The following is a 115,343-nucleotide window of genomic DNA, read 5'->3' as shown; positions in this document are numbered from 1 at the left end:
TTACGAATGTTCTTCTTTCCATTGCTTTTCAGGTTATCATGATATTGATGATATTAAAAGTTCCACAATTCGCTAATCTTTTAGTAGATCCTGAATCGGGTAATAAATTTAGTAATAAGGCTGGTTCTGTTTTAAGAGGTTTACCCGGAAAAGCTTTTAATGCGTTAAAATCTAAATAAAAACAGGTCTGACTGATATGAAGTCAGTTTTAAGTGAGGAATTCTTTTTTAGCTTTAAAATAAATCACAAAAAAAAGTAATGGCTCTTAACTAAAGAACCATTACTTTTTATTTCAATTATTGCAGTGAATATCAATCTTGAAATCAAATTTTATCTGTTATTAATTGACTTCACCAGCTTAAAACCCATCTGAAAAACATCCTTGAACAAGTGTAGCAAGCCTTGTTTTCGTCTAAGAAATAACGGGTAGGTTATGTCAAATAAAAAGCCTATTACATCTCAAGGAATTATTACAGACATTATAATGTATTACGTCTCATTCCCGTATTTTTTTGGGCACTTTGCGTTTCTTTCTGCTGTGTTTTGCTTTTTGAAGCTGTAGCATTCTGTTTTATATCAGGATTAAGGCTGTTTAATGGTTTGGTAAACACTGCTAAGCCGGATTCATTAGTATTGATCACAGATTTTCTCAGTTCACGGCTATTATCAGCCTCACCATTCTTTATACCATTCTTTTTTTCCTGTTGCTTAATTTCCTCTTTATTTTTTGATAATTTCTCTTCCATTAACGTTCTGGTAATCTCACGAAGTATTTCAGCCTTTGTTTCAGTGCTTTCTTTAGGAGAACTGTTTTCCGCTTTTGTTTTAGCATAACTGTACGCTACTTTCGTTCCTATTGCAGCCACACCGGCTATTGCAGAAATTGCCATGATGGCTATTCCCAATGGAGGAAAAAGTAATGAAAAAGCAAATCCTGCAGCGACTCCAATTGCAGTAGATTTCAAAGCCTGCTTAATAAAAGAACCACTTTCCACAATAGAATCGAGGAAACGAATTCCCTTTCCCTTCTGAGGTTTTTCTATTTCAGAACTGCCCGTCTTTGTGTTTTCATCTATAAAATCAGTATTCTCTTGTTTTGCATTAGAGCTAGTTGTTTGAGGCATATTATATATATTAAAATGGTAAAGAACTGACCGTTTATTTAGTGAATACATTGTAAAAGTTTACAACGTTATTAATACTAGGGAACACTTATATTCTAAGCGTACTTAATGTTTAGCATAATAGCGTTGTAAACTTTAATTGATCTACTTAAATTAACCTCTCAAATCACTTCTGTTTATTTTTAAAGGCTGGTATGATGGGTCTTAGGGTTAGGTTTTTCTTGTTTTATACCTTTTAGCTGCTGCTGTCTTAGGGCTTCAGCAGTAAGAGCTGCCTTTGGATTTGCCTTCACAGTAGGTGTAGTAAATTTATTAAGATCTACCGGAGCTGACTGATCATTTGAACGGGTAAGTGGAATCTTTACTCCTTTTTCAAAAACTTCAGCCTCAACGAGTGCATCCTGCGCTTTCTGTACAAAGTCAGGGCTTGGAGAAACAGAAAAGCCTTGAACGAGATGGGACGCAATAGTTAAAGCAATAACTTTATAAGCTGCCTGGGTTGGGTGGGCTCCATCTGATGTAGCGACAAATCCCAGGTTATTGGCAGTTACATTATCCAATAATTTTCTAAATGTACTATTGTCGTTCCTGAAGGTACCGTCTTTATTTTCTCTTAACAAAGTAGCAACTTCGTCGTATAACGCTGTATTGGCAACATTTAAATTATCCTCCAGCTGTTTAGGAAGATTGTTTGCAAATACTTTATCAAGTTCTACTCGAAGTTTGGCAATATCTTCCTGATGTTTTTCAGGTTTTATTTGTTGATAATACTTTGCAACAAAATCGATCTGGCTCGGATAGGTTCCGGTAACCATTAATGCATTTTTGATAGCCTTTATGCTCGGAAGTTTTTCAGCTGCTATTTTAGGATCTGCCATTTTCTTAATGATTAAATCACTCACTTCCTTATGAAGAACAATCTCATTATCAGTCTTAAGTGCTTTATCCAGTAGAGGCTGAATTTCAGCGAATATTTCCTTACCCCCTTTAGTCTCTTTATATATTGCTTCAAATTCCTTTAGGGTATTGGCAAGCGAAGTATCTGTGCTGTTTTCTGGTTTTTCAAATTCTACTTTTCTGCCGTGACGCTGTGCCGCTTTTATGAGACGTAAATGATATAAATTGGTTTTAAGTGCCTCATACATATCAACAACCATCGTATCATTATACTTATCCGGAAATGCTTCTTTGAGGTGTTTGTTAAATTCCAACGTAGCTTCCTGGGCTTTTAATACGGTCGGATCGTTCTGTGATTTAGCGTAACGTACTGCTTCCACTGGAGCAGGATTATTGATCACCATAAAATATGATTTTCCTCCATCCTTAGCAACACGATCCCGAATCTGATCAGTTAAATCTTTGACCTGGGCAACGACTGACTTCATTAATGCAGGATCTTTACCGTCAGTAACAGTATCGTTTAAACCAATCCAAACAATATGTAACGTGTTTTTAGGCTTGGAAGTATCACTATCTAATTCTTTGAAATATTTGTCTTTCTGTTCCACAATGGTTGTCAGCGCTATTTTGTGTGCCAGCTTTTCCCTTTCATTGACTACTGCACCGCCTACCGCATAGTTTACGAAAGACAACCTGTTATCAGGACTTCCGTGAGTTGATTCTTTCAGAGACATATGCTTCTCCGTTAAAGCATTAGCCTGTTTCTTATCTTTACCATCTATTAAACTCTCACCACCAGACCATTCCCACATGAAATCAGCCCAGTTTTTTGTGTCACTAAAACGTCCCACAGAATTAACACGCATGGCACCTGTAGCCCTTGCCAGCATACCTGTTATGGTATTCTTTTTTATGCCGAAGTCCGACATACTGTCTCCTAAAATTACTATTCTATCGATCATAATTAAAAAATTAAAAATTACTATATAAATATTTTTATTCCATCAACTATCTGCTAACAAATTTAATTTTTTGACTTATCCGATCCATATATTTTCCGTGCAATTAAACCTACACTGCTGTAGTTTGAAATGCGGTCTTTGGTAGTTTAGATTCATGATATTCACCATATCTGAACAGATGATGACAGGTTGTATTTCAAGATTTTTTGACTGGTATGACAGAAAATTATCACTCCCTTCTATTTTAATTATTCTTAAAAATAATATTGAGCAAATGCTGACAGACCTCTATGCTTTCAATGTTTGAATTTGATTGTAGCTCGCTGATAAGAATGGGTTTATGATGGTCTTCCTTGGGGATAATTCCATGTGAACCGTTTACCAGTGATGCATCCAGGGGAATTACATCCATAAGAGTTCTGAAGCCCAGTTTTTTTTGTAGGAGCTTTAAAAAGATGGTCGGTTTAATCATTGTTTTTTTAGGATCCAGAAAAAGCTCAGCAGGATCATAACCTGGTTTTTTATGGATTTCAACAGTTCGGGCGAAGTCTGGAGCTTTTTTGTCTTCCAGCCAATAATAATAGGTGAACCAGCTGTTTTCCTCTGCCAAAAGAATAAGGTCGCCTGAACGTGCATGATCCAGATGGTATTCTTTTTTTTCATCACCAGCGAGTACTTTTGCAATGCCAGTTTTTTTCTCCAGAGAGTTTTTCAATGCTGGAATGATGCTTTTATCTTTTACATAAATATGGGCTATCTGATGATCAGCCAGAGCAAATGCTTTAGATTCTCCCGGGTCTAAAAGCTCCCGGCCGTTTTCTTCCCTGATTTGTAACAGCCCTTTGTAACGTAACATTCTATTGATATCTATAGGATTGCTGACGTTGGTAATCCCATATTCTGATAAGATGACGGGTTTTACTCCATGGCTCTCATAGAATTCAATCAGGTCTTTAACTACGTTATCAATAGCTTTTACTTCTTCATGTATTTCTTCGGAAGAGGAAGGGAATTTCTGACAGCAATAATCCAGATGAGGTAAATACACCAGATTTAAAGTAGGCTTGTACCAGGTATAAACTAATTTTGAAGCATTGGCAATCCATCGGCTTGAACGGATAGTGGTTTTAGGACCCCAAAAATCAAAAAGAGGAAAGACTCCAAGCTGTTGCTGAAGACGCTTTCTAAGGTTGCCAGGTTTAGAATAGCAGTCCGGTTTTTTTTGACCATCAGCTCTGTATTGCGGACGTGGGGTAACAGTGAAATCGGCATCCGAATACATATTGTACCACCAAAACAGATTGGCACACGTAAAATCAGGATTAATTTCCTTAGCCAGATCCCAAATTTTTGGGGACTGGATCAGCTTATTGGATTGTTTCCACATTTTTATCTCACAATCAGTTCTGTCATACCACCCATTGCCTACAATCCCATGTTCAGATGGCCATTTACCCGTTAGATAAGTAGTCTGAGCTGAACAGGTCAGTGCCGGGATTACCGGTTCTATGACCCTTAAATGTTTATTTTTTTTCATCCACTGGCTGATAAATAAATCAGAATTTTGAAGTAGGGCAGAAGTAAGCCCTACCACATTAATAACAACAGTCTGCTGCATAGTATCCATTATATTCTTAAAGCTCTTTATTCTTGATTTTACGGATCGTATTGACCACCCATTTCAGTTCCCTTTCTATAGACTCTGTAATGTCAGTTTGAAAATGATCGGGAAGAACGTCCCAGGTATAGGTTTCCACCTCCAGATGCAGAGAGCATTCTGTTTCATACCAGTATTGAAGAGTATTGATAATTTCATTTTGGGTAGTACTCAACACTTCAAACTGATCCAGAAATATAGGAACATGAAAATGGGTACGCAGTTCTTCGAAGCCGGGAAGTCCCATTGAAACTATTGCGGGACCGAGATCTTCAAATCGTCGCAAATTTCCGTCAGAATTTTTGATAACAGCCTGATGTAAATAAGTACTTTCATCAAAAGTCAGCAGACAGTTCTGAGCTTCTTTTACCGAAGTCTTTGAAGAAGTATTGAACCGGAGGGCTGCGCTGATCTGTATTTTTCCGATTTTCAAACTGTGATTTTCTATTTTCTTTAAAACATTTTCACTTTTTTCAAAGCCCACAGCGAAATGGCAGACATCAAAACAGAGCCGTATATGTTCCCGGATGTACTGCTGCGCCTCTCTATGTGTACATTTGAGATGAGTGGCAAGCTGTAAAGCTCCATCTTTGAGAAGATAGTCCGTAAAAAATTGAATATACTCATCACTGGTTTCAATAATTCCGTCGGGCTCCGGTTCTATGTTGAGGTGCAGTTTCTTTTTGCCAAAGCGGTTTATTTTTACCATCAGGGCTGTTATCTCAATCAGCTGCTGGGTAGATTTTTGTTTTGCTGTGGTTAAATCATCTTCAGTCTTGAACCAATGTCTGTAAGATAACGGTGAGGTTGAAATACTGCCTTCGATGCCGATGGGAAGCAGTTCTTTAAGGATGCTTATCAACAATACCGTATAATCGAATCTCTCTGTACTGGTCCAGTCCGGAAGATGAACACGGTCTTTCACCACCTCACCATGAAAACTGCCATAAGGAAATCCATTGATGGTAAAGACATACATATCATTCTTATGCAGCCATGACTTAAAATCTGAAAGTCTGTTCCCGCTTAGCAATTCTGTTGCTGCCTGATTAGAAAGCCGCAGACCAATGCCAAAAGGTTTATCTGGTGAAATATTCTCTTTCACAGGAAGACAGTAGGATTTTATATTCCTAAATATTTCTTCCCATGATTCTCCGCTGTGGATGTTGGTACAATAGCTTAAATGACTGTTGGGTGTGACTAGCATAATACATGAACAGATTGTGAATAGAAGGATAAATATTGAATTGAATTGGCTATTGTAGTACTTAGGAGAGTATGTACTTCTTCACCTTTACCAATTTTAGAAAGTAGAGTAATGGTAAGCTCTCCTCCCAGATGTTCTCTGAACTCATCAATACCCGCCAGAATTTCATCAAAATGAGTAATTAAAAATGGATGCATTATAGAAAAACCTAATACAAGAAGACTGTCCAGAATTCTATTTAAGCTGTCCAGATCAATTTTATTGGATAAGTAAGAATAGGAAGCATCAAGGGCAATTCCAATAGCAACAGCTTCGCCATGTAAAAGTTCATAGTGGGTGAGGTGTTCCAGTTTATGCGCTAGCCAATGTCCGAAATCTAAAGGTCTTGAAGAACCGTTTTCAAATGGATCTCCATTTTTGGAGATATGATGGGCATGAAGTTCAGCACAGCGGAAGATCAGTTCTTCCATAACGGTAATTTTTCCATTGTTCAGAGCCAGCGCATGATCTTCTATCCAACAGAAAAAGTTTTCATCTTTGATCAGTGCAACTTTTATAGCCTCAGAAATTCCGGATCTCCAGTTCCGGACATCAAGCGTTTTTAAAAAATCAGAATCATTGATTACTGCGTAAGGAGGAACAAATGTGCCCAGAAAATTCTTTTTCCCAAAGTAGTTGATGCCATTCTTTACGCCAATTCCGGAGTCATTTTGTGATAAAACAGTAGTAGGAATACGAATCAGCCTAATTCCACGGTGGGCGATGGCAGCCATATAACCCACTGCATCAAGCACAGCACCTCCACCTATGGCAGCTACAAAAGAATGACGGTCGATCTTATTATCATGAATAAATTGAAGGATTTTTTCGTGATCATCCTGATTGTTTTTTATACCTTCTCCACCTTCCACAATTAAAAAATGTTCAGGTACAATATTGATATGATAATGGTTTAAATAATCAGTAATGGCGGCCGTGAGCTCACTTCTGGAATTGGTAACTCCTTTATCTATGATAAAAACAATTTTGCGTCTTTGATATTGCTGTTCCTGTTTGATAATATTGATAAATGACGGGTTGCCCAAATCAAAAATAGAACGGCTGAATATAATGTTATAATGGAAGGGAACCAGAAAGTTTTGTTGTATTGTTTGTTGATTGTTCATATTGTAAAAAATAACTTAAGTGACTGCAAATTTTTTTGATAGCGTAACGGATAATGGGAGCAGGATCAGCACAGGAAGGGCATGCAGCAAATCCGTGGAGCCTGCAATATAGCTGGCATTAAGAAGAATAAGGGATAAAACCCCTGTTTTTACCGCTATTTTAATATAATCAGGCTGGTTAAAATGAAGAGCTGAGAGCTTTGCTATAAAATTAACTCCCAGCCAGCAAAATAGAAGAGGCAGCAGGTTGAGAATCTTAAAACCAATCACATTTCCGATAAAGGTATACAGGAAGATGAGCAGGAAATCCAGTAAAAAAGTGGAAAGTATAACAGACTTGTTGTTTCCACGGTTTTCTTTCTTTGAGATAAATGTTACTCCTGTAATAAAGAGAGTTGATATAACCGCTATTAAACCACTAGACCATACTGCACTATTGATGATACTGATACCCAGCAGCAGATTTAATCCTCTGCATAACCCCATATTCAGAGAGCCGGCAAAAAAATAATATTTACTTACTTTATTATAAAAAAGAGCAAGAATACAAATGCTTAATGCCAGAAAACCACTTAGCATCGAGACTACAAAGGCTGATATAATACCTATAGCAAACATGAAAATTCCCAGTATGACAGCTTCCTTTTTGGAAACCAATTGACGGGGAAGTATTCTTTCCGGTCGGGATACGGTGTCTGATTCCAGATCAAAAATATCATTGAAAACAATTCCTCCGCCATAGAGACCGCTGGTTGAAATTATCAGCAAAAGAACATGGAGTAAAAGAGGATCATCCGGCCCCGAATGGATCAATATTCCAGAAATGGCAACCCCTGCCAGGATATCAGATATGGCAGTAATAATATTGGCCGGGCGCAGTAAAGCAAATAAATAATATATTTTACCAGCCATCGGTTAGTTTTTGATGATATTGTTAAAGGTGATATCCTGTGATTCCTGACCTCTTAATATACTGTTGCCTTCAAACAGAGAATCCTGCTGGATTGTCATTTCGTTTGACCAGTCGCTTTCATTCATCTGTCCGCTTTGTGAATAGGCGGTAAGAGCATTTTGGTAACACGTTAAATGTACATCTTCCCTGGAAATCCCTTTTTCAAGCATTAAAGCTGCAGTTTTAGGAACAGATAGCGGATCGCTTACTCCCCAGTCTGCAGAGCTGTCTACGATAATTCTTTCAGAACCATACTGTTTTACAACGTCTGCCATACGCTCATTACCCATTTTAGTATTGGGATAAATGGTGAAAGCAGCCCAGTATCCATTATCCAAAACACACTTTGCTGTTTCCTCATTGTTATGATCTATGACTACCATATTGGGGCTTACTCCATGTTCTTTCAAAACGTTCATACTTCTGATGGTTCCGTTTTTTTTGTCTCTATGCGGGGTATGAACCATGATGGGTAAATGAAACTTCAAGGCCAGCTCAATCTGCAGTCTGAAATACTTGTCTTCCGCAGGAGTCTGATCATCATAGCCTATTTCTCCAATGGCAACAACGCCTTCTTTGGCTGCGAATAACGGCAGAAGCTCCATTACTTTTTCTGCTAATGCTTCGTTATTGGCTTCTTTGGAATTGAGTCCAATGGTGCAGTAATGTTTTATCCCGAACTGGGATGCCCGGAATCTTTCCCATCCTACGAGCGTACTGAAATAATCTTTAAATGAGGAGGCTTCTGTTCTTGCCTGTCCCAGCCAGAATGCCGGTTCTATAACGGCAACGATTCCTGCAGCACGCATTGCCTGATAGTCATTAGTGGTTCTTGAAACCATATGAATGTGTGGATCGATAAAGTACATAGTGTTTATTTATTTATTTATTTATTTATTTATTTATTTGGATGTAATATTGTTCTCCGATATAATTCCATAAAGTGGTATTTATGGGACGTAGTATATTATTGCATGTATTGGAAGCATTTTCTCTAAGTACGATGATAGCCGCCTGCTTTGACAGTTGGTCACCCGATTCGATAACTTTCAATAAATCTGAAGTAACCTCTTTATTGACAAACCCGTCCATCAATCGCCAGATCTCCGGGGACACTGTTCTTCCTGCAGACCATCTCTCGTGAATATAATCGGTGGCGATGAAAGCCAGCTTTTCATTTTTGCGTAGATCTAAATTAATAATCTGATAAAGCGGACGACCCATAAAGAGTGCTTTTAGAATCAGCTGATTCCAGGAATCCAGAGGCAGATATTTAGCCGCAAAAGGATTTAAAAGAGCTATGGAATCGAAGATAGAAGTGATATTGGTTCTGATTCCTTCTTCAACGAGAGAAATAAATTCATGAGCATTTTCAAGGAAAAATATTCCTTTATAAATACAGACCAGTTCATTGATATCTGCTGACTGTGTGAGCTTTTTTACTATTGTCGTGTTCTGATCTTCAGGAATATGAAGCATGAGTAAACATCGGCATAACTGCTGAAGATTCCACTGGCCAGAGATAAAGCCTGGATACAGCTGTTCAAGGATGATTTTTTCAGATGGATTCCAATCCGGTGAAAGGGAGGGAATCATTCGGGAAATCAATCCAAAGTTTTGAAAGAAAAGGGTTTCATTGTCAAACAGCATGGAAACATTCATCCAATCCATCTGAGCTTCTGAAAGTCTGGATTGAATCAATGAAGATAAAATTTCGCAAGAATTATGGTTTAATGTATTCTCAGTCATTTTAGGAGTGTTTTTTTGAATTGTTATATGATTTTATAGGTATTTATCGGCTGCCAAAAAATTCATTTCTTGTAAACTCTTTGTCATTAAGGGTATTTAAAAACTGAATCAGCCTTGAAATGTCTTCTTTTTGTAAATTGAGAGACTTCAGCGCCTTGTTTTGGAATGAAGCATTTTTATTCTTTTGAGTATTGTAAAATTCAATGACTTCCTGCAGAGATTCAAACCTTCCGTCATGCATATAGGGATAGGTATAAGAGATATTTCTAAGGGTGGGAATTTTAAATTTAAACCGGTCCTCTTTTTTTTGAGTAACCTGATAAACCCCATAATCCTTTAAATTTTTATCAACAGGCAGTCCGTTATTTTCAAATCGGTTGGTGGTGAACAAAGGTTCTGTGTGACAGGAAGAACAATTTGCTTTAAAAATCTCATATCCTTTTTGTTCATCTTCGGTAAACTGCTCTGTTCCCCGCTGTACTCTGTCATATTTTGAATTGGCTGACACCAGCATGAGCAGGTATTGTGATAAAGAACGGAGGATTCTGGCATTGGTAATTTGCTCATCGCCATACGCTTCTCTGAACAAGGACAGATAATAGTCACTGGCTTTTAATTTCTTTTTGATATTATCCAGACTTTCATCCATTTCCACAGAATCATTGATAGGTGAGACTGAAAGTACATGGATATCATTGATTCTGCCGTCCCACATAAACTGATCCATCCAGGCCAGATTGATAAGTGCCGGAGCATTTCTCTTACCAAATTTGTCTTCAATACCATGGCTCAGATTGTGATCCACATGGGCGAACGACATTTCCTGGGTATGGCAGCTTGTACAGGAAATGGTATTGTTTCTGGAAAGGATAGGATCATGGAAAAGTTTTTTTCCAAGATTGTAAACCTCTGCAGACAAGGGGTTTTCTTTAAAATTATATTTTGTTTCCGGAAAACCTATCGGAACATTGAAATACAGTGGAGTAGTATTGAAATCTTCCACCATCAGAAAAGGCAGGGCAAGAAGACTTAAAAATTTTACTGGAAACATTTTTTGAAAAATTGGGAAAAATAAAGGGAATCATTGTTGATGGACATAATAGTCTTTTTTCTACTCTGATTCAGGAATTCAAGAATAGATTTCAGTTCAATATCTACGGTAAGGAGAGCTGTACCCTGATCTATTTTTTTTACCCTAAATGTGGTATCGTATTCTGGAGCATTTCCTCCGATATGATAAACGAATGGCTGCTTATTTTTGCTGCTTCCGTAAGAACCTTCAATTTTATAATTGATATATCCGGTGCGCCAGGACCAAAACATCCCGTGAATGGGATCAAGCTCATTCTCCATATTGCTGTTTTTAGTAGTAAGGCTGTCCAGTCCGATGGTAAATAGTACAGATTTTACTTTTTTAATACTGCTTTTGGGCAGCTGTACCATCCCTGATTCTTTTTTTGTTATATCATAAAGAAAAACCTTGTCGATAATTTCGGAGGAACTGTCTTCATAATTGATGATGAAATTGGAAACATAAAATTTGAATGTTTTGACCATGAGTGTTTTATCTTTAGAATGATGCTTGGCATTATCTGTGATTTTTTCACCATTAAGGAGGGGATTAAACTTAATTTTCAGGCTATCCCTTGTAGCTGAATATACATGGGAACTCAGAAGTAACATAGAGAATAAATACAGGAGTTTTTTCATGAGATAAAGAGGTGCGCCTGAACGGCGCACCATAGAGATTAAATTCTACTTTTTAATAATTTTCTTAGTCGCTCTTTCTTGAGTAGGAGCATTAATGAATACAATAGTGTAAGTTCCGTTCGGGTACTTAGAAATATCTACTGTCGCATCTTGCATTGAACCTCTCTTCATTTCTTTTCCTGCCATATCGTAAATACTATAATCAGTATAATTTTTTACGGCACTATAGCTGAAGTTAATGCTTGAGCTGGTTGGGTTGGGATAAACAAGATCTTTATCCATAGCAAGACCTGCATCTGGAGCAGAAATTGGCTTGGTATTATTACTCATTCTTGCACTGGTTGTACATTGGCTCTTAGGAATCCATGTACTGGTTTTTGTATTGGTCCCCAATGAGTTGGTTGCTTTCAACGAAACTGTATAGAAACCAGCAGAATAATTAGGTAAGGTAAATACAAAATCTTTGTTGGTACTGGTTAGAATATTCTGGTATTGATTTCCTTCCTGAACAGTCCACACATAAGTAGTAGCAGCCCCACCATCACTTGTATTGACAATCGTATTAGCTCTATTCGTACACAATGTTGTTGGCTCAGTAAATTTAGCAACTGGAGCTACAAGGGCGTTACATGCTTTTTTCTGAACCCATGCACTGGATTTTATATTCGTTCCCAATGAATTAGCAGCTGTCAGTTCTACTCTAAACCAGGTAGAAGTACTGTTAGGGATAGTGAAATCAAAATCTTTGTTTGGGCTAGTTAAAATGACTTGATTATTACCATCATATAATTTCCATGTATAAGCAGTTGATGATCCACCCGTACTGTTGTTGATCACTTTTACACTCTTATCTGTACATACTTCAAATGGATCTGTAAAATTAGCAACCGGTGTAGCATCATTATTGACTTCAAAATCGACATATACAGGATTGGCATTTCCATAGGTGGTATTTCCGGCCTGTAATAGGATTACTCTTGCTGCTCCAGCTCCTCCTGTAAAGGTAATTTTACCACTATTATCAACATTGATAGGACCAGATACTCTTCTAAATGATACTGGCAGTCCTGAAGATGCTGTAGCATTCAAAATATACGGATTAGCATTCTTGCTGATTTTTGTTAATGGGTTTGAAACACTAATTGACTGGCTCTGCAGCCCGTTACAGGTTTGGAAAATCTGTTTACTGAATTCTGTTTCAGCACCTTGTGCATCCTTTACTTTTACCAAGACCTCAAACCAATAGGTTGCTCCTTCTCCGCACCCTCCTTCCGGTACAAATGTGGTATTACTCGTTGAACCGTTGATTACTGAACCATAGTGAATATGATCATCATGATGTCTGTTCACTTGCATGGTATAAATTAAGTTAGTTGCACTTGTCAAGTCATCAGTGGCCGCTACGTTGATATTAACGTTGGTAGAACTGGGATGAGTATTAGGTAAGGTCTGAATAACAGAATTATCAGATGCTCTTCTCACCACTACATCCTGGATGACAGGAGCATTATTATTAAGATAAATTTCTTTGGTGGCAATATTTGTAGCTCCTCCTGCATCAGTAACAGTAAGCGTTACCACTCTTTTATCAGGAGCAGAGTTTGGAATCGTAAAAGTACGGACAGGGTTCACTTCAGTGGAAGTGTTTCCGTCTCCAAAATTCCACAAATACTGTAAGTTTTGAGTTTCTTTATCATAAGAAAGGTCTCCATAAAACTGTACTGTATTTCCATTTTGATTAATGGAATTTTTATCAGATTTAATAATTGCTGTCGGAGTATAATTACCGGTTATCTCTAATCTTGAAATAGCATTTCCGTTGCTCCCGTTGTAGTTTACAGTATAAACATATCCGTCATATGGATTGGTATATAAATGGACAATACCCCCTGCTTCGAGAGCCTTGTATACTCTTGTCGGACTTGAAAAATTGGCATTATTACCATTTTCATTAAACTTAATACCCATTACTTCATTTCCAACATAATCTGCAGCCAGAACCGTGTTTGTCAGGGCACCATTATATCTGTCAGCAATAATATCTTTGGGATAAAAGGTGTTACCGGTAGAAGAGGTACCTTGATGATTATATGAATCGGAAGAAAGATTATACCAAAGCACAGTGTTACCGTTTTGGTTAATCTTACTATCCGTTCCCCAACCTTTGTTAGCATTATTAGGATGAGCCCAGGCGTATAAAGGATTTTTAAAGGTATAACTAGGATCTTTGGTGAAGTTGGTAAACTGCTCATTAATCCTCGCATTATCAAATCCTTCATAATGTGGCCATCCTCCGTTATCTCCCATAGAGTATAAAGCCACTTCTTCCCAGGCATTTTCTCCGGTATCACTTACTAAAAATTGTCCAGGTCCTCCTCCAAGGACATTCTGTGTAAGAGCAGTGACTCTGTATGGATTTCTAAGACCCATTACTGCCATTCTGGATTGTGCGCTTCTCGGACTGCTTGAGTTATAATAGGGATTACCTGGCATTCCATCTCCGGTTTCTTTATTGATTCTTAAAATCTTACCGGAAAGAGAAGTCTTTGATTGAGCCCTCATCTGCATTAATGATTGCTCAGCCTGAGGAAGAATACCTCGTGTAACCCCTTGTGCTCCTACCTGATCCCCTAGAGAACCATCACCAACAGAGAGCATTAAGCTACCATCTGCTCCGAAAAAGGCAGTTCCCACTCCATGTGTTGTTCCAAAAATAGCTGGTCCATCTGTAAGACCATATTGGGTATTATTTCCTACCAATACTTTTCGGGAATTATAATCAATAGCTCCATTTTTATAAGTATATCGGGTACATCTTCCAATGGTTGCCGAAAACTGATCATCGGCATTTATTCCTGAGAATAAGGAGCGAGGTTCTACGGTATACCATAAATAGATATAGCCATTAACAGAAAACTGAGGATCCAGGGCAAAGCCTAATAATCCATGGTCATCACCATCCGGACTCATGACTTCTCCTGAAATATCAATAACAGTAGAAACGTTACCTCCATTTGGAGCGATTTGTTTTACCTTACCGCCTTTTTCCCAGACATAAGCATTTCCGCTACTGTCAAAGACAACTCCTACAGGCTGTTCAAAACCTGATTTGTAGGGCTGAAGCTGAAAATTCTGACTGTACACATCACATAATCCGGCTAGGAAGAGTGATAAAAACATAATTTTTTTCATGATTTTTTTTATAATGTTAATAATATTCATGGTGTATACGAATGTGAAATTAATTCCCCATGGCATGAATATTTATAGGGCAAATATCTTTTTTAAACTCAATTAAATAAAAAAAAGGGTGTAAGAATAAGTGGATGAAAGGGTGAAATAAAATGTGAAAATATCGTCAAAAAACTACAGCATTTTTGATTTTATTTCTTATTGTGGTGAAAAATATGAAGTGTTTTTAACTTCAGTTTTGTATTGTTAAATGATCTGGAATATGAGCTGTTATTGTTGAATAGATTGGTGACGTATTTCTTTCCTATAATTTTATCATTGGAGATAAAAAAAGAAAGATGAGCTATAGCCCATCTTTCTGCTAACACTTACAAAAAAATCTACGGTTTATATCCGGAGGGGTGATCTTCTAAATCAGGATGTTGAAATTGAATACAGATAATATCATTCTTAATGAAAATCCGGAATAAACCAGGATAAATATTTCTATGACTGATGAGCTTTGTCAAGCATCTTTATTGATACTTTGTAAGTGAACTTTATTTCTACAAACCTATTGAAATAATTAAAAGAATAGAGACTTAAAACTGTAGATATTGTACTACGAACAGGAAGTTATTTATTGCTGTATTATGAATAAATTTTAATTGGTGTTAAATTAAAAAGGATGAACAGTTTTGTTCATCCTTTTTTACAATATACTGAAGTTAAGATATGGATTATATCATATAATCTTTTACATTTAATAGGTCAGTGAAGTCTTTATTTTAGAGATATTGGTGGCATCATGATGAGTATAAACGTTGTAAGCCCCCCAGAAGCCATTAACACTTTTATACATAACATCCCCGGTATTGTCAACGTGGATTGCTCCTAAATTGTGACCACATTCATGAGCGAGTGTACTATTATAATCATCACAGGCTATCAAGGATGAGTATTTGCGACCACTGCTTTGAATACTGCCACTATAACGGTATTGGTCGATCCATGCCAACCCATAAGTACTCGATGACCAATAATTTTCATATAGAGCAACCCTAACTACTTTTCCTGGACTATGAGGTTTAGCCTCTGCAATCCAATGTGTAAGCTTATTTAATTGCTCACTTGAGTTATCTACCTTAGAAAATACATTGTTATAATACAATTCATCTTCTACGGATAATGGAAAATCAGGATTATTAGGGCGTCCTGGATATTGGGTGACATTTGGTGAGATTGCTTCAAACCCTGAATCTACTGAATTAAGGGAAGTTAAAAGAGCTGCGTATAATGAGTTAAAATCAAAAGTACTGTCACTATATACCACTTCAATATTGTACGCACGCAAAGACCCTGAATTCCTATCTTGAGATTTTTCGTTAGAGGGAAAAGGAAGAGAAGCTGCTTTACATATTCCTTTCCCTTCGGCCGCTCCTTTTTTCTGTTGGGTTGCCGTTACATTAATTAAGGAATAATTGTTTGATTTTTCTATTGCTACCTCATAACGTTGGTCGTTATCAACCGATTTTTTATTGGCTTCCTGTAATAAACGACTACCATCTAATCCTTTTTTCTTCGCTAAAGTCAGAAACTGAGTCTGGTGATCAGGGTTGATACCAAGATTTCCTTTTTGCAAACCGATATTGAGATCCTGATTGCCCTTCAGTCTGAAATCCTGATTTTGATTTGAGTAAAATAAGTCAAAGCCGTTTTCTCCTACGATCATGATAGCCTTTTCTTTATTCTTTCCTTTAGAATTTACCGTTCCAATAAAGGTTCTCATTTTTCCAAATAAAGTAGCTTTGTTACTTGTTAATTCGAAATTCAGTTGGATGCCATCATTTTTGATAAGTATAAATTTTCTTACTTCTCCTTCTTTTTCAATAGGTTTTGCAAACTCTGGTACTAATGGTAATTCCGAAATTTTGTACATACTGCCGTTATTGGTTACGATGCCACTATCAGCAGCAGAACTGGTTTCAAGGTTTTCATTACGACATGAAACAAAGAGAGTGGCTGCAAAGGCCATTGAAATCATAATCTTTTTCATAATATAATTCTTTAGTTGGTGACAAAATTACTCCCTTTGTTGTGAGATAAAAAAACGTATGTGTGGATATAAAACTACATGGATGAAAGCATTAGTGATCTTACTTGTCATATTTTTTAATGGACATGTCATAGTACAATAAAAAGGATGAACAAAATTGCTCATCCTCTTTTAAAATGTACTGAATGTAAGATCCAGGTTATATCATAAGGGGTACATTAATGTGTTAATAAAGTTTTGATTTTCAAAATTGTGCAGTATCAGTATGCTTATCATAATTTGTGAGAATAGATGTTTTTGGATACATAAAACAGTATAATTATCTGCTTTAATCAATTATGATGAAAGTTATGATATAGAAAAAAGAAAGATGAGCAATACACTCATCTTTCATTGTACACTTAAATACTAATAATACGCACTATATCCTTAAAAAAGTTACTTGGCTTATATCCCAATTTATAGTATGTTTTTAAACTTAAAAAGGATGAAATTTAATATTATGAATAATGTCATTAGTACTAAAAATCGGAAATTGGATAGATGGATATAGTTTTGTCTTCAAAAATGTCCCCTATTTTTATATTTAGTAGTAAAGTGCACATAAACAACTTAATAAGTACAAACTTATTGAAATAGCTTAAGTAATGAGAAATATAAATTGTAGATATTAGACTATATCTATGAAGTTATAAATTGTCGTACAATATGTTTTTAGGAATGAAAAACAAAAAAGATGAGCTCAATGAGCCCATCTTAATCCTGTACCATCTCAAAAAATACAGGGAGTTAAAATATGAATGTTTGACGAATTTATTTTTAAAAATGAGACCTTTTATTATAAATCATATTTTACTGATAGAGTGTTTGATTCTATTTTTTAATGAATTTTTGGGAAGATTTTCCTAAAGAAGTTTCAATATCAATTAAATAAGTTCCGCTTTGGAAGTGTTTAACATCAACCTTATCACCAATAACTTTAGCATTCATTTTTCTTCCGGACATATCATAAACCGTAATTGATTTAATTTTCCCCTTTGTTTTAATATTCAAAATATCAGAAGCCGGATTCGGATAAATAGAAGTTTCTAAGTTGGTCTCAATGTCTTTAGTGGATAATGTACAAGGTGTTGTGATACTGCCAAATGGCTGTGTGTTGTAGCCAAACTCAGTTACAGAATAACTTGAACCATTGGAACCGACAGTCAGTTTGAAATAGCCGTTAATCCTGTAGCCTTCGAATCGGGTTCTAAAACCAACATAAGCGGTTTGACCAGACCAGACAGTATAGGTAGGAGTGTAGACGTCAAGTTGTCCTGGAGTAGCAATAGGGAAACCAAAATTATTCGCATTACTTATGGTGGTGCAGGCAGGAAGTAAACTAATATTTCTGGTTCCTGTTTCGCATACTAATCCTTTCCAATAGGTTTCCAATTTTAATTGATTGGCCCCATAGTACCAGGCACCATACCCTGCATCATCACTAAGCTCCGGGTTAATGATAAAATATTTCCAGGTTGCTCCGGAGTTTATGGCTACAGTTGTTGCTGTTGGATTGGCATAGCTTTCTAAAGGAATTCCTGTAACTATTTTATAAGGATCTTTATAAGAAAAAGTTAATGCTAAAGCGGTCGTTGAACCTAGTGAAGTTACACCTCCGGTTATAGCTGTATCTAAGAACGTAATTGATGAATTGAGAACCTGGCTTTTAGGATGGGTGGTTGCCGCACCATTTATAGTAAGGGTAGCAGTAGTAGGGCTTGTAACGACTATCGTTGCTGTTACTCCAGCGGGTAATGAAGATGTGAAATGTGTTCCTGCAATAAGAGTTGTTCCATTCGATATGGCAAATGTTGCTCCGTTTAAGGTAATGGTTGATGCAGGAACAGATGCTACTGATCCATCTAAGGACACTGCTCCATTATTGTCTAGGTTTTCTGTAAAGGTACTGTTGCTAAGAGTCAATTTAGGGGGAGTATTAGCAACTCCGGTTGCTGCTAAGTTAGCAGGCTGCCATAAATTTATTCTTGAAGGGTGATTTAATGCGGCTAACATTCTGTTAACCTGTCCAGTGGTGAACATTTTATAACAACCGGCGGAACCGTTGTATCCCATATAGTTTTCAACGTTCACTTTTTGTCCAAGACAATTATTTCCAGGGTTACATCCTAATCCGGAAGAATTATCTTCTACAGGGGTGTCAGCAACTCCATCACCATCATTACTAGGGTTTCCCGTTGAGCAAGGAATATTGAACGTGTGTTGAAGATTTAACCAATGCCCGAATTCGTGAGTGAATGTATCAGAAAATTCGTTTGAAGCCACAGTTCCCGCAGCATCATATATATAACGGCCGTTATAAACAACTCTGGCTGTATTGGATGAGGTCATGTTTGAATCGGGATACCAGGCAACTCCTGAGTTGTTAAAAACTTTATTAGCATACAGATCATTTTGTATATACACATTCATATACTTGGTATTATCCCATGCATCTGCAGCAATTTGTGCATCATATCCGCCACCGTTGCCATATCCACTTTTGAAAGGATGAAATATCACGCCGCTTGTGGCTTTTCCGGTTGGGTCAATTTTAGCTAAGCGGAATTCAATACTTAATGTGCCCCTAATAGGCTGGAAGTAAGAATCCACAGTATTTGAATCGGTATTAATTCCATTGAAATTTAAGTTGATTTGCTCCAGTAAGTCAACTACTTTCTGATAATTTGCCAATACACCACTCTGAGATTCTCCATACACATGAAAAACTACAGGGATGATATAGGTGGGAGTATTGACATTTTTATTCAATGGAGCTTTGTTTGATTCCATCTTTTTTACAAAATCTTTGGTGAATTTTTCAAAATTTTCATATTCAGCCTTAGATTCAGGATGCAGTTCAAAATGTTTTTTCATCATTTCGTCTGCTTTACACTCATGAGGTCTGTTTTCTTGAGCAAACCCTATTATGGAAAATAGGGACATAAATAATAGAGATTTAAATTTCATTATTTTGGTTTTTTTATGTTGTTAAATTATTTGAATAATCCAAAAAATTATGATTGGAGCTAGTAGAATGATTTCAACTTGTTTGTAAAATTTCGATAGTCAATTCCACCTGTATTTTTGTCTACAACTTTACCATCTTTAATAATAAAAGTCTGTGGAATGACATTATATCCCATGATCCCGTTCCCGCCCAGAAATGTTTTGATGGCCTCTATATAACCTTTGTTTTTAAACGTTATATCATTGATAGGATGTTTTGTAAGGAACATCTCTAATTTTTTCGGATCATCATCCAATGATAAGAAAACAAATTTTACCGTATTATTTTCTGCTGCTATTTTCTGAAAAACAGGGATTTCCTGAACACATGGCTGACACCAGGTTGCCCATACATTTACAACAGTTATTCCCCCTTTATTAAGGTATTCTTTCTGAAAAGAACTGTCTTTAATATCGTGAGAGTCTGCTGCTGATTTATGATGCTGAGTTGAATTATTTATGTTTCTGGACCTAATGAATAATAAACCAATTAATATTATTCCCATTGGAATAACGAAAAATAAAAACCACCTTTTCATATTACTTCTTTTATAGCAAAACTATATAATAAATTTGCTTGCGAAGGCATAAGGTTTGTAGTTATTTAACGATAGGAATGACGGTTTTTATAGTGATTGTAAATGATTTATATCTATAAAAAGCCCTGCTTTAAAATTTTTAAAACAGGGCTTTACTAATATGAAGTTAAATATAGGAATAATGTTTTTATTCAGTAATGTTTTTAATGGGATGGTTAAGACATCGTTGAAGTTGTTTTTTATCCAGCTGATTTTCCCAGTTAGCGACAACAATAGTCGCTACAGAATTGCCCATAACATTTGTGATGGCTCTGCATTCACTCATAAATTTATCAATTCCCAAAATCAATGTCATTCCGGCAATAGGAATTTCAGGGACGATAGCCAATGTTGCGGCTAAAGTGACAAAACCAGCTCCTGTTACTCCTGCAGCTCCTTTAGAACTTAGCATAGCAATCAGAAGAAGAGCCAGCTGTTTTTCGATGGGCAGGTGGATATTGAGAGCCTGTGCAATAAACAATGAAGCAAGGGTCATATAAATATTGGTTCCGTCAAGATTAAAAGAATAACCGGTAGGAACTACAAAACCTACAATAGTTTTTGAACAGCCTGCTTTTTCAAGTTTTTCCATAATCCCCGGCAGTGCAGATTCTGAAGAACTCGTTCCCAATACCAGAAGAACTTCTTCTTTAAGATAAATAATGAGTTTAAAAATATTAAATCCATTATACCACGCTACAGCTCCTAATATTATAATGACAAAGAGAATAGAAGTGATGTAAAAGGTACCAACTAAAAAAATTAGGTTTAAAACAGAATATAGCCCATATTTCCCAATCGTAAATGCCATAGCCCCAAAAGCCCCAATAGGAGCTAGCTTCATCAACATATGAACAATTTTAAAGATGGGTGCTGATAAATCCTGGATAAAATCAATGATTTTTTGGCTTTTATTTTTGGTTAAAACCAAAGCAACGCCCATTAAAATCGAAACCAATAATATCTGAAGAATATTATCACCCACGAGAGGACTGAATAACGTATCAGGAATAATACTGGTGATAAATCCCGTGATGGTTGTTTCATGAGCTTTCTGCTGATATTGAGAAATATCACCCGAAAGATTTGCAGGATCTATGTTTAATCCCGATCCGGGCTGTAATAGATTGCCCACAATAAGCCCAATCACAAGAGCCAATGTAGAGAAGGTAAAAAAATAAATCATTGATTTTATGGCAATCCGGCCCACTTTTGTGAGATCTGTCATATGAGCGATCCCCAATGTGAGGGTAATAAAAATAACGGGTGCAATAATCATTTTAATCATTTTAATAAAACCATCACCCAATGGTTTCATTTTCTCACCGATTTCAGGGTAGAACTGGCCTAAAAATACACCGCCAATGATCGCAATAACAACTTGGAAGTAAAGCTGCTGATATATTTTTTTTGATTTCATAAGTGTTTATATTTATTTTATTAGTTGTAAGGTGTTAGGGGATAGAATGAAGAATACATATCACAGATCGCCAGATTTTGGACTTACAGATAGTGGCATCTAATCTTTATCCAATTCTGATATTTTTTTTGTGTCTTTCATTCTTGCATATACGATCAGGGAGAAAAGTATACATGCTGTGATATACCAATAGAATAATGATTCCATATTCATTTTTTTTAGCCATAAGGCAATATATTCGGCAGTTCCGCCAAAAATAGCAACAGTCAGAGCATAAGGAAAACCTACTCCCAGAGCCCGGATCTCCGAAGGAAAGAGTTCAGCTTTTACAACCGCATTAATTGAAGTATATCCGCTAAGAATCACTAAGGCAATCATAATTAAAAAGAATGCCGCCCAAGCGGAAGTAATGAGACTTAACATGGTGAGAAGGGGTACTGTACATACTGTTCCAAGAATTCCAAAAGCAATCAATAAGGGTTTTCTTCCAATTTTGTCAGATAACATACCAAATAAAGGCTGCAGACACGCAAAAAGAAATAAAGAAACAAATGATATCAATGTAGACTGCTCTTTACTAAGATGCACCGTATTGACTAGGAATTTTTGCATATACGTTGTATAAGTATAAAATGCCAATGTTCCTCCTAATGTCAGTCCTACTACGGTAAGTACAGCTTTTGGATGCTTAAGAAGTTCTTTGATTGTTCCTTTCTTTTCATGGGAAGTTTTGTTTTTAAAAGCTTCAGTTTCATGAAGGCTTGATCTGAGATATAAAGCAATAACAGAAAGGAAAGCACCTACTACAAAAGGAATTCTCCAGCCCCAATCCTGCAGTTGGGTCTCTGTGAGTACTATTTTCTGCAAAATGAGTTGAATTCCCAAAGCGATAAGCTGTCCTCCAATTAAAGTTACATACTGAAAGCTTGAATAGAAACCTCTTCTTTTTTCATCTGCCATTTCACTCAGGTATGTAGCTGAAACCCCATATTCTCCTCCCACACTTAATCCTTGCAGGAGTCTTGCAATCAATAACATAGCAGGAGCTAAGATTCCTATGGTCTCATAAGTAGGAGTAAGGGCAATCAGTAATGATCCGAAAGACATTAGCAAAACAGAAAGTGTCATGGCTTTTTTTCTTCCAATTTTATCTGCAATACTTCCAAACATCCATCCGCCAACAGGCCGCATGAGGAAACCCACCGCAAAAATTCCGGCAGTATTAAGCAGCTGTGCATTAAGATCGGAATCCGGGAAAAATGAATTTGAAAAATAGATGGCAAATGCTGCGTAAGCATACCAGTCATACCATTCCACCAGGTTGCCTATGGAACCCCCAATGATGGCTTTGATTCTCTGCGAAGTTGTAATTTGAGTTGTATTCATAGAACGTAATTTTAAAGTACGATGTAAAGTCCTAGCAGGAATTCTCCCTTTCTATCAAAAATTATTTTTGAAACCGCATCATATATGGGTCTGCTGCTGTACTGAGCTACAATTTTGGCATTTTGGCCGTAGAGAAAGAAATTAGCCCCTACGTCATAGTAGCTTCCTTTTTCATGTAAGGCTTTCAAATCTTTTAAAGCATAGCTGAAAAATGGTTGAACCTTAAGGATTTTACTGAATTTTGGAAGTACAAAACCTGCCTGGGTAAAGAATATATTTCCGGTTCCCATTAAAAACCGATTATTTCCTGCTCCTTCCAATGCTTTTTGTCCTGTAAAGTCAGGATCTGCAGTGCCAGGATTCATAATACCGCTTGTTCTTAAATAATTGGGTCCATAGTTATAGTGATAAAAGACACTATATAAAGTAAGTCCCATTTCTTTTTTTTGATTTCCAACGGGAATTTCAGAGTAGATATCGGTACCAAAAATTGAAGCATTATGAGATTCAAAAACATTTTCTTTGGGCTGAGTCAACGTAGCATTTTTATTGGTGTAAAATCCGGCTCCGACATTCAGTATTTTTTTTACAGCGAGGTTATTCCCGGCCAGAAAAGAGGTTGCTGTAATTTCTTTGTTGAAAAACTGGTAGTAGGTATATCCTGCAAATGATAACTTACCGTTTTGATTATTATCTACAGCGCCTCCTCCTATGCTGGGCTTTATGTTTGTAGCAAAAGGTTTATTGACACTGAATCTATAATTAAGCCTGTTGAATTCTCCATGTACAAATACTCCAAACTGTCGGGAAAACTGATCTGCAATTTCAATCGTGGGAAAATTAAAAATAGGAAGGTCTCCTGCCAGCATTTTTGTCGTGCTGCCGTTGGTCATCCGGCTTACTCCGTTCCAGGAATGAAGACCAACTCCCATGTAAATATTGTTTTTATTGAGTTGTCCTGTCTGAAAATTATTTCTGGGAACAATGGCTAATTCATTATAAGCATCATGGAAGAAGAAAGCCGCCTTTTTTCCTGCTCCGTTCGTGCCGGTGCCGGAGCCTCCTCCAGAGATGAAATTTTGATTGTTTGCTCCTACCTGAATAAATACAGTGTAAAAAGGAGTAATCTGGCTTTGAATGGTTAACCTCATTCTTCGCATTCCTGCATCATAAGTCTCTTGCTGAGGGATAGAATTCACAGCAGTGCCCGGATTATTTTCAATGTTACGAAGCCATATCTGGCTGGAAACACTGAACTTTAGCCATTTGTCTCCTTTTGGATTAAGATTGATTTTGAGCTCACCAATATCTAAGGGATTTTTTTTAGCAGCAATTTCAGGTGTTTTAGGTTTTATAGTATCCTGACTGTAAGCCATTTGAAAACCTATTAAACCTAGAATTAATAACATTCTTTTCATAGATGGTTTTATTTGCACCTAAACAAGACATAAATTCTGAAGAAATTCTGAAGTTGCTACTGATGGGTGTGTTTTGTTGTTATGTTTTTGTTATTCACTGTTTTAATTTGTGAAATGTATGGTGATGGTGTGTGAATTGTTGCTAAAGTGATAAGATATTTTCTTATTGTAAATCTCCAAAATTCTCTTTACCAATGCCAAACCTATCCCGATAGAGTTTTGATTGGGGTTGCCACGCTTGAATCTCTGGAATAATTCTTCTGGAGGTAGTGTAGGAGGGTAACCGGAGTTGGAGATTTCAAAAAAACTTTCTGTGAGCTTTATACAAATATCACCATTATTCATATTGTGCTTTCCGGCATTGCTAATGAGATTGTTGATGATGATGGCAGACAGATTTTCATCAAAGGGTAGGAAAATATCATCTTGAATGTCTCTGAAGACAGAGAGGTTTTGAAGAGTGAAAATTTCTTCAAAATACTGTAGTCTTTCCCGTAATATCTCAGAAAAATTGATGGGATTGGTCGCTTTTTCCTTAAAATGTTCCAGTTTTGCCAGAAGAATAAGAGATTGGTTGATAGAAGAGAGCCTGTCCAATTCATGATTCATCAAGTCTAGGGTGATGAGTTGGCTTTCAGAAAGTTGACTGTCCATTAACAGCTCGATCTTTCCTTTTATGGAAGCCAATGGAGTCTGAAGTTCATGAGATGTGTTTTCAGAAAGTTCTTCCAGCAGATTGTAATCTTTTTTTGAAGTATCAGACATTTTCAGCAAAAACTGATTAAGAAGTTTGAATTCTCTGATATTGGTCTCCATAAGATTCATCCGGCGATTATCTTTTAAATTGAATTTTTTGATCTCATCCACGGAGCAATAGAACGGCTCCAGAATACTTCTTGAAACAATAGTGCTGACAATGATGGTGAGGATGATCAGAAATATCATGATCCATGCAATCACCATCAGGATACTTGTTAAAAACCGATGTTCAATGATCGTAATATAACGGATACTTTTTATAGAATATTTTTTTTTGTGAATGACCAGATAATCTGTTACTTCTATTTTATTGATATAAGACTGTGTAGCACTGTTCCAAATATATTCTTCTTCAATTTTTTTTTCCTTTGATATATTCTGATATTCAGGGAGTACATCAATGGCAGGATTCTGGCCATACAGAGTGTAATCCAAATAGGGATCTTGTTTCAGCTGATGGACTGCCTGCATATTCTGTGCTTGTAGTTTTAGGATTGCAGAGCGAACCGTTGTCCTTTCCAGAGCAAAATACATAATAATAAAACCTGTCATCAGAACACAGAATACCAAACAGGCAAAAGCCCGTGCAAATCGTAAACTTAAATTCATTTGTCTATCCACTTATAACCTAATCCATAAACAGTCTGCAGATAATCTTTCCCTCCAGATTCTATGAGCTTTTTTCTTAGGTTTTTCAGATGTTGGTATACAAAGTCGATATTGTCAATACTATAGGTGTAATCTCCCCATAAATGACTGGCAATGGCCTGTTTGGTCAACATCCTATTCTGGTTGTTGATAAAATAAATCAAGAGGTTTAATTCTTTTTTTGTTAAAGTGATCAACTGACTATTAATACTGCATTCTTTAGATTCCAGATCTATTGATATTTCATTGAAGGTAAGATGCCGATGGATTTCCGGAGTTTTCCTTCTGAAAACTGCTTTTATCCTGGAATGAAGCTCAGGAAGAGGAAAAGGCTTGGTAATATAATCATCAGCACCCTCATCCAGTCCTGCTAACTTGATGTCTAACGAATCTCTTGCAGATACAATAATTACTCCTGTCCCGGCAGAACAACTTTTAATGTGTTTTAAAATATCCAGGCCATTTCCGTCGGGGAGCATCAGATCAAGAAGAATACAGTCGTACTCAAAAAGTTCAATCTTTTCGAATGCGGTTCGGGCATCTGATGCTGTTTCACAGATATAATCTTCTTTTTTCAGATAATCAGTGATATTGATGATCAAATCTTTATGGTCTTCTATAATTAAGATCTTCATAGGAAATATTATCTGAGTTAAACATAACAGCAAGACATCGTGTTTAAAATGGTCACGAGGATTTTTAATTATTTTTTATGAACCTGATTTCGGTCTCCCAGCCTGACAAGATCAACCGTGTTTTTAATATTTAGTTTTTTATAAATTCTTGCTTTATAGGTGCTTACTGTGGAAAGGTGAAGGTTTAATTCATTGGAAATTTCAATATTGCCATATCCTTTAACCAGCAAATCAAATATTTCCTTTTCTCTTTCTGATAAAGCTTCAAGTGGATTTATGGGGGTGTCTTTTTTAGCAGAAGAAACCAGTTTTTTCACAATTTCCGGAGAATAGTAGGTTCCGGTTTCAAAGATTTGCTGAACGGCCTCCAGAATATTGTTTTCATCAGAAAGTTTATTAATATATCCATCAGCACCTTCAATGATATACTGTACTGCGATATCATTATCGTACACAGAGAAAACCAGAATTTTAAGATTGGGCTGTATTTTCTTTATTTCCCCAATCATATTTAAATATTTACTTTCCGGCATATTAATATCCAGGATGAGCAGACCGAATTCTTCAGCAAGTAATTTATCCGTGAGTTCCGTGTAGGATTCGGCATATGAAATTTTTACATCTTTGTAGTGGGATTCCAAAATTAGGGTAGTGCCTAATCTTACTACAAAATGATCATCAGCAATAATAATTTTTCTAGTCATGTTTTTGTTTTTTTATTTGAATTGATACAATAGTTCCACTGGGTTTATTATTTTTAAATTCAATTTTACCATTGATCATCATCAGTAACTGAAGAATAAGATGCAATCCTAAACTGTATTTTTGCAAAACCAGTTTTTCATTTTCAATATTATCCTGAAGCTTTTCATAATAGGTCATTTGTTCCTTACTCATGCCTTTACCGGTATCTCTTACTTCCAGAAAAAAAATAGTGTCATCCTCAATGGTAGAAATTTCTATGACTCCGTTGGTCGTATTTTTGATCGCATTGTCTATGAGATTATGGATGATAACCGCAACTACATTTTGGTTGATTTTTGAATAAGTAGGATTTTTAATATTACTGACAATATGGGTATTTTGTTCTTTCGCGGCCACTTCAAAAAGAGTCTTTTTAGCTTCTACCACTTCGTAAACATTATAGGTTTCATTTTTTTCAGAAATATTATAAATCTCTGCATATTCTTTTAAGGTTTTCACGAAATTGTAAAACTCAACAGAAGATTTGTAGAAACTTTCAAAATGTTTCTTTTGAATGTAGCGGTCATGCTCATCTGTTTCATACAGCTTTTTGGCAGTGATAGATAAGAATTTGATGGGCGTAATAATATCATGGCTTATCGTTTCCAATAGCTTTTTCTGCTGTACACTCTCTTTTCGGAGCTGCTCCTTGGTATATTCTAATTTTGAGACGGTTTTTGATAATTTCCGGGTTCTTATTTCAATAATTTCTTCAAGTTCTTTCTTTTTTAATATTTGTCTTTTTATTCTGAGTTTTATCAATTTTAATGTAAAAACAGAGATAAACAGGATGATAAAAAATTTAAAAATAAGTATCTGATAAAACAGGTGTTTTACATTAATATTAATCGTTTTATACATGTATTTGCCTTTTGGAGAAGCCAATACCCTTACAATAAGCTGATATTGTCCTGGCTCCAGATTTGAGATACAGTATTTGCCATCATTGTTTACCCTTTCCCATTTTTCATTCTTAGAACCTTTCAGTTTTGCTTCGATCACCAAATTAGCTCTGTTGGCATAATAGGGTACATCCACCCAAATTGCCGCCTTATAGAAATTGTTTTCCAGATTGATATTCTGCCCTTTTACACTGCTTTTCGGATCATAAAAAATAACCCGCTCTAAAAAGAAGTTTTTAGGATAATAGCTTCTTATTTTTTCAGGATCGAAAAATACCAGGCCTTTGATAGAAGGGAATACAAAATTTCCATTCTGAAGAACTGAAGCACTGGGAGAACATCCACCGTTAAACTCATTCGTATTAAAGCCATCTTCCTTGCTGTATCGGTAATAGCCTGGAAAAGTTTTTCTGTCCTGAGAATATTTCAGAAGATTGTTCTTCAGTACCTGGAACAGTCCGTTATTGGTGCTAATCCAGAGAAAACCCTTTTTATCTTCAAGAATAGTATGCGAAAATAAAAGATATCCGTTTTTATCTTCCGGCATTTTAATGAGCTCCTTATTTTTATAAAGGAAAAAGCCATTTCCCTGAGTCGTGATCCACAAATTCCCATCCTTTGTCTTTGTAATCTCTCTTACATGTAAAGCGTTGACCGATATTTTTTTAGGAACAAAAGAGGGTGCTTCTATGGAATACAAAGCATCTCTGGTTCCTACCAGCCACTTATCATGATCATATTCATGTATTGTGGTTACAATATTAGGAATGGAAAATTGTAAAAAAGGGGTTTTAAAGTCGGAATTTCTATAGAAGGTAAGGATCGATTTCAAAGTAGGTTTGTAAAAGGTTACAATGAAATAGTTTCTCAATCTCCATGCATAAGAGGCTTCATTTTTAAAAGGAATGTTTTCTTTTTCAGAATAATTGGACTTTTTAAGAAAACGTAGTAAACCTGAATCACTCTGAACAAGAATATTCTTTTGATGATCATACAGTAAAAAAAACTTGCTGGTTGTATTAAAATGATACTGTTTTACCAGTCCGTGTTCATTATATACATCACCCAGAGAAGTAATTACCTTATCATCTTCAAAAGGAAGTATCGAATAGAAAATATTCTCATAAGATTTATCTGATTTGTTGGCTACATGGAAATTATTAAACTTGATTACATTCAACCCATCAGATAATGTTCCAAGGTAGAGTTTATTGTTTACTTCATCATGATAGATGGCAGATAAAGAATTTTTATTAAGGTCATAATCTGCTATTTTTTTTGTACTGAAGGTATTTCCCTCATACCGTATTTTATACAACGTATGATTCTGAATAATAAAAGATTGATTGTTAATCTGGCTCCAGTATACTTTGATGTCATTTTTGAAGAAAATCTCAGGTGCATTCAGGTAAGTTATACGGGTAGGAGAAATTTTAATTATTTTTTTTAAAGATTTAGAAATGATAAAGATCGTCTGATCAATGCAAAAAGTATTTGATATATAGTTTTTATGCAGATGCTTCAGCGTTGTAATTTTCTGATCCTTGTATTGTATTGTTCCATCATGCAGCAAATGATAATAATTGTTCTTATCAAAATAAATAAAGAAATCTGTAGCTTCAAACTGCTCAGGTATTCCATTTTTACTAAAAATAAGGTGCGATTTGCTTTCACGTAAAACTCTTTGTAAACAGCCGGATTTATGAGTGAGAATACCCACATTTCTTTTAGATATTAATGCTGTATTTTCATCATAAGCTGTTGCATTGTAAATAGTGTCTTTCTTTGCATTTCCAAAAAAAGTGGTAAATCTGTTATTTTTAAAGTTGAGATGATTATAGGAGACAAAATTATTTCCGTCATAACGTACCAATCCGTTTTCCGTACTGATCCAGATGAATCCGTACTGATCTTTGGTAATATCCTTTACACTGTTCTGAGGAAGTCCGTTCTCTGTATCATACCATATAGAAGCGGGTTGCTGGCTGTTATACAGTTGTATAGTTATAAGAAATAAAAATATAAGTTGTTTATGAAACATTTTTAATACTTGTAATTATAAAGTATCCATGGTATAGTATTATAAAATTAGCAAAATTTAACAGCCGGTAGAAGGGGGTGAGTATCGTTTTAAAACTACACGCTTTTAAATTTAAAATGATAGTTATGTAGATTATCAGGGCGGTCAGTTGTACTAAATTTGTATTTAGGAGTGCATTTGCATTGATATCCTGTTGAAAGGATTTTTGATAATAGTGGTATAATAAATGGTATTTATTGAATTTATGGCAAATGAGAGTTGGTTTGCATTATATCCATATAAAATAGCTGATTTTGTATCTTGAAGAAGATCAGAAGTCCTTAAATATACCTTCAGGAATATCATAATCAGGAAGCAATCGGTCATTGTAATTGATTGAAATATGATTGTGTGGGGGACAAATCATCAGTACACAAAAAAATAGACCTTACAATCTATTTTTCTTTATGGTAAGTTTCTTCAATAGTAGAGGCTTCTGCTAAATAAAAGATATTAACTATTTATTTTTCTTTGCTGTATGTTTGCTCATCGTTGGCACCGGAATTCCCAACTACAGATAAAATGGTTAAGGATTTATCATCAAGTTTTTTAATCAGGAGAGTGTCTATATCACTTGAAACCTGTCTTACTCCTTCTGTATGATACCATAAAAAAAGAGTATCATGAGAAACTTTCCATTGATCATACAGTAATGTGTGCATATTTATTGATGCTGCCATACCATCGTTACGAAGTTCAAAACCTTGTTTTTCGCTTTCCTGCCCCGGAATAGGCTGTACCCATTTTCCTATAAGGTCTGTTTTTGGGGTATTAACGGGTGATACTGTATTCGAATCTTCTTTTTTATTTTCCTTTTTCGGGGAGGTGCATGCTGTCAGAATACCAAGAATAATTAATGAAATTTTCTTTTGTCTCATAATCCTATGTTTTTTTATTTAAATGTCTGATATTTATTTTGTTAAATGTAAAATAGCACTCTGTAAACTACTGCTGATGATCTATTGTCAATAGTGATCCTGTAAAATAACTGCTATAATGCCTTCAAGTAAATGATAAGCTGAATTTTTTCAAAAATTAACAGTGTTTCTCTATTATTTTTGCTGATATAATGTCTAATGTAAGTTTTCCGCAAAAGTACATAAATGTTCCTTACAAGAGGTTTTCAAATCTGTAGTTATAAAACTACATAAAACACAATTTTAATTGTCACACAGAATAATAGGTTATATTATTTAATATCTATTTTATAAAAAATAGTAGACCGAATCTATCGGCTTATTAAATGTCAATAGATTTGATAAATTAAAATGATTGAATTTATTAAGTTAAATCCAGTACATCATCTTTCTATATTTGCCCCATTATAAAATAAAAAATTATGAAAAAAAATGTTTTATTAGCGGGAATCCTAATAACATCGACCGTGTATTCTCAGCAGTTAACTACTAATACAGGGAGTCCTGTAGGGGATAATCAAAATTCTAAAACAGTGGGTAATAATGGGCCGGTATTGTTGGAGGATATTCATTTAATTGAGAAGCTGGCGGCTTTTGACAGAGAAAGAATTCCTGAAAGGGTAGTGCACGCAAGAGGAGCAGGAGCCATTGGTGAGTTTGTTGCAGATGCTGATTTTTCTGATGTTACAATGGCTGATTTTTTATCAAAGGCCGGTAAGAAAACTCCGGTATTGGTAAGGTTCTCTACCGTAGTACATCAGCAGGGATCCCCGGAAACCTTTAGAGATCCAAGAGGCTTTGCCGTTAAATTTTATACGGATCAGGGAAATTATGATTTAGTGGGTAACAATTTACCTGTATTTTTTATCAGAGATGCAATTAAGTTTCCAGATATGGTACATGCTTTTAAACCTTCTCCGGTTACTAATAATGCTTCTGACAATAACAGGGTTTTTGATTTTATGGCTAATATTCCGGAGGCTACTCATATGCTGACCTGGTTATTCTCTGATAACGGAATTCCTGCCAATTACAGAGAAATGCAAGGAAATGGTGTACATGCTTTTAAATGGGTTAATGCAAAAGGAGAAATAACCTATGTGAAATACAAGTGGGTTCCAAAACAAGGGGAAAGAAACCTTACACAGGAAGAGGCTGACAAAATTCAGTCTACACAAATAGAACATGCAACCAGAGATTTATATAATTCTATCCAGAATAAAGACTTTCCAAAGTGGGATTTGTATGTACAGATGCTGAAAAAGGATGATTTTGAAAAGCTTGATTTTAATCCGGTAGATGTGACCAAAGTATGGCCGGAAACTATTGCAAAATCAATAAAAGTAGGAACGATGACCCTTAATCAAAATCCTGTAAATTATTTTCAACAGGTAGAGCAGGCTGCTTTTTCTCCAGGTACTCTTGTTCCCGGAATTGAGCCATCAGAAGATAAACTGCTGCAGGGAAGATTATTCTCCTATTTTGATACCCAAAGACACAGAATTGGTGGAAACTTCCAGCAGCTGCCAATTAATGCCTCGAAAAATAATGTGACCACCTATAACCAAAACGGTTACATGTCTATGAGAGCTCAGAGTGGAGAAGTAAACTACCAGCCTTCAACAGCTAAGCCGGAAGTTACGGATAATAAAAAATTCAAATATTCCCAAACTGTTTTTCCTGCCGGCACATCTACAACACAGGCCAAAATTGATAAAGAAAACAACTTTAAACAGGCCGGAGAGCTCTATCGATCTTTCTCTAAAAAAGACCAGGATAATCTGATTAAAAATCTGGGTAGTGCGCTGAACAGTGTCGAGAATAAAAAGGTAGTGGCTAAAATGATCTCTTATTTCTATCAGGCTGATGCAGGATATGGAAAGCGACTGGCTCAATATGTTAAAATGGATCGTCAGCAACTGGAATCTTTATTATCTTCAAAATAAGAATAATGAAATATCTTTTTTCTATCATCATGATGCTTTTTGTTATGAGCAGAGTGAATGCACAGGATATTTTTTCTTATGCAAAGACAGGGAATGTAGAAGCAATTTCTCAGTTTAAAAAGGAAATCAATTCTAAAAATGAGGAAGGGTATACGCCTTTAATGCTTGCCGTGTATCATCATCATGATAAGGTGGCAAAATGGCTGCTTGAAAATGGCGCTCAGCCTGACCTGCAGGATAATAGCGGCAATACTGCCCTTATGGGGGCAACCTTTAAAGGGCATAAAGAAATGATTTTATTGTTGATTTCCCATAAAGCGAACGTAAACCTTCAAAATTATAATGAGGCAACGGCTCTTATTTATGCTGCTGTTTTTGCCAAAACAGAAATCATAAAATTGCTTTTAGAAAACGGAGCAGATAAAAATGTTAAGGATAATAGAGGTAATACAGCTTTGCAGCATGCTGTAATGCAAAATAATGAAGAAGCGGTAAAACTGCTTCAGTCATCATAATTTAAGAGAATTGTTTTATTGTCTGTCAACTTCCATAATAATCCTCCTGTCAATCTGACGGAGGATTATTATAATTGATATCACTCTGTAAAACAGTTGTTTTGGTTTGTTTATATTTCACTATCTACAGATTTATGTAGTTTTTAAACTACATACGTAAGATGTAATACTACATTGGTGGCGATTTGTTTCTACATGATTAAGTTAAATTTCTACATTCCGTATTTTAAATTTGTATCAACAAATATGAATTAGTTTAGTACTTGAAAAATACAGACTTATTAAGTCACAATGATGAAAATGCAAATAAAAGAATAATAAAATATAATTAAAGTCTCAGAAAAGTAGTGTTAAAAAGCCTCCATAGAATCATATACTTATGTCAGGTCATACTTTTGTAAAGATTTTAATGATGATTTTATGGATTCTTAAACACAAAAGCTCATTTTTTCTGTTCCGATTTTAGTATAGGGAATACCTTTCTGCATTGTTTTAATAATGCACAGGTTAGGATATGAGAGTCCTATTTATTTGCTCATCCAATATTTTTCATTTTAAAAAATTAAAACACTAAAATTTAAAATAATGAAAAAAAAAATGACGACTTTATTGACCGCAGCCCTATTAGTAACTTCTGCTTGCATTTTTGCTCAGACAGCAGGAGTCGGGATTGACACTACAACTCCTAATTCCACATTGGATGTTAATGGAAAACTAGGAAATACTGATATTGACGGACTTCAGGCACCAAGACTTACCCGTGCGCAACTTTCTGCCAAAGGAGATGCTCTTTACAGAGCTAATCAAAAAGGAACATTGATATATATTACAGATATTTCAGCTGGTGATAATACAGGACCCAGGCTTAATATCAACAGTACTGGATATTACTATTTCGATGGTACGGCATGGCAGAAACTGATCAGTAATTATAACAATATCTATAATGCAGATGGTACCCTTACCAATACCAGAACGGTTACTCAAGATGGAAAGGATCTGAGATTCGTGAACCAACAAACTACAACCATTAATAATAGCGCCGGCCTTGGTATAGTGCAGGATTCTGGTACAGGAACAAGATCTTCAATGGGGTTTTCCAATAGTGGAAACTATTCTTTATTTATCTATTGTGATACCAATTCGGCAGCACAGATTATGGCTACCGGAAAAAGTTCATCTCTTTCTTTAGGAACCAGCAGTACACATATTCCTACCGGAATTGATTTTAGAACAACATCGGCAGGAGATGCTTTAGGGGAGTTGCGAATGCAAATTTCGCCAGCAGGAAATATTACAGCAATTAATAATCTGGCAGTAGGGTATAGTACTGAACCTGCTTTTGGTTTAGAAAAATTAAATGTAAACGGAAGTATCAAAACTGCTGCAGCTACTTATCCTGACTATGTATTTGATCAGTATTTCAACGGTACATCAAGCATTAATTCAAATTATAAATTTGCCAATATCTATGACACAGAAAAATTTATTGAGCAGCACAAACATTTGCCTGGCGTAACTTCCATCAGGGAACTGGAAAAAACAGATGAGGGATATTCTTTTGATATTACCAAATTGTCTACCCAAACTCTGGAAAAAGTAGAAGAATTGTATTTACACGTTATACAGCAGCAAAAACAAATTGATTTACAGCAAAAACTAATCAATACTCTACTTAGTTTAACCCAAAAATCACAAAAAATTAAATCAAAAAAAGCATTAATAAGACCATAATAAAGAATTTTACGATTCTGATAGAATACCATGTAAAAAAACGGAATATTTATTCCGTTTTTTTATATTGGTTATTTATATTTATGTGCTTGGTTTCTATCTCCTAATCTAACAAGATCTACTGTGTTTTTTATATTCAGTTTCTTGTAAATTCTTGCTTTGTAGGTGCTTACTGTGGATAGGTGAAGATTTAATTCATTCGATATTTCAATATTACCATAGCCTTTAGCCAGTAAATCAAATATTTCCTTTTCTCTTTCTGATAATATTTCCAGCGGATTTACAGGATTGTTTTTTTTAGCAGAAGAAACCAGTTTTTTCACAATATCCGGAGAATAATAAGTTCCGGTTTCAAAAATTTGCTGAACTGCCTCCAGAATATTGTTTTCATCAGAAAGTTTATTAATATATCCATCAGCACCTTCAATGATATACTGTACTGCGATATCATTGTCATACACAGAGAAAACCAGAATTTTAAGATTGGGCTGTATTGTTTTTAATTCACCAATCATGCTTAAATATTTGCTTTCCGGCATATTAATATCCAGTATTAAGAGGTCAAATGACTCGGCATATAGCTTTTCTGTGAGTTCTGTATAAGATTCTGCACAGGAAATGTTGACATCTTTGTAGTGGGATTCCAAAATCAGGGTAGTGCCTAATCTTACTACGAAATGATCATCTGCAATAATAATTTTTCTAGTCATGTTTTGGGTTTTTTATTTTAATTGATACTATAGTTCCATTGGGCGTGTTATTTTTAAATTCAATTTTACCATTGATCATCATCAGTAACTGAAGAATAAGATGTAATCCTAGACTGTATTTTTGTAAAACGAGTTTTTCATTTTCAATATTATCCTGAAGCTTTTCATAATAGGTCATTTGTTCCTTACTCATGCCTTTACCGGTGTCACTTACTTCCAGGGAAAAGACGTTGTCATTCTCAATAGTAGAAAGTTCTATGACTCCATTGGTGGTATTTTTTATTGCATTGTCTATGAGATTATGGATGATAACAGCAACTACATTTTGGTTGATTTTTGAGTAAGTAGGATCTTGAATATTATTAACAATAAGAGTATTTTGTTCTTTCGCGGCTACTTCAAAAAGAGTCTTTTTAGCTTCTACCACTTCATAGACATTATAGATTTCATTTTTTTCTGAAATATTATAAATCTCGGCATATTCTTTTAAGGTTTTCACGAAATTGTAAAACTCAACAGAAGATTTGTAGAAACTTTCAAAATATTTCTTCTGTATATAACGATCATGTTCATCAGTCTCATACAGCTTTTGGGCAGTGATAGATAAGAATTTGATGGGCGTAATAATATCATGGCTTATCGTCTCCAATAGCTTTTTCTGCTGTATGCTCTCTTTTCGGAGCTGCTCCTTGGTATATTCCAATTTTGAGACCGTTCTTGATAATTTCCGGGTTCTTATTGCAATGATTTTTTCAAGCTCTCTTTTTTTCTTTTCCTGTCTTTTTATTCTTATTTTGAAGAGGATAAATACAATGAAGGCGAGGAGTAAAACAATAAAGGATTTAAAAATAAGGGTTTGGTAAAATAAGTACTTTACCTTAATGTTGAGTGTTTTGTATAGATATTTGCCTTTTGGGGAAACCAATACCCTTACAATAAGCTGATATTGGCCTGGCTCCAGATTTGAGATATAATATTTCCCATCACTGTTTACCCTTTCCCATTTTTCATTCTTAGAATCTTTCAGTTTTGCTTCGATCACCAAATTAGCTCTGTTGGCATAATAAGGTACATCTACCCAGATTGCTGCTTTATAAAAATTGTTTTCCAGATGAATATCCTGCCCTTTTATCTTGCTTTTGGAGTCATAGAAAATAACGCGCTCTAAAAAGAAGTTTTTAGGATAATAACATCTTATTTTTTCAGGATCAAAAAATACCAGGCCTTTAATAGAAGGGAATACGAAATTTCCATTCTGAAGAACTGAAGAACTGGGAGAACATCCTCCGTTAAACTCATTCGTATTAAAGCCGTCTTCCTTGCTGTATCGGTAATAATTAGGCAATACTTTTTTGTCCTGAGAATATTGCAGCAGGTTGTCTTTAAATACCTTGAATAAACCATTATTGGTACTGATCCAGAGAAAACCGTTTTTATCTTCAAGAATAGTATGGGAAAATGAAAGATATCCGTTTTTATCTTCCGGCATTTTAATGAGCTGCCCTTTTTTATAAAGAAAAAAGCCGTTTCCCTGAGTCATAACCCACAAATTTCCATCCTTTGTCTTGGTGATTTCTCTTATATTTAAGGGGATGGTAGAAATTTTTTTAGGAACGAAAGAGGGTGCTTCTATGGAGTACAAAGCGTCTCTGGTTCCGACCAGCCATTTATTATTACTCAATTCCTGTACAGATGTAACAACATTGGGGATGGAAAATTGTAAAAAAGAGTTTTGAAAACTAGAGTCTTTATAGAATGTAAGAATAGACTTCAAAGTAGGTTTGTGAAACATTATCACATAGTAATTGTTGATATTCAGTACATGTGATGGCGTTTGTCCGAAATATAGAGATTCACTTTTTGAATAATTGGAATTTTTGAAAAAACGAACTAAGCTGGTCCCGTTTTGAACCATAATATTTTTTTTACGGTCATAAAGCATAAAAAATCTACTTGTTGCATTAAAATGATACTGTTTTATCAGTCCATTTTCATTGTACACATCACCTGAAGACGTTATTACTTTATCATCATCAAAAGGAAGTATCGAATAAAAAATATTTTCATAAGATTTATCTGAACGGTTGGCTACATGAAAATTATTAAACTTGACTACATTCAATCCGTCTGATAATGTGCCGAGATATAACTTATTGTTGATCTCATCATAATAAATGGAAGCTAATGAGTTTTCGTTAAGATCATAATGTATCATTTTGTTTAAACCGATCTCATTATTTTGATAGGAAACTTTATACAACGTATTATCATGAAAGATAAAACATTGATTGTTAATTTGACTCCAGTATATTTTGACATTATGTTGGAAGAAAATGTCTGAAGCATCTAAATAGCTGATTTGCCCTGACGAAATTTTGATAATTTTTTGTAATGTTCTGGAAATGATAAAGATATTTTGTCCCAAACAAAAAGTGTTGGCTATGTAGTTCTCATGCAAATCTTTTATGGGTACCATCTTTTTACCATTATATTGTATGGTACCATTATTAAACAGATGATAGGAGTTTTTTTTATCAAAATAGAGGAAATAATCTTTATTATCTATTTTTTCCGGACTGCTGTTTTTTACAAATAAGTTATATAATTTACTTTCATTTAATGCTTTTTTCGTACAATTGGTCTGCTTATACAACACGCTTACTTTTCTCTTGGATAGCAGAGTGATGTTTTCAGTATACGCTGTAAAATTATAAATGGAGTCTTTTTCAACACTTCCAAAAAAAGAGGTAAATCTGTTGTTTTTAAGATTAAGATGATTATAAGTTACAAAATTAAAACCGTCATAACGCACCAGTCCGTTTTCTGTACTAAGCCATATAAATCCATATTTATCTTTAATGATATCTTTTACACTGTTCTGTGGGAGTCCATTATCTGTGTCATACCATACAGAAGCTGTTTGCTGGCCATAACAAAGCTGTATCCAGAATAATAATAGCAATATGAGTGCTTTAAAAGACATGGGGGCAAGTTAAAGGTGGTTAATGCATTTGTGTTGAGTCCATTCAATTATTATAAATGTAGTAAAAATTAATGATTGTTAAAAGAATTAAATGTCATTTATAAACTACACCGAATCAGATTAAAAATTACAATTATAGCTATCTATTTTTACAATAATTATTTTACCATCCGTATTGGTTATCAGATCTTTGTTCCATCAATTTATTACCTGATTTAACAACTAGTGTTAAATATGTTCCCAAGCATTTTAAATAAGTTTTCAGGGTCATTTTTGCAGAGGAGAACATCCCTCCTCTGTATTAAATGAAAAAGTATAGATACATCATGTAAAGACATATACTTCTAAAAATAAAAAGATGAACAATAAACAGATGAATGTCAAAAATTTAAACTTAATTATGATGAAAAGTAAAAAAACTACAATTTTAACTGCAGTATTACTGGGTTTATCTACTAGTATATTTGCACAAACCGGAAATGTTGGAATTAATACAACATCACCTACAAAAACATTGGACGTAAATGGAGAGTTACGTGTCCGAACTTTACCGGTTATTCCCGCTGGAACTCCAATGGTAGCTGATGCCGATGGAAATGTGGGAATGTTCAAGCCTCTTGATCCAAATGATTTTATTGTATATAATCTGGATAGTAATATAAGGCAAAATGATGCAAGGAATGTAGATTTAAACTCCATAAGAAATACAGTACAAAATGGCGGGTTTAATCAGATAGCAGCTGATAATTGCTGGGTAGTTCCCAATTCTGCGATTACATTGAAATTTCCACAAAGTTCTATACGAAGAGGTACCGTATCCTGGGGATTATGGTTTGAGATGAATTATGCTGATTTAGGCCCATTTTCTCAAACCTCTATAGAGGGAGGAACAGGTAGAATTCAACTTCCTGTATTTTTCAATAGCAGAGCCTATGCAAGACTTTATAAAAAAACGGGTCCTGGTGTTAATGATTGGACAGAACAAAATACAGTAACGGTAGTCATGCAGACCTCGCAAATTTCACCCTATTTTGGTGCTGCAGCAGCTAATGACAGCTCAGGTAATCCTTATCCTAATGGCCCTGTTACTAATGCCAATTTCAGATACTTCTTTTATGCCAACTATAGCGTAGGTGACGGAACGGGGATTAGTATTGATCCGAATGCTGAATATAAAGTAGAGCTGTTATATGGAATAGAGAATTTATCTTCCCGTGCTACTATTACAGATACTGCTTTTTTACAGAACTGGGGAGTACAGTCTACAGGATATAGTTTTTATAAGAATTAAGATTTTTAATTACATTTTTGAATGAGCGGAATAGTAATATTCCGCCATTTGAATTCAAGAGTGTATAGAAAATCAATAAGAATAAACAATTTCTATAAATTGGAGGGTAATGAAAATAAATAATAAAAGAAAAGTAAGCAATTATATGACTTTTCAGTTAGTTGTACTTACCTTGCTTTTTTTGATCATTATTATTCTTGGGTACTTTGGGTATCAGTTATTTTCAGGGATATTTTTCTGAATGGCTTTACTTGTATTAGGATACGGGATCTTAAAGAACCGGTTTATATTCGAATATGAGAATTCCGGACAGGTAGTTTCCATTAAAAACTATCAATGGCTTTCCGGTAGAAATAAAACGCCGGTCTTTGAAATGCCTCAAAAAAAAATTGAAAGGATAGAAATAAAGGAGCGAATCTTTAGAAAATTTTTAATAATTCTTTTTTCAAATTCTTCAGGTAAGCTATTAAAAAGAAGCATTGATATTACTTTTTGTAGTAAAAATGAAACCCAAAAGCTTTTAGGAAATATAACCAACAATTGAGTAAATAAAAATCAAAAACTTACTTCTGATAAATGATGTTATTTTTTTGAATAGAGATAGATGAGTTAAGATGGAAAATTTGAAAGATATTCATATTGGTGCTTTAGTGCATGAGCGTGTAAATGAACAGGATATTGATATGAACAGAATCTGTAGGTTTTTACATTCAACAGAAAAAGAGATCCTGGAAATGTATTCTATGAAATCATTAGAGGTAGATGTGCTTCTAAAATGGTCAAAATTATTGGAATATGACTTTTTTCGTCTCTACTCCAATCATTTAATACTATATGCTCCCGTTGCCAGCCAGAATAAGAATGGAGTAAAATCAAAACTGCCTCAATTCCGGAAAAGTTTATATACAAAAGAAATTATAGACTATATGTTGGAGCTCTTAGAAAATAAACAGAAGACTCCGGTTGAAATCATTAATCAATACGGAATTCCTAAATCGACATTGAATAAATGGATAAGCAAGTACAGACAATAAATACCGGTCCCAATTACAAACGGATTTATCATGATTTCATAGAGTCTAAATGCCCGGATAAACGGGAATATGTAAAAAAATATCTGTCAAAAGATACAATGTCTTTGTCCGATGTTTTAAAGATTAACAATATTATATTTTTGGACGGATTATCTGAAAGTCAAAAATTCAAATCTTATGATAAACAGGCTATTTTCGAAATGCTTGATTATCAAAAAGAACATCAATTAAATAACAGTCAGTTAGCCAAACATTTTAAATTAAGCAGAAATACCGTTACAAAATGGAAACGTATGTTTTTGGTATAATCTGCATCTTTTCATCTTTAAAGTAATAAGGGTATATATTACTTCGTTTTTTTTCTAAGTTTTTAAAGAGTATATCTGTTGGATATACTCTTTTTTATGATGAATTATCACGATATGTCATATTTTATCTACAAACGCTAGTTTTTATTGTACATCTCAGACCTTTTATCTCTACATGCTATTTTTGCTTCCGAAGAATAATTATGGGAAATTCGAATATGATTAATGATTAGATATTATATAGTAATTAATGAAGTTTTAAAAACTAAAAATGAAATATTCAGAGAAGAATTTTCTCTCTAAGTTTTACTGGAGGATATACCTTTAAAACTGTTTTAATCAAACTTTTAGTTTTAATTTTAAAGAACATAGCGTATGAACTTAGTTTTTTGAACAATTGTTGTAGGTAATCTATATAAAAAGCATCTGTTTTTACAGATGCTTTTTTATTGGTAACCACTATAACTATTTGCCTGAATTTATGATCAAATATAGTTCTTTGGGACCTTTTTATCCTAAGGATCTACTTCTTCGCCTGTAGAGACAGATTATCCATATAAACCGCCTGATGTACTCCATTCAGTAAGACTTTCAACCCTAAATGTGAATCTTTTTTCAAAGAAACTGTAAATACTTTTTTCTCTCCTGTTATCTTGGAAGGTTTAGTAATTGAAACATATGTTTTTACCTCGGAAGGATTGTCTACTGAGAACAGTTCTAATGTTGTTTCTCCTCCATTATCTGAAAGATCAAGAGAAAGCGTATAAGTTCCGGCTTTGATTTCCGGTGTTACCAGATACATATTTTCTCCAGGATTGGTCATTGAATAAAATACAATTCTTTTGTCACTTGCATACAGCATGGCTTTCCCGGCTTGAGCAGTCCAGCATTTATTGATATCTTTCCAGGTATCAAAGTTTTCCGAAAGAGTGGATACAGGTTTACACTGTGCATTGGCTGTCAGAAATCCTCCTATAACTGCTATTCCCGTAAGTACGAATTTTTTCATGTATTATTTTTATTTATAATGAGTAAAAATAATCAAAAAAAGATTGCCCCGATGGTATTACTTTATGATTTAAGTTAGCTTTTAATGGTATGAATATTATCCAGGAAATAAAAGTTAAATTACAAAATGTTGTAAAACAATGTGATTGTAAAGTATTAGATAATTTTGAAGAATGAAGGAAAACTGATTTTAGCTTAAGAGATAATTAAAATAAGCCTTCCTATTACAGGAAAGCTTATTTAGTTTCGAGTAAAAATGTAATCATAAACAAGACTCGAAAATATAATTATACTACTATGAATAAGCTCATCTTAATTTTTTATCTCTTTTCCACAATTAATAAGTTCACTTACAAGCTGTCCATTTTGTTCTACCCAATAATTTTTGTCACAAACTACAATTAAATTTCGTTTAGCTCTACTAACTGCAGTATTAACTAAATTAAGACCTTTAGAAATAGGAATAGTGGTGTCAACAAACCATTTATCATAAGTGTCTACAATACTTAAAATTACAGTATCCCACTCTCTACCCTGAGAACCATGAACAGTGAGGATTTTTAGATCATTTCTTTCTTGTGGCAAAGAGTTGTTGAGTAATTTTATTTGTTTTTTATAGGGTGTTAAAATTACAAAGTCCTCAGTTCCATCTTTTTTAAGATTATAAACAAGTTTCATTATTTCTGAAACTTCATTCATTGAGACTCTTGATTTTGGACCTTCAATTTTTTTAGCATTAATATATTGTATTTGTGTTTCACCTTCCGGGTTATTTGAGGTAAAATCATTTTCATAAACATGCTTAGCCAGAATTTGAGCTAGATTATTTCCGAATCTATAGGTAGAGTTTAAAGAAGTCTTGGAAATATTTTCAGATTTGAATTCTGAATTGATCAGATATTGATTTCTGGAGAAGTCTTTTGGTTTTGAAAAGAGAGTGTCTAAGAAAATGGCAGATTGAGCCCATAAAAACATATTATAAAACTTATTATCTCTTTCAATACTGCTGTCATTAATTTCACAAACCGGAGGCAATTGTTTATGATCACCCAGAAATGAAATGGGGGTTGAATGATTAAATAATGTCAAAGCTTTAATTATATTGGCATACCCTGCTTCATCAAGAAAAATATGCTCAACATTCAACTTTGATTCTGCATAACGTCCAATATAGCCATCTAAAGTACAGGCAATTATATTTACAGATTTTAAGCGTTCTTCAGTGGATGAAATAGCTAGTTTAGCTCGTAAATATACATATCTTTCCAATTCAGATTTTATGATATCTGAATCGTGATTTTTATATTCAGAAAATAAATGCTTGTCAACATTTAACCTATCTCTTTTGTGAAGGATTACAGTGTATGCCTTTTTTTTAATTTCTTTTATATTTACAATTGACAAATTCGAAAGAATTGACTGAACTTCTGGAAAATATTTTGTTTGGTTAATCAGATCATTGATTCTTACAGCTACGTTTTTTTTTAACTTGACTAAATTGCTTTCTTGAGCTGTCTTTTTCTTGCTGATTTCAGAGAGTTCATATTTTGAGTATTCCAGAACTTTATTTAAATTAAATATTCTCTTTTTAATTTCATAAACTTCCTTTTCTGCATGCGTTGGTTTACGGGTAAATGCTTTGATAATTTTATGAGAAATAGAATTTATTTTAGCAATATTTATTTCTAATTGTTGAGTTTGTTTAATACTATTTTCAGTGAAAAATTTAATTTCTATCTGCTTTTTTTTGAATTCGGTATTAACTTCAGCTAGTGAGGCTGTTTCTTGTTTTATGTGCTCAGAAAGTTCACTTAAATAATCAAATTCAGGGGTTAAGTTCATGAATCTGTCAATGGCTTGTTGCTCATTTTGAAAGTTTAACATTCGTTCCAGAATATCAATTTGTTTATCTATTTCTGCCAGTTTTTTTTGAACCCCTTTTTCTTCACAAACTTCTGGAAATTCTTCAGCAAATTTTTTGGAGGGTGTTCCCAGACGTATAATTTGCTTTCTGTCAATTCCAGCCTTATCAGTCATTTTAAGTATACCTTTTAAAACTTGCTCAATCGCATTATTGGTAGGGGCTAAAATGGCGATAGTATCTCCTTTTCTTATATAATGAAGTACAGCGTAGGCAAGGACAAATTGTGTTTTGCCTGTACCAGGAGCTCCCCAAACATAAGAGAATGGGGTTGTGAAAATATTTTTTAAGGACTGTTTTTGGTTTTCTGAAGGTTGAAGATTTTTCTCCTGGAAAAAATCTATATTCTGAAAATCCTCTGAGTATTTTGAAACTCGAGTAGGTAAGGAGAGTTTACTTCCATTATGTACATACCAATCTTTTACTCTTTCAACAAGAAACTTTAGATCCGAGACTACCTTAAGGTCATTTTTATGTAACCCTATAAAATCGGATAATATATTTTCAGAGGGTTTAATTAAAAGTATATTTTTGTCATTGTCATATTCAATAATTTTAATATCTGTGGGGTCATAATCTTTATTATTACGGAAATTTCTGAAAAAAACAGCCTCTGTATCAAAAAGTTTTGCAGACAAACGAAGCTTAATCACTGTATTCTTGCCTGGCAAATATTCTAAATCAAAAACATCAACTTCCTGAATACCTTTATTGTTATGGTGTAGATATTCGTAATAGGTTTTGCAACTGTCAATTGCTATTTCTCTTATTTCTTCTGCTGTCATTATTTGACATTTATAAATATTGTTCTACTATTCATGAAATAGTATTTGTAAAATTAATTTGTAATGCCGTTATCTCATTATGGTTTTCCGTAAAATAAAAAACTAAGGATGTTCTCAAAAGGTAGGAATAAGTATCTTTCAAGCTTTCGGAAGCTTTTTAAAGGTACTTCAAAATTTTTTTTTAAATCTTCTATGAAATTCATTTACATTAATATTAAAGCAGGGGAATTTAGATGTTCCGTTGAAACTTTAATCGAGAAAATTGAAAAGAGAATCTTAAATTGTAGAAAGAAATTGGTCTTAGAAAGCAGCTTTCACTCTTATTTCCCATAAAAGTTGCTTCTTTTATATGTTTTAAGCCTTATTGGCTTGCAAATTGATGCAACAAACTGTATTGAATTATGATGACTAATGACTAGAACGACTGTAACTCTGATTTTCTTTTTAAGTGGTTTTTTCTTTTTAAATGCACAAGAGAAGAAAGATTCGCTTTATTACAAAATAGAAAAATTTTCGGATCAAAGAAAAGTTACCAAATTCATTCACCGCTTTATATTTCGTAGAGAACCGGATTCCACTTCTGTTAAGTCCAATACTGAAAAGCTTTCTCAGGAGACGTATAATAAAAAAATTATCAGAAAGGTCAGGATTGAAACCATTGACCCCTTCGGATACGGCTCGCAGGACAGTAAAGAACGAACGAAATGGTATGACTGGGTGGCAGATCATCTTCATGCCAGTACTAAAAAATCAACCGTCAATAATTTTTTGCTTTTTGAAGAAGGAGAAGAATACAATGCCCAGAAGCTCTACGAATCTGAACGTTTGCTGAGAACAATGCCTTTTATAAACAGGGTGAATATCAGTGTTTCTGACAGTACTTCCAGTAAAGATTCTATAGATGTTGTTGTAAGGGTTCTTGATTCCTGGAGTCTGAAACCGAGAATCAGTTATTCCGGAAGCAAGATTGGTCTGGGGGTTACTGAAGAAAATGTACTGGGGCTGGGACACACATTGGATTTCCTTTACAGAAATGATTCCAAAGAGAAGCAGGATTATCTTTTAGGAAGCTACACCACCTATAATCTTTTTGGTACTTATATTAACGCTCAGCTTCTTGGGGAAAGGGATTTTTCGAGAAATGAAAGAATCAATTTCAGTCTTAGAAGAGACTTTTTCTCTCCTTTAACGAAATGGGCGGGAGGTTTTACCTTTGAATATTTTATGCGGAAAGTGTTACTTCCGATACAAACAGATACCACTTTTCCCGAAGTTCAGATCAAAGTATACAGTCAGGATTTATGGGGAGGTTATCAGATTCCGGTTTCAGCGGATCCCAATGAAAAAATATCCAGTAATATTGCCATTATAGGAAGGTTCCAGAATTACAGGTACAAAGATAGTCCTGGAATCGACCAGTACCAGTATTTCAGCTCTTATAACAGCTTCCTGATGTCTGTAGGGTTTATCCGCAGAAACTTTTCGGTTCAGAAAAATATTTTCCAATATGATTTGCCTGAGGATGTTGCCTACGGTAATTCTGTGAACCTTATTGCAGGAGGCTTATCCAGAAATAAAGAAGTGAATCCGTATGTAGGAATTTCTGCATCTTACGGCCGTTTTACAAAGTTGGGATACTTTACGGTGAAAGGCCAGTTTGGAAGGTTTTTTAATGAAGACAGCCAGAACAGGGAATCTTTCCGTTTTGATGCAACCTATTTTACCCATCTTATGGACTGGAAATTTGCCAAAGCAAGGCATTTCTTTTCTCCTACATTAGCCTTGGGAAATCCACAGCATAACTACTCTTATAAAGATAGAATAAATCTTTCTTCCGCAGATGAATTTCCTGTTTACAATACGGATTATATCGGAACTAAAAAACTGGTTTTACGATACCAGCTTCAATTGTTTATTAATAAGACCTGGAAGAATTTCCATTTCAGTCCTTATTTGACAACAGCAGTTGGCTGGCTGGGAATGCCTGATGATAAACTGTTTAAAACAAAAGTAAATACAAAAATCGGAATAGGTGTTTTAATTAATAATCCCTATCTGGTTTTCAACAGGATTCAGATTTCGTTCATGTATTACCCTCGTGTTCCTTTTGATAATAATTCAGTTTTTGATTTTAACAGCAACAGGAATAATCTTTTACCGATGAACAGTTTTGCTACGGATATTCCTCATTTTGTCAATTTTGGGAACTGATAATGGAAAGTCAATTCGGTATTTGAATAACTGAAAAAGATCGATTTTCAGTTTATATATTTTCTTATTTTAGGAAATGATATTACCCAAATGGGTAATTGACAGGTTATTATATAATGCCAAAATTTGTGATGAAATAAGTGGTGTGCTGTAAAGTGCATTCCATGCCATTCAAAGTAAATAATAATAACCTGAAAACTAATACCTATGAAACCATTGACTCTTTTCCTATCGTTGACCGCATTTTTTACGTATGCTGGTCTTTTGGCACAAACACCTGCTCCAAAACCACCTGTACCACAGGTAATTCCTATAACTGATGCTGAAAAGTGGATTGCATTTTCTCCTATTTTGCTCTTCCTGTTGATCACCTGTCTTGTCTTTTTTAAACTAAAAAAAGATAAAGTCTCTTTAAAAGATCTTCTTCTGGATAAGGATGCTAATGTTCAGATAGAGATAGAAAAAACAAAACAAACAGAAGCTTTTTTAGCCGCTTCTCCTGAAAGTCAGCAGGCCATGAAGGAAGCCTCTGCAACACTTAATAACACTTCAGATTCTAATACCGAAAAACCTAATACAAGTGTAAGCCGTTTTCTTGCCTTTATAAGCGGGCTGGTATCTGTAGGTCTGGCATGTGTTCTTACCACTTTTGCCATCTGGAATTATTTTGATGTCAATGTCTTTCCCGATCTTAATAATCTCGTTGGCGTTTTACTTACATTGGGAATTGGAGTAGTACCTTATGCATTCAATAAAGTCACTACTGCCGCTAAATAGTTATATTTTAAATTAAAATTACTTACTTCAATCATAATTAAACAAAAGCCTTCCTTGTTTGTGGCAAGGAAGGCTTTAATCAGCATGGTAAAAACATTCTCAAATTAGACTACTACATCTATCTTTACATTAATATTCCCACGGGTAGCTTTGGAATAAGGACATGTTGCATGGGCTGTTTCCACAACTTTTTTTGCTTCTTCTACCGGCATTCCCGGTAAAATGACCTGTAAATGGGCCTGCAGAAAAAATCCTTCATCATGGGTTGCCAGATCTACTGAGGTATTGACAGACAGGTCTGAAGGAAGGGTAATTCTCATTGTAGCAGCACTCAAATGCATAGCTCCGATAAAACAGGCCGACCATCCTGCTGCTAATAGCTGTTCCGGATTTGTTCCGTTTCCTTTTGTACCGGGGGATGTCAGCTCAATATCCAGTTTTCCATCACTGCTTTTCGCTGCTCCGTTACGACCTCCGGTTACGATGACATTACCGGAATACAACACTTTACTGATATTGACTACGGTTGTATTTTCTACTTCCTGAATGGTATTTAATTCCATATTTTTATTATTTAGATTGAACAATATTGTTTTAAAGTTTTTTTCTTAGATCTTTGAAAGCTGCTCGAAGCTCTTCTGTAAAGACTTGTGGCTGTTCCCAGGCTGCAAAATGTCCACCCTTTGAAGCTTTATGATAGTAATACAAAGTAGGGTAAGCACGTTTTGACCAGCTTTCCGGAGCCTGATAAATCTCGTGAGGAAATACCGAAATCGCTACAGGAACTTTTATGTCTTTTGTCTTCTGTGCTTCTGCACTGAAATTATTTTTATTGTTTTCCCAGTAGAAACGAGAAGAAGATGCTCCTGTATTGGTCAGCCAGTACAATGTAATATCGTCGAGAATGGCATCACGGCCAATTACATTTTCAGGATGAAGATCACTTTCACTCCATTCTGCAATTTTTTCATAGAGAAAAGCGGCTAAAGCGCTTGGAGAATCGGAAAGTAAATAGCCTGTAGTTTGTGGACGTGTAACCATCATTCCTCCGTAAGCTGCATTTCTTCCAAAGAAAGTACTCATGGCATTATAAGCCTGTGCTTCTGAAGCAGAAAGTCCGGCAGGAGCAGGATCACCTACATTGATCGGTTTTACAAGCTCAGCAGGAATAGTTGCAGGCATTGTAAGGTGAATTCCTAAAAGACCTGAAGGAGCCTGTTTTGCCAGCGCATCAGAGATTACAGATCCGTGGTCACCACCCTCAGAAACATACTTTTTATAGCCAAGTCTTTTCATCAGTACATCCCAGGCAAGGGCAACACGGTCAGGATTCCATCCCAGTTCGGCAGGGATTTCTGAAAAGCCATAACCCGGAATTGCTGGTATAATCACATCAAATGCATCACTCGCTTTTCCTCCATACTTTACAGGATCAGTCAAAGGACCTATTGTATTGATAAACTCCAGCGGAGAGCCTGGCCAGCCATGAGTGAGTATCAGAGGCATTGCATTAGCTTCCTTTGAACGTACATGGATAAACTGAATATCAAGTCCGTCAATATTGGTTACAAACTGCGGAAGAGCGTTCAGTTTATTTTCCACCTTTCTCCAGTCGTATCCATTGCCCCAATAGGTAATCAGTTCTTTTAACTGCTCAAGCTGAATTCCCTGAGATGCATCTTTCACAGTCTCTTTATCCGGAAAACGGGTTTCGGAGATTCTTTTTTTTAGATCATCTAATTGAGATTGCGGGATACTGATGTGAAAAGGGCGTATACTGGTATCCGATTTTGATGAAGATGTAGTAGCCTTGTTAATCTGTGCTTTTGAAATAGCAGGTGTACTTAGAATAAAAGTTGCTGCTAACATAATGGTTGAAATTGTTGTTTTCATTGCTTTGTTGTATTAGATTTTAGATCTGTTTTTCTTTTTGATGGGACAAAATTATGCGCTGAAAAACAGCTGTTAAACGGGTAATTTGTTCAAGTAGTCATATTCATTAATGAAATAGACATTCCCTGAGGTGAACAGGAAAACGATATAAGTATGAAACAGATGAAAAGAAAGGCTGGAAAAGGGTGCAGTTGCTCATCTCGGAAAAGAATAAAAAAATAAGCTCCGTTCTTGATAAAAACGGAGCTTATTTTGTGAGTACATTTTTGGGAAATTACCCGTGGGCTTCTACAGATAAATCATTCCATTCTTCCCATACTTTTAATCTTTGCTCATAATTGTGTTTTACAAATGGCAGTGCTACTTTCCCAAGCAATAAACGCAATGGAGGATTTTCAGTTTCTGCTAACTTTATCAGGGCAGGAGCTGTTGCTTCTACATTTCCAAATGAGGTTTCAGATTCAGAGAAAGCCTTTTTCACATCATCGTAAGCCGGATTACTTTGGGTATTGATTCCTGTATGCCAGATATTGGATGCATAGCCGTTAGGTTCTACTAAAGTTACATGAATACCGAAGCTTTTCACTTCTGTAGCTAAAGTTTCGCTTAATCCTTCCAGGGCAAACTTAGAAGCATTATAAAGTCCCATAGTAGGTAAAGTTGCCAATCCTAAAATAGAAGAAACCTGAATGATATGACCGCTTTTCTGATCTCTCATAATAGGAAGTACTGCCTGTGTAAGCCATAATGTTCCAAAGAAATTCGTTTCGAACTGTGCTCTGGCTTCCTGTTCGTTTGTTTCTTCAACTGCTCCCGTTAATGCATATCCTGCATTATTGATCAGAATATCGATGCTGCCAAAATGCTGATGAACTTTCTGAACCACTGCTAAAGATTCTTCCCTTTTATCTACATCTAACGTTAAAGGCAATACAGAATCTCCATATTTTTCTTTTAAATCATGGAGGGTTTCAACATTTCTGGCTGTTGCCGCTACTTTGTATCCTTTTGCTAAAAAAGCTTCTGCCCATGCTTTTCCGAAACCTTTTGATGCACCTGTAATTAAAACTGTTTTTGACATTGTTCTGTTTTTTAATTGATTGTTATGATTATACTTTTTATAAAAGTTGTTTTATATTAAATGACCGATCGGTCATATTTGTGACAAAAAAAATTATAGTCCATTTTCCTCTATCATTTTTTTAAGACTGTTGCCAATAACTTCCATTTTATCATTATTACCGGACATTCGTGACATCAGGTGCCCACCTTCCAGCATGGCAAATAAAACCGTTGCAAATTCTGCCGGATTCCAGTCTGCTCTGAATTCTTTATGGGCAATTCCTCTCTCAATAATACCGGAAAGTAAATCCTGACCCTGCTTAATAGAACGGTTTACCTTTTCTTTTACAATGGGATTGGTATCATCAGCTTCCGTTCCGAAATTTAATAAAGGACAGCCTCCTACCACCGGAGGATGATTAGGATCACTAAAAAAATCAATATAAGCGAATAACTGTTCTTTAGAAGTTTTATGTTGGGTTAAAGCTCTTTGAAGTCTGTCGCTTAGCATTTTCATATTATGTTCCACAGCGGCACAGGCCAGAACCTCTTTATTCTCAAAATGGACGTACATACTGCCTTTAGACAATTTGGTTGCCTCCATAATATCACTCATAGAAGTAGCTGCAATTCCTTTTGTATTAAAAATAGGTGCTGCTTTTTCTATAATGAACTGTCTGGTTTCTTCCCCTTTTGCCATGATAAGACTAAATAATGATGCAAATATATGACCGATTGGTCATAAAAACAAACTTTTTTTGATGTTTTTTTGAAAAATGATGAAATATCTGTTTCAATCCCCTGATAGAAGGAAAATGTTGGAAAATAATTTTTAGGGTTTACAATGGCTATACTTTAATTAAATTTCTAAATTTACCCGAAAATTAAAGCAATGGCAAACGGTAATCTGAATGTACGCACTTTGCGCGAGCTCTATCAGCAGCTGGGACTTCCTGTAGATTATCTGGAAGAAGAATCCGGCTTTACCATTCATTACCTGGAAGAAACTTTCCATGATTTACCTTTTCGTTCAGAACCTTTTCGTCCTAATTATTTCAGCTTCTTGTTTATTAAAAGTGCATTCGGATATTATACCATTGATGATCAGAGATTTGAAGTGACTTCAGACACCGTTTATTTCACCAATCCCGGCAATTACCGCATTTTCGAATGGGAAAAACTGGAACATACCTGCCTGATAACCTTTGGAGAAGGATTTTTGAAAGAATATGTACATGATGATGTCTATAATGACTTCTCGTTTCTTTTGTCCGAAGTGGTTTCACCGCGTGTTTTAACTTCCGGTCAGTTTAGTCAGATAGAAGAACTATACACGTTGATTCATAAGGAATATAGAGGAAGTTCCCTGTATAAGAATAAAATTATCGGAGCTCTTGTGATTGCGTTACTGTTGAAAATTAAAGAATATTTCTTCCAGGAATATAATCCTATTTATGAAGGAAACCGAGGCTCTCAGATTGTAAAAAACTTTAAACAGAATATTGAACGGCATTTCAGAGATCTGATTAACGGAAAAACCAATACCCAGTTCAGAGTTCAGGATTACGCAGATCTGCAGTCACTCCATGTTAACTATCTGTCAAGTGTGATCAGTAGTAAAACCGGAAAAACAATCAGTTCATGGATTGCGGATAAAGCGACTACCGAAGCAAAAGTAATGCTGCAGGATGAAGGACTCAGTATCAAAGAAATCGCTGCCCGTCTGGGCTTTCTGGAAACCTCTCATTTCAGCAATTATTTCAAAAAACATACTTCTATCAGCCCTGTGGAGTACAGAAAACAATACTTCAGAAAAGAATCTTAGAAATTTGCAACATCTGCTATAATTCTTGTACGTTCTCCGGAGGTGTAAAGTGCCAACTTTGTCCTATCAAATTAACATTGATAAAAACAAAGTAATATGAGTACATTAAACAACAAAGTAATCCTTGTGACCGGAGCGTCAAGAGGTATCGGGGCTGAAATAGCACAACAATTAGCTTCAGCCGGAGCAAAAATTATTGTTAACTACGCTGGCGGAAAAGATGCTGCTGAAAAAGTAGTTGCATCCATACAGGATAATGGAGGGAATGCGATTGCCATACAGGCAGATGTGAGCAATGCTGAGGCTGTAAAACAGTTATTCGATCAGGCAATCAGTCATTATGGTAAGATTGATGTATTGGTAAATAATGCCGGAATTATGATTACCAAACTGATCAAAGACACTACTGATGAAGACTTTTCCCGTCAGTTTGACATCAATGTAAGAGGAACGTTCAATACTCTGAGAGAAGCTGCCACTAAACTTGCTGATAACGGAAGTATTATCAATTTCTCTTCAACAACTACCAGAGTGATGATGCCAACGTATGGAACCTATGTAGCGACTAAAGGAGCTGTGGAACAATTAACCCGTGTTTTCGCTAAAGAATTGGGAAGCAGAGGAATCAATGTGAATGCAATACTTCCGGGACCTACTAACACCGCATTGTTTACAGAAGGAAAACCTCAGGAAGTAATAGACAGACTGGCTTCTTTAAATGCCTTTAACCGTTTGGGAGAACCTGCTGATATCGCCAAAATTGTTGTCTTTCTGGCTGGTGATGATGCCAAATGGATCAGCGGACAAACGATTGGAGCCAATGGGGCTATGGCTTAATATCATACACCAATACTATTACATTATGAAGACTTTACCAATTGCTATTGCTTTCGGATTTTTCGGAGCGGTTGCTGTCACTGTTTCTTTTTCTTTGCAGTGGCCTACATGGGTGATGTTTGTAGCCTGGGTCAGTTTCTATATTTTCGGTAAAAAGATCGAAACCTCACTTTGGGCACTTTTACAGATTGTACTGGGAATGATGATGGCGATTCTGATACAGGTTTCTGCTGGCGGATTGCAGCAGTTGATCGGAGGGTTAGGTTTTCCCGTGGCAGTTTTCCTGTACATAGGATCATTAGCCTACTTTGCAGGAACAAAAAAGCTGAACAATATTCCTGCCTGGTTTCTGGGTTTAATCATCCTGTTTGGAGCTCATCCTCCACTGGAACCATTGCCTGTACTCAACTTATTAATACCCATTTTAGCAGGATTTCTATTTGCCTGGCTGAACAATAAGGTAGTTGATATGATTCATGAAAGACAGACATCAAAATCAACTGTTCAATAACAACTATTACACACAATCATTATTAAAATTTAAAAAAATGAATTCATTACAAAATAAAGTAGCTGTTATTACCGGCTCAGGAAGAGGTTTGGGAAAAGCTATTGCAGAACGTTATGCTGCGCTGGGTGCAGATATCATATTAAATTATTCCCGTGACAAAGCTTCCACAGATGAGGTAGAAAGCAATATCAAGGCTATGGGAAGAAAGGTTATTTCCGTTCAGGCAGATGTGAGCAAAGTGTCTGAAATAAAATACCTTTTTGAGGAAGCTAAAAAAGCATTCGGGAAAATAGATATTGTTGTTGCCAATGCCGGAATTGAAATGGTGGAAACTCCTGTAACGCAGTTCACGGAAGAACAGTTTGACAGACTTTTTTCCATCAATACCAAAGGGGCTTATTTTACCATGCAGCAGGCAGCTTTGAACGTGGAAGACCATGGACGTATCATTTATGTTGCCTCAAGTACCACAGCTTTTCCTGTTCCCGGGATGGCTGTGTATGGCGGAAGTAAAACAACACCAAGATATTTGGTAGATGTATTGTCCAAAGAAATTGGCCATCGTGGAGTAACGGTGAATACAATTATTCCTTTTGCGGTAGATCATTCGGGAATTTTTGCGGAAGAAGGAAGCTATCCTGAATTGAGAAAATCCCTGATTGACAGCTGTCCGATGGGAAGACTGGCGGAAGTAGAAGATGTAGCCAATATTGCAGAATTCTTTGCCAGTGATCTTTCTTCATTTGTGAACGGGCAGCATTTATTAGTCAATGGCGGAGCTAATCAGTAAAATACTACTATGAATATTTTTAAATTATTAAGTATGGTATTGATGATGGCTTGCAGTCTGAATGCTTGTGGACAGCGGTATCAAAACCATCAACACAAAAAAATAAAGAGTATGGATACTTCGAAAATTAAAAATATAAAAGTAAAACAGGCTATTGAAGCCTTCCAGGCAAGTGATATAGAAAAATGGATGTCTCTTTTTGCTAAAGATGCAGTGTTGCTTGATGATGGTAATCCAAGAGATCTGAAAGAATTTTCAACCCATGCCATTCTTATTGAAAATTTCGTAAGCATTGACAAAGTGGAGGATAACGGAAATTCAGTGTATGGAGCATTCCACAGTGATAAATACGGAGATTTTAAAGCCTATTTTAAATTCCATTTTAATAAAGAAGGGAAAATAAACAAGCTTGAAATAGGGCAGGCAGATAATTAAAAACTCATGAGAAACTCTCTCTCAATACTTTGTTTGGGAGTTTCTGTTTGTATGGAATGAACTATGAAAAAAATCACGATTTTTTTTAACAGAGACAAGGGCTTATTCTTCTTCAGGATGATGATCAGTATGATTCTTTATATAAATCATGGGCATGAAAAACTGTTTCACTTCTCTGAAATGCTCTCGAAAATTGCTGACCCTTTGCATATAGGAAAATTGCCTGGGCTTTTGTTTGCTGCTTTTTCCGATGTTTTTTGTGCGTTACTTTTATTATTAGGTTTCAAAACGAAAATAGCTTCTTTTGTAATTGCATTCAATACTTTGGTTGCGTTTATCTTGGTTCAGCATGGAGATATAACCACCTTCAGAGGAGAAATTGCCCTCTTATTTTTTAGCAGCTCTTTACTCCTGTTTTTTACCGGTCCTGGGATATACAGCCTGGATGAATTCAGGAAGAAAGCAGAATGATTAATTTGTCCATGCAAATTATTAGCTGATAAGCTGGATTAATATAAGAAAACAGTTTAACTCTAAATTTACAAAAAGCTCCTATTTAGGGGCTTTTTATTTAAGACAGATAGACGTATAACTTTTTTTAATCCTAACTTTGCTGCGGTAAAAGGAACTATGAAGAAACTGGAGATTAAAAAAAATATTCAGAAGCAGGAAGATAAAAATTTGTCTTTCAGGGTTTTTGATTTGACTAAAGATCACTTGGATCAATATGCAAAGCCTCACAAAAAAGATCATTTCTGTATTTTTATTGTAGAACAGGGTAAACTTCAGGTGTATATTGAAGATAAAATTCATTGGATAAAAGCGGGAAAAATCTCTGTGATATTTCCGGAACAGGTGCATTTTGTAGGAGATTCAAATGAAGATCTGATGGGGAAGATTATCCTGTTTGAGGAAATACTCTTTTGTTCTGATATTCTGAAAAATGAATTGAGTACCTATAATGTTAATCTTTCTACACAGCTTAACTGTACGATACTTTCAGGGGAAGACTTTGAACAAAGCTTACGCAACACTTCAATCATCAAAGAAATTTACGAACAGCCAACCCTTATAAAGAAAGAACAGGCCAGATTTTACATTAAAATTGTCCTTCTTGGACTCATTGAATCGATTCACGGACTGCATCCGGTTCTACATGAAAAAACAGCAGACCAGCCTATGTACGTAAGGTTTAAAAAGCTGTTGAATGAACATTATAAACAACACAGAACGGTTCAGTATTATGCAGAAGAACTGGCCATTACTTCCAAAAAGCTAAACTCTATTACCAAAAAACATTGTGGAGAGACTGCTATTCAGGCTATACATAACCGTATTTTAACGGAAATTAAACGGCAGCTGATGTTTTCAGACCTTTCCCATAAAGAAATTGCTTTTGATCTGGGTTTTAATTCCCCTTCAGCTCTCAATAAATTTGTAAAAGCAAAGCTCAAAGAAACTCCCACCGAACTTCAGCAGGAACTGGCGCAAATGTATAACGCGTAGTCCCGTTTGTATAACAGGGCTTATGAAGGCTTGTCTAATTTTGTATCATTAAAATCAGATAAGAAAATGAGCAAACTATTTATTGCAGGTGAAGTCTTCCATGGTGCGGGAAGTCTTGATGAATTAAAAAATATCAAAGGAAAAAAAGCAGTTATTGTAACAGGAGGAAGTTCCATGAGAAAAAGCGGAACCCTTGATAAAGCAGTGGCTTACCTTCATGAGGCAGGAATCGAAACACAGATTTTTGAAGGAGTAGAGGAGGATCCTTCTTCAGCAACGTGTCTGAAAGGTGCAGAGGTTATGAATACTTTCCAACCTGACTGGATTATCGGTTTAGGAGGATGCTCTGCCATTGATGCTGCAAAAATTATGTGGGTATTTTACGAATATCCTGAGGTAGAATTTGATGCTTTAATCAAACCTTTTACAGTTCCTGTTTTGAGAAATAAAGCTAAGTTTATTGCCATTCCTTCTACCAGTGGTACAGGAACGGAAACTACGGGGCTTGCGGTGATTACAGATAGAGAGAAAGGCGTAAAATATCCTGTTGTTTCTTACGAATTGACACCGGATATTGCTATTATTGATGGGGAAATCTGCGCTTCAATGCCGGCACATGTAACATCCAATACAGGTCTTGATGCATTGACGCATTGTGTGGAGGCTTATGTTTCAAATATTGATAATAATATTGCAGATGCTTTATCTAAAGGCGGGTTAGAAATTGTTTTTGATAATCTTAAAGAAGCCGTAGACAATCCGAATAACATCCAGGCTCGTCAGAATATGCATGACGCATCATTTATGGCTGGTTTAGCCTTCAACAATGCATGGCTGGGTATTGTTCACTCTCTTTCTCATCAGGTAGGAGCGCTGTACGGAATTCCTCACGGAGCTTCCAATGCTATTTTCCTTCCGAATGTGATCCGTTATAATGCGCTGGCTACAGAACGTTATCCTGAACTTGCAAAGGTTATCGGGAAAGAAACTACGGAAGAACTGGCTCAGGCTATTGAGACACTACGTTCTGAAGTTAACAATCCTTCAGCGATCAAAGATTTCGGAATTTCAAAAGAAGATTGGGATAAAAACCTTGACTATATTGCAGCCAACGCTTTGGCAGATCCTTGTACAGGTTTCAACCCAAGAGTGCCTGTTTTAGAGGAACTGAAAGCAATTTACAATGCCTGTTATGAAGGTGCTGTATATGCAGAGGAAGTTGTTGCAGGATAAGATTTGAAAACACTTCAATGTGTTGACATCTAAAAATATACTATTTATATGGTAAAAAGAAAGAGAACTCAGATTGGGTTCTCTTTCTTCAGTTATTTAATTATTTGACCATGATTTTAATGTTTTCCTTACGATCACTTTCATATAGAATACTCATCATGTAAGCCCCTTTCTCATACGTTGAAAAATCTATTTTGAGATCAAAAATATAGAGGTTTTTCCAGTCGGCAAGCTTTCTTTGAGCCATATCATAAATGATGATGTTCTTTATTTTTCCTTTACTTTTCAGGTAACAAAAATCGGTGACCGGATTAGGGTAAAAGGTAAGCCCGGACTCAATGGCTGGGTCTGCAGTTCCCAGAGAACCGATAGTAATAATCTTACTCAACGTTTCTGAACAGGTATTTTTATTAACTGTCAGGGTGACGGTATAACTTCCGGGAGAGGCATACTGATGAGCCGGATCTGATGAGGGATCCGTGGTGCCATCACCAAAGTTCCATAACATTGAAGTGTAATTGGTGGAGTGATTGGTGAAATTCACATTCGTTCCATTGATTGCGGCAGTAAAGCCCGAATGAAGATGAAACGCATTGCTGTTCCATTGTGCAGGATTATTAAAAAAGACCTGATCAGCAATCTCCTGAAAATTTTCAGCCGTGTTTTGAGGCAGTCCGTTATAAAATGCAGAAGGGAAAACATGATCCTGGAAAACCGCAGAATACATAGAAGCTGCGACAAGGTAACTTCCTTTCGGTCCCGGATGAATATCATTATACGATCCATGAAGAGCCAGATCCTGCGATGAAGTGTAATACTGCCTTGCTGATTCTCCGGCAGGAACCATTTCCACCTGCATCAGGTTAGACATCTTCGTAATGGAATCCTTTATTTTCTGCTGAAAAGTAAAATACACGTTATATTCATTAGCCGAGGGTACTCCATAAGGAATTTCATATAAGAATATTTTGGAACATGGGCTGTATTTTCGGATGGAATCCCTGATTTTGCGGCCACGCTCTGCTGTCACGGAAACAGGATAAGAATGACCTGCAGATTCACCGGTACCGGGCTGCATGATAACATACTTATAGTTTTTTGATTTTATTTTTTGGTACAGTGCAGGATCATCTACGTGATTAACAAACCCGGTTCCTCCCGGAGTATGGGTTGTTATGGAAACATTCTTTCCTTTTGATGCAGCTATATTTTTGAAAATTTCAGGCATGTCATTAAAATACGTGACACTGTTTCCTATAAACAGAACCTCATCGGATTGACAGAAAGATAAGACTGAAAAACCAGTACATATCAGAAAGAGTAGTTTTTTTATCATATCATATGTTTTTTAGATTCTTATTAAAAAAGGTACCTGCGAAAAACCACTTCTACCGCAGGTACACAATACAAACGATGATTAAAAATGTTTTTTTATTATAAACCTTTTAAAAGCACCTGCAGGAAACCCAATCTATACTGCAGGTACAACATAAAAGGTATTTTAAAAATGTCAATTTACTTTGTTAGAGATTTTTTTGATTATTATGAGTTATTGATTGGGGTGTATTATTTTAAAAGTGGCTTATAAAAGTACCTGCAGGTATTACAAATGACCAGCAGGTACACGGTACACTAATTATTACAACTATTTCTTGATTAATTTTGTATTATATGTCGTTTTATCATCCTTTATGGTGATTACATACATTCCTTTGATCAGTGAAGCAACATTGATTTTCTGACTCTCAAGTCTTCCTTCCTGAACAAGTCTTCCGTCTGCACTATAGATTTTGTAATCAGCGTTGCCTTTGATATTTTTTACTTCTATAAATGTATCTGCCGGATTAGGATAGAGCTCAATACCTGATGTGGGCTGAACGGATTCCTTAACAGCCAATGCTGCATTGATCTTTACAGAGAAATCCCATACCGAACCCCTTGAAAAAAGATCACCATTATCATCTAAAGAAGGGCTTGTACACGCATCAGCTGATGCATTGAAAAAACCGCTGGCTACTCTCATTCTTAATGTTTTATCTCCATTGTAAGCATTGGCCGGAACTGCAAATGCAAAACTTCCCTGATGTCTTTTATTGGCATCCGGAGCTGCTCCGTTAATACCAATTCTTTCTGAAGCCTCAAATATTCCGTTTCTGTTGTAATCAATCCATACCTGTATCCAATCCTGATAATTTCCTCCCGCACGATTGGCATAAACAATATAGTTGAGATTATACTGAGCGCCCTGAGTAAGCTGAATTAATTTTGAAGGATCTTCCGAATAGTCTTTATAGGCATGCTGAACGGTAATCCCGTTTCCTGCTAAATCCACATTGGCTAAAGTTACCCTTAATATCCCGCTGAAATACGGACTGTTCGTAGTGTTTCCTCCTGTAGTCATCAGACAGTAATCATATCCTGTGCGTAAACCTTTGGTTTTAAAATTATACGTAGGAGAGAATGCTCCGGCAACATTATTAATAACCGATGCAATGCTGACTTCATAAGACGTTTCATCTTCAAGGTTATTCAATAATACTGAATTAACCGGGCTGACAGCATTAGACCAGTTGGCTGTTCCCACCTTTCTGTAATTCACAGAATAGGTGGCTCCCGGAACATGATTCCAGGAAACGGTTGCAGATGTTTTTAAGATATCATTATCAAATGCTGCGATTCCTGTTGGAGCATTATTTACAGAAGCGGGTGCACTTCCTACGGTTATTGTAGGAGAAACTGCATAGAATATATTTCCAACCGCTGAAATTCTCAGTTTGATATTCCCTTGTAAAGCAGCAGGCATCTGTATTTCAAAACTTCCGTCATTAGGAGTTGAAGTGATCAGTTCTGTCCATGCTGCTCCATTATTGACATCAGTAGTATATTCTATTTTTACATTGGCAGCGTTGTAAGGGGCAAGGTTTGTATTCGCAACGTCCCATGAAATGGTATTGGATGCATTATTATACAGAACAGAAGAAGTACTCAGCCCTTTGAATTTGAATGGGCCGTCGTTTCCTACTGTCACTGTATTTTCTGCTGAAATAGTTAAAGGTCTGTTCGCGTTATTATCCCTTACAGATACAGCATAATGTAAGACTCTAGGGATGTATGAAACGGTTTCCCAGGTGTCTTTATTGGTCAATTTACCACTCATTACGATAGGCAGACTTGGGAAATATCTTCTCCCTGATGCCACTGCTGGATAAGAACGTGTAAGTGATCCTTCTGGATTAAAACCCCAGCCGCTGTCTCCTGAGATGGAACTGGTATTGCTCACGCTGTCATATTGCTCCCAGTTGTAAGTAAGCTGATCCCCATCGGCGTCAACGGCATTTGCTTCCAGATAATACGCTGTCCCCTTAGGAATATTATAGGAAATAAGCGGAGCAATAGCGGGTGCATTATTGTTGGCAATATTTTCAGCAACTCCACAATCTGGTTTATCTTCAAGATTGTTTAATATCTGATTGATAGATGAGTAATGGAAATAGGCATCACTGTTCATCTGAACATTATTGGCTGTGATTCCTGCATAGGCCATGATGGTTGTTCCTCCGCCAGGTTCTATATTGACTCCTGAACCTTCGGTAACAGTCGAAAATGTATGGTTACCTCCAAGCTGGTGCCCCATCTCATGGGCTACATAATCAATATCAAAGGTATCTCCCACAGGGTTGCCATTCTGTGTAAATGCAGAACCTTTTCCTAGCGGTTCCGCTGCTGTTGGGTCGGTACATATGCAGCCTATACAGCCTGCATTTCCATTTCCTCCTGCAGCATTAAAAACATGTCCGATATCATAATTATCATTACCTACCTGAGCCGTTAAGGTTTGTTGCAGCTGGCCATTCAAATCGTTTGTATAAGGATCATTGGCAGGATTGGCATAAATGATATTGGGAAGGTTTTGTATATTCAAATGAATTGCAAATTCTTTTTCAAAAACCCCATTTACACGGGTCATGGTAGCATTCATCTGTGCAAGAGCACCTGCAACACCTCCAAAAAGCTGTGTGTATTCACCTGTTGCAGACAAAGCCAGTCTATACGTTCTATATCTTGAAGCAGCAGGTCTTCCTGTAATATCAACCCCAGGAAGTTTATTTTTTCCGGTGTTTTTTAAAGATTTAATATCCAGACCTTTGCTTCCTTCCATATTACAGGTAAAGCCATGTTCGGAGTCTGTTCTTTGTGTCTTATAGAATACTCCATAAGTCTTTTTATCTGCTGTAATAGGTTCAATGAACTGAAATACACCATCTTTGATAATCATGGACTGTATTTCGTTAGGGGATGTACTGAATCTTATATATTTGGAAGGATCATCAATCCCAACTCCTACATAAGAACCTAGTCCGTATTTTTCCATTAATGATTTTTCCATCACAGGATTGCTGTATACGGCAAACTTTTCAATCTTTCCTTCTGCAGTAGGTAAATGTATGGTGACAGCCTGTGCAGCAGGACCTGTTTTCTCAGCATTTTTTAACAGCTGTATTAATGTATTAATATCCGTTCTATAAGCGTACTGGATTTTTACTTCCCTTCTGATCTCTGAAACTTTTTGTGAAGAAGGCTCCCATCTTTGTGCATTGGAAAGGCAGAAGCCTGAGATCAAAAATAATGATAATAGAGTTTTTCTCATTTTAAAAATTAGGTATTTAAATAGTGGTATTGCGAAGAATGAATATAATATTCGGGTATTCAAAAGTAATTGCTAATTTTGTAATGCAAACAATGTTTTGTTGTTGTTTTGTTATTTAGAGTATGTACTACGTATGTATTGTGTGTAAATTAATAGTAGTGTAGTATTAATATTACATTTATATTTTGTCAGAGTTATGGTAAAAAAGCTAACTGTTTTCTTCTTTTTGATTTCTTCCTTTTTCTATTCACAGCATACAGAAAAGGAACTAAAGAATGTGCTGTTTGATATAGATTTTTCTGCTGCCGGGCCAAAAGAAATAAAAAAAATTGACAGCCTTATTAAGGTTTGTAAAAAAGATTCATATAATGATTGTGCTGCATTAGGATACCTCAAAATTGCCAATATCTACGATAAAATGAATGATACAAAGAAATCCTTTTATTATATCAATAAAGTAGAGAAAGAAAACCTCATCAATTCAGATACTGACTTTGAAGTCATTTTTTATCTCCATATGCAAAAGTCTTTTTTATACCAGAAGCTGGGGGAAAGGGTTGAATCCTTTAAACAATTGGAGGAAATCTATGATGAGGCAATGAAAACAGGTGATGCATATTTTATTTATCTGATTAACCGACAATATGCCAGTAAATATGATGAAGTCAATAAAAAGGAATTGTCATTGAAGTATAATAGAACAGCATACAAATATTCAAAGATTTACAGAGAAAATAAAGGTAACCGCTACAGGATAGATAAAAACAGATTGAGTAACAGCTACAAAACTTCAGCTTATCTTGGAGGAATCTATACTGACCTCAATCAATTAGATTCTGCAAAAATATATATTGAAGAAGCCATTCACAATGAAAAAAAGGTCAATGATATTGGGATAAAATATATTACTGCTTTCTATGCCGGAAGATATTTTAAGGCTGTTAAAAATGTTAAACAGGCTCAGTATTATTTATGGATATGTAAAAATATTGCTAAAAATTATTATAAAAGTGAAAATTATCAGATTGCTGTAGCAGGAGAACTTAAAGCTTTATACGAAAGTCTTGGGCAAAAAGACAGTATCGGTTATTATTCTAATTGGTTGTTGGATATAGAGTCTTTAAGCAGCGAGCAATATCAAACCCTGAATGATACTGTAGATCAACAGAATGAATTAGAAAATGCCGAGAGAAAGAAGGAAACAAAAAGCCTTTTCTTCATCCTGTCATTGAGCATTGCCGCATGTCTTCTCTTTATATTTCTTTTCCTGTATTACTATAGAAAACACAAGAGTAAAAATCTGGATAAGATTGATATTCCTCATCAGATGCCGGTACAGGAGAGTATTTTTAAGGAAGTTATACAGCTCGCCAAAGAAAATAATCCTGAGTTTTTAACTCGTTTCAATGAGTATTGCCCACATTTTTCAGAGGAACTGCTGAAAGTTTCTCCTTTAAAAATTTCGGAAATAAGATTCTGTGCCTATATCTACCTTAATTTTTCTACAAAAGAAATCGCCGAATATACATTTACTTCAGTACGAACGGTACAGACCAAAAAATATAATATAAGAAAAAAGCTGAATATTCCCAGTGATATGGATATTTATGTGTGGTTTTCTAAATTATTGAAATAAAGTCTGGCAACATTCCTCAAAATAAAAGAGGCTATTTCAAAGTGAAATAGCCTCTGCTTTTAAATTAATTTCCGGAGAATTCGGTTATTAATTTCTTATGGTGGAAATATGAATGTATTGTTGTCCGTTGGTATCTTTAAGCTCAATGTTACCAATCATATCATTATAAACAAGGCATGTGGTGTCATTGAACTGATACCCTTCAATAAAAACAGGTCTGTCTTTAGGAAGATTATTTTGTTCATTCAGCATTTCCAGTGATAAACTGTCAGGAAATCCTGCATTTTTTTTAAACTTGATTTCTATTAAACCATGGTCTGCCAGATAATCAAATTTCTTTAAATGGGAAGGCAGACTGGCTTGGGTTTTAAAAACGTTTACCTTTTCAATACTGCTTTTGTAAAGATCAAACATAGTGTCCGTGCCAATGGCATTGTTATAAACCGCAAACTTTACATGGGTGTTTTTTTGAGCCAGAAGTACTCCTGAAAAGAATACAAGAAATAGATATAATAGCTTTTTCATAATTAAAATAAATTTTTTGAAGGTTTGATTAATTTCTGTTTTTTACCATAATCCATCCCGTATATTTTATGGGGGTCTGTTTTTTGTTATTTTCATTCCATCCCATATCAAACCAATAGTTTCCGGTAGATACTTTCTTACCGCCAATGCTGCCGTCCCATTGATATCCGTTTAATTTACTTCCCTCATGAATCTTGCTTCCATAGCGGTCATAAATACTGAATGTGAAATTAGGTTTTCCGGCGAGAGCAGAATAATCAAGCACATCATTTATTCCGTCACCATTAGGAGTGATGATATTAATAAGATTAGGTACTGTAATTTCTACCTCCAGAGGTGTACAATTGTAAGAGTCTTTTACATAAAACGTTTGGGTTCCGCGTGGCACATTGGTAAATACATTTTCATTCTGCCAGTTGATATTATCCATGGAATACTGATACGGCGCTGTTCCTCCGATTACAGAGAGAGTAACCGAATTATTGCTGATGTTAACATCCGAAATAACAGGATGTTCAGAAGGATAAACTTTTACAGTCTGTCTGGTGGTACATTCTCTGTTTTTAAGATCTACCCAATACGTTCCTACTCCGACATTGTTGATGGATGGTGTTGTTGCTCCGGTACTCCATAGGTAAGAGGTAAATCCGGGGCCGGCATCCAGAGTAGTGGTATTTTCCATACAGATAATTTTATCTTTTAATACATCTGAGTAGGAAGGAGGAATAACCGTAAGCGTAACCTCTGCAATTCTGTAACAGCCGTTGGCATTGCTTACCTTAATGTAAACTACTCCGTCAGGAGCGATATAACTGGCTGGGGTTAGGATTTCATTGGTTCCATTGTGGGCATCGGCAGGAGAAGGGTAATATTGTTTGATTGTTCCCGGCTGTACATTCACTCCTGCTGAGGTTAAATTAAACAGAGCCAATACAGGATTGGAAGGCTCAAAACATGACCTTAAGGCTGCATCTTTAACAATTGGGCTTTCGGAAACCGTTAACGTTAAAGTTACCTGCTCACAATCTGTAAAGTCAGGATTGTTTCCACAAAACTTATAAACAATAGTATCTGTACCCATATACCCGAAATTTGGGACATACGTAATCACTCCTGCCGGATCAATGGTAGCGGTACCGTTTGCCGGAGGTGTTAAAATAGTTACTGTACTCGGAACATAACTTTGAGTAGAATTGGTAAACTGAGGGACGATAGCCTGATAGCCTTCGCAGACAGTCATTGCTTTGGTAGACTCTTCAAGACAGGTATACACCTTATAAACCGGAGTGATTGCCGGAGTACATGAACCTACAGCGATTCTTACCGTATAATTTCCGGAAATCAATGGAGTATAAGAGTTGCTATTGGCTCCTGTGATAGGGTTTCCATTCAAAAACCATTGGTAAGTATCATAGCTGTCATCCACTTCAAGTACAATACCAGGAATACATTCTCCTGTCTGTTTAGCAATCAGCGGGATGGATGAGAAACCCGCGAAATAACCTCCATATCCGGATGTGCTGTAGCCTCCATTGATCCCTGCGGTTACAGCTTTGTTAGAAATAACAGTTACATTTCCGGTAATCGATGGGATGGCATAGGTTACCCAGCTGTTATTTCCCGTTAATGGAAAAGGACCTTCTGTTGCCAATGGAGGATTTCCATTGACCGTGACCGTAGCTCCTGCTTCTGTTAAGATATTCAATTTTACAATAGTTCCGTTAGGAACAGTACTTGTTGTTCCTGTTCCGGTGGGCATTTCATTGATCTTTCCGATTTCATCAATTTTTCTGGGTAAAAAGCAGTTTAACGGCGGAATATAGTTGAATCCACATGTTGCACTACTGTTATTCACAGAAACCAATTGGTATAAATAGACATTTTTTGAAGTGGTAATAAACATGTTAAAATGCCCGGAAGTTCCCTGCTGAACATAATTGTTTCCTGAAATTCTGTAAAAATCACCACTGTTGATGGTAGCAATAGGGGTGTTGGAACCATTAATAAATATCTGGGTATGATCTTCCGTTCCAACAATGATACCTCCTTCCAGATCATCATTGGTAGATCTGGTTCTTACCATGGCAAAAGTACTTCCCAGTCTTTCTGTAGGGACAGACTGATCGAGAATGGCATCGGATCCTGATCCGGTATTGTTTCCAAAATTTCCGTTGACATTTCCGTTGGTAAGGGTAATGGGTTTATCAGATACAATTTTAGCCCCGATAAAAGCAGACTGGTTTTGGCCACCCGTCCCGGGACCACCTGCAAAAATAAAAGACTGTCCTTTATTAAGGGTAATAGTTTGTGTGTTGGTTACAGGTGCTGCTCCAAAGAACGTTACGGTTCCGCTCCATGTGGCAGTTACTACCGTATTGTTTTCAGTGGCCAGGATCCCTGCTGTAAAATTATATCCGCTAAGTGATGAGGTAGTAGGAGTTCCTGCGACATAGAATTCCTTACCAATCCCTGCTTTTCCTTTACTTGTTATAATTTCAGCGTGTGTAGTATTGCTTACCATTCTTAATGAACAATAAAATGGCTTTGTTCCCTGCACATGCAGTCCTTTGTTGATAACACTATAAGCATCTGACGTTACATTGGCAGCGATAACAGCAATGGGTACAACAAATATCTGAGGAGCCCCTTTACTGATGGTAACATTCCCGATCGGAGTATTGTTGTTGTTTATCGTCACCACAAAAGGAGTTGCAGAATCAGTAGAAAGATATAATGCCTGTGTATAACTTGTGGAGGCATAATAAGGAGCAAACCAGTGATCGGTGTCTCTTTGAGCCGAAATATGAATGCCCAAAAGAATGAATAATAAACTGAATATAATATTTTTCATGAATTACAGAATTTTGATTCTAAAAAATTGAATTTTCATCTACAAAAGAGATTATGATTCCTTTATAAATTTCTTCTGAACAGTAATGCCTCCATCCTCAATCTCTATCATATACATTCCGTGGATGAGATTGCTGACATCAATAGCATTGTTAAGAATAATTCCGGTTGATATAAGTCTTCCAACAGCACTGTAAATTTTATACTGAGCCTTTGCACTTATATTTTTTACATACAATACAGAACTTACCGGATTGGGATAAATGTGGATCTCCGATTGGTTAAGCGAATTCGGTACTGGCTGTTTTGAGATTCTGACCGTATAATCTTCCACTTCACCATCTTTGAATTTGGTACAGTTCACAGGAATACCGTCTTTTTGTAAAGCGACTCTCATCACTACATATTTATGATCGGTCATACTGATGAAAGCTTCCGTTGGAACTGAGAAAACAGTACTTGCCGTTGGATTTCCATTAGGGCCGTCCGCCAGAATTCTTTCGTTGATATCAAATTCTCCGTTTCTGTTGAAATCGATCCAGACAGCAATACCTGCGTTAGTTCCTGAACTTAAAGTCTTATCAATAGTAATCTGGTTTCCTTTTGATCCTTGAATCAAATCAATAAATTGTAAAGGGTTTCCTGTATAATCCGAATAGGTAGATGCGAGCGATTCATTGATCATTTCCTTATTACCATTAGGTTTCACAGTAACCTTTGAAATAAATTCTGTTGTGGAATTGGCTGCTGACATCGGACAGTAGATTACGGTAGGAGTAGTGAAATAGTATAGTTTGGTAAAATTTCCCGGTACTCCGTTACAGATATTGGCCACCTGCATTTCGTATTTGGTAAGTTCCAGCAAACCTGTAATGGTGTAAGTATTGGTAATCACAGGAACATCACTCCAGCTTGGAATCCCTACCTTTCTGTATTTCAGCAGGTAAGTAGCTCCCGGAAACGAATCCCATACAACTTCTGCCGTTGTTGGAGTAATCTGAGTGATCATAAGCCCCGGAGGAGGAATTTCACAAATTCTTTCAGTAGTAAATACCTTCGGATTAGACCACGGATTGGCCGTTAGTTCTCCGTTACAGATATTGGCTACCTGCACTTCATAAGTTTTGAATGAATCAAGATTTGGAATCGTGTATGAATTTGCCGGTGGTTGAGGGATTGTTGGCATATTCCATGGAATAGTACCTACTTCTCTCCATCTTAAAATATAGGACGCACTCGGAACAATAGGATTCCAGGTAATCAGTGCTGAGTTTGAGGTTACATTGCTTATAGTTACAAATGGTGGAGTAGGATCACATCTTGTTGTAAATGTTTTTATGGGAGTGTAAACTCCGATTCCGCCACTGCCACAAACTGCTGCAATTCTTACCTCATAAACCGTAGCCGGAGTTAAAGTATTGATTGTTACTGGTGGATTTCCTCCTAAAACAGAAAGGTTCAAAGTTGTCCAAGCAGAAGCAGGCGTTGTAACAGGTCTGTATTCTAGGACAAAAGCATTATTGTTAGTAGCTGCAGTCCAGTTTATATTCACTGAATTATGGGTAATATTGGTAAATACAGGATTTCCAGGTGTTGCATTACTGCATGGTCTTAATCTTACACTATAATCTTCTACTTCACCATTGGCTGCATCTGCACACATTACCGGAGCGCTGGTTCGCTTCATTACCACTCGCATGGTAGTTGTTAAAGGTCCTGTATAAACTCCCGTTGCGGGAACATCAAAAGTGGCTGTTACTGGAGTCGTTGTGTTGGCTGCAGAAGTCAGTACCTTTTCAGTATCGGTGAAAATTCCATCTCTGTCCCAATCGATCCATGCATTTACAGCATCAGCATATTGAGTTCCTACCCAGCCTTTAGAAACCGACAGTTGATTTCCCTGAGAACCGATTTCAAGATTAATAAGTGTGGCTGCTGATGTATAACTGATGTAATTCGTCTGAACAGAAGTGTTATCCATTATCGGGAAGTTGACAGGGGTCACTTTTACATTGGAAATATAATCGTTCGTTCCTGTTCCGGTCATGCTGCAATAGGTCAGTGGCGGAGTCGTAAAACTTATGCTGGGAGAGAATGCTCCCTGGTTTCCGTTGCAGATCGTTGCAATTTGAACCTGATATCCGGTCTGCTCGGCAAGTCCCGTTATGGTATAAAAGCTTTGTCCTGCAGGAAGAGTCTGCCCGGCCGCTGTGGGAAGCCATGTTCCTGTACTTCCTTGTCTCCATCTGATAACATAAGTAGCATTAGCAGCAGGCATCCATGATACATAAGCGGTATTATGGGTAAGGTTGTTCACTGCAATATTAGCAGGAGCAGCAGTAGTACAAGGTTGAAGATCAATAAATTTCACATAATAATCTTCAACTTCTCCATTGCTGGTTAAAGGTCCGCAGGCGTTGGCTGGAGTGAGAGAATATACAATAACGCGCATTTTTACCTTACTCGTTCCTAAATACGCATTTGCCGGAACATCAAAAGTAGCCGTAACAGGAGTTGTATTTGAATAGCCCAGATTCATAATTCTTTCCCCACCAGGACTTGTTGTCGGATTATTATCAAAAATCCCGTCACCGTTAAAATCGATCCATGCATTGGTAGAATACGTTCCTGATAAGATTGATCTTCCTACAGACAACGTATTATTTACTGAATTTCTAAGCAGCGTAACTGTTTTTGCAGGATCTGTAGAATAATCTGTATACGTTGTTGGCCCGGAATTATTACTGGTTAAAGGTACATTAGTACCAATCATAGTCACATTATTGATATATCCGTTTGTAACGGTTGCTGTGGCTGCATTACAATAAGTCAGAGCCGGAGTTGTAAAACTGACAGGTGCAGAAAATACGCCCTGAGTTCCACAGATTGTTGCGATCTCTACCTCATATTGTGTTTGCTCAGTTAATGAAGTAAGCGTTACACTATTGGTAAAAGGAGTTGCTATAGTAATGGTTTGCCATGTAAGGGAAGGAGGTATTCTGTATCTTACCACATACGTTGCATTGGCTGTTGCATTCCAGGTAACATTGGCTGAGGTAGCCGTAATATTACTCACAGCAATATTGGTCGGAGGCGTATTGGTGCAGCTTGGTAACGTTGTACCTGTTAATTGTACTCTTGGAAGTACAGCATAGCGGCTTGTTGCCGTAGGAAGGTTCGCAGGATCCGGATTGGTTGTTGAATTATAATAAATCATTCCACGGTTATTTCCCGCAGAATAACTTCCCCAGTTTGCGGTACATGAGGTCCCTGTTGAATTTTCGTCAACACCTATCACCACATTGCTGACACCATCCCATAAGAATGGAGTACTTAATGGAATTTCAACCCATGTACCAGCTGCCATTGTTGGTAAAGTACCGGAATACACCTGTGTTAAAGAAGTTGAAGGTACCCAGCTTGAAGTGGTGGCAAAATCTATTTGGGTGGTGTTTCCCATATAGATCACGCATTGGTTATAATTAGCCTGGGCAGCAGCAGTAGTGGAAACAAAAAATCTGATGGCTGTTATATAATTATTCGTTCCTACAGCTGCTCCAATCTCTGAAGCCATATAAATCTGCTGGGAATAATTAAATCCGGAACAAGAATATACAGGTAGAAAAGCATGGGTAGCCGTACCTCCGCCAATCTGCCCTGGGGTAAAAGGAATGCCTGCAATCCATGGTGATTTGTCAGTGGCGGAACAAACGGATCTTACCCACCAGTAGTAGGTAGCTCCGGAAGTAAGTGAACTGATATTAGCACTTGTTCCCGGATTGGGTGTACCCGCTGTTGCATTTGCAGGAGGAGTATTGTTTGTACTGTAATAATATTCATAACCATTGGCTGGCGCCGGAGCTGGAGCAAGCGGAGCAGTCCAGTTCAGCGTTGCAGAAGCAGGTGCAATATTGGAGGCAGGTAAAGTCACGGGCTCAAAACAGGTGGGAGCCTGAATTACCTGAACCTCATCCAATAATACATCATCATAAAAATTTCCATTTCCTGCAGCATCTTTATCTACGGTAAACTTTAGCTGTATGGTATTCCCGACATAACTTGCCGCCAAAGGAACACCAACTGTTCTCCATTCTGGGGAATTGGTGTCACCTGACCATACCTGTACCCATCCTGAACCGTTATTTACTGCAAGTTTTAACTGATTGTTGTCGGCAGCAGGTACGGTACCGTTAAGTCCGGTCAAATGATCTTTAAACCATTCAAATTTGATATAAGGATTCGTTAATCCCGCTAGGTTGATCTGTGGGCTCACCAGTTCCACAGTGTGTTCATCAGCATAAGGGGAAGAGGCATCAACCCATGCAAAAGTTCCGGCAGGTTTTCCTCCGTTTCCGGTGGCTCCGTAGCCTGCTGATCCGGAAAACTTCCATTTGACGTTAGCATTTGTGGATGCTGAAGAAGGGTTCTGGCTGGTCCAGCATGCAGGAAGTGCACCGGTACTGAATGACTGTAAAAAGGGCACCGGAACCGGAACGCAGGTTTGTCCCCGGGCATGACCAAAAGTCAGTAAAAATAGGATAATAGGTAGAATTTTTCTCATATAGTTTCATTTTTAGTTAGAGTCTGTTATTCAATTTGCCTGCCTAGTCCAGCGAAAGATATGCGGAGTTATTCCATAGAATTTGTTTGATAAATTCATAGAAAAACTCTGTTTTTAATCACAGATAGGGTAAGCTGTTAAAATATATCACTGCGTTTCCTTATCACCTCTTTTATAAAAAGTGATTAATGGATAAACAGAAAAAAATAGTAGGTACTAAGTAAGTGGGAATGGGGGGAGTTGCAGATCCGTTACAATTTGATATTTGTTCACTTTACTGCCTATAACTTGTTGTGGTTTTTAATGGGTTGGGTTTCCTTTCATTTTTATATAGTTTTCTTAGATTAGTTTTTTGATGATGACTTGGGTAAAATTAATTTATTAAAAATTGAATATGACTATACTTTCGTATAGTTTTAAATCAAAGTTTGATGAATTAATCAGAAACTGATGCTTCCGAAAATACCTTCAGAAAAGAAAATAGGCAAGAATTATTTTAAAAGTAATGATTAATATAAATATATTTCTTTTATTATTTTGATTTTTTCTCTTTTCATTTCCGTGCAAGGCGGAAAAAATAGAATTCTATGGGTATTTAAAATGTAATAAAAGAATGTTTTGTAGATTTTTTTGTCAACAAAATAAATGATTTGTAGTTTTTAGTTTGATGATAATTAAGTTTTGATAGATTTTTTATTTAGCTTAATTATAGATATGTTTGCAAAAATCATCTAAAAAATACATCTTATTGTTATGTTAAAAATATGAGTGCTAAAAATAATTCATTGTATGCTATAAAGGCATCCGGTTTATCAAATTCTGAAAAAAAGAGTACATCAGACAAATATTTTAATGTGCTTAAAGCAGTGTCGGAAACCAGCTTGGGTAGTGTTTATATTGCAGATCTTAAAACAAAGAAATTAGAATTTATTTCGGAAAATCCTCTTCTTTTTTCCGGTTTTGGGTCTGCTGAGGTTGAAAAAATGGGCTATAACTTTTTTCGTAAATACGCTAAGAAGGAAGATCTTGAAATATTAAAGAAAGTAAGTACGTATGGACTTAAGTTTTTTGAGTGTCTTTCCTCCGAAGAGAAAAAAGTACACACCATCACCTATGATTTTCATCTTAAATATACCAATAGTGTAGATGTGCTGGTCAATCACAGGATTACACCCATAGAGCTCTGTGATGATGGAGAAATCTCTAAAATAGTCTGTATAGTGTCCTATTCCCTGAACCGGACTGCCGGAAATATCAGAATCATATCCAATACTTCAGAAAGCTATTGGAAGTATAATCTCTTTACAGGAAAATGGACGGAAGAATCTAAAGTAGCCTTAAAATTAAGGGAGATCGAAATCATACGATTGTACCTTCAGGGGCTGAAAATAGAAGAAATTGCAGAACAGCTGTTTGTGTCACCCAGTACAATAAAGTTTCACAGGAGCAAATTGTTTGAAAGAATTGGAGTGAAAAATATAATTGAAGCCATATCCTACGTAATAACGAATAATTTGATTTAAACTATACTTTTTACATGTTTCCAGATCAAAAAGCACTGAGAAACACCCTATTTTTCTCCGTATACCTTAACAGTTTTTAATTTAAAACTGGTTGCTTCCTATACATGGTTCTCCTGAAAATTCTCCCTCTACAAAATACTTTAGAAGGAGAATGCCCGGAACAGCTTAGTTAAGCTGATAATTCGTAATTACTAAACTCAGGATGAAATGAACATAGTTCTCTTCTACCTCTTTTCTGTTAATCAGTTTGTTTTTGTATTCATAAGAATTCAGGTCTCTGGATAATTTCTGATACGTTTCAAAATCGTCACCTTTTACCTTTACTCTTATATTACCATCTTTTCTGTTAATAAGTACATTATCCAAAGTCCTTACTTTAAATAAAACTTCGCATAATGTAGGACGAGCCTTCATAGAACCGATATATCTTTCAACTATATTAATCTTGAACGAATCAAATATGATGTTATTAAAAACGATTTTAGAATTAGGCTCCTGAGTGTTGAGTTCAAGTTTATAGTTCATTACTTTATAAATTTTGGCAAATATAAGTTTAATTATGCCAAAAAACAGACTGTTTTAATAGATCATTCCCATATTAATGATTGAATTTTATTCTGTAAACACAAAATCATATGAAAATGTGAATATTAGGGGCTTATAAATCAGGGCAAAACAATGGAGGTGTAAACTTTTTCTTTCCTTTTATTTTTTTCATTATAGGCATTTACGTAATTTTATTCTCTGTATAACAAAATTCATATTAATACCAATATAATGGAAAGATATAGTTATGGAATGGTTGGCCTTGGAGTAATGGGGCGGAATCTGCTTTATAATATCGCTGACAATGGTTTTTCAATCGCAGGATTCGACCTTGATCAGGAGAAAGTTAAAGAATTAGAAGGCGGAGCTGCTTCCGAAATGAAAGTTAAAGGTACAGGCTCTCTGGAAGATTTTGTATCTGCACTGGAAGTCCCAAGAAAAATTATTCTTATGGTGCCTGCAGGAAAACCTGTAGATGCTGTGCTGGAAAACATTACTCCGCTTTTAAGCGAAGGTGATATCGTAATTGATGCAGGAAATTCTTATTTTGAAGACACCAACAGACGGGTTGCTGATCTGGCATCCAAAAAACTGCATTTTATGGGAATGGGGGTGTCAGGTGGTGAAAAAGGAGCGAGAACAGGCCCAAGTATTATGCCTGGAGGAGATCTGGAAGCATTCAAACTTCTGAAACCAATGCTTGAAGCCATTGCTGCAAAAGTAGACAATGAAGCATGCACAGCTTATATGGGGAAAGGATCTGCCGGAAACTATGTGAAAATGGTACACAACGGTATTGAATATGCCATTATGCAGCTTATCAGTGAAGCTTATGACCTTCTGAAAAGAGGAGCAGGTTTAAATAATGATCAGCTATATCAGGTATTCAGAGAATGGAATAATGGTGAAATGAACTCATTCCTTATTGAAATTACCAGAGATATTTTTACCCAGAAAGATGATTTGACAGAGAACTATCTTGTTGATGTGATTTTAGATAAGGCCGGAGCGAAAGGAACCGGAAAATGGACCTCTGAGCAAGCTATGGAAATCGGAGTTTCTATTCCTACAATTGATATTGCAGTAACGTCAAGAATTCTGTCCGCTTATAAAAACGAGAGAGTTCAGGCTTCAAAAATATATGCTGAAAAAGAAATCACAAAACCGGAAAACACAGAATTGTTTATTCAGGAAGTAGGCGATGCTCTTTTTCTTTCCACATTAATCAGCTATGCACAGGGATTATCATTACTGGTAAAAGCTTCTGAAGAATATGGTTTTGAAATCCCATTGAAAGATGTTGTGAAAATCTGGCGAGGAGGATGTATCATCCGTTCCGTTCTGCTGGAAAAATTCTATTCAGCATATACCCAAAATCCTAATCTTTCCAATATCCTGCTTGATCATGATATTTCTGAACTGGTAAAATCAAAAATAAAAGCGTTAAGAAAAACTGCCGGATATGCTGTTACAAATGGAATCTCAAGTTTAGGAATTCAGACGGCGTTGGGATATTTTGATGCTTATACCACAGAATCTCTTCCTGTAAATCTGATCCAGGCTCAGCGTGATTATTTCGGGGCTCATACTTATCAGCGTATCGACAGGGAAGGAGTTTTCCATACCTCTTGGCAAAGTGCAAACAATTAAAATTCGGAAAAATGAATCAAAATAGAATCTTGCAGCCAACAACTATCGTTATTTTTGGTGCTACAGGAGATCTGGCAAAAAGAAAACTTTTTCCGGCATTTTACAACTTATATATCGATGGCAGAATGCCCAAAGGCTTCAATATTGTAGCGCTGGGAAGGGCAGAAAATACCGATGAAAATTTCAGAAATTACATCAAAGAAAATCTCGAAAGTTTCTCCAGAAAAAAAGTAACTTCTGAAGACTGGGCAGGTTTTCAGGCTCATATAACTTACTTTCAGCATCAGCTGGATGAAGAAAGTTCTTATGAAAATCTACAACAGAAGTTGCAGAATTTTGACACTGTTTACGGAATGAGAGGCAACAGGTTGTTTTACCTGTCAATTGGCCCTAATTTCATTTCTACGATATCCAATCATATCAAAACTACGTCATTAGCTTCCGATCCGAAAAAAGACCGTATTATTATTGAAAAGCCTTTTGGTCACAATAAACAGTCCGCAATCGAACTTAATAGCCTTCTGGCAAAAACCTTTGAGGAAGAACAGATCTATCGTATTGATCACTATCTGGGAAAAGAAACCGTACAAAATATATTGGCATTCCGATTTGGGAACTCTATTTTTGAACCTTTATGGAAGCATAAATATATAGAGTCCGTACAGATTACGGTGGCAGAAGAAGTAGGAGTTGAGACCAGAGGAGCCTTTTATGAGCAGACTGGAGCTTTGAGAGATATGATTCAGAATCACCTGTTGCAAATCCTGTGTATGGTAGCTATGGAACCGCCTGCTTCATTGCAGTCAGGGGAAATCAGAGATCGTAAAGTAGATGTTTTGAAATCGATACGCAGAATTTCTTCTGATCAGGTAGATCATTATGCTGTAAGAGGACAATATGGAAAAGGTATTGTGAATGGAATGGAAGTGAAAGGATATCGTCAGGAAGATGGAATTGCTTCAGATTCCAATACTGAAACTTTTGCTGCGATCAAATTCTACCTGGATAACGAAAGATGGCAGGATGTTCCTTTCTATGTTCGTACCGGAAAGAAAATGAAAGAAAAACATTCTTATATTACCATTCAGTTTAAACCGCTTCCTCATTCCACATTCTCAGACAGCCCTCATCTTTTATCAGCCAACAGACTGATTATTAATATCCAGCCGATGATGGATATCAGACTGCAGTTTATGACGAAAAAACCAGGACTTACCCTGGATTTGAAACCTGCCGAAATGATCTTTGATAATTTTGCCTGTCAGGATGATACTCCGGAAGCGTATGAAACTCTTTTACAGGATGCCCTTTTAGGAGATCTTACCTTATTTATGCGTTCTGATCAGGTGGAAGAAGCGTGGGATGTTGTCACCACAATACAGGAAGCATGGGAAAATAACAAAGACCTGTCTTTCCCGAATTATAAAGCGGGAAGCTGGGGGCCGGAAGATGTTAATGCTTTGGTGGAAAGACAAGGACACAGCTGGGTATAAAACAATATAAAATTTAAACAAAGAAAAATGAATATTACAGTATTTGACGATCTGGAAAAACTGTACACAAAGGCAGCAGATGCATTTGTTGACCTTTCAAAAAAATCTATTCAGAAAAATGGACGTTTTGTAGTGGCTTTGAGTGGAGGTTCTTCACCGAAAGCTATTTTCAAGCTATTGGCAGCACCGGAATATAAAGAACAGATAGAGTGGAATAAAGTCTACTTTTTTTGGGTGGATGAAAGATGGGTTCCTTTAAATGATGATAAAAGCAACTTCCGGATGACGGATGAAGCCCTTTTAAGCCATGTTCCTGTTGATAAAAGCCATGTTTTCCCTATGTATAGTGACGGAAAACTTCCTGAAGACTATGCAAAAACCTATGAACAAGAAATCAGAAATGTTCTTGGTGATGAAGGTATTTTTGATTTTATTCTTTTAGGAATGGGAGATGATGGTCATACAGCCTCATTATTTCCGGGTGAAGAAGTGTTACATGAAAAAGAAAAATGGGTATCTGCCTATTATCTGAAGCCTCAGGAAATGTTCCGAATTACACTGACCGCACCATTGATTAACAAAGCTGAAAATATTCTTGTAGTAGCATTTGGAGAATCTAAAAAACATGCTCTGAATGAAGTGCTGAATGGTGAATATAATCCTGTATTATATCCAATGCAGCTTATTGAAAGAAAAGACGGGTTTCAATTTTTCACAGATGAAAAAGCCAAAAGCTGATTAATTGTAACCGTAATAAAATACAAGAGACTGTCCTGAGACAGTCTCTTTTCATATCAACTATTATAACACCGACTCATCGGCATATACAATCTTCTTTATAAATTCAAAGCTTATTACTTCAAATTTAAAAACAGTATCACTAGAGAAGTAATGATACTGTTGCATTTAGTGTTTTTACCTTAGTTGCTTGTTTTCGAAACCTGTCATTTCCCTCAACTCACATAGTGTTTCTATATAAAATGGTTATTAGTTTGGAGCAAATATACAAAATAAGACACTTCGTAGTGTCTAATAATGAAAAAAATATGTTAATTTTTAATTAATAAATATAAAACACTGTAAAAGAGTGTGTTATTGTGAATGATTCTATCCGGAAAATTGGATTTAATTGAAAAAAACTGAAATATGATCTATTGGGTAATGATGAATGCGGAATGTTTATAAATAAAAACAGCACCACTAGAATGTAGTGATGCCGTATGAGTTATATTTCTCTCAGTGATTGAATAGTAAAATATTTAAACTGAGTGAACTAACGATACAATCTGATCTCTCTTAATCTCATAATTTAGATCATTTGCTTTAAAAAGTGGTTATTAGTTTTTGCAAATATATACATTTAGACACTAAAAAGTGTCTAAAATGAAAAAAATTTCTTAAACTTGTACGATTGAAAGTTTACCATGGAAAGAAAGTCTGCAGCAGGAAGTATCCGGAACAAGGAACGCAGTAAAAAAAAGTTTTTGGACGCGGTTGGAAAAATACTGAGAACCAAAGGATATACTGCCTTGAAAGTGAATAGTATTGCTGCTACAGCCGGGGTAGATAAGAAAATGATCTATTCTTATTTTGGAGGCATAGACGGACTGATTGATGAGTATATCCGGTCACAGGATTACTGGAGCAGGGTAACCATCGAAGAAATTGAGAAAATAAAACCCAAATTAGATGACGGAGGGAAATCCTTTATGGAAGAAATGTTTTTGTCGCAATTTGATTATGTGTATACCAACAAAGAAGCGCAAAAATTACTTCTATGGCGTCTGTCTGAACCTCGTAAAGCCTTAAAAAAACTTACCGATACCCAGGAAGAAAACGGAGAATATATCTTTAAACTGTTGATGGATCCTCATTTTAAAGATAATGCTGAAGATGTACGCTCCATCATGGCGATTATGGTTTCCGGACTTTATTATCTGAATATGTATGCGGCAATAAATGGAAGTATTTTCTGTGGCATTGATATTAACACTCCTCAGGGAAGGGATAAGATCAAGAAAGCCGTTTCTTTCATGTTACATCATACTTATGAAAATCTGTAAGGGTGTAATTTTTTAAGAATAAAAGTCTTATAAAAAAACAAAACCATTAGAAATCTAATGGTCTGTCTATAAGTTGTGTTTCTACCTTAGTTGTTTCGGGTTCGAAATTGTCTTAAAGTAAGGGAACTCAATAATACAATTTGGATTGTTTTATTTTTCAACCTAATAGTGTTTTAAAATATATAGTTGGTTTTAGTTTGTACAAATATATAAAATAAGACACTGTGAAGTGTGTAAAATAATGAAATTTTTCTTTATTTTGTTTAATTGCTTGAATTTCAATGTATTATTTTTTATTTTAAATGTAAATACTTCTCTGAATAAATACTGACAGTTCAGTTTAATCTATAAAATATAGAGGAAGATATTTCTATAGAGCAACAGAATGTTTTTAAAAAGAGTGGGTCATAAAAAATATCTATTAAAAAGTATTTTATTTAGTATGAAACCATTTTTTAAGAAATAAAAACAGCACCACTATGGAAAAAATGATGCTGTTGGTTGTGTTTTTACCTCAGTCATTAATGTTCGAAATATTTTAAACTGAGGGAACTAACGATACAATCTGAATAGTTTTTAATTTTTTGATCTCGATAGTGTTTTTATATAGAGAATGGTATTAGTTTGTGCAAATATATACAAATAGTTGATATTAGACACTGGTTGGTGTCTAAAATGATAAAAAAATTTCTTAAACTTGTATATTGAATGTTTAGTCATGGAAAGAAAGTCAGCATCAGGGAGTATTAGAAACAAGGAGCGCAGCAAAAAAAAGTTTTTGGATGCCGTGGGGAAAATTCTGAAAACGAAAGGACATGCAGGGTTGAAGATTAATGATATCGCTGCTACTGCCGGGGTAGATAAAAAAATGATCTACACGTATTTTGGCGGAATGGATGGCCTGATGGACGAATATGTCCGTACACAAGACTTCTGGGTGAAAGCAACCAGCGAAGAAGTTGAAAAAATGAAACCCAATCTTGAAGACGGAGGAAGAGACTTTATTCAGCATATGCTTCAGTCACAGTTCGATTATGTGTACACCAATAAAGAAGCTCAAAAATTACTGTTGTGGACGATTTCTGAACCTAGAAAATCATTGAAAAAACTGATTGATACTCAGGAAGAAAACGGAGAGTATATCTTCAAATTATTAATGGAATCCCGTTTCAAAGATAAAATGGATACCTATCGTTCCATTATGGCGATTATGGTTTCCGGACTTTATTATCTGAATATGTTTGCCTCCCTCAATGGCAGCCTCTTCTGTGGAATAGATACGAACACTCCTGAAGGACGAGAGAAAATCAAAAAAGCAATATCCTTTATGGTTGATCAGACCTATGAAAACCTTTAATCTATTTTAAAGAACATAATAAAAAGAGGCAGTAATCTGCCCCTTAAATGGTTAATTGATGAATAATGGAATTGGCCAGCAATTGCTTATTGAACCAATTCGCAGCTTTGCTTAGTTCTGTGCTATTTTTTCTTTATCAAGTGCTACTTTAGTATTCAGATGACCTCTTATTAAAGTGACTGAACTTGGTTTCCCGTTGGTAAAATCAAACTTCAGCAAATTAGGATAATCAACAATTTTAAACAGTCCATTTTTCAAATACACCAGTTCATTATCATTTTTGCCTTTAAACATTTCTAAAATTGGAGATTCAACATACAGGCGGTTATTTTTTTCTACTATTTTGGTTACCATTTTTTGTGAATAGAGAAAATCATCATAAGTCCCTACCAGTTTCTCTTTTAGCTCTAAAGGTATTTCCTGAATGTCTTCATGATCTGATTCTCCGTTCCAGTTCATCAGGCTCAGAATTTTTCTTTGCGTTTGAATGATCACAGGAATACGATTAGGCTTTTCCCCATTTGCCAGCAATGCAAAACCGTTTCCGTCTTTCATCGTTGCAAAAGTACTGCCGCCCACTCCTGTATTGGAACCATTACATGAAAACCATTCATAATTATTGTATCCAAAAGATTTCTGCCATCCATATCCCCAACCGCCAACTGCATTCTTTAAAGCAGAGACTTCCGTTATTTTTTTTGCTACCTGATGAGAAATTACTTTGTTGTTTTTATTGCGCAATGCATTCTGGATCTCAATCGAAAGCTTAGCGAGATCTGAAGGGGTAGACCATAGCCCTGATGCTCCTACTTGTGGAGTGATAGGCAGACCCGTTTTAATCACATTACCATCTTTATCATGAACAAGAGCCACATTGGTGGGGAATCCATTTTCGTTGGGCTGAATCATCGTTGTATTTTTCAGACCAAGAGGTGAGAAAATATAGGTATGGGCAAGTTCCGCAATAGATTGATGTAAAGTGTCTTCGAGTGCCATCTGAACAATTACATAGCCACCTCCGCTGTACTGCCAGTCAGTTCCCGGAGTAAACAGAAATTCAATTTCTTTATCATATCGGGGGATTTGTCCTAAAAGACTTTGTTGTAGAGTAGGGATCTTTTCGCCCTCATAATGGTCCTCAAATCCACTCTGGCTTGTACCTGAAGTATGGTTCAGAAATTGTTTCCAGGTTGGGCTGTTGTTTTCAGTCAGTTTACTTTTTGGCAAGTGCCATCTTTTCAGGTATTTGTCTATAGGTTCATCTAAATTGATTAACCCTTTTTCTTCAAGAATATGGCAAAGAAGCGAGGTAATTGGTTTGGAAATAGATGCCGTGGAAAAAGCTGTATTTTCATCTATCTTTTCTTTAGAATTTATAGATTTTAATCCAAACTGTTTTGAATATACAATCTTATAATTTTCAAAGACAACAAGGCTAAATCCGGAGAGCTTATATTTTCCCAGTTGTGACTCTATATTTAAACTATCTGTAAGAAAGTTATAGTCTTTCTTTCTGGAAATATTCTGCCCAAAAGTAAAAGTGCTTATTAGTAATAGTACAGCTAAAAGATTGAATGAAGTTTTCATTGTATCGTTATTTATGGTTAAACATTATTATGATACAAATGTGAGAAAGCAGCTGATCCTATGCGACCGAGTACATGTAATTGGACGGATTTGATTAAAAAAATACGTACGAATACTTTATATCCGAAGTACGAGTAATTACAAAGTGTTGTTTTGTAGTAGTTTACGGTATTCTGTTGGCGTGTTTCCTGTATGCTTTTTAAAAGCAGTATTAAACGAAGATTTTGAATTAAAACCTACTTCATACAAGATTTCAAGAATCGTTACCTTCATTTTTGTAGCATCTTTTAAAATATCCATAGCATATTCTATCCGATAGGTATTTACGAAATCATAAAAATGCTGTCCCAGATGATGATTGATTAACACAGATAATTCACGGGTAGGAATTCCAATATGATCAGAAATATTCTGAATGGTTATCGAAGGATTCAGGAATGGTTTTTCTGCGGTCATAAAATGCTTTAATTTCAGAAGTTCTTCATTGCTCTCTTTTTCATGTACCGCTTCAGGCTCATTCTTTTTTTCCTCTGAAACAATGTCAGAAACAAGCTTTAATTTTGAATCGATGTTTCTGAATAGACCGGGATTGTTGAGTGCTTTAAACAAATACCAGCACACAATAAACAATTGAGAAACCAGGATTCCGATTTTTATCCACTCTGAGATGTAGGGATAATCTGAGAATTTAAAAATATTTTTTAAAAGTGCGGTTAAATACACCACAGCAAGCACACTGGTGAATTGGAACAGCCAGTGGTAAGAATTGATATTGGTACCGGAATAGTTCTCGAGATATAATTTTTTTGCTTTTCTCAATAGGATAAAAACAGCTGTAAAATAGATAAATGTCTGAATATGAAAAAGAATATGATTGAACTGGATCTCTATCATATTTTGACGATCCATAATGAAATCAATTTTAGAAGCTGTATCCACTGAATAAAAACGGGGGATCAAAGCGATATTTGCTGCTAAGAAAGGAAGCAGGTGTATGAGATATTTAGGTTTAAATTTAAAATCAGAATAACAAACCGATAATACATACAGGTAAAAGGTTGGAATCTGTAGAAAGGCAAGAGTATTTCTGAGCATTCCAAAATTTGAAGGACCATCCGTTATGAGACTCAATAAGGGTTCGCTAATGTCTATCGCAGTGATGATGAGGAACAAAGCAAAAAGAGAATTACTTGTTTTATGCTTTGTTTTAACGGTAATGAGAAAAAATGCAAGAAAAAATGAAACGAACAAAGAGATTATTGTTACAATAATTAATAAATTACTCTTATCCATTTTTTATTTTTTTGTTCATAGTTCAATAGTCTTTCTGGTTTGCAATTGAATTTCGTGAAGCTAAAGTGAGGCTTGAAATTCAAAATGAAACTGTGCAAATATAGACATTAGATTGAAATAATATATTTTTTTAAAAAGATGTTCTGCTTCCCATACTGATACTCTAAATCATTTGAACGTAACAGTCGTATAAATAAGTATTTAATGCTTTTTATGTTCTGGAAAACAGGCAGTGAGTGAAGATGAATAATAGGAGAGAACCTAACATTTTACAGCAATAGGAGACCTCATAAAGGCCTCCTACTTGATTTGGGGTAGTTATGAAATGAAATACCACCTATTTTTAACAATATTATCCTTTATGATAAGGACACCCTGATGCTGCATCAGAATTTTCAGAAATATTGAAGAACTGATCTTCAATTACTTTTCTCTGATCCTCAGGAATATCCTGTATTTTACGAAGGGTATTGACTTGGATATGAGGCCAGCTGGTAGTACCGCCATCATTCCCGAAATCAAATTCGAAGAATACGATTTGCTCATATTGCAGCTGAAGAATTTCTTTTCCATCTTCAATCACTGTTTCAATCCACATGTCCATATCCACCTCAACAGTCGGAACAAAACGATTGACAAAAGGAACATTCAAAACACCTCCTTGTGCTCCGGTTTTCATTTTGGAAGACATTCTTACATGAACATAATTGCTGACTTTCTGACCTCTTAATGTATCCCTAAGCCTAAGATCAGGACGTACAGAATAAGGATATAAATCGTCTGCCAGTATTCGCTGGGTATAAATCTTGTTTGAACCCTTATCATTAACGTCATTAAGTGTTTCATGAACCCAGGCAGGTGCAGGTTTGTCAAGATCAATGATTTCCTCAGGGGTAACTCCTGCATTACCCATTGTACGTGAAATTGAAAGATGATTAGTTTCCCATGCCTCTTTGCCATAAGGGAATTGAGGAGAGCCTTCAATTAAATAGAATGTTTGGTTGTCTTTATTTTGAGGAACAATATCTCCAAGTAGAGTAATAGTGCTTCCATGAGGAATAACGCCGCTTCTCGAGATAGAGTAGTCCGGAATAAAATAAGGCCCGTCAATTCCTGCTCCCGGCTTTATTTCCTGAGCCGGAATGATTTCATAATAAGGCTGCCCCGGCTGTAGCTGACTTAAAAGAATATATTTAGGGTTTGCCTCTTCGTCTGGAGTAATCCTTACCAAAGGCTCATCTCTGTATTCCCCTGTATAGCCATACTTCGCATCTTCAGTTGAAATAGCATGAATACCGCGGTCTCTTTCAATAGATTCTTTGGTTGCTGCGTGATTGTAAACGTCACTCAGCCAAAGATACATTCCGTTTTCTTCATGGATAGGAGTGTATTTTAAAGCGTCCTGTCCTTGTACGGTATTAACACTTTTTATGCTCTGTTCATATTTAACAGCCCCACAGAAAAGTTCACTGGCTCCACCACGGTTACGAACTCCACCCGGAACAATCGAAAAGGTTAACTTCTCAATATATTCTTCACTGTCAAAAGCGAATTTTCCGGGAATTGTTCCTGAATTGGTTCCCGGAGAAGGCATAATCGTAGTATGCACTCCGCTTGCTAATGAAGGCTTGGTAATGTCTTTATTGTAATTAACATTGTAACTTACCCAGGTTCCATTCAATGCTGCAAGAACTCCATAATCTACATTATTCTCAATGGACTGTAGATTTTCTTCTCTAAAAGGTCTTACCGGATCATCAATAAGAAGTTTTGAATATCCATCCATTACCTCAGCCAGATTAGCCTCATGTTGGCCAGGCATTTTACGGAATAACTGTTCACTTCCCGCTTCGGGACTCTCTTTTTTTCTTTTAAGCATGATATATCGTTTTTATGGTTATAGATTGATGTATTCGAAAGTTGGACCTGCATTATTCTGAGCGTCCAATGGTTGTTTCATCAGATTAACAGCCTGTTCTTTCAAGGCATACATATACATAATGGACTTTTCCAGCTCTCTCTGATTTCCTTCCACAGCACTTTGTATAGCATCTAATAAACGTTTGTAGGTTTTATTAAACTCAACACCTTGGGCATGTAATTCTTTATTTTTGATATAATCTTCCAGTTTAGGATTAGGTTTCATCGGATATGCCTCATTCCATTCTACCGGAAGATCTTTTCCAGTAGGTGGCGTTGTTACAGGCATCATTCCGTTTTCATCCATAAAAGGTTCATAATTTCCTCCCAGATAGAAATGCTCATGGAAAACTTCTTTAAATCTGAAATAATGCGCCAGTTCCGCTCCTTCTTCAAATTGAGAAGGATCAACGTCGAAAATAGAATCATCAGCACCTTCTCCCTGTCCTTTAATTTCCTCAAAAACAGCAATTACTCCGGCTAAAGCCTCTACAGAATGTAATTTTCCGCCACTTCCGTAATATTGTTCAGGACGGATTTGTTTGGACGGATTTCCTGTGAAAATTCCTCCGGTATTTAATTCTTCAAAATTCGCAGGAAGTTGTCCGTGTTCTTTGTAGTATGCAATGATTTGGAAAATAACGATATAGAAGAATAAAACATCATAATACTCACCAATGGTGTGTACATTTTCCATAATGAAGCCCTTCATATTTTCAAGAGTCCAGAAGTTGTTTTCCTGTACCGGGGCTCTTTGAGTATATAATGCTGAAGTGTCAGTGTCATGATCATATTTTGGGGCTTTTACCAAAGGCTTGCCTGGACTTTCAATTGCAATAAATGTTGCAATACTATTGCTTGAGAATGTTTCAAGGCCAACATAGAAATCAACATTCATGGGTAGTTTCATCGGGTAAGTAGGATAGTTTTCCTGTTTGTTGACAGAAGGCTGGATGTCAATAGCATTCAGAACATTACAAACCATAATCAGGTGAAGCATTTCTTCCACAGCAACACTTCTGATAATTTGTGAAGCCAGGGCATTAGTACCATCCTTGATTGAATATAAAGCAGTAAGGTAAGGTGGAATGGTAGAATGTTCGATAAGAATTGCTGTCTGTAAAAGATCCTGTAAAATCGGTTTATAATCAATTTCGATTAATCCCTTTTTTAATTCTGAAACTCCGGATCCGAACTGTGATTGAAGGTAAGCATTAAACTCTTTGATCTGATTCGTTAACAGAAGATTGGTTAATGTTTTACTGTGATGCTTTAATCCTTCCATCCAGTCTTCCTTGCTAAGCGTTGAATCAAACAGCAAAGAAGGCAATGAAACGGCCTCAGTAACAACAGCACTTCTGGCTGCCATTCTTCCTGCTGTTAATAACGTTTCCTGTGGTTGAGCGGTTTTATTGATAAGTTTTTGTCTCATGTTGTTATTTTTTAAGTTGAATTTCAAGATCAGCAAGAATAGACTCTACTGAACGGATCGTAAATGCTGATAATGTTAAAGTAGGGTTTGAAGTTCCGAGAGTGGTCATATTTCCAGCTCCTACAATGTATAAGTTAGGGTGATCCCAGGCTTTACAATAGCTGTTGGTAACAGAATCTTCAGCTGTAGAACCCATTCTGTGAGTACCTACGATGTGACCTGCGCCATTGTAAGAATACCTTACCCCATTGTACATCACGGAGTTCATATCTGCTGCAGTATATTTGGTGAAATCTTTAATGCCTAATCTTTTAAACATTTGATCCGAAGCATGTTTTGCATGTTCCATGGCTTTCATTTCATATTCTGTCAGCTCATAATGAATGACAGGTCGCGGAATTCCCAGGACATCCATGTATTGATCATTAATTGTAACCCTGTTATTGGGATTCGGTAATTGTTCGATTTCAAAATGGAATAATACCTGTTTTGAAAGTCTGTTGGTAAGAGCCTCTCTCAATTCAGCTCCGAAAAGATTCTCCTGACTGATAAAATAGGCAACATCAGATCCCGGAGAAAATGCCGGCCATCCCCATCCCCAGTTGTCAAGAGGAGAGATCCATGCTGAAAACTCACCTCTGAAGTTCCCGTCACGGAAAGACGAAATGTTTGTGGTAGAACCAGGCCCTCTGTATGGGTAAACCGGTTCTGGGAAAAGTCCCCAGGTCAGCATTACCATATGATCCATCAGGTTTCTTCCCACCTGATCACTGCTGTTGGCTGCGGTTTTTACACCGTTTTGAGTAGTATATGGGGAATTCAACAAAATTTTGGGGTTTTCAAAAGCGTTAGCCGCAAGAATTACAATAGCATCTGAAGTGTCGATAGATTCTTCAATGAAATCTGTTTTCTCTTTTGAGGTATATCTTCTCAAATGAACTTTTGAAATCTTATCCTTATCATTCTGGTCAACGCTCAATCTGTAAACCACACTCTGAGCCTGAATCTGCATGTATGGATTACGTTTAAGGTTTTCATGATCATTAAGTTTATATAAAGCTTTTTTCAATGTCTTTAGCGCATTGTATTTAGCCTGAACAGGGCAGATGGGAACACAGGAAGCATTCCCTTCACAACGTTCTCCCATATAAGGATTCCATACAGAACCCAATGCTTTATATTCTTCTTTTTCAGAACTGTCTAAAACCAGTTTATATCCGGATTCTTTTGGTTCGGCTTTGATGATCTTTGTTTTTCCGTATTTTGGATTGGGAATAGAGTTTCTTCCCTGTGGAGAAGGCACCATCATTAAAGGAATCTCTCCGGAACTTAGTTTCACACTTGTCCCTTTAAGTCCTTCAATAATCTTATGATCCATATAACTCTGAGGAATCTCTTCCATTGGAAATACATAGTTTCCATAATATTTTTCCATATTCTCATCAATGGGATATTCCTGTCTTGAAACATCTCCTGAAACTCCGATTTCAAATTCTGCCATTTCATAATAAGGCCTTAATTCCTCATAGTCAATAGGCCAGTTGATAGGCGTTTTTTCTTTGGAATCCGGCTTGTGTATTGTAATTCCGTATTTCTCGGTGAGTTTGAAATCATTTGGAAGCATTCTGGGTGTAGTTCCCAGCCAGTGAAGGGTAGTTCCGCCTCCCACTCTTATGGCATCACTTGCAAAAGGCATGGGGCCAAACTGAACCAGATATCCTTTTTTATCAGGAAACGGCTGAACAATATGTTCCATATCCAGAACATTAGGAGAAGGAGCTTGCTTTAAATTCGGATAAGGTGAATTGGGAACCTTGGCTTCCTCCCGATAAAAAGTACGTATATATTCATTGTAAGTGGTCATTGAGGATACGGAATCCAGTTCCAGCCCAGCTTCCAGTCCAGCCTCATACATGAGTATTGATATTTCCTTGATGCTATCTGATTTTCCGGCATCAGCACGGTGAATCATTTTCCCTTTTGCTACATCAAATACATGATCTGACAGTAATTTTGCGATCAATGATCCTGCGATCCCCGTTCCTACGATGATCACATCTTTTTTGTTATGGGTCTGGTTCATGAGTTGCTGTTTACAGGTTTAATATTCCATGATTTGTAGCCAGGTTGTTTTGCTCCTGGCGGATGAGAGTGCATCAGATTCCAGACAAGACCTTCTTTGTAAGAAAGATCATTGATGTAACTGCCTTCCCAGGTTCCCAAATACCACATGGTGATTACTTTTCCGGCAATCTCATTCATTCCTGCATTACCAATAATTTCGGATTGAATGGCCTTTTTTAATTCCTCTTCACCGGAAGAATTTTCAAGAATATTTTTGGATACGGTAAGGAATTCTACGAAAGTGGCGGCTTCTAAGCTTTTTAAAACATAAGTGTAATAGGTTTCTGCAAGACCTGTGGATTGTAGTTCGTTTACTGTAAATCCCGCGAGCGCTTCCGAGATAGACATAAACACGTCGAAATAATAATCGTCGACGTTGAGAATTTTGTTAATAATATTCATTTCGTTAAAAATTTGGGTTAGATATCTTCAATTCCCTTCAACAGGAGGGCATCAAGCCGATTGATCTACAGCTGCAAGATTTTTCAGATACCATCTCTTTCTCCGAAATGATTGAATGTATTTCAAGCGATCCATAGTAACCAGTTTTTGTTTATCCGAAATTAATCAGATCCCGGCAGATAAGATTCAGTATTTCTACGTAATTTGTGCTAACGGTAATTTGAAAAATTATAAAATAACCCTTTGTGGTAAAGGGTTTCAAGGTGTTTTGTTTTCACCTAGTTTAGAATTAATTTAAATAATGTGGTATTGAAACAGAATACGATATTAAAGGGAATCGATTCAAGTAAGTTTAAAAATAATAATAAATTGGCGATCAGGATGTAACGAAAGTGAAACTATAGTAGTCTAATCAATATGAGTTAACTTTTTGCTAGACAGTTACCCCAAATAAAACCAATTACTATTGACTATGAAAAGATTTTCACTTACTTTATTGTGCTTTGCTTCTTCTCTTTTTTCTGCACAGGGATTGAACAGCCAGAAAGAAACAGCTACGAATTTGTCCAAAAATATAAATGAGCAGTCGGTACATCAATCTGTTCAGCTGGAGACAGATAAAGTATTCAATAAATTAGTGAACCTAAGAAGGACATTTCATGAAAATCCTGAATTGGCTGGTAAGGAAAAGCAAACTCAGGAAAAAATTAAGCAGTATCTGCTGGATCTGGGACTGGAAGTTCAAACAGACCATTACGGATATAGCGTTGTAGGGATTTTGAAAGGAGATAAAAAAGGCAAAAAAATAGCCTGGAGATCAGACATGGATGCACTCCCGAATGATTATCCGGATCCGGAGGTTTTCAAATCAAAAGTAAAGGGAGTTCAGCATGGGTGTGGTCACGATATTCACATGGCGATCGGGTTAGGGATTGCTGAAGTTCTTTCCAAAAATAAAAAATCTTTAAAGGGAACAGTATATTTTATATTTCAACCTGAAGAGGAAACCTTCAAAGGCGCGAAAGAACTGCTTAATAATGGATTGCTTTCTAAAATAAACCCTAATGAAATCTATGGGCTTCATGTAACGGCTACTCCTGTTGGCCAGATCATGGTGAAGCCCAGTGAAATGTTTGCCTATCAGAAGAGAATAAGAATTCAGTTAAAAAAAGGACTGTCTGAAGAGGAGCTCAACGGCTTAACAAAAAAAATCAGTAATTCTTTATTTCGGGCTTCTTCCGGAAGCAAACCCTGGGAAATACAGTCTATTGTTGATCCTAAAATAGGGTTGACCCATCCTGATACTATCTTCAAAGATTATCTTTTTACAGATGGAAAATTCAATATTTATTCTAAAAATAATGAATCTTTTCTTGAAGCCTACCTGTATGAGACGAATTCTTCCAATCTAGATAAAATAATTCCTGAAGTTCAGAAAATTGTTGAAGATAGCGGATATAAAAATCAGCTGCTTTCCATTTCATTCGCTCAGGAAAATCCAACGGTTATCAATAATGAAAAACTGACAAAATCGGCAATAGAAATCCTTCAGAATCTTTATGGAAAAAATGCTGTTGCTTCAGATTATGGTCAGGTTCCGTTTTTTAATGATGATTTTGCTTATTTTCAACAAAAAATACCCGGAGTTTACTTTTTTCCTTGGAGGATCTAATTTTGAAAAAGGAGTAATAGCAATGAATCATTCTCCTAATTTTCAGGTGGATGAGGAAAGCATCAGAACCGGAGTGAAAAGTTTTTCATCATTATTGATAGAACGCCTTAACAGAAACTAATTCTTGACAGCAATCGCATCTATCTCAAACAACATTCCAGGTAAAGCCAGCTGACTTACCGGAATAAGTGTACTGGTAGGCAAGAATGAATGATGCCATACTTTCTTCGCTTCATCCGCCCATATTTCAAGTTTTTCCTGATTGTGATCCACAATGAGTAAGGTAATTTTGACAATATTCTCAAATGTCATGTCATGGCTTTTCAGCACAATTTTTAGGTTTTTCAAAGCATCCTGAACCTGAGTTTTAAAATCATCCGCCAATTCATGATTTTCCCCGACACCTCCGCTCTGCCCGGAAATAAAGCACATCTGAGAAGGAGATTCTATAGAAATGCTGTGTGAGAAACCATAAGGTCCAGGATTAAATAATTCCGCAGGATTAATCAGTGTAGGTTGTGTATTGCTTTCCATAATCTTTCATTTAATGAGGTAAAGATGAGAGATAAAAATTGAAAAACTCTTTACATATGTTGAGAAAAATATTCTTTTATTTGGGTAAAGTTCCCTTTCAATAAAAATGGAATTCAAATAAAAAATGCTGTCTCAAAAGTTTCATTCTGAACATACGCTGGAAGTCTGTGAACACAGCTCGGAAATGTAGTGAAGAATTTCATCTTTGAGACAGCCTCTTTAAATTTTTTACTCTACAACAATACTTTCAATCCCTCTTTGTAAAGCCGTTTCCTGAATGACAGGAACAGAAAGACCTTCTGCACGTACCACAGAAATATCCGTCATTCCCATAAATCCAAGAGTTTGTTTTAAGTAAGGAACAACAAAATCATAAGCCTGTCTTTCCCCTTCCGAATATACTCCGCCACTGGAAAAAGCCAGATATACTTTTTTGTTTTTTACCAAACCTTCAGGACCGTTTTCACTGTAGCTGAAGGTTTTTCCAGCTCTGGCAATATGATCTAACCATGATTTCAGGGTAGAAGTGATGCTGAAATTATACAATGGAGCTTCGATAACAATAATATCGGCTTCATGCAGCTCATCAATGACTGTATCTGAAAGTTTTACCGTTTCCCATTGTTCAGAAGTCCGGTTTTCAGCAGGAGTGAAAAATGCATTGATATGTGCTTCTTCTAAATGAGGAAAAAGAGGATTCGCCAAATCACGTTTTTTAAAAACACTGTCAGGGTATTTTGCTGTAATTTTTTCCACAACGGCATTTCCCAGTTTTTTACTGATTGATGATTCGCTTCTCGGGCTTGAGACAATATGAAGTACTCGTTTCATTTTTTATTTTTTTAAAAATTGATGTTTCAAAATTATTTATATTTACTAATAAAAAGATAGTAGTTACCAAAAGGTTAGTAATAACATTTAGGTTAGTAATAAGCTAAAACAGAAACAATGGAAGAAGAAAAAATAGTGTATTCAAGGCCGCAATGCAGTACTCATCTGTCTGCTACAGAGGATGCTTTGTATGTTTTAGGAGGGAGATGGACCATCCGCGTAATGATTGCTATTTTGGGTGGGCATACCCGTTTCAATGAACTGCAGAGAACTATCAAAGGAATTTCAGCAAGAGTATTATCCAGCGAATTAAAAAAACTGGAGGTAAATCATCTGGTTGAAAGGACGGTTATTACAGATCAGAAACCGGTGTTGGTAGAATATGTTCCCACAGAATATAGCGAATCACTGAAAGATGTTATTGCTGCTCTGGCAGATTGGGGAGCAAAGCATAAAAAGAAAATTACTGCCTGATAATAAAAATAGAAGAGTAGTGTTGAGGTTAGCAAATACTGTGTTTTGTGGTATTTGATAAGTTGCAGCATTGCTTATACTTTAAGTACTTTTACTCAAATTAATAATAACAAGATGGTCATAGGCGAAGACTTATTATTTTCTCACGGAGCCAGTCTGGAAAATTATGAAGCCGGAGATGCTGTTTTTCAGGAAGGTACCGCAGCAAAATATTATTTCCAGATCAAATATGGTACTGTGAAACTGAATACGTTTTTGGAAGACGGAAAAGAATTTGTTCACGGGCTGCCTTTTGATGGTCATTGCATTGGTGAAAGTTATTTATTCACAGACCATCATTATGCCATTAATGCCATTGCGGTTACCCACTGTGAAATCATTAAAATTTCCAAAACAAAAATTCTTGAAATCCTGCTGGAAAACCCTGAATTGATGCTTGAGATTAATAAATATATGGCAGACAGACTTCATTTCAGATTTATGATTTCCAGTTTTCTGGCCATTTCGGATCCCATTGTAAAGCTCACAAAGCTTTTTGATCATATTAAAAAGTATTTCGGATTTGTAGAAGCGTATTCATTTCTGATTCCCTATACGAGACAGCAAATAGCAACCCTAACCGGTCTTCGGGTGGAAACGGTGATCAGATATGTCAAAAAAATGGAGGAACAGAAAATGGTTAAAATTGAAAGCACTAAAATTTATTATTAGCTTTCAGTACTTCAAACTAAGTTCTTTTATTATTTTAAAATTAAAACAGGCTGATGCGTATTTTGGTAAATTCCTTCAGAAATACTTCTGCTTGCCAGATAATACAGGAAGCTGTGCTTACCAGGTAATGCAATGATAAGATCTGCCTCATTTGATGCGGCAAAAGACAGGATTCCATTAATGACGTTTTCATCATGAGAATAATGAATGCTGCTTGGGATTTCTGTTAAATGTTCACGAATATAGTCTTCCAGTTCTTTTTTATGGTCTTCATTCTCTTTTTCATTGTTGTTGATATTTAAAAATGACAGTCGTACATCCTGCTTATGAATAACAGATTTGTGATGAAATAATCTTTCTAATCTTTTAATTCCTTTAATATCACAAGGAATAAAGATATTCTTAATAGGAGTGTAATGATAGCTGTTAGGAACAATCAAGGTCTTCACAGGGCTTGTTCTTGCAATACTTATAATATTATCAGAAACAAAACTCTCAGTACTGGAAGTCTGATCATCACTTCCCAAAATAATCAATTCCACAGACGGCTGATTTTTTAAGAGCTCATTAATACTTCTGGTAATGACCCAGTCACTTAAAATCCTGGAAACCTTTACCTCAGGGGACTTTTCGGTAATAATACTGCTTAATTGGTCAAATAATGACTCCGTTCTCTGCAGTAAATTATTTACACTTTCTTCATTCACAAAGGAATGACCTTCTGCAATATGCAGGTAGTCAAACTCAGATTCACCTGCTGTTTTTAGGAGGATAATGTTTTGATATTCGTAGGTTTTTGCCCAATCTGCGGCAACTCTTACTGCATTTTCCGTAGTTGATGTAAAATCAATGGGTACAAGGATTGTTCTCATATGCTATCATGTTTTGATCCCGGTTCTTCCAGGTTTGCGGTCATTTTTTTTACTAAAAGCAGTGCTTTGTTTATCTCTTCTTCGTCTATAGTACCTGCTGCCTTTTTATAAAGATCCAATACCCAGGGATAAACGGTTTCTACAATCTGTTTCCCTTTCTGAGTCAAAAAGATCTGTTTATTTCTCCTGTCATTTTTATCAGCTATCCTTTCCACTAAATCCCTTTTTACAAGGCTATTGATGAGGTAGGTAATACTTGATTTGTCTTTACTTACTTTATTCCCGATTTCCTGCTGATTGATGCCGTTATTGCGTGAAAGAAGTCCCAGAATTTCAATCAGTTCAAAAGAAAGATCCGGATCATATTCATTAATACTATTCTGGATTTTCTGCCGGAGACGGCTTTTCATTTCACTCATCGCCAGACCAAGTTCCAGGGCCAGTTCTGATATATTCTGTTTTGCAGACATACTTTATAATTAATAATGATACAGCAGTATAAAATCGATATCCAAAAGGATTTTAGCATGACTTATCCTAACAAATATACGAAAAATTAGTTTTAATTAAAACTAATCGAAGGTAAAGTATTCTATAGCAAGAGATAAAAAATGAAAAAATAAATCTTCAGGAACAAATTTTGTAGTCAGATAACTAGAATATTAATTAAAAAAGGATATGTCTGTAATTGTGTTAAAAAGAATTTACGAAACACCGTCTCCAGACGATGGCTGCCGTATTCTGGTAGATCGTCTTTGGCCAAGAGGACTTTCAAAAGAAAATGCTGATCTTGATGAATGGGATAAAGACATTGCGCCATCAACAGAATTAAGACTGTGGTTTCATCACGATCCTGCATTATGGCAAGAATTTTCAGAAAAATATATGAAGGAACTTCATGAAAGTAATCTCGGGCATGGCTTCCTGAAGCGTCATAAGAATCAGGAGAAAATTACATTGTTATATGCTGCTAAAGATGAAGCCCATTGCCATGCCATCATTGTAAAAAAGTATCTGGAAAGTATAAAATAAAAAAAGCAGAGATTAGTTCTCTGCTTTTTCTTTTTTAACGGCCTGATGCATAATAAGGATAATTCCCAAAAGGAAAAATGCGATGATCAGATAACGCCACGAAAGATCTTTTTGATCTGTTACAGTTCCGCTTACAGAAATGATAAAGCTCGTTACAGAAGTGATCACATATACCAATCCACCCATAAGCCCTCCGGCGGTACCTGCATTTTTAGGAAAGTAAAGCATACTTGTTGTAAAAAAGGAGGTAAATAAAATTCCGGAGCAGATGTGAATAAAAAAGGCAAAAGGAATCATAATGAAAAGACTTTCTGCAAAATAACTGGTGATAATCAGTCCGGCAATCAGAATCAGCTGAAGCAAAATAGGTTGTAGAATTCTTGGTTTAAAATCAAGAGTCAGTCTTCGTTTTCCGATAAAACCTCCTATCATCCAGGAGAAGCCCAGGATCAATGTACAGTATCCAATAACTACTGGTGTAAAATGAAAAGTATTTTCAATAATAAAAGGCCCGGTAATATTAAAGAGCATAACAATAGAGTAGCTCAATCCTAAAATGAAAATCCCTAACATGAAAATCCTGTTTTTAAGCATCATTTTGTAAAGACTGATATTCTCCGACAGATCCAGTTTCTTTTTCTGGGGAAGACTTTCGCCACTAAAAAACCACTCAAAAAGGAACAGAAATCCGGCATATCCGGCTAGAAAATAAAAATTAGCATGCCAGTTAAATATTTTCTCAAGATACCCTCCCAGGAAAGGAGCCAGAATAGGGCCGCACGACCATACAATGGTAAAATAGCTCAAATAATGCTTTACTCTTTCCGAATCATAAATGTCTACGAAAATAGCACGCGTAGCCACCACAAGAACCGAAACAGCTGCTCCCTGAAGTATACGAAGCAGACAGATCAGTAAAATGCTGTTCGTCATCGTAATGAGAATACTGGTCAGGATCAAGAGGAACAAGGCAATCAATTTAGGACGGTAACGTCCTATACTATCCAGAATTCCTCCTACAAACAACTAGGAAATTCCGTAGCTCAATAGATATGAGGTCAACGTGATCTGAATATCTTTTTCCGAAACCATCATTTCTTTGGCCATAGAAGGAAACGATGGTAAATAAATATCCGTGACAAACCCGGAAAGCGGGATAGACACGAAGGCCATAATGGTAATTAATCTGATTCGTTGCTCAGATGCTTCTCTCAACATATTCATTCGTTTTTACCATGCAAAAATAAGTCAAGAAATGGGAAACTGGATTTTAAAAGACAAAGCAAAAATTACGAAAATCAAATATTAAGATAAATTCTTAAATTTTAATGGCGAAGTCCGGGCATGCTTTTTAAAAAAGTTATTAAAATGAGCAGGCTGATCAAACCCTAAAGTATAGCCTATCTGGGCAATATCCCAATTCGTATACTTCAGCAGGTTTTTAGACTCTTCAAACATTTTTTCTTTGATAATCTGAGTAGTAGTAAGGTTGGTTACAGATTTTACAGAAGAATTCAAATGATTGACATGTACATTCAGGTGCTCCGCAAAGTCGGAAGGTGTTTTTAATGCCAATGGATAAGCAGGAGAGTCCAGAGGAAACTGTTTGGTGAGCAATTCATCAAATAACTTGTACAGACGTACATTTGCGGGGAGCTCATTAGGATTGATGTCTTCCACACGGTTTTCCAGTGCCAGATGCATCACAGAGGCAAGATTGCTTTTGATACTGCTGCAACGGAAAGGATACGCAGAATTATTCATCCTGTAAATCTGATCAAAATAAAGAGTTGCCAGCTGAGCCTGTTCTTCCGTCAGAAATACCACTGGTTTACTCCATTCTTTGAACATTGATGTTTTTTTAAACAGATTAAATTCTGAATTTCCATTAAAAAATTCCTGATTGAACAAGCAGAAATATCCCTCCTGTACATCACTTTCACACTCCCATGAATAGGGAATGCTTGGAGAAGGGAAAAATAAAGCAGGACCATCAATAAACAACTGATGGGTACCATAATGAATCGTGCCTTTTCCTATGATAAAGCTTATTTTATAATAATCACGGCGGTTGTAGGGACTCTTGAAGCTGCAATATCTCCGCATAGAAATATTGAAATGAGATTTTCCTGTCTCAAAATCTTCAGAATCAAATATTTTGATCTGGTCTTTACGAATGCGTTTGTAATAATCTTCTATGGTTTCCAGCTGATCGCTCATAAGTAAAAATTATAAAAATCAAAGATAAGTAAACGGTTGCTCACTTAGGATGATTTTAAGTGAGATAATAAAAATAAGAATTATAGTCTCTCTCGATATCAGTATTCTTAAAAAAGACCTGCAGTGATAAAATATAGGAAAACATCTATAAAATCTGAGAAATCTGTGGTTAAAAAATGAATTAAACTAACTTTTATTAACCTCCAATTCTAAAATATGCGATGGCAACTGAAAAGGCCCTGTCCTTGAACTGTCCACCACTACAAAACCAAATTCTTTTAAAAAGTCTGCAAGCGGATCATGATCCAGGATATTGATCCATATAACATCTGTAAAACTCACTGCTGATCTGCATTTTTTCCAGAGCGACTGTCTTGTTTCAGAACAATCGTACTCCGGAAGAATTACAAAAGTGATTTCTGTAGCTCTTTTTCCTTCGGGAATTCCGGGATGGAGAGAGCCGCTTTTGATAATACTGTATCCAATGGGCTTCTGATCCGCATACATCATGATTAGTTGATTAGAAAGGTCATTCAGATCATTAATCATCTTTCTCGGATCTATCTCGTTTTGAATATATCTTTTAATCTCTTCCTCGCTTACAAACTCTCTGTATAATGTATAAACGGAAGAATCAATAATGGTTATAAGATCAGAAATTCCCTCTTCAGAACCTACTGTAAATTTTGAAATGATATCCATGGAACTTTTTTTATTCAAAATTATAAGATTAATCCATTCAAAAAGGATACAGTTCGCTAAAATATCATCGGTACAGAAAGGTATTTTTGTAAATTTGTTCAGTACAGTTGACGTATTATGATGAAACCTTATAAGTACGAAATTTTTACGGCCGAAATAGAAAGGCAGATCTACAATGGAATTTTACAGGAAAATGATAAGCTTCCTTCCATTCGTGACATTAAGGAAAAATACAAACTGAGCACAAGCTCTGTGCAAAGTGGATTTGAATATCTTATGATTAAAGGGTTGATCAGGAGTAATCCACGGTCTGGCTATTTCGTTACAGGAATTCAGGAGGAAAATATTCCGGAAGTAAAAACAAAGCTTCCGGCCGTAGTGAGGGATGAAGTATTTATGAAAAACATGATGCTTACTTCCAAAAGAACTTCAGAATTCAGTTCTTTCAATACGGCTGTACCCGGAGATCTTCTGATTCCGCAAAAACTTATCCTCAGAACAATGCAGGAAGTTATTCGTGAGAAAGGGGCATCACTGCTCAGGTATTATCCCCCAAACGGATTGGAGCTATTAAGGAAACAGATTGCAAAACAAATGGGAGCTTATGGCTGTATATTAAATCCAGACGAAATAATTATCACTGATGGTGCGTTGCAGGCGCTTACAATTGCTTTAAAATCGGTTACAAAAGGAGGAGATGTAGTGGCTGTTGAGAGTCCATGTGTGTTTTCTGTGCTGGAAGTGCTTGCTCACCTTGAACTGAAAGTTATTGAGATTCCTGTACATTATAAAACAGGTTTTGATACTGAATATCTCAAAACGATCTGTGGGGAAAATAAGATCTGTGCTCTTGTCACGACTCCCAATTTTCACAATCCCACAGGCGTTGTAATGAAAGATGGAACAAAAAAAGAAATTCTGAGCATGGCAGAAACGTATCAGTTCTGTATTATTGAGAATGATATGTACTCCGATCTTTATTTTGAAGAACAAAGACCGCAAAGTATAAAAAGCTTTGATAAAAAAGGGATAGTAATGATGTATTCATCGTTTTCAAAGACGTTAGCTCCGGGAATTCGTTTAGGCTGGTTATATGCCGGAAGTTTTTATGCAAAATCCGAAAGAGTAAGGTTTGCTTTAGGGCGTACCGTTTCTCCTATTTATCAGGAATTGGTTCTGAAACTGCTACAGGGAAGCAGTTATGAAAGGCATCTCCGGTTATTCCGGAAAAAACTTAGTCAGCAGGCTGTTCAGGTATTGGAGGTGTTAAGAAATTCCTTTCCTGAAGGTTCTTATTTCCACAGGCCGAGAGGAGGTTACAGTATTTGGGGGCAACTTCCTCAGAATACTGATATGGAAAGGTTTTATCAGTATTGTGAGAAACATCAGATTTTGTTTACTCCCGGAAGTACCTTTTCTTTCACGGATAAATATTATTTTTATTTCAGGATTATTTTTAGCGAAAGAATTGCCTCTGAAAGCATTGTTTTACTGAAAGATGCAGGCAAGAAAGCAAAAGAGCTGCAGTTTTAAAACTTTAAGAACAATTTAGTAAAATAGAGAAAGTCAAATGGCTTCCTAAATGAAACTTTTAAGAGAATCTTCGTTTACTTTTCTTGCGTTCTTATTGATTCTTAATGTTTTATTTAAATTTTAATTTACAAGATATTTCAGACTCAAATAGATGGCTGATTTTCTACAATAAATTGATTTTATTTTAAAAATTAAATTGAATGTAAGAAAGTCTCAAAAAAAATGATTAAATCCACTATTTTTTTTCAACACAATTAGGCTGGAATCACCATAAAACCTATATTTGCAGCCTAAATTTTTAAATAAATGAAAGAACTAATTGAAAAAATCAACGCAGAATTTGAAGCGTTCACAACTGAGGCAAACCAACAAGCGGAAAAAGGAAACAAAGCAGCTGGTACAAGAGCTCGTAAAGCAGCTTTAGAACTAAGCAAATTGTTCAAAGACTTCAGAAAAGTTTCTGTAGAAGAAGCTAAGAAATAATTTACCTTTAGCCGGCTTTTGAAGCCGGCTTTTTATTTCTAATATATCTGCTTATCAGGTATTTCTCAATAGAAAATAAAATGTCATTTTATAAATACCAAAGACTGTCATATAGATAGTCTTTTTTTGTGAATTATTCCCATAGTAGATTTTTGTTATTATTTTTAGATTAAAAATTGGATATTATCATGGGAATGCCTCTTTTTTAGGCTTAATCTTTCATCATCTCCCTAATTTCTTTTATCTTTAAACCAATCAATAAATATTATGAGGATAAATAGATTTTTTGCAGTGCCTGCAGTAGTGCTGGCTGCTCAGTTTTCCTGGGCTCAGGTAAAGGTTGACCCAAAAGAAAGGTTAAACCCTATCGTAAAAAGTTTTGTAGATGAAGTAAATAATAATTCCCAGCTGGAAAATCTGGCGTCTGAGCTGTTGGATGGAATCGGACCTCGTCTTGTGGGAACTCCCGAAATGCTGGCAGCAAACGAATGGAGTGCCAATAAACTCCGTTCTTGGGGGATTGATGCCAATCTTCAGCAATTCGGAACCTGGAAAGGCTGGCAGAGAGGTGTTACTCATGTTGATATGACGTATCCGCGTGTAAAATCTCTTTCCGCAACACAGCTTGCATGGAGCCCGGCTACTAAAAAGGCAGTGGAGGCAGAAGTAATTATTCTTCCGAAAGTGTCTTCTAAAGCTGAATTTGATCAATGGCTTCCTTCCGTGAAGGGAAAAATTGTACTGATGGCACAGTACCAGAAAATCGGTCGTTCTGATGAACAAATCAAAGAATTTGCAACACCTGAATTGTATGAAAAGCTTAAAGCGGAAAAAGAACAGGCTGCCAAAGATTTTGCTGCTTATATAAAGAATGTCGGGTATGATAACAACAGTCTTCCTGAAGCTTTAGAGAAAGCCGGAGCGGCAGGTATTGCCATTTCAAACTGGACTGGTATCATGGGGGCTAACAGAATATTCGGAGCGAAAACATCCAAAATTCCAATGATCGATATCGATGTGGAAGACTATGGAATGCTTTACAGAATGGCAGAAAAAGGAACTCAGCCTAAAATGAAAATTGATGCTCAATCCAAAATACTTCCTGAAGCGAAAAGCTTTAATACAATCGGTATGATCAAAGGAAAAGAAAAACCCGATGAGTATGTGATTCTTTCTGCTCACCTTGATTCGTGGGATGGAGCTCAGGGAGCTACAGATAATGGAACAGGAACGATCACCATGCTGGAAACCATGAGAATTCTGAAAAAATATTATCCTAATAACAAGAGAACTATTGTAATCGGACTTTGGGGAAGTGAAGAGCAGGGATTAAATGGTTCTAGAGGTTTTGTGGTAGATAATCCTCAGATTATTAAGGGAGTACAGGCTGCTTTTAATCAGGATAACGGAACCGGACGTGTTGTGAACATCAGCGGTCAGGGATTTGTAAAAGCTTATGATTATGTTGGAAGATGGCTTGATGGTGTTCCCAAAGCAGTAAGAAGCCATATTAAAACTGATTTCCCGGGGATGCCTGGAGGTGGAGGTTCTGACCATGCTTCGTTCGTAGCAGCAGGAGTACCCGGAATTTCTTTAGGTTCTCTGAACTGGGGATATTTCGGATATACGTGGCATACTACGAAAGATACTTACGATAAGATCGTTTTTGATGAAGTAAAAAATAATGTTATTTTAACGGCAGCATTAGCTTATATGGCTTCCGAAGATCCTGAATTCAGCAACAGAGAAAAAAGAGTAATGCCTCAGAATGAAAAAGGAGAGGCTGTAAAATGGCCGGAAGTAAAAGAACCTAGAAGAAGTTCTAAAGATTACAAATAGGTCTTCTTTATTTGAAACAGATAAAAGATATGGGGTGAAATAGAGATATTAATTCAGGATAATTTTAAATGTTTCTGAATATATAACAGTAAACCCTATAATTTATCCTATTCTTTTTTTTGCCGTTATTGGCTAAAAACATTTATTTATCTAGGTGAATAATATATGTTTTAGCCAATGATGGCATTTTTTATTATGAATTTCCTAAGAAATGGAATATTCCTTACTATCTTAATAAGAAAGAGGTGATATTCTTTTATCCTCTGTATAAAATATATTCTTTAAATAAAAAGTATAATATTTTTAACTACAGACGAATTTCATAATAAATGTATATGAGTGTGAATTGATTAAATACTGAATAATGTTTTCCATTTTGCAACCGTGTTACGACTGAGTTTAAAATGTAAAGCAAGCTGCGTGTTATTAAGATAATTCTTTTTTTGATATTCAAGAATTTTGTATATCGTTTCCTTGTTATAAGAACGATGAGATTGGTTTGCCTTAATGTTCTGATCATAACTAAATATGATCCGGTTAATTTCTATTACATCAAACGCAGAAAGATTTTTCTTCGATAAAATTTTTGCACATTCATGCTTTTTCTCCGGATATTTCAGATCAACAAGATCGCTGTAAATTTTTTTATAATCAGGAGTCGTTGAGTGAGATGGTTCATGATGATTCATATGTAATAATGTCGTTTTATCATTTTATAAACTTTTTTGAATGAGCCATATTGATAAAAATAAATACTAGAGTTCATAAATTAATCAAAGAAAGATCTCCAACCAATTATAAGAATGATTTCAATATTTAAAAAATAATAACGCAGAAACTGCCTTTAAACTTTAAATAGTGTTTTTACTTCTTTAATGTCATTTACGACTCTAGTACCTGGTCTTAATATCAACTAAACAATTTGAAAGCTAATAAAAAGTATATAGTTTGTGTTTTCATGTAAAATTATGTTTTCCATTCTATATGGTGCAATATTTCGTATACATCATGTGTACAGCTTTTGTTTAATGCTAAAAAATGCAAAAATTTGCTACAACAAAAAGTAAGTTGCCTTCTTCAATAAAACAGGGTTATTTGTTTGAGTTCACGCGTGTTTCGTCATGCTGTATCTATGATGTATGTGTTATTTAATACATCATAATGCTTATTTTATATTTTTGCGGCGAAACAAAAAATAGTGTGGAGATAAAAATTGTATTAACCTTATTAATATTATACTTGTTGGATGTGTATTCCCAAGTCGGAATTGATTCTTCTGCTCCTAAAATTACTTTAGATGGAGTTGGAAAGCCAACACAGTCGGTTGCTCTAAATAGAATCATTGCATCAACAATTACCGGAGCTCAACTTAAAACAAAAACATACATTTCAACGGAAAGAGGAGCTTTTGTTTTTATTACTGATACTGATACTGATACTGATACTACACTTTCAGATCAGGCCATGAATATAACTTCCTTAGGATTTAATGATGAAATATGGGTGAAATTAGGTGAAGGAAATTTTGATATTACCAATGTTACATTCATTAATAATCCTTCTAAACAAACAGCTGTGCTTGGAAATAAATACAGTGTACCCCTTTACGTACAGTAGAATCAGGGTTTGTTATCAGAGATAATGGTGGCTATTCTGAAAAAAGCAAAGAAAGTCTATAATAATCCTCAATTGTACAAAATAATACCAACACTTATCAGGTACTAAATGAGGAGGAGAAAGAAAAAGAATCTGAAAATATTTCAAAGAAAAATATGTTTTTTATTTACAATATTGTGGTTTTATGCCTTATTGTTGTTTTACTTTTTGCCTATATCCGTTGTCAAAAAAAAAAAGATATAATAAGACAAAAAGAATTTGAAGCGAATGCCTTAAAGGAAAAACTCAATAATTCTTATGATTGCATCATAGAGTTGGTTAAGAAAAATGATCCTAATTTTCTTAATAAATTTCAGGAAGCATATCCTAACTTTATTAAAAAATTACTTGCGATAAATTCTAATTTATCAAAATCAGATTTAATTTTTTGTGCAATGATATGGCTGGGATTATCATCAAAAGAAATTGCACAATATACTTTTGTGGAACACCGATCTGTACAGAATAAAAAACACAGGCTTAGAAAAAAACTGAATATTTCTTCAGATGTTGACCTGTATTTGTTCTTTAAAAATCTTTCTGAACACTAATTTTCAGAATAATAAACTAATTTAGAAAACCAAATAACAAAAAATAGACTAATTCTTAAGTCTATTTTTTTGTTACGTGCTTTCCCTGTTTTCAGGAATTATAATTTGGAAAAGTAATTTGATTTTGCAGCTTCAACAATGGTTGGTATCTCTTATTTTTTTTCTGTATACTTGGCAATCCACTTATATAATGTAGTTTTTGGGATTTTATAATCATTTATAATTTCTAATTTTGTCTTTTTTCCTGTTTCAATTTGTTCCAGAATGAATTCTATGATTTCTTTCGTGTAAATATTCTTCCTGAATTCAGGTAAAGAAGATGTTTTTTTGTGGGAAGTTCTGGTTGAAATTTCTTTTTTAGGAGGGGAGAAGAGTATCAGGTGTTGGGAGTAAGCCCGAAAAAAATCATATTCTAACAGTTTACTCCATCTCAATAATTTATCTGTCGTCAGATCTTTTTCCAGGAACATTTGTTCAATTTCAGATTCAGTACATTTCATAAAGCTACATACTCTATGCATGTCCAATGCTTCTTCCAGAAATTTGGCCTTAATAGTGCTGCCAATATGTATTTTTTTAAAGTTCAAAATAAACGGTATTATATAATTAGAATTTATTTTTCAAAAAATAGTAAAAGTCTCAGAGTCTTTTTTACCAGGCTGGAATGAGGGTTTCTGAATTATAGTGAATATCTTCACCCTATTATAGGGATTCGATATTGATTTCTATTTTGAGGAGAAGTGAAAATAGTAAGTAAAAGCCTCTTCGTAATTTTTACTCAAATTTAACACTGATTATTTTCTTCTCACTAAATAGATCTACATCATAAGTACAACATTTTAAAACTCCCTCATTTAGAGTCGGTACGGATCAGTGGTTTTCTAATGAACTGTTAAGTATGAAATCAAAAAACTCCCGTAAAAAACGGGAGTGGCAACTTTGATCAGTATAAAGATTTATAAAAATCAAAATGAAAACTGCTTTTGTTATTAAAGTTTAGGTACAATAGATTTTTATTGATAGGGTAGTGACTGAAAACTTTAAAAACAATCTTTCCTATTTTTAACGAAATTCTTAAATCAGTAATGCGGTTTTATGTTTATTTTACCAAAGAATTATCTTACTGCAAATTTAGATTTGATTATTAAACTAAGCAAAATTATGGATACATCAAACATACATCATCTGTTTTTTTAGCTCTAAAAACTAAATTTAGATCCTGATGAAATGTCTTTTTTTGAGAAGTTTAAAGAAACAATCCGTAGGTGAATTTAGAATTCATGAAGTGATGATAATTACTTAAAAATATTAATTTCCTATCAATCAATTTATGATGCATTTTTGGATTTTATTTTTCTCAGTATCAATGCCTTTTGTGAAATAATAATTAATCAATATATAGTGATTATAATATTGATAATTTTAAATTTTAACTAAAATTGGTAAAAACATTGTAAATATTTTTATTTTTTTTAATTTTATGGCAAACAAATTGCAGTGTGTGATGGGTTTGGAAAAGATGTTGTAATGATCCTTTTAAGTAGTGTTTATATAAGGGATTAACATCTTTTTTTATCTTTTTAAAATTAATTATTATTGAATTTACTATGCGAATGCCTAAGCTTAATCGATTTTCGAAAATATTGATTAGCTCCCTAATCTGTCTGTTATTTTCTGATTTACTATATTCTCAGACGTATACTCCTCAATATATAGATAGTATGCTGTTAAAGGTTAATGAGGATTTGAGGATAAGTGGCAGAAGGAAAGAACTGATTGATCTTAATAAGAAATTTTGCGATATTAGTAAAAAGCAGGATTATAAGAGAGGTGAAGTCCTTTCTTATATTAATTTAGGTAATATTTATGCAACAGTTGGAATGTATGATAATGCATTCCAGTACCTTCAGATTGCTGAAGAAAATCTTGAAGGGGTAGAAGATTATTATCTGTATACTAAACTATATCAGGAGTATGGTCAGGCTAATTATGTAATAGGTCTTTATAAAAAAGCGCTTAAGTATAATTCAAGATCAATTTATTATGGGAAACTCATAAAAGATAAACGTAATCAGGAAATTTTATCTTTGGTGTATGCCAACAGAGCTGATTTTTTAAGGGAAACCAACTCAATTGATTCTTCATTAATGTATTTACATAAAGCTTTGGATGTAAAACCTACACCGGTTATTACTTCCTCAATAGCTAATCACTATTTGCTTTATGGTAAAAATGAAGATTCATCAAAGGTGTATTTTAACAGAGCATTTTCTCTTTTAAGAAAAAGAGATTACTGGGATTCTCAAAGGGCTGTTACTTATTCTTATTATGGGGATTTTTTATTTGCAAAGAAGAATTATACTTCGGCATTGGATTACTATATTAGATCAGTGGAAATACTCAAAAAGACCCGAAGAATTTATCAAATCCCGAGGGTGTACCAAGCACTTGTCAATACTTATAAAAAATTAAATGATGGCTCAAAAGAGAGGGAATATCTGGAGAAATATACCAAATTAAATGATAGTCTGGCACGTGTATGGGAAAAGTCAATCAATACTTCTGTTGATAAAATGACTCAGGAAAAGGAGAAAGTAGATAACGAGCGACGAAATTTCACTATTATATACAATGGACTTGTTTTTTTATTAGTTGCTATTATTGTATTTGTGTATTATAGTTATAATAAAAGAATTGTCCGAAAACGTAAAATTATAAAGGCAAGAGAATTAGAGGCTGAATTTTTAATAAAAAAAATGTCGATTAATGATGAAAGGCTGATTTTTTTAGCCAAGAAAAATGATCCTTTGTTTTTCAATGAATACCAAAGTGCTTATCCGGAGTTAGTGGAAAAGCTTCTTGATATTAATCCAAAGCTATCGACTAATGAACTTTCCTTCTGTGCAATGATACAATTGGGTTTTTCTTCTAAAGAAATTGCGCAGTATGGATTTATGCAGCATAGATCAGTACAAACAAAGAAAAATAGATTACGGAAAAAATTGAATATTCCCTCTGATGTGGATATTTACTTTTTTTTACAAAGTTTAAATTCGGCATAACCGTCTGATGATGCTTGTACGAATTGGTAAGATATGTTATGTGAAAATAAAAGGCTTCCTCATCAGAGGAAGCCTTTTATTTTGAAGTACCGGAAATGTGATCTCCCAGATGTGAAAAGGTCAGAATTGCCGGTTCATAAAAGGGGTCAATTAACTTTCCAAATCCATATTTACAGAAAATGAACGGTAATCCGTTGGAGCGTGCTGAATCATAATCGGTTTGGGTGTCGCCGATGTATACAGAATCTTCAACGGTTAGTTGGTTTCTTTCCATCAGAAGCTGTATGTTTTCAGATTTTGGTTTTTGAGTTTGTCCGTGAGACTCAAAATCAACGAACAGATCATTGAATTGATAGTAGTCTAAGAATGATTCAATATAACCCTCCTGGCAGTTGCTTACAATGAAAAGAGAATGGGTGTTGGCTAAACTCTTTAAAGTTTCTTCAACACCATCATATAAAATTCCACCCTGTAGGTGTAGTATTTTATTTTCTTCGGCTACAATTTCAGAAAGAAGTTCCTGGGCTTGCAAATCTGAAATACCGGGAAGGATGTCTTTTACAATATCATGAGCTAATAATCCCATATACTGATCCATATCTTCGGGTTTCAGTTCCTGCTTGAGCCACTGATTTCTACCCAATACCTCATTCCATATTTTGATGATTGTTGCTCTGGAATCCCATAATGTGCCGTCAAGGTCGAAAATTAAGTTTTTTGTGTTCAAAATGACTGTTTTGTGGTTTCTGCTTTAATTTAAATAGGTAAACAGTTGAAAATTACAAAATCATACTCAGCTGCACTCTTTTTCTTGCTTCATCTACTTCTGTTACCTTTACACGAACATGCTGATGAAGCTTTACGACTTCGTTGACATCGGATACAAATCCGTCTTTCAGCTGAGAAATATGAACAAGTCCGCTTTCTTTGATTCCAAGGTCAACGAAACACCCAAAAGCTGTAATATTATTGACAATTCCCGGAAGGATCATGCCTGCTTTTAAATCTTTGATGCTTTTAACATTGGGATCGAATTCAAATACTTTTGCGGCTTTTCTTGGATCCAGTCCTGGTTTTTCAAGTTCTTTTAAAATATCTTTTATCCCTAAGATTCCGATTTCACCTGTAAGGTAATTTTCAGGTTTTATCAGCGCTATTTTTTCTTTATTGGCAATCAGTTCATTGGTTTTAATTCCTAAATCTTTTGACATTTTCTCTACAATTCCATACGCTTCAGGGTGTACAGCAGAATTGTCTAACGGATTTTTGGCATTCGCAATTCTTACAAAAGCGGCAGCCTGCTGAAAAGCTTTTTCTCCAAGTCTTGGCACCTTTTTAAGTTGTTTTCGGTCTTCAAATGCACCGTTTTCAGTACGGTAATTAACAATGTTTTCCGCCATTTTATCCCCAATTCCCGAAACATAACTTAAAAGGGACTTACTCGCCGTATTTAAATTAATTCCTACAGAATTTACACATTTCATCACGGTAGAATCCAGCTCATTTTTCAGCTGAGTCTGATCTACATCATGCTGATATTGCCCAACACCAATAGATTTGGCATCAATCTTTACCAATTCTGCCAGTGGATCAGAAAGTCTTCTTCCAATAGAAACCGCTCCACGCACCGTTACATCATATGAAGGGAATTCATCTCTAGCAATTTTACTTGCAGAATAAACTGATGCTCCGGCTTCTGAAACCACAAAAACCTGCAGGGGTTTATCAAAGGCAATTTTTTTAATGAAGAACTCTGTTTCACGGCTTGCTGTTCCGTTACCTATAGAAATGGCTTCAATATTATAAGCGTTAACCATAGAGCGGATCTTTTTCATAGCCATACCACTTTCATTCTGCGGAGCGTGAGGGTAAAGGGTTTCGTTGTGTAATAAATCTCCCTTTTCATCCAGGCATACCACTTTGCATCCACTTCGGTATCCGGGGTCTATTGCCAGAATTCTTTTCTCTCCCAACGGTGGAGCCAGAAGGAGTTGACTTAAGTTTTCAGAAAAAATTTCAATGGCTTTTTTGTCTGCTTTTTCTTTGGCTTCCTGTAGGGCTTCATTTGAAATGGCTGGTTCCAAAAGTCTTTTATAACTATCTTTTATTGCCAGTGCAATTTGTTCCGAACTTTCATTATTGGATTTGATAATTGCTTTTTCAATGAAATCAATGGCTTCTTCTTTGTCTATTCCTACATTTGTTTTTACAAAGCCTTCGGTTTCTGCTCTTAACATGGCCAGAAGTCTGTGAGATGGTGTTCTGTTAAGGCTTTCTTCCCATTCAAAATATTGGGAAAATTTCTGAGCTTCTTCCTCGTCTTTTTTAGCTTTTACAACCTTAGAGGTAACCACTGCCTTGCGCTGAAATAGTCTGCGGAGATTCTTACGGACATACATGTTTTCATTAATCCATTCTGCCATGATGTCTCTCGCGCCCTGCAATGCTTCTTCTTCAGAAGTTACTTCATTGTTAAGATATTTTGAAGCCAGAAAAGAGATATCATTATTTTTTTGGCTCATTATGATTTTAGCGAGAGGTTCCAGTCCTTTTTCCTTGGCTGTATCAGCTTTGGTTTTCTTGCGTTTTTTGAAAGGCAGATAAAGGTCTTCGAGTTCCTGAATATCAAAACTTTCCTCTATTCTCTGTTGAAGCTCAGGAGTCAAAGCATTCTGTTCTTCTATAGATTTTAAAATAGATTCTTTTCTCTTGACGATTTCTTCAAATTGCTTGCTGATTTTTGAAATCTGTTCGATTTGTATTTCATCAAGGTTTCCGGTTTTATCTTTTCGATATCGGGAAATAAAAGGAATAGTGCAGTCTTCTGCTAATAATTGTAAAGTATTGTTGATGCTCTTTTCGGAAATATTGAGCTGCTTTTGTATAAATTCTACGGTCGTCATTGTTCTGTTTTCGGAAAGCTAAAATAGGGTTTTGGAACGAGAAATAACAAATACGGAATGTATTAATCACTTTATTTTTTTAATCTTAAATTATTCTTCTCCACTCATTTTTTTGTGTCTGATTTTAACTGTATTTTAATTGATTGATAATTAATTTTTAAATCTGTGTTTGTCCTGATTTTGTATTTAAATATTTACTTATTTATATGAATTCAAAAACTAGTAACTCACTATGATAAACATGAGGAAAATATTTATCCTATTCATCTGTTGTTCTTTTATGAAATCCTGTATATATGCTGATTCTGAAGAGCCTAAAAAATGCAACTGTATGGTACAGGAGTATGAACGGACTGTTACCTTAAAAAATGATCATGATGGTACCTATACCGATTATTCAGATACGGCATGGGTGGCTAAAGGAGATCCACAGAAAGATAATACTGTTGAATGCTTTAGAAATGGGACTCAGAAGAGTAAGGAATTCTTCAGCAGTTATGATTCTCAATACAGATGGGATGTCTCTCGCCAGTGGATGTATGACTGTAAATAATTATACGAATTTGTATTTCTTGATATATGTTAAGATGAAGGTAAGCTGGTTTTTCTATTTTTGTACCCGAAAACAACAAAATTTCAATAAACTTTTTTAAAACAGTTCAATATGAAAAAAATTAGCGTAATTGCATTAGTTGGAGTAGGATTGCTTTTAGCATCATGTAATAAAGGGAAATCTGCAGATACTGCTGCTACTGGTCAGGAGCAAACAGTTGCAGAGAGCAAAGGAGAAACATTGGCAGTAGATACTGTAACTTCTATCGTAAACTGGAAAGCTTTCCACAAAGGAGGTATGGCTCCTCGTTGGGGAACACTTGCTGTAAAATCAGGAGATATCAGTGTTGATGGAGGTCAGGTTTCTGCAGGAAACTTTATTATTGATATGAACTCAATCAAAGTAGATCCGGCTTCAGTAACAGAAAAAGATAAAAAACCTGCAGATCTTGAAGGTCACCTTAAAAATCCTGATTTCTTTGATGTAGCGAAAAACCCTACTTCTGATTTCAAAATTACAAGTGTTACAGATTTGAAAGAAGCACCAAAAGATGCTGTAGCAGGAGCTAATAAAACGGTAAGCGGAAACCTTACATTATCAGGAAAAACAATGAATGTTACTTTCCCTGCTAAAGTAGATGTAGCAGAAAATACAGCAGCTATTCAGGCTAAATTTACGGTAAACAGAGCAGACTGGGGAATCAAATTCGGTACTTCTGAAGCAGATCCTGCAGAATGGATGATCAGCAAAGATATCGAGATTGCGATCGACGTAAAAGCTAAAAAATAAGTTATTTAAATTTCAATAACTACAAGAGCTGTCTTCCATGAAGGCAGCTCTTTTTAATAGTACAAATGGAATCAGTTTATAATCCTGGAATTCTGAATTCTTACACAAAATTCACTTCCAAGATATAAGGGGTTACCATGCTTCTCAGACCAAAAGCCATCCAGTACATCTTTGCTTAAACAGCGGTATACGGCAACTCCTTTATAGATTTTATGATCATCTCCTTCATAATGAAAGTTGACGACTAAAATATGATCTTTATAGAATCCGGTGCCATTCTGTTGGTGATCACCAATGATCCATTGCGCAATAATACGGTTGTTCTCATCAATGGATAAGGTTAATATGCCATGATAAGTAGGGTTGGAAGATTCTTCCTGATTACTTCCTTCAATTGAATAGCTTCCTGCAAGATCCTGTACCGTCATTGATTTGTTTTTAAGAAGAGCAAATGTAAAAAATCTTGTTCTCATAGCATCAAAAATATTATTCTGAATCTGGATTTACATTCCTGCAACTTTTCTATCTGTAAATTAAACTTTATTTTTGCGGCAAATTAATTGAAAATGATCCCTTTTCTGCTGATCGCAAACCTGATTACCTTTGGTGTCTTTGGTTTTGATAAATGGCAAGCCAAAAAACATCAATGGAGGATTTCCGAAAACACTCTGTTAGGACTTTCTCTGATCGGCATCCTGGGAGCCGCATCAGGAATGATTATTTTCCATCATAAAGTTTCCAAAAAATCTTTTCTTGTAAAGTTTTTCATTGTGGTTTTAATTAATCTGGTTCTTTTTTACCGATTGTTAAGGCATTGATACAATAAATGTTACAGTGTGTCCTTAAATGTTAAATATTGTAAAAAATACTTGCCGCTATATATTTTATTTATAATTTTATCATGCTGATAATGAGTAGGCAAAATCACAGGAGAAATCTTAGATGGATTTCCGGAAATGAACCCTGGTTTCCCTTTAATTGCAGGTAATTTAAGCTGATATGTGGAGAACCGCCAGTGAGAGATCAGGGAAGTACAAACTGGCGTATAAATGACTTAAAGAGTGTTTTTTGGACACACTTTTTTCATTGTCTTGTAAATAAGTATTTTAAACAAAATATTAAATATTTATATAACTAAATATTTTTTCATTAAAAATCACTACTTTTGCACCCGTAAAAATCTTTTATGCAAAACATTAGAAATATTGCGATTATCGCACACGTTGACCACGGAAAGACGACTTTGGTTGACAAGATCATTCACGCTACCAACATTTTCAGAGAAAATCAGGAGAGTGGGGAGTTAATTATGGATAACAACGATCTTGAAAGAGAAAGAGGGATCACGATCTTATCCAAGAATATTTCTGTTACTTATAAAGACACAAAAATTAACGTAATTGATACTCCTGGTCACGCCGATTTTGGTGGAGAAGTAGAAAGAGTATTGAAAATGGCTGATGGAGTTATTTTGTTAGTGGATGCGTTCGAAGGACCAATGCCACAAACAAGATTCGTACTACAGAAAGCATTGGAGTTAGGATTGAGACCATTAGTGGTAATCAATAAAGTAGATAAACCAAACTGCCGTCCTGACGAAGTGCATGATAAAGTATTTGATTTGTTCTTCAACCTTGAAGCTACAGAAGAACAATTGGATTTCCCTACGTTCTATGGATCTTCAAAACAAGGATGGTTCAACACTTCATTAGAACAGACTGAGGATATTTTACCACTATTAGATGGTATTTTACAATATGTTCCTGAGCCGAAAGTAACGGAAGGAAATCTTCAAATGCAGATTACTTCTCTTGACTTCTCTTCTTTCTTAGGAAGAATTGCAATCGGGAAAGTAACAAGAGGTGAGATCAAAGAATCCCAATGGATTGGTCTTGCTCAGGCAGAAGGTAAAATCGTAAAAGGAAAAGTAAAAGAACTTTACGTTTTCGAAGGATTAGGAAAGAAAAAAGTAACTGAAGTAAAAGCAGGAGATATTTGTGCTGTAGTAGGTTTTGATGCTTTCCAGATTGGTGATTCTTTTGTAGATCTTGAAAATCCAGAGCCATTGGAAAGAACTGCAATTGACGAGCCTACTTTGAACATGACGTTCTCTATCAACAATTCACCTTTCTTCGGTAAAGATGGTAAATATGTTACTTCTAACCACCTGAAAGAAAGATTAACAAAAGAATTAGAGAAAAACTTAGCATTAAGAGTTCAGCAGACTGATGATGCAAACACTTTCTTGGTATTCGGTAGAGGTATTCTTCACTTATCTGTTTTGATTGAAACAATGAGAAGAGAAGGATATGAAATGACAATTGGTCAGCCGCAGGTTATCTTCAAAGAAATTGACGGTGAGAAATGTGAGCCTTATGAATCTTTGGTTGTTGATGTTCCTGAAGAATTTGCTTCAAGAGTTATCGACTTGGCAACGCAAAGAAAAGGTGACCTTCATATTATGGAAACTAAAGGTGAAATGCAGCACATGGAGTTCGAAATTCCTTCAAGAGGTTTGATCGGACTACGTTCTCAGATGTTGACAGCTACTGCTGGTGAAGCTATTATGGCACACCGTTTCACAGAATATAAGCCTTTCAAAGGTTCTATCCCAGGAAGAAACAATGGTGTTTTGATCAGCAAAACTACAGGTCCTGCTACAGAATATTCCATTGCAAAACTACAGGATAGAGGTAAGTTCTTCGTTGATCCGGGTGAGGAAATCTACACAGGGATGATCATCGGTGAACAAAACAAACCTGGAGATTTGGTAGTAAACATCGTAGAAGCAAAACAGTTGAACAACATGAGA

91 protein-coding genes and 1 pseudogene (2 of these 92 running past the window's edge) are annotated in these 115,343 nt (G+C 35.7%); 38 read left to right on the top strand and 54 right to left on the bottom strand.

Translation table 11 applies throughout. From position 1 onward, the window contains the following. Positions 1-179, top strand: partial view of a hypothetical protein gene (locus CQ022_RS05810; RefSeq protein ID WP_123864390.1) — the final stretch only. It extends 664 nt beyond the left edge of the window; the window shows 179 of its 843 coding nt (coding positions 665-843); the start codon falls outside the window, past its left edge; the stop codon is at positions 177-179. Positions 180-479: 300 nt separating this feature from the next. Here the strand turns inward: CQ022_RS05810 and CQ022_RS05805 are convergent, their stop codons facing one another. The 22 genes from CQ022_RS05805 to CQ022_RS05695 form a co-directional block, all read right to left on the bottom strand. Beyond that, entirely contained in the window at positions 480-1,124 is a 645-nt protein-coding gene (locus CQ022_RS05805) for a hypothetical protein (RefSeq protein ID WP_105681925.1), read from the bottom strand. A gap of 182 nt (positions 1,125-1,306) precedes the next feature. After that, positions 1,307-2,986: an SGNH/GDSL hydrolase family protein gene (locus CQ022_RS05800; protein ID WP_105681926.1), complete on the bottom strand. Its 1,680-nt coding sequence runs from the start codon at positions 2,984-2,986 to the stop codon at positions 1,307-1,309. A gap of 244 nt (positions 2,987-3,230) precedes the next feature. Beyond that, positions 3,231-4,604 (bottom strand): alkaline phosphatase family protein, encoded by a 1,374-nt coding sequence (locus CQ022_RS05795; protein WP_105681927.1) that lies wholly within the window; start codon positions 4,602-4,604, stop codon positions 3,231-3,233. 16 nt (positions 4,605-4,620) lie between these two features. Beyond that, positions 4,621-5,850 (bottom strand): metabolite traffic protein EboE, encoded by a 1,230-nt coding sequence (gene eboE / locus CQ022_RS05790; RefSeq protein WP_105681928.1) that lies wholly within the window; start codon positions 5,848-5,850, stop codon positions 4,621-4,623. Then, positions 5,844-7,016, bottom strand: coding sequence for a 3-dehydroquinate synthase (locus tag CQ022_RS05785; RefSeq protein ID WP_105681929.1), 1,173 nt, complete (start codon positions 7,014-7,016; stop codon positions 5,844-5,846). The genes eboE and CQ022_RS05785 overlap by 7 nt, the downstream gene beginning before the upstream one ends. Positions 7,017-7,031: 15 nt before the next feature. Beyond that, positions 7,032-7,928 carry a UbiA-like protein EboC gene (gene eboC, locus CQ022_RS05780; protein ID WP_105681930.1) on the bottom strand — a complete coding sequence of 299 codons (897 nt, stop codon included), beginning with the start codon at positions 7,926-7,928 and terminating at the stop codon, positions 7,032-7,034. 3 nt (positions 7,929-7,931) lie between these two features. Further along, positions 7,932-8,837, bottom strand: a complete 906-nt coding sequence (locus tag CQ022_RS05775) for a TatD family hydrolase (RefSeq protein ID WP_105681931.1) — start codon at positions 8,835-8,837, stop codon at positions 7,932-7,934. 25 nt (positions 8,838-8,862) lie between these two features. Further along, a complete protein-coding gene (locus CQ022_RS05770) occupies positions 8,863-9,717 on the bottom strand; it encodes an EboA domain-containing protein (protein WP_105681932.1) in 855 nt (284 codons plus the stop codon). Positions 9,718-9,760: 43 nt separating this feature from the next. Next, positions 9,761-10,768, bottom strand: a complete 1,008-nt coding sequence (locus CQ022_RS05765; RefSeq protein ID WP_105681933.1) for a cytochrome-c peroxidase — start codon at positions 10,766-10,768, stop codon at positions 9,761-9,763. Next, entirely contained in the window at positions 10,756-11,427 is a 672-nt protein-coding gene (locus tag CQ022_RS05760) for an MbnP family protein (protein ID WP_105681934.1), read from the bottom strand. Before CQ022_RS05760 ends, CQ022_RS05765 begins: the two co-directional genes overlap by 13 nt. 45 nt (positions 11,428-11,472) lie before the next feature. After that, positions 11,473-14,619, bottom strand: coding sequence for a PKD domain-containing protein (locus CQ022_RS05755; RefSeq protein WP_165791635.1), 3,147 nt, complete (start codon positions 14,617-14,619; stop codon positions 11,473-11,475). A gap of 742 nt (positions 14,620-15,361) precedes the next feature. After that, entirely contained in the window at positions 15,362-16,642 is a 1,281-nt protein-coding gene (locus CQ022_RS05750) for a zinc-dependent metalloprotease family protein (RefSeq protein WP_165792430.1), read from the bottom strand. A gap of 885 nt (positions 16,643-17,527) precedes the next feature. Then, the gene (locus CQ022_RS05745) at positions 17,528-19,663 is read right to left on the bottom strand and encodes a zinc-dependent metalloprotease (RefSeq protein ID WP_105681937.1); all 2,136 of its coding nucleotides are present in this window, start codon (positions 19,661-19,663) and stop codon (positions 17,528-17,530) included. A gap of 59 nt (positions 19,664-19,722) precedes the next feature. After that, positions 19,723-20,241, bottom strand: coding sequence for a TlpA family protein disulfide reductase (locus CQ022_RS05740; RefSeq protein ID WP_105681938.1), 519 nt, complete (start codon positions 20,239-20,241; stop codon positions 19,723-19,725). 187 nt (positions 20,242-20,428) lie between these two features. Then, positions 20,429-21,700, bottom strand: a complete 1,272-nt coding sequence (locus CQ022_RS05735; RefSeq protein WP_105681939.1) for a dicarboxylate/amino acid:cation symporter — start codon at positions 21,698-21,700, stop codon at positions 20,429-20,431. Between the two features lie 99 nt (positions 21,701-21,799). Continuing rightward, positions 21,800-23,086, bottom strand: coding sequence for an MFS transporter (locus tag CQ022_RS05730; RefSeq protein ID WP_105681940.1), 1,287 nt, complete (start codon positions 23,084-23,086; stop codon positions 21,800-21,802). A gap of 11 nt (positions 23,087-23,097) precedes the next feature. Further along, complete coding sequence (locus tag CQ022_RS05725; protein ID WP_105720511.1) at positions 23,098-24,504, bottom strand: porin; 1,407 nt, start codon at positions 24,502-24,504, stop codon at positions 23,098-23,100. Positions 24,505-24,606: 102 nt separating this feature from the next. Beyond that, positions 24,607-25,872 (bottom strand): sensor histidine kinase, encoded by a 1,266-nt coding sequence (locus tag CQ022_RS05720; protein WP_105681942.1) that lies wholly within the window; start codon positions 25,870-25,872, stop codon positions 24,607-24,609. Further along, positions 25,869-26,546, bottom strand: a complete 678-nt coding sequence (locus tag CQ022_RS05715) for a response regulator transcription factor (protein WP_105681943.1) — start codon at positions 26,544-26,546, stop codon at positions 25,869-25,871. Before CQ022_RS05715 ends, CQ022_RS05720 begins: the two co-directional genes overlap by 4 nt. Before the next feature lie 68 nt (positions 26,547-26,614). Next, positions 26,615-27,250 carry a response regulator transcription factor gene (locus CQ022_RS05710; protein ID WP_105681944.1) on the bottom strand — a complete coding sequence of 212 codons (636 nt, stop codon included), beginning with the start codon at positions 27,248-27,250 and terminating at the stop codon, positions 26,615-26,617. Further along, on the bottom strand, positions 27,243-30,233 hold the full coding sequence (locus CQ022_RS05705) for a two-component regulator propeller domain-containing protein (RefSeq protein ID WP_105681945.1): 2,991 nt from the start codon (positions 30,231-30,233) through the stop codon (positions 27,243-27,245). The genes CQ022_RS05710 and CQ022_RS05705 overlap by 8 nt, the downstream gene beginning before the upstream one ends. Positions 30,234-30,733: 500 nt before the next feature. Next, positions 30,734-31,150, bottom strand: coding sequence for a lipocalin family protein (locus CQ022_RS05695; RefSeq protein ID WP_105681946.1), 417 nt, complete (start codon positions 31,148-31,150; stop codon positions 30,734-30,736). Between the two features lie 461 nt (positions 31,151-31,611). On the opposite strand from CQ022_RS05695, the gene CQ022_RS05690 reads away from it, so the two are divergent. The 3 genes from CQ022_RS05690 (at position 31,612) to CQ022_RS05680 (ending at position 35,384) form a co-directional block, all read left to right on the top strand. Further along, positions 31,612-33,135 (top strand): catalase, encoded by a 1,524-nt coding sequence (locus tag CQ022_RS05690; protein WP_165791637.1) that lies wholly within the window; start codon positions 31,612-31,614, stop codon positions 33,133-33,135. A 5-nt stretch (positions 33,136-33,140) separates the two neighbouring features. After that, complete coding sequence (locus CQ022_RS05685) at positions 33,141-33,650, top strand: ankyrin repeat domain-containing protein (RefSeq protein WP_105681948.1); 510 nt, start codon at positions 33,141-33,143, stop codon at positions 33,648-33,650. A 585-nt stretch (positions 33,651-34,235) separates the two neighbouring features. Then, entirely contained in the window at positions 34,236-35,384 is a 1,149-nt protein-coding gene (locus tag CQ022_RS05680) for a hypothetical protein (protein WP_105681949.1), read from the top strand. Between the two features lie 71 nt (positions 35,385-35,455). On the opposite strand, the gene CQ022_RS05675 is transcribed toward CQ022_RS05680, so the two are convergent. Both CQ022_RS05675 and CQ022_RS05670 read right to left on the bottom strand, forming a co-directional pair. Then, positions 35,456-36,094 carry a response regulator transcription factor gene (locus CQ022_RS05675; protein WP_105681950.1) on the bottom strand — a complete coding sequence of 213 codons (639 nt, stop codon included), beginning with the start codon at positions 36,092-36,094 and terminating at the stop codon, positions 35,456-35,458. Then, complete coding sequence (locus CQ022_RS05670; RefSeq protein ID WP_105681951.1) at positions 36,087-39,077, bottom strand: two-component regulator propeller domain-containing protein; 2,991 nt, start codon at positions 39,075-39,077, stop codon at positions 36,087-36,089. Before CQ022_RS05670 ends, CQ022_RS05675 begins: the two co-directional genes overlap by 8 nt. Positions 39,078-39,477: 400 nt before the next feature. Between CQ022_RS05670 and CQ022_RS05665 the strand changes: the two genes are divergently transcribed. The 3 genes from CQ022_RS05665 to CQ022_RS05650 all read left to right on the top strand — a co-directional run bounded on the left by CQ022_RS05665 (position 39,478) and on the right by CQ022_RS05650 (position 41,710). Beyond that, positions 39,478-40,368 carry a hypothetical protein gene (locus tag CQ022_RS05665; protein WP_123864389.1) on the top strand — a complete coding sequence of 297 codons (891 nt, stop codon included), beginning with the start codon at positions 39,478-39,480 and terminating at the stop codon, positions 40,366-40,368. A gap of 614 nt (positions 40,369-40,982) precedes the next feature. Beyond that, positions 40,983-41,402, top strand: a complete 420-nt coding sequence (locus CQ022_RS05655; RefSeq protein WP_105681954.1) for a transposase — start codon at positions 40,983-40,985, stop codon at positions 41,400-41,402. Beyond that, positions 41,378-41,710, top strand: coding sequence for a transposase (locus CQ022_RS05650; RefSeq protein ID WP_105681955.1), 333 nt, complete (start codon positions 41,378-41,380; stop codon positions 41,708-41,710). Before CQ022_RS05655 ends, CQ022_RS05650 begins: the two co-directional genes overlap by 25 nt. Before the next feature lie 523 nt (positions 41,711-42,233). Here the strand turns inward: CQ022_RS05650 and CQ022_RS05640 are convergent. Both CQ022_RS05640 and CQ022_RS05635 read right to left on the bottom strand, forming a co-directional pair. Next, positions 42,234-42,719, bottom strand: a complete 486-nt coding sequence (locus CQ022_RS05640) for a hypothetical protein (protein ID WP_105681957.1) — start codon at positions 42,717-42,719, stop codon at positions 42,234-42,236. Between the two features lie 311 nt (positions 42,720-43,030). Continuing rightward, positions 43,031-45,424, bottom strand: a complete 2,394-nt coding sequence (locus CQ022_RS05635; RefSeq protein ID WP_105681958.1) for a DEAD/DEAH box helicase — start codon at positions 45,422-45,424, stop codon at positions 43,031-43,033. A 411-nt stretch (positions 45,425-45,835) separates the two neighbouring features. Between CQ022_RS05635 and CQ022_RS05630 the strand changes: the two genes are divergently transcribed. Together CQ022_RS05630 and CQ022_RS05625 are read left to right on the top strand one after the other, a co-directional pair. Next, positions 45,836-47,635, top strand: a complete 1,800-nt coding sequence (locus CQ022_RS05630; protein ID WP_105681959.1) for a hypothetical protein — start codon at positions 45,836-45,838, stop codon at positions 47,633-47,635. A 207-nt stretch (positions 47,636-47,842) separates the two neighbouring features. Further along, positions 47,843-48,412: a hypothetical protein gene (locus CQ022_RS05625; protein WP_123864388.1), complete on the top strand. Its 570-nt coding sequence runs from the start codon at positions 47,843-47,845 to the stop codon at positions 48,410-48,412. A gap of 104 nt (positions 48,413-48,516) precedes the next feature. On the opposite strand, the gene CQ022_RS05620 is transcribed toward CQ022_RS05625, so the two are convergent. The 4 genes from CQ022_RS05620 to CQ022_RS05605 all read right to left on the bottom strand — a co-directional run bounded on the left by CQ022_RS05620 (position 48,517) and on the right by CQ022_RS05605 (position 52,067). Further along, the gene (locus CQ022_RS05620) at positions 48,517-48,975 is read right to left on the bottom strand and encodes an organic hydroperoxide resistance protein (RefSeq protein WP_105681961.1); all 459 of its coding nucleotides are present in this window, start codon (positions 48,973-48,975) and stop codon (positions 48,517-48,519) included. Positions 48,976-49,006: 31 nt separating this feature from the next. Beyond that, on the bottom strand, positions 49,007-50,305 hold the full coding sequence (locus CQ022_RS05615) for an epoxide hydrolase family protein (protein ID WP_105681962.1): 1,299 nt from the start codon (positions 50,303-50,305) through the stop codon (positions 49,007-49,009). A gap of 274 nt (positions 50,306-50,579) precedes the next feature. Beyond that, positions 50,580-51,386 (bottom strand): SDR family NAD(P)-dependent oxidoreductase, encoded by an 807-nt coding sequence (locus CQ022_RS05610; protein ID WP_105681963.1) that lies wholly within the window; start codon positions 51,384-51,386, stop codon positions 50,580-50,582. Positions 51,387-51,479: 93 nt separating this feature from the next. Further along, a complete protein-coding gene (locus CQ022_RS05605) occupies positions 51,480-52,067 on the bottom strand; it encodes a TetR/AcrR family transcriptional regulator (protein WP_105681964.1) in 588 nt (195 codons plus the stop codon). Positions 52,068-52,259: 192 nt separating this feature from the next. Between CQ022_RS05605 and CQ022_RS05600 the strand changes: the two genes are divergently transcribed. From CQ022_RS05600 to CQ022_RS05565, 8 genes are all read left to right on the top strand, one after another. After that, positions 52,260-53,192 (top strand): helix-turn-helix domain-containing protein, encoded by a 933-nt coding sequence (locus tag CQ022_RS05600; RefSeq protein ID WP_105681965.1) that lies wholly within the window; start codon positions 52,260-52,262, stop codon positions 53,190-53,192. Positions 53,193-53,288: 96 nt separating this feature from the next. After that, entirely contained in the window at positions 53,289-54,029 is a 741-nt protein-coding gene (locus CQ022_RS05595; RefSeq protein ID WP_105681966.1) for an SDR family oxidoreductase, read from the top strand. 25 nt (positions 54,030-54,054) lie between these two features. Next, entirely contained in the window at positions 54,055-54,540 is a 486-nt protein-coding gene (locus CQ022_RS05590; RefSeq protein ID WP_105681967.1) for a DUF1097 domain-containing protein, read from the top strand. A gap of 37 nt (positions 54,541-54,577) precedes the next feature. Then, entirely contained in the window at positions 54,578-55,330 is a 753-nt protein-coding gene (locus CQ022_RS05585; protein WP_105682753.1) for an SDR family oxidoreductase, read from the top strand. A gap of 9 nt (positions 55,331-55,339) precedes the next feature. Continuing rightward, positions 55,340-55,765 (top strand): nuclear transport factor 2 family protein, encoded by a 426-nt coding sequence (locus CQ022_RS05580; RefSeq protein WP_228421586.1) that lies wholly within the window; start codon positions 55,340-55,342, stop codon positions 55,763-55,765. Positions 55,766-55,828: 63 nt separating this feature from the next. Further along, on the top strand, positions 55,829-56,236 hold the full coding sequence (locus tag CQ022_RS05575; RefSeq protein ID WP_105681968.1) for a DoxX family protein: 408 nt from the start codon (positions 55,829-55,831) through the stop codon (positions 56,234-56,236). Between the two features lie 159 nt (positions 56,237-56,395). After that, positions 56,396-57,271: an AraC family transcriptional regulator gene (locus tag CQ022_RS05570; protein ID WP_105681969.1), complete on the top strand. Its 876-nt coding sequence runs from the start codon at positions 56,396-56,398 to the stop codon at positions 57,269-57,271. 66 nt (positions 57,272-57,337) lie between these two features. Then, positions 57,338-58,504 (top strand): iron-containing alcohol dehydrogenase, encoded by a 1,167-nt coding sequence (locus CQ022_RS05565; protein ID WP_105681970.1) that lies wholly within the window; start codon positions 57,338-57,340, stop codon positions 58,502-58,504. 100 nt (positions 58,505-58,604) lie between these two features. On the opposite strand, the gene CQ022_RS05560 is transcribed toward CQ022_RS05565, so the two are convergent. Together CQ022_RS05560 and CQ022_RS05555 are read right to left on the bottom strand one after the other, a co-directional pair. Then, on the bottom strand, positions 58,605-59,840 hold the full coding sequence (locus CQ022_RS05560; protein ID WP_105681971.1) for a PKD domain-containing protein: 1,236 nt from the start codon (positions 59,838-59,840) through the stop codon (positions 58,605-58,607). Positions 59,841-60,149: 309 nt separating this feature from the next. Beyond that, positions 60,150-63,152 carry a reprolysin-like metallopeptidase gene (locus CQ022_RS05555; RefSeq protein ID WP_105681972.1) on the bottom strand — a complete coding sequence of 1,001 codons (3,003 nt, stop codon included), beginning with the start codon at positions 63,150-63,152 and terminating at the stop codon, positions 60,150-60,152. A 196-nt stretch (positions 63,153-63,348) separates the two neighbouring features. Between CQ022_RS05555 and CQ022_RS05550 the strand changes: the two genes are divergently transcribed. Then, positions 63,349-64,788: a helix-turn-helix transcriptional regulator gene (locus CQ022_RS05550; RefSeq protein WP_105681973.1), complete on the top strand. Its 1,440-nt coding sequence runs from the start codon at positions 63,349-63,351 to the stop codon at positions 64,786-64,788. Positions 64,789-64,875: 87 nt separating this feature from the next. Here the strand turns inward: CQ022_RS05550 and CQ022_RS05545 are convergent, their stop codons facing one another. From CQ022_RS05545 to CQ022_RS05535, 3 genes are read right to left on the bottom strand one after another with little or no spacing between them, the layout of a single operon-like run. Then, positions 64,876-65,313 (bottom strand): hypothetical protein, encoded by a 438-nt coding sequence (locus CQ022_RS05545; protein WP_105681974.1) that lies wholly within the window; start codon positions 65,311-65,313, stop codon positions 64,876-64,878. Positions 65,314-65,341: 28 nt separating this feature from the next. Continuing rightward, positions 65,342-68,164, bottom strand: a complete 2,823-nt coding sequence (locus CQ022_RS05540; RefSeq protein WP_105681975.1) for a T9SS type B sorting domain-containing protein — start codon at positions 68,162-68,164, stop codon at positions 65,342-65,344. A gap of 51 nt (positions 68,165-68,215) precedes the next feature. Further along, positions 68,216-72,724, bottom strand: a complete 4,509-nt coding sequence (locus tag CQ022_RS05535; protein WP_105681976.1) for a GEVED domain-containing protein — start codon at positions 72,722-72,724, stop codon at positions 68,216-68,218. Positions 72,725-73,488: 764 nt separating this feature from the next. Here CQ022_RS05535 and CQ022_RS05530 point away from each other — a divergent pair. Then, positions 73,489-74,247 carry a response regulator transcription factor gene (locus CQ022_RS05530; protein ID WP_105681977.1) on the top strand — a complete coding sequence of 253 codons (759 nt, stop codon included), beginning with the start codon at positions 73,489-73,491 and terminating at the stop codon, positions 74,245-74,247. Positions 74,248-74,412: 165 nt separating this feature from the next. Here the strand turns inward: CQ022_RS05530 and CQ022_RS05525 are convergent, their stop codons facing one another. Further along, positions 74,413-74,772 carry a prevent-host-death protein gene (locus CQ022_RS05525; protein WP_105681978.1) on the bottom strand — a complete coding sequence of 120 codons (360 nt, stop codon included), beginning with the start codon at positions 74,770-74,772 and terminating at the stop codon, positions 74,413-74,415. A gap of 252 nt (positions 74,773-75,024) precedes the next feature. On the opposite strand from CQ022_RS05525, the gene gndA reads away from it, so the two are divergent. The 5 genes from gndA (at position 75,025) to CQ022_RS05500 (ending at position 81,356) form a co-directional block, all read left to right on the top strand. Next, a complete protein-coding gene (gene gndA, locus CQ022_RS05520; RefSeq protein WP_105681979.1) occupies positions 75,025-76,443 on the top strand; it encodes an NADP-dependent phosphogluconate dehydrogenase in 1,419 nt (472 codons plus the stop codon). An 11-nt stretch (positions 76,444-76,454) separates the two neighbouring features. Next, positions 76,455-77,936, top strand: a complete 1,482-nt coding sequence (gene zwf, locus CQ022_RS05515) for a glucose-6-phosphate dehydrogenase (RefSeq protein ID WP_105682755.1) — start codon at positions 76,455-76,457, stop codon at positions 77,934-77,936. Between the two features lie 27 nt (positions 77,937-77,963). Further along, positions 77,964-78,674 carry a 6-phosphogluconolactonase gene (gene pgl, locus CQ022_RS05510; protein ID WP_105681980.1) on the top strand — a complete coding sequence of 237 codons (711 nt, stop codon included), beginning with the start codon at positions 77,964-77,966 and terminating at the stop codon, positions 78,672-78,674. Positions 78,675-79,360: 686 nt separating this feature from the next. Beyond that, positions 79,361-79,999 (top strand): TetR/AcrR family transcriptional regulator, encoded by a 639-nt coding sequence (locus tag CQ022_RS05505; RefSeq protein WP_105681981.1) that lies wholly within the window; start codon positions 79,361-79,363, stop codon positions 79,997-79,999. A 718-nt stretch (positions 80,000-80,717) separates the two neighbouring features. Further along, positions 80,718-81,356: a TetR/AcrR family transcriptional regulator gene (locus CQ022_RS05500; RefSeq protein WP_105681982.1), complete on the top strand. Its 639-nt coding sequence runs from the start codon at positions 80,718-80,720 to the stop codon at positions 81,354-81,356. 111 nt (positions 81,357-81,467) lie between these two features. Here CQ022_RS05500 and CQ022_RS05495 read toward each other — a convergent pair whose 3' ends face one another. The 6 genes from CQ022_RS05495 to CQ022_RS05470 all read right to left on the bottom strand — a co-directional run bounded on the left by CQ022_RS05495 (position 81,468) and on the right by CQ022_RS05470 (position 90,114). Continuing rightward, the gene (locus CQ022_RS05495; protein WP_105681983.1) at positions 81,468-82,943 is read right to left on the bottom strand and encodes a serine hydrolase domain-containing protein; all 1,476 of its coding nucleotides are present in this window, start codon (positions 82,941-82,943) and stop codon (positions 81,468-81,470) included. A 138-nt stretch (positions 82,944-83,081) separates the two neighbouring features. Then, the gene (locus CQ022_RS05490; protein ID WP_105681984.1) at positions 83,082-84,236 is read right to left on the bottom strand and encodes a helix-turn-helix domain-containing protein; all 1,155 of its coding nucleotides are present in this window, start codon (positions 84,234-84,236) and stop codon (positions 83,082-83,084) included. Positions 84,237-84,588: 352 nt separating this feature from the next. Then, entirely contained in the window at positions 84,589-86,115 is a 1,527-nt protein-coding gene (locus CQ022_RS05485) for a peroxidase, FMP-type (protein ID WP_105681985.1), read from the bottom strand. Positions 86,116-86,133: 18 nt separating this feature from the next. Then, the gene (locus CQ022_RS05480; protein ID WP_123864387.1) at positions 86,134-87,588 is read right to left on the bottom strand and encodes a ferritin-like domain-containing protein; all 1,455 of its coding nucleotides are present in this window, start codon (positions 87,586-87,588) and stop codon (positions 86,134-86,136) included. A 4-nt stretch (positions 87,589-87,592) separates the two neighbouring features. Further along, the gene (locus tag CQ022_RS05475; RefSeq protein WP_105681987.1) at positions 87,593-89,671 is read right to left on the bottom strand and encodes a GMC oxidoreductase; all 2,079 of its coding nucleotides are present in this window, start codon (positions 89,669-89,671) and stop codon (positions 87,593-87,595) included. Next, positions 89,668-90,114, bottom strand: coding sequence for a hypothetical protein (locus CQ022_RS05470; RefSeq protein ID WP_123864386.1), 447 nt, complete (start codon positions 90,112-90,114; stop codon positions 89,668-89,670). Before CQ022_RS05470 ends, CQ022_RS05475 begins: the two co-directional genes overlap by 4 nt. Before the next feature lie 472 nt (positions 90,115-90,586). Here CQ022_RS05470 and CQ022_RS05465 point away from each other — a divergent pair, with 472 nt between their 5' ends. Continuing rightward, a complete protein-coding gene (locus CQ022_RS05465) occupies positions 90,587-91,786 on the top strand; it encodes a M20 family metallopeptidase (protein ID WP_228421590.1) in 1,200 nt (399 codons plus the stop codon). Between the two features lie 117 nt (positions 91,787-91,903). On the opposite strand, the gene CQ022_RS05460 is transcribed toward CQ022_RS05465, so the two are convergent. After that, a complete protein-coding gene (locus tag CQ022_RS05460; protein ID WP_105681989.1) occupies positions 91,904-92,320 on the bottom strand; it encodes a RidA family protein in 417 nt (138 codons plus the stop codon). A gap of 228 nt (positions 92,321-92,548) precedes the next feature. Further along, entirely contained in the window at positions 92,549-93,151 is a 603-nt protein-coding gene (locus CQ022_RS05455; RefSeq protein WP_105681990.1) for an FMN-dependent NADH-azoreductase, read from the bottom strand. Between the two features lie 117 nt (positions 93,152-93,268). Between CQ022_RS05455 and CQ022_RS05450 the strand changes: the two genes are divergently transcribed. Beyond that, entirely contained in the window at positions 93,269-93,625 is a 357-nt protein-coding gene (locus tag CQ022_RS05450) for a winged helix-turn-helix transcriptional regulator (protein WP_105681991.1), read from the top strand. Between the two features lie 114 nt (positions 93,626-93,739). After that, entirely contained in the window at positions 93,740-94,336 is a 597-nt protein-coding gene (locus CQ022_RS05445) for a Crp/Fnr family transcriptional regulator (protein ID WP_105681992.1), read from the top strand. Positions 94,337-94,365: 29 nt separating this feature from the next. Here the strand turns inward: CQ022_RS05445 and CQ022_RS05440 are convergent, their stop codons facing one another. Beyond that, complete coding sequence (locus tag CQ022_RS05440) at positions 94,366-95,208, bottom strand: universal stress protein (protein ID WP_105681993.1); 843 nt, start codon at positions 95,206-95,208, stop codon at positions 94,366-94,368. Further along, on the bottom strand, positions 95,205-95,678 hold the full coding sequence (locus CQ022_RS05435) for a MarR family winged helix-turn-helix transcriptional regulator (RefSeq protein ID WP_105681994.1): 474 nt from the start codon (positions 95,676-95,678) through the stop codon (positions 95,205-95,207). The genes CQ022_RS05440 and CQ022_RS05435 overlap by 4 nt, the downstream gene beginning before the upstream one ends. Positions 95,679-95,886: 208 nt before the next feature. Here CQ022_RS05435 and CQ022_RS05430 point away from each other — a divergent pair, with 208 nt between their 5' ends. Beyond that, a complete protein-coding gene (locus tag CQ022_RS05430) occupies positions 95,887-96,240 on the top strand; it encodes a DUF488 domain-containing protein (protein WP_105681995.1) in 354 nt (117 codons plus the stop codon). A 12-nt stretch (positions 96,241-96,252) separates the two neighbouring features. On the opposite strand, the pseudogene CQ022_RS05425 reads toward CQ022_RS05430, so the two are convergent. The 3 genes and pseudogenes from CQ022_RS05425 to CQ022_RS05415 form a co-directional block, all read right to left on the bottom strand. Next, positions 96,253-97,458: pseudogene (locus tag CQ022_RS05425) on the bottom strand (MFS transporter). A gap of 87 nt (positions 97,459-97,545) precedes the next feature. Further along, positions 97,546-98,460, bottom strand: coding sequence for a helix-turn-helix domain-containing protein (locus CQ022_RS05420; protein ID WP_105681996.1), 915 nt, complete (start codon positions 98,458-98,460; stop codon positions 97,546-97,548). Between the two features lie 186 nt (positions 98,461-98,646). Beyond that, positions 98,647-99,162: a hypothetical protein gene (locus CQ022_RS05415; protein WP_105681997.1), complete on the bottom strand. Its 516-nt coding sequence runs from the start codon at positions 99,160-99,162 to the stop codon at positions 98,647-98,649. Between the two features lie 117 nt (positions 99,163-99,279). Here CQ022_RS05415 and CQ022_RS05410 point away from each other — a divergent pair, with 117 nt between their 5' ends. The 3 genes from CQ022_RS05410 to CQ022_RS05400 all read left to right on the top strand — a co-directional run bounded on the left by CQ022_RS05410 (position 99,280) and on the right by CQ022_RS05400 (position 103,017). Next, on the top strand, positions 99,280-100,695 hold the full coding sequence (locus CQ022_RS05410) for a PLP-dependent aminotransferase family protein (protein WP_105681998.1): 1,416 nt from the start codon (positions 99,280-99,282) through the stop codon (positions 100,693-100,695). Positions 100,696-101,001: 306 nt separating this feature from the next. Next, positions 101,002-101,178, top strand: a complete 177-nt coding sequence (locus tag CQ022_RS05405; RefSeq protein WP_047377485.1) for a histone H1 — start codon at positions 101,002-101,004, stop codon at positions 101,176-101,178. 267 nt (positions 101,179-101,445) lie between these two features. Continuing rightward, positions 101,446-103,017 (top strand): M28 family peptidase, encoded by a 1,572-nt coding sequence (locus tag CQ022_RS05400; protein ID WP_105681999.1) that lies wholly within the window; start codon positions 101,446-101,448, stop codon positions 103,015-103,017. Positions 103,018-103,367: 350 nt separating this feature from the next. On the opposite strand, the gene CQ022_RS05395 is transcribed toward CQ022_RS05400, so the two are convergent. Further along, entirely contained in the window at positions 103,368-103,706 is a 339-nt protein-coding gene (locus CQ022_RS05395; RefSeq protein WP_105682000.1) for a transposase, read from the bottom strand. 559 nt (positions 103,707-104,265) lie between these two features. On the opposite strand from CQ022_RS05395, the gene CQ022_RS05390 reads away from it, so the two are divergent. Together CQ022_RS05390 and CQ022_RS05385 are read left to right on the top strand one after the other, a co-directional pair. Beyond that, complete coding sequence (locus CQ022_RS05390; RefSeq protein WP_123864385.1) at positions 104,266-104,634, top strand: hypothetical protein; 369 nt, start codon at positions 104,266-104,268, stop codon at positions 104,632-104,634. 155 nt (positions 104,635-104,789) lie between these two features. Then, the gene (locus CQ022_RS05385) at positions 104,790-105,224 is read left to right on the top strand and encodes a helix-turn-helix transcriptional regulator (RefSeq protein ID WP_105682002.1); all 435 of its coding nucleotides are present in this window, start codon (positions 104,790-104,792) and stop codon (positions 105,222-105,224) included. Positions 105,225-105,376: 152 nt separating this feature from the next. On the opposite strand, the gene CQ022_RS05380 is transcribed toward CQ022_RS05385, so the two are convergent. Then, positions 105,377-105,724, bottom strand: a complete 348-nt coding sequence (locus CQ022_RS05380) for a hypothetical protein (RefSeq protein ID WP_317046931.1) — start codon at positions 105,722-105,724, stop codon at positions 105,377-105,379. A 1,113-nt stretch (positions 105,725-106,837) separates the two neighbouring features. Here CQ022_RS05380 and CQ022_RS05375 point away from each other — a divergent pair. Then, positions 106,838-108,286 carry a LuxR C-terminal-related transcriptional regulator gene (locus tag CQ022_RS05375; protein WP_165791638.1) on the top strand — a complete coding sequence of 483 codons (1,449 nt, stop codon included), beginning with the start codon at positions 106,838-106,840 and terminating at the stop codon, positions 108,284-108,286. Positions 108,287-108,362: 76 nt separating this feature from the next. Here CQ022_RS05375 and CQ022_RS05370 read toward each other — a convergent pair whose 3' ends face one another. Further along, positions 108,363-109,013: an HAD family hydrolase gene (locus CQ022_RS05370; RefSeq protein ID WP_165791639.1), complete on the bottom strand. Its 651-nt coding sequence runs from the start codon at positions 109,011-109,013 to the stop codon at positions 108,363-108,365. 52 nt (positions 109,014-109,065) lie between these two features. Continuing rightward, on the bottom strand, positions 109,066-111,189 hold the full coding sequence (locus tag CQ022_RS05365) for a Tex family protein (RefSeq protein ID WP_105682006.1): 2,124 nt from the start codon (positions 111,187-111,189) through the stop codon (positions 109,066-109,068). Between the two features lie 280 nt (positions 111,190-111,469). On the opposite strand from CQ022_RS05365, the gene CQ022_RS05360 reads away from it, so the two are divergent. Then, on the top strand, positions 111,470-111,742 hold the full coding sequence (locus tag CQ022_RS05360) for a hypothetical protein (protein WP_105682007.1): 273 nt from the start codon (positions 111,470-111,472) through the stop codon (positions 111,740-111,742). Positions 111,743-111,853: 111 nt separating this feature from the next. After that, positions 111,854-112,531 (top strand): YceI family protein, encoded by a 678-nt coding sequence (locus tag CQ022_RS05355; protein WP_105682008.1) that lies wholly within the window; start codon positions 111,854-111,856, stop codon positions 112,529-112,531. Between the two features lie 71 nt (positions 112,532-112,602). On the opposite strand, the gene CQ022_RS05350 is transcribed toward CQ022_RS05355, so the two are convergent. Continuing rightward, on the bottom strand, positions 112,603-112,959 hold the full coding sequence (locus CQ022_RS05350; RefSeq protein ID WP_105682756.1) for a hypothetical protein: 357 nt from the start codon (positions 112,957-112,959) through the stop codon (positions 112,603-112,605). A gap of 138 nt (positions 112,960-113,097) precedes the next feature. On the opposite strand from CQ022_RS05350, the gene CQ022_RS05345 reads away from it, so the two are divergent. Together CQ022_RS05345 and typA are read left to right on the top strand one after the other, a co-directional pair. Next, positions 113,098-113,349 (top strand): DUF1294 domain-containing protein, encoded by a 252-nt coding sequence (locus CQ022_RS05345; protein WP_105682009.1) that lies wholly within the window; start codon positions 113,098-113,100, stop codon positions 113,347-113,349. Between the two features lie 368 nt (positions 113,350-113,717). Continuing rightward, positions 113,718-115,343: the 5' portion of a translational GTPase TypA gene (typA, locus tag CQ022_RS05340; RefSeq protein WP_105682010.1), read on the top strand. 180 nt of this gene lie beyond the right edge of the window; 1,626 of the gene's 1,806 nt are visible here — the first part of the coding sequence; it begins with the start codon at positions 113,718-113,720; its stop codon lies beyond the right edge, outside the window.

This window comes from Chryseobacterium culicis (assembly GCF_002979755.1).
GTDB classification, from domain to species: domain Bacteria; phylum Bacteroidota; class Bacteroidia; order Flavobacteriales; family Weeksellaceae; genus Chryseobacterium; species Chryseobacterium culicis_A.
Note: the sequence above shows the minus strand (reverse complement) of the source record. Positions and strands in the feature narration are given on the sequence as shown.

What these genes read in the sequence shown, in the direction of transcription:
- CQ022_RS05620 (WP_105681961.1), bottom strand. Translation starts at nt 48,975, where the DNA reads ATGGAATTAAATACCATTCAGGAAGTAGAAAATACAACCGTAGTCAAT.
- CQ022_RS05640 (WP_105681957.1), bottom strand. Translation starts at nt 42,719, where the DNA reads ATGAAAAAATTCGTACTTACGGGAATAGCAGTTATAGGAGGATTTCTG.
- CQ022_RS05415 (WP_105681997.1), bottom strand. Translation starts at nt 99,162, where the DNA reads ATGGATATCATTTCAAAATTTACAGTAGGTTCTGAAGAGGGAATTTCT.
- CQ022_RS05595 (WP_105681966.1), top strand. Translation starts at nt 53,289, where the DNA reads ATGAGTACATTAAACAACAAAGTAATCCTTGTGACCGGAGCGTCAAGA.
- CQ022_RS05685 (WP_105681948.1), top strand. Translation starts at nt 33,141, where the DNA reads ATGAAATATCTTTTTTCTATCATCATGATGCTTTTTGTTATGAGCAGA.
- CQ022_RS05360 (WP_105682007.1), top strand. Translation starts at nt 111,470, where the DNA reads ATGAAATCCTGTATATATGCTGATTCTGAAGAGCCTAAAAAATGCAAC.
- CQ022_RS05535 (WP_105681976.1), bottom strand. Translation starts at nt 72,724, where the DNA reads ATGAGAAAAATTCTACCTATTATCCTATTTTTACTGACTTTTGGTCAT.
- CQ022_RS05710 (WP_105681944.1), bottom strand. Translation starts at nt 27,250, where the DNA reads ATGACTAGAAAAATTATTATTGCTGATGATCATTTTGTAGTAAGATTA.
- eboC (WP_105681930.1), bottom strand. Translation starts at nt 7,928, where the DNA reads ATGGCTGGTAAAATATATTATTTATTTGCTTTACTGCGCCCGGCCAAT.
- CQ022_RS05740 (WP_105681938.1), bottom strand. Translation starts at nt 20,241, where the DNA reads ATGAAAAGGTGGTTTTTATTTTTCGTTATTCCAATGGGAATAATATTA.
- CQ022_RS05725 (WP_105720511.1), bottom strand. Translation starts at nt 24,504, where the DNA reads ATGAAAAGAATGTTATTAATTCTAGGTTTAATAGGTTTTCAAATGGCT.
- CQ022_RS05500 (WP_105681982.1), top strand. Translation starts at nt 80,718, where the DNA reads ATGGAAAGAAAGTCAGCATCAGGGAGTATTAGAAACAAGGAGCGCAGC.
- eboE (WP_105681928.1), bottom strand. Translation starts at nt 5,850, where the DNA reads ATGCTAGTCACACCCAACAGTCATTTAAGCTATTGTACCAACATCCAC.
- CQ022_RS05650 (WP_105681955.1), top strand. Translation starts at nt 41,378, where the DNA reads ATGGATAAGCAAGTACAGACAATAAATACCGGTCCCAATTACAAACGG.
- gndA (WP_105681979.1), top strand. Translation starts at nt 75,025, where the DNA reads ATGGAAAGATATAGTTATGGAATGGTTGGCCTTGGAGTAATGGGGCGG.
- CQ022_RS05555 (WP_105681972.1), bottom strand. Translation starts at nt 63,152, where the DNA reads ATGAGAAAAACTCTATTATCATTATTTTTGATCTCAGGCTTCTGCCTT.
- CQ022_RS05615 (WP_105681962.1), bottom strand. Translation starts at nt 50,305, where the DNA reads ATGAAAACAACAATTTCAACCATTATGTTAGCAGCAACTTTTATTCTA.
- CQ022_RS05365 (WP_105682006.1), bottom strand. Translation starts at nt 111,189, where the DNA reads ATGACGACCGTAGAATTTATACAAAAGCAGCTCAATATTTCCGAAAAG.
- CQ022_RS05470 (WP_123864386.1), bottom strand. Translation starts at nt 90,114, where the DNA reads ATGAATATTATTAACAAAATTCTCAACGTCGACGATTATTATTTCGAC.
- CQ022_RS05770 (WP_105681932.1), bottom strand. Translation starts at nt 9,717, where the DNA reads ATGACTGAGAATACATTAAACCATAATTCTTGCGAAATTTTATCTTCA.
- CQ022_RS05635 (WP_105681958.1), bottom strand. Translation starts at nt 45,424, where the DNA reads ATGACAGCAGAAGAAATAAGAGAAATAGCAATTGACAGTTGCAAAACC.
- CQ022_RS05735 (WP_105681939.1), bottom strand. Translation starts at nt 21,700, where the DNA reads ATGAAATCAAAAAAAATATATCAGCAGCTTTACTTCCAAGTTGTTATT.
- CQ022_RS05540 (WP_105681975.1), bottom strand. Translation starts at nt 68,164, where the DNA reads ATGAAAAATATTATATTCAGTTTATTATTCATTCTTTTGGGCATTCAT.
- CQ022_RS05485 (WP_105681985.1), bottom strand. Translation starts at nt 86,115, where the DNA reads ATGCTTAAAAGAAAAAAAGAGAGTCCCGAAGCGGGAAGTGAACAGTTA.
- CQ022_RS05455 (WP_105681990.1), bottom strand. Translation starts at nt 93,151, where the DNA reads ATGAAACGAGTACTTCATATTGTCTCAAGCCCGAGAAGCGAATCATCA.
- CQ022_RS05405 (WP_047377485.1), top strand. Translation starts at nt 101,002, where the DNA reads ATGAAAGAACTAATTGAAAAAATCAACGCAGAATTTGAAGCGTTCACA.
- CQ022_RS05350 (WP_105682756.1), bottom strand. Translation starts at nt 112,959, where the DNA reads ATGACGGTACAGGATCTTGCAGGAAGCTATTCAATTGAAGGAAGTAAT.
- CQ022_RS05410 (WP_105681998.1), top strand. Translation starts at nt 99,280, where the DNA reads ATGATGAAACCTTATAAGTACGAAATTTTTACGGCCGAAATAGAAAGG.
- CQ022_RS05445 (WP_105681992.1), top strand. Translation starts at nt 93,740, where the DNA reads ATGGTCATAGGCGAAGACTTATTATTTTCTCACGGAGCCAGTCTGGAA.
- CQ022_RS05420 (WP_105681996.1), bottom strand. Translation starts at nt 98,460, where the DNA reads ATGAGCGATCAGCTGGAAACCATAGAAGATTATTACAAACGCATTCGT.
- CQ022_RS05530 (WP_105681977.1), top strand. Translation starts at nt 73,489, where the DNA reads ATGAGTGCTAAAAATAATTCATTGTATGCTATAAAGGCATCCGGTTTA.
- CQ022_RS05400 (WP_105681999.1), top strand. Translation starts at nt 101,446, where the DNA reads ATGAGGATAAATAGATTTTTTGCAGTGCCTGCAGTAGTGCTGGCTGCT.
- CQ022_RS05450 (WP_105681991.1), top strand. Translation starts at nt 93,269, where the DNA reads ATGGAAGAAGAAAAAATAGTGTATTCAAGGCCGCAATGCAGTACTCAT.
- CQ022_RS05460 (WP_105681989.1), bottom strand. Translation starts at nt 92,320, where the DNA reads ATGGAAAGCAATACACAACCTACACTGATTAATCCTGCGGAATTATTT.
- CQ022_RS05785 (WP_105681929.1), bottom strand. Translation starts at nt 7,016, where the DNA reads ATGAACAATCAACAAACAATACAACAAAACTTTCTGGTTCCCTTCCAT.
- CQ022_RS05585 (WP_105682753.1), top strand. Translation starts at nt 54,578, where the DNA reads ATGAATTCATTACAAAATAAAGTAGCTGTTATTACCGGCTCAGGAAGA.
- CQ022_RS05465 (WP_228421590.1), top strand. Translation starts at nt 90,587, where the DNA reads ATGAAAAGATTTTCACTTACTTTATTGTGCTTTGCTTCTTCTCTTTTT.
- CQ022_RS05695 (WP_105681946.1), bottom strand. Translation starts at nt 31,150, where the DNA reads ATGAGACAAAAGAAAATTTCATTAATTATTCTTGGTATTCTGACAGCA.
- CQ022_RS05505 (WP_105681981.1), top strand. Translation starts at nt 79,361, where the DNA reads ATGGAAAGAAAGTCTGCAGCAGGAAGTATCCGGAACAAGGAACGCAGT.
- CQ022_RS05705 (WP_105681945.1), bottom strand. Translation starts at nt 30,233, where the DNA reads ATGTTTCATAAACAACTTATATTTTTATTTCTTATAACTATACAACTG.
- CQ022_RS05775 (WP_105681931.1), bottom strand. Translation starts at nt 8,837, where the DNA reads ATGTACTTTATCGATCCACACATTCATATGGTTTCAAGAACCACTAAT.
- CQ022_RS05525 (WP_105681978.1), bottom strand. Translation starts at nt 74,772, where the DNA reads ATGAACTATAAACTTGAACTCAACACTCAGGAGCCTAATTCTAAAATC.
- CQ022_RS05680 (WP_105681949.1), top strand. Translation starts at nt 34,236, where the DNA reads ATGAAAAAAAAAATGACGACTTTATTGACCGCAGCCCTATTAGTAACT.
- CQ022_RS05795 (WP_105681927.1), bottom strand. Translation starts at nt 4,604, where the DNA reads ATGCAGCAGACTGTTGTTATTAATGTGGTAGGGCTTACTTCTGCCCTA.
- CQ022_RS05380 (WP_317046931.1), bottom strand. Translation starts at nt 105,724, where the DNA reads ATGAAATGTACTGAATCTGAAATTGAACAAATGTTCCTGGAAAAAGAT.
- CQ022_RS05755 (WP_165791635.1), bottom strand. Translation starts at nt 14,619, where the DNA reads ATGAAAAAAATTATGTTTTTATCACTCTTCCTAGCCGGATTATGTGAT.
- CQ022_RS05600 (WP_105681965.1), top strand. Translation starts at nt 52,260, where the DNA reads ATGGCAAACGGTAATCTGAATGTACGCACTTTGCGCGAGCTCTATCAG.
- CQ022_RS05550 (WP_105681973.1), top strand. Translation starts at nt 63,349, where the DNA reads ATGGTAAAAAAGCTAACTGTTTTCTTCTTTTTGATTTCTTCCTTTTTC.
- CQ022_RS05665 (WP_123864389.1), top strand. Translation starts at nt 39,478, where the DNA reads ATGATGAAAAGTAAAAAAACTACAATTTTAACTGCAGTATTACTGGGT.
- CQ022_RS05730 (WP_105681940.1), bottom strand. Translation starts at nt 23,086, where the DNA reads ATGAATACAACTCAAATTACAACTTCGCAGAGAATCAAAGCCATCATT.
- CQ022_RS05800 (WP_105681926.1), bottom strand. Translation starts at nt 2,986, where the DNA reads ATGATCGATAGAATAGTAATTTTAGGAGACAGTATGTCGGACTTCGGC.
- CQ022_RS05435 (WP_105681994.1), bottom strand. Translation starts at nt 95,678, where the DNA reads ATGTCTGCAAAACAGAATATATCAGAACTGGCCCTGGAACTTGGTCTG.
- CQ022_RS05430 (WP_105681995.1), top strand. Translation starts at nt 95,887, where the DNA reads ATGTCTGTAATTGTGTTAAAAAGAATTTACGAAACACCGTCTCCAGAC.
- CQ022_RS05760 (WP_105681934.1), bottom strand. Translation starts at nt 11,427, where the DNA reads ATGAAAAAACTCCTGTATTTATTCTCTATGTTACTTCTGAGTTCCCAT.
- CQ022_RS05750 (WP_165792430.1), bottom strand. Translation starts at nt 16,642, where the DNA reads ATGATTTCAATGGCCTTTGCAGCCACTCTCTTTGTTTCATGTCGTAAT.
- pgl (WP_105681980.1), top strand. Translation starts at nt 77,964, where the DNA reads ATGAATATTACAGTATTTGACGATCTGGAAAAACTGTACACAAAGGCA.
- CQ022_RS05805 (WP_105681925.1), bottom strand. Translation starts at nt 1,124, where the DNA reads ATGCCTCAAACAACTAGCTCTAATGCAAAACAAGAGAATACTGATTTT.
- CQ022_RS05480 (WP_123864387.1), bottom strand. Translation starts at nt 87,588, where the DNA reads ATGAGACAAAAACTTATCAATAAAACCGCTCAACCACAGGAAACGTTA.
- CQ022_RS05355 (WP_105682008.1), top strand. Translation starts at nt 111,854, where the DNA reads ATGAAAAAAATTAGCGTAATTGCATTAGTTGGAGTAGGATTGCTTTTA.
- CQ022_RS05575 (WP_105681968.1), top strand. Translation starts at nt 55,829, where the DNA reads ATGAAAAAAATCACGATTTTTTTTAACAGAGACAAGGGCTTATTCTTC.
- CQ022_RS05590 (WP_105681967.1), top strand. Translation starts at nt 54,055, where the DNA reads ATGAAGACTTTACCAATTGCTATTGCTTTCGGATTTTTCGGAGCGGTT.
- CQ022_RS05670 (WP_105681951.1), bottom strand. Translation starts at nt 39,077, where the DNA reads ATGTCTTTTAAAGCACTCATATTGCTATTATTATTCTGGATACAGCTT.
- CQ022_RS05765 (WP_105681933.1), bottom strand. Translation starts at nt 10,768, where the DNA reads ATGTTTCCAGTAAAATTTTTAAGTCTTCTTGCCCTGCCTTTTCTGATG.
- CQ022_RS05495 (WP_105681983.1), bottom strand. Translation starts at nt 82,943, where the DNA reads ATGAAAACTTCATTCAATCTTTTAGCTGTACTATTACTAATAAGCACT.
- CQ022_RS05675 (WP_105681950.1), bottom strand. Translation starts at nt 36,094, where the DNA reads ATGACTAGAAAAATTATTATTGCAGATGATCATTTCGTAGTAAGATTA.
- CQ022_RS05375 (WP_165791638.1), top strand. Translation starts at nt 106,838, where the DNA reads ATGCCTAAGCTTAATCGATTTTCGAAAATATTGATTAGCTCCCTAATC.
- CQ022_RS05690 (WP_165791637.1), top strand. Translation starts at nt 31,612, where the DNA reads ATGAAAAAAAATGTTTTATTAGCGGGAATCCTAATAACATCGACCGTG.
- CQ022_RS05630 (WP_105681959.1), top strand. Translation starts at nt 45,836, where the DNA reads ATGACTAGAACGACTGTAACTCTGATTTTCTTTTTAAGTGGTTTTTTC.
- CQ022_RS05565 (WP_105681970.1), top strand. Translation starts at nt 57,338, where the DNA reads ATGAGCAAACTATTTATTGCAGGTGAAGTCTTCCATGGTGCGGGAAGT.
- CQ022_RS05475 (WP_105681987.1), bottom strand. Translation starts at nt 89,671, where the DNA reads ATGAACCAGACCCATAACAAAAAAGATGTGATCATCGTAGGAACGGGG.
- CQ022_RS05490 (WP_105681984.1), bottom strand. Translation starts at nt 84,236, where the DNA reads ATGGATAAGAGTAATTTATTAATTATTGTAACAATAATCTCTTTGTTC.
- CQ022_RS05560 (WP_105681971.1), bottom strand. Translation starts at nt 59,840, where the DNA reads ATGATAAAAAAACTACTCTTTCTGATATGTACTGGTTTTTCAGTCTTA.
- CQ022_RS05580 (WP_228421586.1), top strand. Translation starts at nt 55,340, where the DNA reads ATGAATATTTTTAAATTATTAAGTATGGTATTGATGATGGCTTGCAGT.
- CQ022_RS05655 (WP_105681954.1), top strand. Translation starts at nt 40,983, where the DNA reads ATGGAAAATTTGAAAGATATTCATATTGGTGCTTTAGTGCATGAGCGT.
- CQ022_RS05440 (WP_105681993.1), bottom strand. Translation starts at nt 95,208, where the DNA reads ATGAGAACAATCCTTGTACCCATTGATTTTACATCAACTACGGAAAAT.
- CQ022_RS05345 (WP_105682009.1), top strand. Translation starts at nt 113,098, where the DNA reads ATGATCCCTTTTCTGCTGATCGCAAACCTGATTACCTTTGGTGTCTTT.
- CQ022_RS05715 (WP_105681943.1), bottom strand. Translation starts at nt 26,546, where the DNA reads ATGAAGATCTTAATTATAGAAGACCATAAAGATTTGATCATCAATATC.
- CQ022_RS05570 (WP_105681969.1), top strand. Translation starts at nt 56,396, where the DNA reads ATGAAGAAACTGGAGATTAAAAAAAATATTCAGAAGCAGGAAGATAAA.
- zwf (WP_105682755.1), top strand. Translation starts at nt 76,455, where the DNA reads ATGAATCAAAATAGAATCTTGCAGCCAACAACTATCGTTATTTTTGGT.
- CQ022_RS05610 (WP_105681963.1), bottom strand. Translation starts at nt 51,386, where the DNA reads ATGTCAAAAACAGTTTTAATTACAGGTGCATCAAAAGGTTTCGGAAAA.
- CQ022_RS05720 (WP_105681942.1), bottom strand. Translation starts at nt 25,872, where the DNA reads ATGAATTTAAGTTTACGATTTGCACGGGCTTTTGCCTGTTTGGTATTC.
- CQ022_RS05605 (WP_105681964.1), bottom strand. Translation starts at nt 52,067, where the DNA reads ATGGCAAAAGGGGAAGAAACCAGACAGTTCATTATAGAAAAAGCAGCA.
- CQ022_RS05745 (WP_105681937.1), bottom strand. Translation starts at nt 19,663, where the DNA reads ATGAAATTTAAATCTCTATTATTTATGTCCCTATTTTCCATAATAGGG.
- CQ022_RS05395 (WP_105682000.1), bottom strand. Translation starts at nt 103,706, where the DNA reads ATGAATCATCATGAACCATCTCACTCAACGACTCCTGATTATAAAAAA.
- CQ022_RS05625 (WP_123864388.1), top strand. Translation starts at nt 47,843, where the DNA reads ATGAAACCATTGACTCTTTTCCTATCGTTGACCGCATTTTTTACGTAT.
- CQ022_RS05385 (WP_105682002.1), top strand. Translation starts at nt 104,790, where the DNA reads ATGTTTTTTATTTACAATATTGTGGTTTTATGCCTTATTGTTGTTTTA.
- CQ022_RS05545 (WP_105681974.1), bottom strand. Translation starts at nt 65,313, where the DNA reads ATGAAAAAGCTATTATATCTATTTCTTGTATTCTTTTCAGGAGTACTT.